Source organism: Maricaulis maris, assembly GCF_036322705.1.
GTDB lineage: Bacteria > Pseudomonadota > Alphaproteobacteria > Caulobacterales > Maricaulaceae > Maricaulis > Maricaulis maris_B.
On sequence record NZ_AP027270.1, the window covers coordinates 3,038,035 to 3,142,398 of the forward strand.

Consider the following 104,364-nt stretch of genomic DNA (forward strand, 5'->3'; position numbering starts at 1 on the left):
ACCCGAGACCCCGGTCGCGGAGCGTCCTGAAACACTGGATTTTCAGCCTGTTACCTGGACAGCGATGGACGGGTGGGGGGAGCACGACCTCGTGCCTGCCCTGCAGGCCCTGCGACGCAGCTGCGCCCGCCTCGACAGGCGCGATGACCGTGACTTTCTCAATCCCCAGGCCGGCTGGGCCGGTCGGGTCGAGGACTGGCGCGGAGCGTGTACGGCGGTCGCCATGACACAGGCCGGTCCGCAAGCGGCGCGAGCCAGTCTGGAGGCGGTCTTCACGCCGGTCCGGCTGCTGGCGCGGGACGCCGAAACCGGCGAAACCCGTACCGAGGGTCTGCTGACCGGCTATTACGAGCCTTATGTCGAGGTTCGCCGCGAGCGCGAAGAGGGGTTTACCCAACCCCTGCGTCGTCGTCCGGACGATCTGGTGACCGTTGATCTCGGCCGTTTCGACCCCAGTCTCGCGGGACGCCGCATTGTCGGCGAGGTCCGTGATGGCGAGCTCGACCTCTACAAGGACCGCACGGCGATCGAGACCAGCAATGCCGGCGAGATTTTCGCCTGGGGTCGACCGATTGATGTCTTTTTCCTCCAGATCCAGGGGTCTGGCCGTTTGCTGTTTGATGACGGCCATGAGGAACGCGCGGCCTTTGCCGCCCATAACGGCCTGCCCTACCGCTCTATTGGCCGCGAACTGATCCAGCGCGGTGAGATGGAAGCCCATGCCGCGTCCAAGCAGGGTATTGAAGCCTGGCTCAACGAACACGGGCCCGAGGCGACAGCTGAACTGTTTGGCGTCAATCCGCGCTATGTTTTCTTCCAGAGCGAGGTGATGACTGATCCCGATCTCGGACCACGTGGTTCTGCCGGGACCCCGTTGACCCCGATGGCGTCAATCGCTGTCGACACCCGCGTCATGGCGCATGGTGTGCCGGTCTGGCTCTCGGCGGACCTGCCGGAGCTGCCGGCCTGGAGCGGCCTTGTGGTGGCCCAGGACTCGGGCGGCGCGATCAACGGACCGTTGCGCGGAGATTTCTTCTGGGGCTGGGGTGAGACCGCCGAGCGACGGGCCGGGACGACCCGCGCCGAGGCCGAATGGATCCTGCTGCTGCCACACACCGTGGTCGCACAGCTGTTCGCCGATACCGAGCCGACCTGATCGATGGCCCGCAAACGGACCATGCGCCCCGAGGAGCGCGCGCTCTGGAGCCGTGTCGCCAAGTCGGTGACGCCGATCTCGCCGGACCGTGTCCGCAATCTGGAAGAGCCGGCCCCTGCTGAGCCGCCAGCCGCGCCGAAATCCGGCATGGAGACGGCGGCGCGGGCCTATGACACCGGACTTCAGCCGCCAACCCGGCAGCGCGCCCCGGCCGCTTATGACCCGCCCCTCCCGCATGACCGGTCGGGCGAAAAGCGGGTCCGGCGCGGTCGTCTCGATCTGGATGGCCGGATTGACCTTCATGGACTGACCCAGGCCCAGGCCCTGCGCTCCCTGCGTCATTTTCTGCAGATGGCCCACGCCAGCGGCTACCGCACTGTCCTGGTCATCACCGGCAAGGGCTTCAAATCCCGCGAGCGTGAGGCGGCGCCCTGGGAGGTCGTCGAGGAGCCCGGCGTTCTCCGACGCAAACTCCCGGAATGGTTAGGCCTTCCGGAGTTTAGTCAGTATGTGTCAGGGTTCGCGACCTCGCACGCCCGCCATGGCGGCAGCGGCGCGTTCTATGTGACTCTGAGAGTGCGAAACCGCGACTGACGCGTCGTCCTTACAGGATGAATTTCGACAGGTCGGCATTCTTGGCGAGGGCGCCAACATGCTCGGCGACATAGTCCGCATCGATGGTGATGGATTGCCCGGACTTGTCCGACGCCGTGAACGAGATGTCCTCGACCAGTTTTTCCATCACCGTCTGAAGCCGCCGGGCACCGATATTCTCGACGCTGGCATTGACCTCGGCGGCCAGCTTGGCCAGCGCATCAATGGCATCATCGGTGAAGTCGAGCGTCATGCCCTCCGTCGCCATCAAGGCGATATACTGCTTGATCAGGCTGGCTTCCGGCTCAACCAGGATGCGCTTGAGATCGGCTTCGCTGAGGGCCGCCAGTTCGACCCGGATCGGCAGGCGGCCCTGTAATTCCGGCAGCATTTCCGAAGGCTTGGCGACGTGGAAGGCGCCCGAGGCGATGAACAGGATATGGTCGGTCTTGATGGCGCCGTGCTTGGTGGCCACCGTAGTGCCTTCGATAAGCGGCAGCAGGTCGCGCTGCACGCCCTCTCGGGAAACATCGCCGCCGCGGGCATCGGAGCGGGCAACGATCTTGTCGACCTCGTCGAGGAAGACGATGCCGTCATTTTCGGCCAGCTTGATCGCATCCGCGGTAATCTGGCCGTCATCGAGCAGCTTGTCGGCCTCCTCATTGATCAGCGGCTCATAGGCATCCTTTACTTTCAGCCGGACGGTCTTGGTCTTCTGACCAAAGCCCTTGCCGAGGATGTCGCCGATATTGATTACGCCGGCGCCGCCGGAGGGCATGCCGGGAATGTCGAGCATTTGCATCGAGGCGCCGGTATCGGCGAGCTGGATCTCGACATCCTTGTCGTCCAGCTCACCGGCCAGCAGGCGCTTGCGGAAGCTGTCGCGGGTGGCCTCGCTGGCGCCCGGGCCGACCAGGGCGTCGACGACCCGGTTCTCGGCGGCGGCATGGGCCTTCGCTTTTACGTCTTCACGCTTTTTCTCGCGGACAATGGTGATGGCAATCTCGACCAGGTCGCGGGCGATTTGGTCGACATCGCGGCCGACATAGCCGACCTCGGTGAATTTTGTCGCTTCGACCTTGATGAAGGGCGCACCGGCGAGCTTGGCCAGGCGGCGCGAGATCTCGGTCTTGCCGACCCCGGTCGGTCCGATCATCAGGATGTTTTTCGGCGTGACTTCCTCGGCGAGGGTCTCGTCGAGCTGGCGCCGGCGCCAGCGATTGCGCAGGGCGATGGCGACCGCCTTCTTGGCATCGGCCTGGCCGACGATGAAGCGGTCGAGCTCGGAGACTATTTCGCGGGGCGTAAAATCGGTCATAATTGTCTTTGTATTGCTTGCGCTCATCCCTGATGTAATCAGGCGCAGGCCGCAAAACCAGTCCTGAAAGGCATGACCCCATGACCCGTCCGCGTTTCCACCTGGCGTTCCCGGTTGATGATCTCGCCGCGGCGCGGCGTTTCTATGGCGAATTGCTGGGTTGCCGCGAGGGCCGGTCCAGCCCGTCCTGGGTCGATTTCGACCTGCATGACCACCAGATCGTCGCCCATCTGGCGCCGGAAGAATGCGCGGCTGTTCCAGTGGGTGCGGTGGATGGAAAACAGGTCCCGGTGCGTCATTTCGGTCTCCTGTTGGATTGGGCCGTTTGGGAATCCCTGGCCGCGAAGCTCAAGGCGGCGGGCCAGGACTTCATCATTGACCCCTATGTCCGCTTCAAGGGTGAGGCGGGCGAGCAGGGCACTTTTTTCGTCCGTGATCCCGCCGGTAATGCCCTGGAATTCAAGGCATTTCGGGATGAGGACCAAATTTTTGCGACCTGACACCAAGATCGGCGCCCGTTGAACGCGCCACTTCCGACAACAAGTCTGCATTGCATTTTAGTCTGTAGTGCAAACATAATGCGTCACCGATGGAGGTGACCATGACGATTCCCCTGACGCGCAAACTGTATCGCCGCTCGTTTGATGATGGCTGGCTGGATATTCTGGTCGGGCTGGGTTTGGCGCTGATCGGCTTGGCCTGGCTGGCCGACCAGGTCGTGATCGGGGCGCTCGTGCCGGCAGTGCTGACACCATTCTGGACGATCGGGCGCCGTGCGCTGGTTGATCCCCGCCTTGCTTCACCGCAATTTGGAACGGCACAGCAAGCCGAGACCCGTCGCGCGCTCACAGGCTGGGTTATTGTCGGCGCGGGTATTGGTTTGACCGAGCTGGCCTTCCTGTTTTTCGTCAATCGTGGCGGATCCGGGTTGTCCGGATTTGGCGACCTAGTGGTCGGCATGCCGGTCATGCTGGTGGGGCTGGGCCTGTTCGCCGGCCTGATCCTCGGAGCGAGGCGGTTTGTCGCCTACGCTGTCTTCGCGATCGCGCTCGGCCTGACCGGCGCCTCGGTGGGAGTTGCGCAGCCGGGCTTGCTCATTCTCCTGTCTGGCGGGGTGGTTCTGGCTTGCGGCATCGCCCTGCTGGTCCGCTTTTTGGCGCACCACCCCGGCGCCGGAGACGGCGATGATGTCTGAAACCGATATACTCCCTGAAATCCGTGATGTCCTGGAGCTGGACAAGACGATCCATGAGCCCGCCCGGCTCGCCATCCTGGCGCTTCTGCTGTCGGTGGATAGCGCCGATTTCACCTGGCTGATGCGCCAGACCGGACTGACCCAGGGCAATCTCTCTGCTCACCTGGGCAAGCTGGACGCAGCCGGCCTCGTGGCGATCGAAAAAGGCTATCAGGGCAAGCGCCCCAAGACGATTTTGCGTATCACGCCATCCGGGGCCGAGCGCTTGAATGTCCAGGCCAAGGCGCTGATTCGCTTTCTTGGGCTGATCGACATCCGGCCGTCCCGGGGGCGAAGATCGTGAAAGGTCGCTGATCATGAAACCCGCGAAATTCCCGTTTATCGCTCTCGCCATGGCAGGCACATCGATCATCATGGCCGGACTCTATCTGGTCCGGTGGTCGGAACCCGCAGCGACCGACCGGACATTATTCATCCTAATCGCCTGGACACTGCTGGCACTCGCCAATTCTGTCGCTCTGACGATTGGTCTGCGCCGCTTGATCAGGTCCCGACAATAGTGCCCTGCGGGCCTTCCCTTTAACGTTCGATTGGGCCCCGTTACTGGTGATGGCCCGGAACTCAAATGTTCCGGGATGAGCCCCCCATTCAGCGGCTGGCGGATTCCATGAAGCGGAGCGTGTCGGGGACCCAATCAAGGATGATCTCGCCGGACTCCACATTCAGGAAATTATGGTCGGCCTGTTCGACCAGAATGTAGCGATAGGGCTGACCCGCCGTCGCGAGCCTTTCAATCACCTCGATATCGAGTTGTGACGGATTGCTGTCATCGCGTTCGCCAAGCACCCAGAGCATCGGGATCGACGCCCGGGCGAGGTCACAAGCGGGGTCGTATCCGATCGATCCAGCCTGGCCCGGTGCCATCGCGAGAGCGGCCTCGATGGACAGCCCGGTGTCGGTCAGGGCATCAAACGTATCGGAGCGGGAGACCGAGGTCGCGCCGCCGACCAGGTTGATGGCAAAATCAATCAGGTCTGACCGGGCCGCCGCCGAGGCATTGACCCATCCGCCCATGCTTGAACCGAGAATGCCGATCCGGTCATAGCCCAGCCCGTCGAGATGGCTGGTGATCGCGAGCAGGTCTGACCCAAGGGCCGGAACCAGCCAGGCGGTATTGGAGGTTGTCGGAATGGTCGCGGTGCCGGACGAGTCGCCAAAACCGCGACGGTCGTAGATGGCAACTGCCGTTGTTTCACTCAGGAAGAGTCCGATCGCTGCCGCTGTATCGGTTCGAACGCCGACGCCGGACCCGCCGGTAATAACGAGGATGGTGTCCGGGCGCGAGCCGGGAATTTGGTGGATTTCGCCCGCAATGTGGCCCTCTGGTGCCGCCACTTCGAATGGTATGACCGGTGGCTCGACTGGCGGGTCGGCCCGCACAGTCGCGGCAAGCGTGAAACTGGCGAATATTGCGAGGAAAAGGCGATGCGGCAGATTTGGCAAAGGGCGCTCCATGACTGGGAAGGACAGGACCGCAATCTTGGCCGCGTGGCCTGCTCCTTTCGCTTCACTTTGCAAAATGAGACGCGCGAAATCCGCTTGGGGACAGTCCCGTCACGGCCTTGAAGGAGCGGTTGAAGGCCGCCTTGCTGTTGAACCCGCAGGCCAGTGCGATGGAGAGAATGGTTTCATCCGGCTCAGAGATCAGGCGCTGTTTGGCGTCCTCCACCCGCAATGTATTGAGCCAGGCCTTCACATTCAGTCCCGTCTGCGCATTGATCACATAGGACAGGTAGTGCGGCTGGAAGCCGGTGCGCTCCGCCAGGCGCGAGACCGTCAATTGCGGCTCCTCATGCAGGCGCGCCGCTGCGACCACCGCACTGATCTCACTGAAGAGCCGCTCCGTTGTTTCCGCATCGAGCAAGCCATTGCCGTCTCGCGAAGGCCTCGCCGGATCGCCGCCCGTCGGATTGATGGCGAAGGCGCGCCAATTGATCAGGACGACCAGGGACAGGCTGTACAGAAAGACGGCCAGACCGGTCGCGGCGAGCAGGTCGGAGGACATCGGCAGGCGGTCAACAACATGCTCGGTGGCAAATCCCGCAGCGACCAGCAAGACGAAGACGAGGAAGCCCAAAACCGACCAGAACGCGCTGCGGGCAAGCGTTGAGCGTGGCAGTCGCCAGAGGACCCAGAGTGTGGCGGTCAGATAGCCCAGCAGCGCGATCGCCTTGGTCAGGCCCAGAAGGCTGGTTTCCAGCGGTATGGTATGCGTCGCGCTGACAAATGCGATCTTCTCAGCGCCCGAGCGCGCATAAAAGGGCAGGAAATAGGCCAGCGCCAATGCGGCCGGCAGGAAGTGCAAGGCGGACCAGCGTAGCTCGAACGGCCGTTCCAGCGAGCGGGCAAACAGCCAGACACCCGGTCCAATCAAATAGGGCATCCAGGTCGTGGCGCGCAGGACATGGGGAAATTCCCGCCAGGCGCCAGTCTGGACGAACCAGTCCTCGACCACGATCGCCATCGCCGCGACCAGAGCTGTCAGGAGGGCTGCAAATCCGACCGGATTGCGGTTGCGGGCCCGAAACAGGGCTGTGGCCAGGACCAGACCCTGAATGAGGCCGATAGCTGCAAGAATTTGAAGGATCACGGCGTGTTGCCTCGTGCGGCCGGCTCGATCAGGCGGGCAGCGTACCGCAAATCCAGAGCGCTGGCGCGCAGTTTCCCGATCTAGCCGATCTCTTCCACGGTCAGGTTTTCATTGGTGTAGACGCAGATCTGGGCCGCGATGGCCATCGACTTGCGGGCAATGACTTCCGGGTCGGCCTCGTAGTCATACAGCGCGCGGGCGGCCGAGAGGGCGTAATTGCCGCCGGAGCCGACGGCGACGACCCCGTCTTCCGGTTCCAGCACGTCGCCGGCACCGGTTAGCAGATAGGTCTCGGTCTTGTCGCCGACGATCAGCATTGCTTCAAGGCGGCGCAGATAGCGGTCGGTGCGCCAGTCCTTGGCCAGCTCAACGCAGGCGCGGGCCAGTTGTTTGGGGTATTGCTCGAGCTTGCCTTCAAGGCGCTCGAACAGGGCAAAGGCATCGGCGGTGGCGCCGGCGAAGCCGGCGATGACATCGCCACCAGCCAGGCGGCGGACCTTCTTGGCATTGCCCTTCATCACAGTCGGGCCGATCGAGACCTGTCCATCACCGGCGACGATGAGGCGGCCATTCTTGCGAACGGCGATAATCGTCGTGCCGCGCCACAGGCTGGCATCGGCATAGTCGGGGGATTGGCTGTGCGTCATGGACCGGTCTCCGGATGATGTCGTCCACACGATGTGGCCGACCCGGGAGGCTGGATCAAGTGGCCAAGCTGCCGCCGAGGCCGGATTACCCGTTGACGGCGCGGTCCGAGCGACCCTCGCTGGCGAAGGCGACGAAATCGCTGGCCGGCATCGGACGGGCAAACAGGAAGCCTTGGGCCAGGGTCGCTCCCTGGGCGCGCAGCATCTCGTATTGCTCAGGTGTTTCAACACCTTCCGCGACGGTTTCCAGCTTCAGCGACTTGGCCATCGCGAGGATGGTCTCGACCACGATGCGGGCATGGTGATCGGTCGTCATGTCGCGCACGAAGCTCTGGTCGATCTTGAACACGTCGAAGGGCATGCGCGTCAGGTAGGACAGCGAGGAGTGACCGGTCCCGAAATCATCGATGGCAAAGTTGACGCCCCGATCGCGCAGAGGCTGGACCTGTTCGATCACCCGCTCCGGATTTTCCATCGCGATCGACTCGGTGAGTTCCAGCTCGAGGAGGTGCGGCGGCAGGTCAGCGGCCGCAAGGGCTTCGAGCACCGAGTCGGCGAAGCCGTCGCGTTCGAATTGCATGGCGGACACATTGACGGCCACCGGGATTTCCAGACCGCGATCACGCCAGGACGCGGCCTCGCGGCAAGCGGCCCGCAGGACCCAGTCACCGATCTCGCCGATCAGGCCACACTCTTCGGCGGCCTCGATGAAGGCACCCGGCGACAGCAGGCCGGCGGTCGGATGCTGCCAGCGCACCAGTGCCTCGGCGCCGGCACAGGCGCCGTCCTTCATCAGCACCTTGGGCTGATAGAAGACGACCAGCTGGTCATGGGTAACGGCATCGCGCAGTTCGTTTTCCAGCACTAGGCGCTCGAAAGCGGACTGGTTCATGCTCGGCTCGAAGAACTGGGCCGAGGAGCCGCCGGCGCGCTTGGCGTGGGCCATGGCGAGGTCGGCATGACGCATCAGGGTTTCCGGGTCGGCCCCGTCCTGCGGGAAGACGGCGACGCCGATCGACACGCCCAGGAAGACCTGGTGGCCGGAAATCTCGAACGGCAGCCGGATTGCGTCGACCAGCTTGTTGGCGACACGGGCCGCATCGGCGCTGTCGGCGATCCCGGGCAGGAGCACGGTAAATTCGTCGCCACCCACACGGGCAACCATTGACGGGTCGTCCATGTTTCCGGCGGCCAGGTCGCAGCCCCGGGTTACTTCCGACAGGCGACGGCCGACCATCTCGAGCAGGCGATCCCCCTCGCCGATCCCGAGCGAGTCATTGACCCGCTTGAAGCGGTCCAGGTCGAGAAAGAGCACGGCACCGGACGAGCCATCTTCCAGAGACTTGCGGGCGACCCGCTCGGTTTCCTTGCGGAAGCGCTCGCGGTTCGGCAATTCGGTCACGAGATCGACATAGGCGAGCCGGTGGATCCGCTTCAGATTGCCGTCGAGACGGGCGAACATGCGGTTGAAGGCATTGGCCAGGACTTCCAGCTCGTCGCCGGTCTTGACCTTGATGCGCATGTCGAGATTCTTCGACGAGGCCAGACGGGCGGCGTCCGTCAGCGTCTGTACCGGGCGCAGGGCGCGGCCGACAATCAGGGCGGCCAGGGGCAGGAAAATTCCCAGGGCGAACAAGGCAATCAGCGTTTGCCGCTGGATCGCGGCATTGCGCGAGGCGGCCAGCTCAACGAGCGGCTGCTGCATGTAGACCACGCCGACGAGGCGACGCGACTGGGTATAGACCGGTGCCGCGATTTCCAGCGTGCCATCCCGCAGGTCATAGCGCAGGTCACCAGCACCGAGCGACATCACGGCGATGTCAGCGGCGCGCAACTGCCCCTGTTCGCGGTCGTCATCATAGGCTTCGCCCAGGACTTCGCGCCGATTGTTGAGGGCATACATCTGGGAGGCGCCGAGCGAGGCGATCAATTCCTCGACATAGAGGTCGACATAATCCGTGTCATTGGTCGAGATCGCATTGGCCAGCCGGCTCGCGGTCGCCTGCAGGGTTGCCACAGACCGATCGATCAGGAGATTGCGGGTCTCGCGTTGCGCGGCCACATTCTCAAGCGTCATCAGCATGAGGGTCGTCGCGAAGATAAGGGCGCCGGTCAGAAGCGTGAACTTCATGACCAGAGACCGCATTACCCGCGCCATCGCTTTGCGGATGGGTGCCATGTTAATCCCTGAACGCTCCCCCGAGCGGGTCGCGGTTTCGCCACCAAACACCGGGTGAATGTCATTACTCACCCGCTCTCGATCGTCAGGATGTCACCAAGCACTTGAATTGTGGTTAAAATGCCGGAGTTGTTTCGTTAAGTTTTTAGGTAAATGTCCGGAATTCCTTTATTCAAAGGCAATTCCGGCTGCTTCGGCGAGTGTTTTCAGGCCTGTTTCCGGACGCGCGCCGAAGTGCGAGATGATCTCGGCGGCGCAGATCACGCCCATTTTTCCCGCTTCGGCGAGGGGACGGTCTTGGGCGATGCCGAGCAGGAAGCCGGCCGCGAACAGATCGCCGGCGCCGGTCGTGTCGACCAGCTGGCTGACGGGCTCTGCCGCCACGGTCACCATCTCGTCACCACGCGCAATCACCGCGCCCTTTTCCGACCGCGTGACGGCAACAATCGCCACATCCTTGCGGGCCTGGGTCATCGCCGCATCGAAATCCTCGGTCTCGTAGAGCGCTTTGATCTCGGCCTCATTGGCCAGAAGGATGTCGATATGGTGGGCGACCAGGTGCCGGAAGGCGACGCGGTGGCGCTCGACACAGAACAGGTCTGACAGGGTCAGCGCGGTCCGGCGCTTGTGGGCTGCAGCCATTTCCGCCGCGGCGACATAGCCACGCTTGGCTTCCTCGCGGTCGAACAGATAGCCTTCCAGATAGATGATCTGCGAGGCCTGCAGGGCCTCGGCACCCGCTGCGACGTCTTCTTCGGTGACCAGGGCTGCGGCGCCGAGGAAGGTCGACATCGAGCGACCGGCATCGGGTGTCACATTGATCAGGCAGCGCGCCGTGGCCGGGCCATCCTTCAGCGGCGGTGTGTCGAAATGGACGCCGATTGTGCGGATGTCGTGCGTGAAAATCTCGCCGAGCTGGTCATCCGCCACCTTGCCGATATAGGCCGCCTTGCCGCCCAGCGAGGCGATGCCGGCCACCGTATTGGCCGCCGAACCGCCGGAGGCTTCGGTGCCCGGCTGCATGCGCTCATAGAGCGAGCGGGCCCGTTCCTCGTCGATCAACGTCATGGCGTCCTTGGCGATTCCCTCCGAGGCGAGGAAGGCGTCGGTGGCGGGCGAAAGAACGTCGACAATGGCATTGCCAACGGCAAGCACGTCAAAACGGGCATCGGACATCGGGATCATCCATTTTGGCTGGTTTCTGCCGCAGGGTTAAACGCAGCGCCGGACAAGAACAAGACTTGCCGTCACGGCGAGGCCCGGCTAGCCAGCTCGCCATGACCCGGATCGCCTTTCTCACCGCCAGCTGCATGCTCAAGGACCATCCCGATGCCCGCAAGGACTATTGGGAATATGACCTTGAAATCGCAGCGCTTCAGCCCGCCTGCGCCGCTTTGGGCCTGACCCTGGAGCCGGTGATCTGGGACGCGCCGGACTTCGCGCCGGCCGCGTTCGATGCCGTGATGATTGGCACCTGCTGGGACTATATGGAGAAACCGGACGCCTTCATGGCGATGCTCGAGCGCTGTGATCGCGAGAGCCGGCTGCTCAATCCGCTCAACACGGTCCGCTGGAACAGCCGCAAGACCTATCTGAAGGATCTCGCGGCCCGCGGCGCACCGATGATCCCCACCGTCTGGGCCGAGACCGCCAATGCCGACACCATCGACGCCGCTTTCGCGACGCTGGGGGCCGATGACGTGGTGGTCAAGCCGGTGCTCGGGGCCGGGGCCTGGCGCCAGGCGCGGATCCGCAAGGGTGAGGCCCTGCCGCCGGCCGATCAGCTGCCGCCCGCCGCGTGCATGATCCAGCCCTTTCTGCCTGCCGTCAGCGAGGAAGGGGAATACGCCTTTCTCTTCTTCAATCGCGATTTCTCCCATTGTGCCCGGAAGATCCCGGCCAGGGGCGATTACCGCGTGCAGTCGGAATATGGCGGCCACGAGGAAATCCATCAGCCCGGTACCGACGAGCTCGCCCTCGCGCGCTCCGTCCTGGACTGTATCGAGGGTGATCTGCTCTATGCCCGCGTCGATATGCTGCGCGGCCTCGATGGCCAGCTCGCCCTGATCGAGATCGAGCTGATCGAGCCCTATCTCTATCCCGAGCAAGGCCCGGACATGGGGCCGGTCTTCGCGGCGGCCCTGAAAACCCTGCTGGATAAGAGCGCGTCTTGATCTTGCGGTGATCACGGGTCCTGATGGCGATCTGTCATTGGAGTGATCACCATGTTGCGCACCCTGCCGGTCCTGACCTTGCTTGTGCTTTCGGCCTGCGCTTCAGGGCCGCCGTCGGCAAATGCCATAGACGCGATCGAGATCCGTGAGGGGGCGTGTTACGGGACCTGTCCCGTCTACACCATCCGGATCACGCCCGATGACCGCTACCGGCTCAATGGCGAGCGCTTCACCCGCACCGATGGTATCAGCCAGGGGCAATTGCCGCCCGGCCATTTCGACAGGCTTGTCGACTACATCGCCGCCCACGACCTGATGGCCTTTCCGGCCGACATAACACCCGCAAACCCGGCCGCTTGCGGCGAGGGTCGGGTCTCGGACCTGCCGGACTTTCAGCTCACCGTCGTTCTGGTCGAGCGCACCAAGGTCATCCACTGGTATCCCGGCTGTTTCGGATCGCGCTATCGCGACGACATGGTCGCCGCCCGCGCCGCCTTTCGAGACACGATTGGCTATCAGACGCTGATCGCACGGGAGTAGGCGCGCCACGCTTCTGTCACCTCCTCGATCTGCGAGAAAGAAAGATGCCTGCCCACGCCACGCGCAGGCGCGGGTGACAAGTGTGGCGGGGTGACGGTGGGTATGGAGGGGAGACGATTGGCAGACCCTGGGATTTTATCCCCGCTGTGCCGTGTTTCCTTCTCCCTCGGGAGACGGTGCCCCGGAGGGGCGGATGAGGGGGGTTCTGTTGCGTTCACAGGGATTTACCCATCACCCGGACACTCTCCCAAGGGAGAGGGAAAGCGCCGCGCTCCACAAAACTTATCCGCACCTCGTCCGGCCCACGCGATACTCACTGCGGTTTTCGGGACGGGAGGCGCGAGCTCAGTCACTTGTGCCCGGAAGCGTGCGGAGCCTGTCCGCGTACGGGGGTGACATCCCGATACTCCGGCAGGGCGTGCGACATGGTCGCGGGGCACTAAACGACCGACCCCATCTACCGGTCGCATTGGAATCGGGGGCGAGAGCGTCCGGGAAAACTCCGCGTGCGGGATGCTTGTCGAAGCTACCCTTATCAATCCAGCGCTTTATCGGCTCCGGCCGGCATCCCGCTCCCTCCTCTGCCCAGACCGCCAGGCGCCAAGCGTCGTGGCGATCTCGGTGCGTGGGTTCGGGCCTGGGTCAGGTTCCCTTGGGAGCCGGGGTCTTGTCCTTGAATTGGCAGATATCCTCGACCGGGCAGCGCCAGCATTCCGGCTTTCTCGCCTTGCAAAGATAGCGGCCATGCAGGATCAGCCAGTGATGCGCGCCCTGGCGAAACTCGTCGGGCATGATCTTTTCGAGCCGCAGCTCGACTGCCAGCGGGTCTTTGCCGGGGGCGAGTTTCGTCCGGTTGGAGACCCGGAAGATATGCGTGTCGACGGCAATGGTGGGGACACCGAAGGCCTCGTTCATGACCACATTGGCGGTCTTCCGGCCAACCCCGGGCAGGGCTTCGAGGGCGGCCTGGTCGGCCGGGACCTCGCCGCCATGGCGGTCGATCAGGATCTGCGACAGCGCGATTACATTCTTGGCCTTGGTCCGGAACAGCCCGATCGTCTTCACCCGGTCGCGGACATGATCCTCGCCCAGAGCGACCATTTTCTCCGGCGTGTCGGCTTCCTCGAACAGAAGGCGGGTGGCCTTGTTGACGCCGACATCAGTCGCCTGGGCCGACAGGGCGACGGCGACCAGAAGTGTGTAGGGATTGGTGTAATCGAGTTCGGTGCGTGGATCCGGACGGTCCTGCGCGAGGCGGGCCATCAGGTCATGCGCCTGCTCGCGATTGAGGCCGCGTGGCTGGCGCTTGGCGCGCTTTTTCGGTTTGGCGGCACTTTTTTGGTTGTCAGGCTTGGTCGGCATCAAGGCGTCTCGCGGTCGGATCAGGCAGGGGCGGCGTCTCAGGAAGGTGTCGTATCAAGGAACAGCCAAATCGCGATCATGGCCAGTAGCAGGGCCAGTCCGCGCCGGAACCAGAGCGTCCGCTGGGGGCTGGAGAGCCAGCCGGCGGCGCGGGCGGCGAGGATGACGATGACCACATGGATCAGCGTCGCGATCCCGACCGAGATGGCGGTCAGGCCGATCGCTTGGGGCAGGGCCGGCAGGTCCTGCTGGATGTAGTCGGGCAGCACAATGAGGTAGAAGAGACCGGCTTTCGGATTGAGCAGGTTGATCACCAGCCCGTCGCGGAAATGTCGTCGCAAAGTGCCATCGAGCCGCGCCGTCGAGCTTTCCCCGGCGCTCTGCCACCCCTCGAAGGCCAGCCAGAGCAGGAAGAGCGTGCCGCCATAGCGCAGCACCTCGAACAGCCAGGGTGTGCGGGCGATCAGGGCGGAAAAGCCGAGCGCGGCGAGCAGGCCGAGCAGGGCGAGACCGGTCATCACGCCGAGCACGGCGGCAAAGCCGGCGCGGCGGCCGCGATCGGCGCTGAGCACCGCCAGCCAGGCCATGTTCGGGCCGGGCGTCAGCTCGATCACGAAGACCGTCAAGGCAAAGGCCAGAAGCGGGGCGAGGGAGGCGGACATGTCTCATCGAGTAGGCAGAATCCGGGTCCGCGTCACCTGGTAATTCGACGCATGGCAAAAGCGGGCCGGCGTCCTATCTTGTCGCCCATGAGCATGATCGTCGAATCCTGGCCCGCCGAGGCCGTCGCGCCGGCCCGCCATGACGGGCCGGTCTTCATGGAGGCCGAGCTGGCGCCGAACCGGTCGCTGGCCAATCCGGCCTTCATCGCCTTGATGCTGGCGATCAGCGCCATCTCCTTCACGGCCGGCCTGTTCTACCTGACTATCGGCGCCTGGCCGGTCCTGCCCTTCTTCGGGCTCGACGTGTTTCTGGTCTGGCTGGCCTTCAAGATCTCCTACCGGGATGGCCGGGCGCGAGAGTTTGTCCGGGTCGATGGCCGCGACATCGAAGTTGTCCGCCTGCATCCGACCGGCCACCGACGTCGCTACCGCCTGCCGACCGCCTGGGTAAAGTTGCGCCTGATCGACCCGGACGCCCATCACGCCCAGGTCGCCCTCGTGGCCCATGGCAAGGCGCTGGTGCTGGGCCATTTCCTCAGCCCGCCAGAGCGCGGCGAATTTGCCGCCGCGCTGGGAACGGCGATCGATGCCGCACGCAGCGCCATGCGCAGACCGCAAGAACCGGGTGGAGTGGAAACGGCAGGCGCGTAAACTCCCCACCATGACAGCCGATCTCTACACACTCGACGCCTCTTCGCGGGATTATGACCGGATCGCCAGCGCGCTGGCCTATCTCGGTGACAATTGGCGCGATCATCCCGATCTCGATCGCGCGGCGAAGGCAGCGGGCCTGTCGCCGCACCATTTCCAGCGTGTGTTCACGCGCTGGGTCGGGGTCTCGCCGAAGAAATTCGTCGGTGCGCTAGCCCATGATGCGGCCCGGGAAGCCCTCGACGAAGGGGCCTGCGTTCTCGACGCCGCCTTCGAGGCCGGCCTGTCGGGCCCGGGACGGCTGCACGATCTCTTCATTGCCCACGAAGCGGTGACACCCGGCGATGCGAAACGTCGCGGGGCCGGGTTGAGTTTCGTCTGGGGCGTTGCGCCCTCGCCCTTCGGCGACGCGATCCTGCTGATTGCGCCGCGTGGCCTGTCGGCCATGGCTTTCGCCGACCCGGACGTGGACAGCGGTTTTGCCGACCTGGCGGCGCGCTATCCGGCAGCCGATTACACCCGCGACGATGCCATCGCGCGGTCCTGGTCCGAACGCATTTTCACGCCAACCGATCGGGAACAACTGCCCCTCGCACTCTACGGCAGTCCGTGGCAGCGCCAGGTCTGGCGGGCGCTTCTGACCATCCCGCCCGGCGACACCACGACCTACAAGGCGATTGCTGAACAGGTCAGCGCCCCGAAGGCCTCGCGGGCGGTCGGGGCGGCGGTCGGGGCCAACCCTGTCTCCTGGCTCATCCCCTGTCACCGTGTGCTGGCGAGCAATGGCAAGCTGACCGGTTATCACTGGGGTGTGGAACGCAAGCGCGCCATGCTCGCCTACGAGGCTGCGAGGCGCTAGATTGAGGCAATGAGCAATCCCTTCCTTTACGCGGCCGCGGCCGCCCTGATTGCCGCAGCGGCCTTCTTTCTGGTCTGGCTGGCCTCCCGCCGATCCCTGATGGAAGACGCCCGCGCGGAGTATCGCGAACGCTGCGAGACCAAGCCGGGAACGGTCCGCGGTGTCGATGAACAGGTGTTCGAGCGCCTTTATGTCTCGGCCCATGAGCCACGTGGCGCGCTCTACATCGCCGCAGCCCTGCTGCTGGCCGTTGCCATCACGCCGCTCGCCGGTGTCGGGCTGATCGCGCTCTGGCCCTATATCGTCATGACGCTGGATGGCGGCCCCTGGTACGATGTCGGCTATTATCCGTGGATGTTCTACATGTTCTTCGGCCTGTGCGGATGCTGGGCGCTGGCCGGTGCGTTTGTTGCCCGCATCCACCATGCCCGCACGCCGGAAAGCTTCCACCCGGCCCTGGCCCGTGCCCGCGGCGAACCACTCGACGATGTTGTCATTCCGCGCAAACGCCCCAAATGGGCTGTGAAGGCCCGCCCGGACCCGGCTCCGGACAGTGCGGCCACGCCGGACAGCTGAGCGAAGCAATCAGGGGAATTTCATGCGTTACCTGCACACCATGGTCCGCGTCTCGGACCTCGAGGCGAGCCTCAAATTCTACTGTGACGGCCTCGGCCTGACCGAAATCAGCCGCTATGACAGCGAGCAGGGCCGGTTCAGCCTGATTTTCCTCGCCACGCCGGAAGACGTTGCCGCGGCCGGGTATGAAGGCGGCAAGATCCCGGAAGGCCTGCCTTGTGTCGAGCTGACCCATAACTGGGACCCGGAAGAGTATCAGGGCGGCCGCAATTTTGGCCACCTCGCCTACCGGATGGACAATGTCTATGAGGCCTGCCAGCGCCTGATGGATATGGGCGTGACCATCAACCGTCCGCCTCGCGATGGCCACATGGCCTTCGTGCGCTCACCCGACGGGATTTCGGTCGAACTCCTCCAGCGCGGCGACAACCTGCCGCCGCAGGAGCCCTGGGCCTCGATGGAGAATACAGGGAGCTGGTAGGCCGACAGGCTCAGCCCGCCCGCCGCATGTCCTCATAGCGTTTGCCGGGCTCGTCCTCGAAGCTTTCCGCCAGCACCGTCAGGCGTTCGACGCGGTCGGTGCGGAAATGGCGGAAGTCGTTTCGCAATTCGCACCAGGCCGAGAGCAGCCAGACCCGTCCGAAACAGGTCAGCGCCAGCGGGCGAATGACGCGTTCTGTCGTATCGTCGGCAAGCGACTGGTAGCGCACGCGCAGTTTGCGCTTGCCGGCTATGGCATTGCGGACGGGTCCGAAGGCCTCGGGACGAACCGTCTCGTCGAGGAAGGCAGCGAACAGCGGTACATTGCGCAGGCGCTGGCGGTGACCCTCCGGCAGGGCATGTTCGATCTTGGCCAAAGCTTCATTGGCAGCCGAGGCCAGATTCTTGTCGCCGGTCGCCTTGACCAGCCGTGCGCCAAGCGCGAGGGCATCAAGCTGTTCGAACGAGAAGGTAAGCGGTGGCAGGTCAAAGCCGGGTCGCAGCACATAGCCGACACCAGCCTCGCCATCGATGGGCGCTCCGGCTCCGATCAGATGGGCAATATCGCGATAGATTGTTCGCTCGGAGACCTCGAAACGATGTCCCATATCATGGGCGGTAACAGCGCCAGGCGCAGCTTCCCGCAGGGCTTGGACAATCCGGATCAGACGTTCGGCGCGGCGCACTGACACCTCCTGCAAAAACGATCTGGCGGGATGATGTCAGGGTTCGTGCAGGGCGGCAAGTTGCCGTGTTTCACGTGCAACATGGCATGAGGGTGACAGGCATTGTCGGGGGTGTGTCAGTCGGTGGACGCCTGGATTAGTCCGTCACCACATTCTGCATCGAATAGGCTCCGGCCGGCCGGCCTGTGCCGCCATTGGTCATCCAGCGCGCCGCTGCCAGCGCACCGCGGGCGAAGATGGAGCGGTCCAGCGCTCGGTGAGAAATCGTGATTTCCTCGAGCTCAGAAAGGAAGCGGATCGCGTGCTCGCCGACCACGGCACCGCCGCGGCTGACGGCAAAACCGATCGAGCCGGACTGGCGCGGTCCGGTCATGCCTTCCCGGCTCCAGGTGGCGATATCCTCAAGGGTTTCGCCCCGCGTTTCAGCCGCAGCCCGGGCCAGCATCAGCGCCGTTCCCGAGGGAGCGTCGGCCTTGCGCTTGTGGTGGGTTTCGTGGATCTCGATATCCCAATCGGCGGCTGGCAGGCGCGCCGCCTCGCGCACCAAGGCTTCGGTCACGGCCACGCCGAGGGAGAAATTGCCGGCCATCAGGATCGGCAGCCGTGTCGCGCTCGCCGTCATCAGGGCCGCTTGCTTGCGATTGAAACCGGTTACGCCGGTCACCATCGCCGGGCCACCGAGGCTGGCCAGCCGCTCGGCCGCGGCAACGGTCATCGTGGGCAGGCTGGCATCGATCACGATATCGGCGTCATGAACGGCCTGCTCAAGGGCGATTTCGGCCCGGCAGCCGATCGGATCACCGCCAAGCCAGGCGCCGATATCCTCACCGACGGCCGGTGAATCCGCACGCACAACGGCGCCGGCAAGGGTGAAGTCGGGATGGTCGAGAAGGGCGCGGCAGATCGCGCTGCCCAAGCGGCCGGTCGGTCCGAGTACGGCGGTACGAATGGGAGCGGTCAAACCGGTCCTCCAGTCACAAGTTGATCGGCCACCTTCTCGAAGATGTAAGAGGCGACAATCGGCAAGACAGGCAGAAGGATATAGAGCGAGAAGCGCGTGGCCAGTCCGCCCGACAGCGGCCATTCGGAACGATTGGCGACCCAGATTTCATAATCGGTCAGACCGGCCAGCGCAGCAGACGCGCTGTCATCGCCAGCCAGGGCCCGCTCGCGAACAAGGGCCATTTCCTCATGGATTCGTTCCAGCTCGGCCGATTTGGCTGCACAGATCTTGCGATGAACCGGATTGAGCGTGCTGGTCAGGATGAACACCCCGCCGACCGCCGTCGCGAGAATGGTCGGGATGGCGATCCAGAGCTGATCCGGACTGAGCATGAACAAGAGGAGGATCGCCGACATGAGCAACCATGACCGCGCGGCCCGGATGCCGATCCGTCCGAATACGGTCAGCCGGTCGAGGTGGAACAGGTCGATCACCAGATGATCAGCAACCAGCGCCTTGATCTCGCGACTGCGCCGCGAGACATCCATACCGGCCCGAAATCCGGTTCCGAACAGGGGTGGCGATATGATCAGGAACCAGAGCCCGACAGAGTCGAGATACCCCATGAGGGTTTGCCCATCCGAGTACATCAGCCAGAAATTGAAGGCGATGCCGAAGATGAAGCCGATCCAGAACAGCCGGTGATACCGGGCGCGCCAGGCGATCGGGATGCCCTTGGCCAGATTTCTTGCCGTGTCTGCGCTCGGTTCCGGCAGGGCCGCAATCAGGGCATCGACCTCGGGTTCCCAGCGGTCCTTGCCACTTCCCTCAAAAGCGATCGCTGTCGTCAGTAGCAGCGACAGGACAAAGGCGATCCAGTTGACCTGGTGACTGACCCATACCCCGTCAGCATTGAGATAGATGAAGGGAGGGGACTGGGTCAGCTGGGCAATAAGGATATAGAGCCCGTAGATCAGCCCGAAGATTACCAGGCTGGTTCCGATACTGCCCAGTGGTGAGCGCTGAAAGAGTGTGTATTCCAGACTTTCGAAACGGTCTTCCGGCCCGTCGGGCTGATCGATATGGGTCACGCGCAGCCCCTCTGAGTGCCAGTCGACATCCTGACAGAACTCTAGTCTGCCTCCTCAGGGCATGTCACGTCATGTGTGGAGCCGGATCAGCCGGCGTTGGGCCGACCGTCATCCGTCGTGACGTCATCCCAGAACTGTTTGACCTTGTTGAAGAAGCCGGCGCTGTCCGGGTTGCAGTTGTCACCCGACAGTTCGCAGAATTCGCGCAGAAGTTCTTTCTGGCGTTCGCTGAGATTGCGCGGGGTCTCGACGAAGAGCTCGACGATCATGTCACCACGAGGGCCGCCGCGCAGTCGGGGCATGCCCTTGCCGCGCATCCGCATGCGTTTGCCGGTCTGTGCGCCTTCGGCGATCTTCATCTCCGCCTTGCCGCCTTCAATGGTCGGGACCTGGATCGAGCATCCCATGGCCGCCTGGACCATTGAAGCCGGCGTCCGGCAATAGAGATTGGGTCCGTCGCGTTCGAAAATCTCGTGCGCCCGCACCGAAATGAAGATGTAGAGGTCGCCGCGCGGTCCGCCTCGGGCGCCGGCTTCGCCTTCACCGGCGAGACGGATCCGGGTGCCGTCTTCGACACCGGCGGGAATTGTAACGTTCAACGTGCGGGTCTTGCGCACGCGACCGACGCCGTCGCAGTCCTGGCACGGGGTCTTCACATACTGGCCGCGACCGCCGCATTGCGGGCAGGTCTGCTCCATGGTGAAGAAGCCTTGGGATCGGCGGATACGCCCGGCCCCTTGGCAGGTCCCGCAAGTCTCCAGGTCGGTTCCCGGTTCATTGCCTTGTCCGTCGCAGCGTTCGCAGTGCATGGCGGTCGGGACCTGGATTGTCTCGTCCTTGCCGTTGAAGGCATCCTCCAGCGAGATCTCCATGTCGAAACGGAGATCAGCACCGCGCGCCGGACCGGACCGGGCGCGGCCCCCACGGCGCCCCCCCATGCCGCCACCCATATTGAAGGCGTCGCCAAAGACCTGTTCGAAAATGTCGGCAAAATCAGCTGCCCCAGCGCCAGCGCCAAAGGGTCCCTGGCCGCCGCCCATGCCACCCTGCTCGAAGGCGGCATGGCCCATGCGGTCATAGGCGGCGCGTTTGTCAGGGTCTGACAGGACCGAATACGCCTCGCCGACTTCCTTGAACTGGGCCTCGGCCTCGGCATCGCCCGGATTGCGGTCCGGGTGGAATTTCATCGCCTGTTTGCGATAGGCGGTCTTGAGTGTTTTCTCGTCCGCGGTCTTCTCGACACCGAGGATCTCGTAAAAATCACGCTTGCTCATTACTGGTCACCTGGCGGCAGGACGAGAACCGCGTTCTGCCGCATTTGCTGGGCCACCTCGTAGCCGTGTTCAAGACAGAGACCGGCGGCGCCATCAGTGATGGCGGCTTCATGCCGCGTCTCGAGGAGAATCATGGTCGGCCAGAGAGATCGCGGTGAGTCCGCGAAGAAGCCGTTAAGGACGGGCTCCTCGAAGCCCTCAATATCCATTTTCATGACGTCGACGCGATTCACACCGGCTTCGGCCAGCGCCGATTTCAGCGGACGCAGGCGGATCGTGTCACCGGTTTCGCTGCCGCTGGCCACATGGACCTCGCCGCGATTGGTTGAAGACTGAACCATGGCACCCTCGCCCTCCTCAGCGCCGAGCGCATAGGGCAAAACTGTCACAGCGGTAGCCTTGGACACCCCGAGATTGAATTCGAGCCTGCGCCGGTTCTCGATGTCAGGCTCGATTGCAATCGCCTTGACCGGACGTTTCTGGGCGGCTCCATCGGCCAGCACAGACAGTGTATAAAGACCGGCATTGGCGCCGGCATCGACGAAGACGAAGGTTTCGCCGGCCGGTTTGGATGCCATCGCCAGGCGGATGGCCCGACGCTCGGCGCTGTCCCAACTCTTCGATCCCGCAAAGACGCGTTTCTCGCAGCGATTGTCCCGCAGGTGGACCCGCGCGTACTGGCCGGGGAAGACCTCGATGTCGGCGATCTCGCGACCACCCGACATCAGGGCCCGGCGCACAACGGATTCCGCCCCGCGACGCAGCGCATCGCCCGGCATGGCCGATGGCAATCGACGAAAGTGCTCTGCCAGAGGCGAAAGCGAGAACGCTCCGAACGGAGCAGTCAGGGGATCGGGACGGGTCATCGCGGGGCTCAGGGCTGAGCCGGGAGAGCCTGGAGCTCTCCCGGCAAAAACCGGACCTTACGCGTCTTTTTTCTTGTCGTCGTCGACTTCGGAGAATTCCGCGTCGACCACGTCATCATCGCCTTCAGCGTCAGCCTTGGCATCGCCTTCAGCGGCTTCGGTCTGCTGGGCCGCATACATGGCTTCACCCAGCTTCATCGCCGCTTGGACAAGCGCCTGGGTCTTCTGCTGAATGGCTTCAAGGTCCTCGCCATCCTTGACCTCTTTCAGCTCGTTCAGGGCGGCCTCGATGGCATCCTTGTCCGCGCCCGGCACCTTGTCGCCGAACTCTTCGAGCTGCTTTTCGGTCTGGTGGACCATCGCTTCGGCGCCATTGCGGGCCTCGACGAGTTCCTTCTTCTTCTTGTCGGCGTCGGCATTGGCCTCGGCGTCCTTGACCATCTGTTCGATGTCATCGTCCGACAGACCGCCGGACGCCTGGATACGGATGACCTGCTCCTTGCCGGTCGCCTTGTCCTTGGCAGACACGTTGACGATGCCGTTGGCGTCGATGTCGAAGGTGACCTCGATCTGCGGCAGGCCCCGCGGTGCCGGCGGAATGCCGACCAGGTCGAACTGGCCGAGCAGCTTGTTGTCGGCAGCCATCTCGCGTTCGCCCTGTGACACGCGGATGGTCACCGCCGTCTGGTTGTCGTCCGCGGTCGAGAAGGTCTGCGACTTCTTGGTCGGGATCGTCGTATTGCGATCGATCAGGCGGGTGAAGACACCGCCCAGCGTCTCGATGCCCAGCGAAAGCGGGGTCACGTCGAGCAGCAGAACGTCTTTCACATCACCCTGGAGAACGCCGGCCTGGATGGCTGCACCCATGGCGACGACTTCATCCGGGTTCACACCCTTGTGCGGATCCTTTCCGAAGAAGCCTTTCACGGCTTCCTGGACCTTGGGCATGCGGGTCATGCCGCCGACGAGAACGATGTCGTCAATGTCGGACGGGCTGAGACCGGCATCCTTGAGCGCCTTCTTGCAGGGCTCGAGCGTGCGCTTGACCAGATCCTCGACCAGGGCTTCCAGCTTGGCGCGGGACAGCTTGATGTTGAGGTGTTTCGGGCCCGACGCGTCGGCCGTGATGAAGGGCAGGTTCACTTCATAGGAGGTGGCCGAAGACAGTTCCTTCTTGGCCTTCTCGGCTTCTTCCTTCAGGCGCTGGAGAGCCAGCTTGTCGGTCTTGAGGTCGATGCCGTTTTCTTTTTTGAACTCGTCCGCGAGGTATTGGACGATGCGCATGTCGAAGTCTTCACCGCCGAGGAAGGTGTCACCATTGGTCGCCTTCACCTCGAACACGCCGTCGCCGATTTCCAGCACGGACACGTCGAAGGTACCGCCGCCGAGGTCGAACACGGCGATGGTCTTGTTCTCACCCTTGTCGAGGCCGTAGGCGAGCGCTGCCGCAGTCGGCTCGTTGATGATGCGCAGGACTTCCAGGCCGGCGATCTTGCCGGCATCCTTGGTGGCCTGGCGCTGGGCGTCGTCGAAATAGGCCGGAACGGTGATCACGGCTTTCTCGACCTTCTCGCCGAGATAGCTTTCCGCCGTTTCCTTCATCTTCTGGAGGGTGAAGGCCGAGATTTCGGACGGGGAGTACTTCTTGTCGCGACCCTGGACCCACGCGTCATTGCTGTCCGAGGGGACGATCTTGTAGGGCACCATGTCGATGTCCTTCTTGACCGTCGGGTCGTCCATCATGCGGCCGATCAGGCGCTTGATGGCAAAGAAGGTGAAGTCCGGGTTGGTGACGGCCTGGCGTTTCGCCGGCTGGCCGATCAGGCGCTCGCCATCCTCGGTGAAGGCAACAACGGACGGTGTGGTCCGTACACCTTCGGAATTCTCGATGACCTTTGCCTGGCCGTTTTCCATGACTGCCACACAGGAATTGGTCGTACCCAGGTCGATGCCGATGACCTTGCTCATTGATCGTCTCTCCGTTTTTTTCCAAGCGGGACAGGCCCGGCGAATGCACGGCCTCCAGAAGAAGCACCTTGCACCCCGATGACCGTCCCCTTCGGGATCGTCATTGATGATACCGGTGTGCCGACACCGGCTTTGGTTCAATCCACAGGGTCAAACCCTGCGCTTGAGGGCGATTTAGGGAGGCGCGACGGGGAGCGCAAGGCCTGTCTCAGGCGTATCGCATGTGCGCCATACGTATTTGATATGATTCAGGCGGTGTGGGGTGCCGGGCATTCGCTTGATTGGTTTGCAGACGGATCGCACGGATCGGCTGGTCAGCACGGACCGGTCGCCCCATCTTGTGGCCATGAGCGATGTTTTTTCGATGCCCGAGGGCTTTCGTCTCCTGCCCGGCCGCCTGTCCCGGACTGAGCAGGCCGGATTGATCGACGCGGTGGTCTCAGCGCGGCAGGCGGCTCCCTTCTGGCGGCCGACCATGCCGCGGACCGGACAGCCTCTCTCGGTGACCATGACCAACTTCGGATCGCTGGGCTGGGTGACCGACAAGGAAAAAGGGTATCGCTACGAGCCGCTCCACCCGGAGACGGGCGAGCCCTGGCCCGCAATGCCGCCGCTGCTCAGCGAGCTCTGGCAGGAGCTGGCTGACTATCCGGCCGCGGCTGAAGCCTGCCTGGTCAACTGGTATGCGCCCGGCTGCAAAATGGGGATGCATATCGACTGGGACGAGGAGGCGACAGATGCCGCCGTGATCTCGATCTCGCTCGGCGACAAGGCGCGGTTTCGAATTGGCGGACCAAAGCGGGGCGGCAAAACCGCGTCGATGGTGGTGTCCTCCGGCGATGTGATCGTGCTCGGTGGCGCGGCGCGGCGCTGCTACCACGGGGTTGACCGTATCTATCCCGGAACCTCGACTTTGCTTGATGACGAACGGTTCCCGGGAGGTGGCCGGATCAATTTGACCATGCGTCGGGTCAGGCTGCCCTAGGCGATCTTTCTTGAAGGCCGGCGGAACTTGATTGCCGGATTGCAATGCGGGCGCCATGTCCGGAACATGACCTGTGTGTCATCTTGCAATCATTCGCCCGAACGGCCCTCGGGGTCTGTCCGTGGTGAATTTGCATGGAGGTTTTCATCATGAAAACCCTGCTCCTTGTCTCCGCCATCGCAGTTTTTGGTCTCACCGCCTGTAGCGCGACGACCCGCAACGCCGCTGCCGGTGGCGCGATCGGTGCTGCGGCTGGCGCAGTCATCGGCAATAATACCGGCTCCGGTGATGCCCAGACAGGTGCGATTATCGGCGGTGTCGTCGGTGCGGCTGCCGGGGCCTATACCGGCTGCCGCGAAGACGGTGGCTGTCGCTGGACCGGCAATGATAATAGCCAGTCCGAGCTCTACTATGACAATCGCGCGGGTCGCGAATACTATGTCAACAGCCGGGACGGCTGCACCTATTGGCGAAATGGTGATCGCCGCAGCTGCTAGGTCCGGAGCGCCGGGTGATCAGGCCTGCCCTTGTGTCTCGCCCAGGTTTCCCTCGTCATCCGGCATGAAGTTCATCGCGGTCATGGGGAGGGAGCGGCCATTGGCCTGAACGATCCGGACATGCTTGCGGCCAAGCCGTCGGGGTTCCGGAACGCCGCAGGAATGGGCGATCATCTCGACCTGTTTGCGGATGGTCCTTGCATATTCGGCAACCCGCTCGGCCTTGTCCTTCACGACGAGGCCGCGCTGCAGGGATTTCTTGTGCGTCGTGACCCCGGTCGGACAGGTGTTCTTGTGGCATTTGAGGGCCTGGATGCAGCCCAGTGAGAACATGAAACCGCGGCCGCACTGGATGAAGTCAGCACCGGCGGCAAGGGCCCAGGCGACGGCGCCCGGAATAAGCAGCTTGCCCGAGGCCACGACCCGGATCCGCCCCTTGAGCCCGTAGCGTTCGAGAATACTCACCACGATTGGCAGGCTCTCCCGGATTGTCAGGCCGACATTGTCCATCAGGGCCATTGGCGCGGCTCCGGTACCGCCATCTCCGCTGTCGATGGTGAAGAAGTCCGGCGCGCTCTCGGGGCCGCGTTTGGTGATTTCAAGGCAAAGCTCCTCGATCCATCCATAGGCACCGATAACGGCCTTGCAGCCGACCGGCTTGCCGGTGACCTCGCGGATGTGGGCGACCATGTCGAGCAGACCGCCGATATCATCGAATTCCGGGTGACGGTTCGGGGAAATCGAGGCCTGACCGACCGGAATGCCGCGAATGGCCGCGATTTCCCTGGTCACTTTCTCGGCTGGCAGGATCCCACCCTTGCCGGGCTTGGCCCCCTGCGAGAGCTTGAGTTCGAACATGCGAACCTGTTCGTGGGCGGCCAGCTGGCGGAGCTTTTCATCGGACAGCCCGCCTTCGTCATTGCGGACACCGTATTTGGCCGTGCCGATCTGGAAGACGATGTCGCATCCGCCCTCGAGGTGCATCGGCGATAGTCCACCCTCGCCGGTATTCATCCAGATGCCGGCCTTGGCAGCGCCCCGCGACAGGGCGCGCACGGCCGGTTTGGACAGGGCGCCATAGCTCATGCCGGAAATATTGAAGAAAGACGGCGCGTCGTAGGGGGTTCGGGCATGCGGACCGATCCGCATGACTTCGCTGTCGGCCGCGTGGTCATCCAGCAACGGAAAGGGGCAGTTCACGAAAATCGCCGTGCCCGGCTTGTCCATCGGTTTGGTGGACCCGAACGGGATCGTGTCACCCTTGCCCTCTGAAGAGCGGTAGACCCAGTCACGCTCGGCCCGGTTGAACGGCAATTCCTCGCGGTCCATCGCGAAGAAATACTGTCGGAAGAATTCCCCCAGCGTGGAGAAGAGCGAGCGGAAACGGCCGAATAGCGGGTAATTGCGGCGAATGGCATCGCGGGTCTGGGCCATATCGGCCGCAACCAGGAACAGGCTGATGAGAACGGCCAGTCCGACAGCCAGTATGAAGACCTGCGTGAGGATGCTCATCGCATCCATCGCCCATCCCGGTAACATCGTCATAGCGCTCTCCTGCACGTACAGAGGTCATCATGGCCCGGCTTGGACCTTGATGCGAGCCTTCACTGGGGCCCTTGCCGCACGTGTGATGAGCTGTGAGGGCCGTGTCAGGCCTTCACGTCGACGGAGCCACCGCTATCCGCGCTGCCTGCGGCCGGTCCGGAAGAGACGGCGACCATGGCCGCTCGCAGGGTACGATCGGCGATCACGAAGCCGGTCTGCATGACCGCGGCGATCTTGCCGGCCGCCTGATCCGACGGGATTTGGGCGACGGCCTGGTGTTTGTGAGGGTCGAAGGTATCGCCCGGTTGCGGGTCGACCTTGCGCACGCCGTGGCGTTCCATTTTCGACACCATGGCCTTCTCGGTCATGGCAACACCGTCGATCAGGTTCCTGACCCCATCCGGCACGTCCGCAAGGGCCGCCTCATCAAAGGCGCCGACAGCCCGGGACAGGTTGTCGGACACGTCGAGCATGTCCTTGGCAAAGCTGGACACGGCATAGCTACGGGCGTCCGCGACGTCGCGTTCGGCGCGGCGGCGGGTATTCTCGGCTTCGGCGAGCGCGCGCAGCAGCTTGTCGCGCATGGAATCCAGTTCCGCCGTCAGCTTGAGAACCGGATCGAGTTCGGTCTCGGCTTCCGGGGTCGCTTCGCTCTGCGCCTCGTCCTCTGGCTGGACGGTGTCGTCCTGCGGGGCTTCGGTTTCGTCGTGCGGCTTGTTCTCTGTGTCGCTCATTTTGTCTTCACTCTCGCGATCGCGCGCCATCCAGGATCTGTCCGACCACACGGGCGGTGTAGTCGACCAGTGGAATAACACGGGCATAGTTCAAACGGGTGGGGCCAATTACACCCAGAGCCCCGATGATTTCCTGGTCGGCATTCATATAGGGAGCCACAATCACACTGGAACCCGACAGACTGAAAAGCGGGTTCTCGGCGCCGATGAACAGGCGTACGCCCTGACCGTCGCGCGCCTTGTCGAGCAGGGTGATCAGCTCCTCCTTGCGCTCGATATCCTCGAACAGCCGGCGGATGCGCTCCAGGTCGCCGGCAGCATCGAGGCTTTCCAGAAGCCGCGACTGGCCGCGCACGATCAGTGAGCGCTCCTGCCCCTGGCCGCCGCTCCAGTCCGCCAGTCCTTGCTTGACCAGGCTCTCGGCTGCACCGTCCAGCGCCGAGCGACGTTCCGCGATCTCCAGCTCGATCGCCTTGCGGGCGTCGCTGAGTGTGCGGCCCTTCAGGCGTGTGGAAAGGTAGTTGCCGGCCTCGATGAGCGCCGCCGGCGGGATGCCGTCCGGCGTGCGCATGAGGCGGTTTTCGACACTGCCATCCTCGAACACGAGGACTGCCAGCATCTCGACCACGGAGAGCGGTACAAATTCGACATGGCGCAGCGGGGCTTCCCGTTTCTGCGTCACCACCAGACCGGCGCCACCGGACAGGCCGCCGAGCAGGGAGGTCGCTTCGGTCAGGAGGTCCTGGGTCGAGCGGCCTGACATGGAGACCTGCCCCTCGATCGCCTGGCGTTCATCGGCTGACAGTTCGCCAATCTGCAGCAGGCCATCCACGAACAGGCGCAGACCGGCATGGGTCGGCATGCGACCGGCGCTGGCGTGCGGGGCGCTGAGAAGGCCGAGATCGGCGAGGTCCGCCATGGTGTTGCGGATCGAGGCCGGGGACAGGTAGAGGTTGCCGCTCTGTGACAGGGTCCGCGAGCCGACCGGGTCGCCGGACCGCAGATAGGCCTCGACGATCTCGCGAAAGATCGTGCGCATCCGGTCGTCGAGGGCGGCGAGGGCTGATTGCGGCGGGGTCGGTGACATGAGTGTTGAGATAATAGGCCCGGCGGTCCGGTTCAATCCGCTTTGCCAATCGCCGACCGCAATCCGGCTGAAGCCTGCGCGCTTGAAGCGATCCGGCAACGCCGCTAGGAGCGGTGGCGAAGCAATACGAAGCCCGGAGACGAATATGAGACCGAATGGACGCGCCCGCGATGCGATGCGGGAAATCAGCCTGGAAGCCGGTACCTCGGTCTATGCGGAGGGCTCTTGCCTGGCCCGGTTCGGCGGAACCCATGTGCTGTGCACCGCGAGCATCGAGGAGAACGTGCCGCCGTGGCTGCGCGGCGGCGGCAAGGGCTGGGTGACGGCGGAGTACGGCATGTTGCCGCGCGCCACACACACCCGCTCGCGCCGTGAGGCGACAGCCGGCAAGCAGTCGGGTCGGACCCAGGAGATCCAGCGCCTGATTGGTCGCTCCCTGCGCGCCGTTGTCGATCTCAAGGCCCTCGGCGAGCGCCAGATCACGATCGACTGTGATGTCCTGCAAGCCGATGGCGGCACCCGTACGGCGGCGATCACCGGCGCTTGGGTCGCCCTCAAGCAGGCTACCGGCTATCTGATCGAGGAAGGCCTTCTGAAGCGGGATCCGGTCCACGGCCAACTGGCCGCGATCTCGTGCGGTGTCATCGACGGCGAAACCCGTCTCGATCTTGAATACGAGGAAGACCGACGCGCTGAGGCCGATGCCAATTTCGTTCTGACGGACACGGGCGGCATTGTGGAAATCCAGGCGACCGCCGAGGACAAGCCGATCCCGGAAACCGATTTTGACCTGCTGTTCGCACTGGCCAAGGCTGGTGTCGTGGACCTTTGCAAGGCGCAACTGGCAGCGCTGCAGCGTTAAAGCTTGCACTGTTGCGCCAAGCCGGGTGAATTAAAGAACAGACGGCGGGGGCGCGCTGGGGGGCTGGAAACGGCCCGCACGGCCTCTTTGGGAAGGGGCAACCGTGCAGGCCCACCCCCACCGTCTGTCCCGTCGGCACAAGGGCCGGCGGTCTTGCGGACGACGCGCTGACCTATTCGGTCGCGTCTTCGTCCTCATCATCGAAACTCAACAGGTCGCCAGGCTGGCAACCCAGTTCGCGGCACAGCGCTTCCAGGGTCGAGAAGCGGACGGCCTTGGCCTTGCCGGTCTTGAGAATGGACAGGTTGGCCATGGTGATGCCGACGCGGTCGCACAGTTCGGTCAGCGACATCCGGCGCTCGAGCAGCATGCGATCAAGAGTGACGCGAATTGGCATGGTGAGCGTCTCCCTAAATCGTCAGTTTTTGTTCTTGGCGCATCCGCGCGCCTTCGCGGAAGACTTCCGCCAGAACCAAAAGCGCCGCTACGGCGAACCAGGCTCCTAAATCAATATTGCCCGCTGTGCTCAATTCAAGCCCGCCAACCACCGGATTATCCATGTCCAGCAGTGTCAGGATCATCGCAACGGCGCCTTGTGTGACATGGCGCAGGATCTGGTAGGCGGCAATTGCGATCGCGATCACCCGCAAATGACCGGCATTCTCCGGTACGAACGGGTCGCCCGCGATCAGCGTGGCGAAGATCCGGCGCAGTCGATCAATGACTACCAGGCCGGCGATGATTTCGGCCACGAGAATGGGGTAAACCCAGCCCAGATTGCGGATTGCGCCCAGCAAGTCGGTGACGAAGCCCGGCGAATAGCCCAGCCAGTCCATCACCAGCGTCGCGCCTGTTGCGAGCAGGACCAGAGCAGCGAAGCCGAGAAGAGCCCAGGCGAGATACCAGACGATGTCCAGCACCACCTTCAAAACGGATGCCAGTGATCCGCTTCCCAGAGTCTTCATACCCGCCCCTTCCCTGTTAGGCGTCGCACGTGAGGCTCACAGACCCTTGCCGGGCCTGTCGAGCCTCACGCGACTTTTTCCATCATGCCGCAACCGGGGCAATGGCGTAAAACGCGCCGGCGGCGACGGAGACCAGAAGCACCAGGTTGATGACGATCGAGCCGATCATCTGGATGCCTGCATTGTTGGACCTGACCATTTCACTGTTTCCTTTGTCTTGTATCTGACCAATTACCGTTGTCATTCATGTTGTTCGGACGACGTTTCCCGTCCTTGTTGTTTATCGATAAACAGAAAGATCGGCAGGCGCAAGCGAAAAATATCGTTTTTCGATATAAATTTTTCGAAAGGCGATATGAAATGCGACTGATGGAGGCTGAAATGGGTCATGAAACCTGGGTTCTCGCCAGCCATAATGCAGGCAAGATCAAGGAGATGGAGCAAATTCTCGCACCATTCGGGGTGGCCCTGAAAAGCGCCCGCGACCTCGATCTGCCTGAACCCGATGAAACCGAAACGACATTCCGCGGTAATGCCGCGCTGAAGGCGAGGGCGGCCTGCGAGGCGACCGGCCTGCCCTGCCTCGCTGATGACTCCGGCCTGTCCGTGGATGCGCTGGGCGGAGCTCCGGGGATTTATTCCGCCCGCTGGGCTGGCGAGCCACGGGATTTCGGCCGGGCCATGCAACGGGTCCAGGATGAGCTCGCTGACAAGGGCGCATCTGATCGAACGGCGCGGTTCGTCTGTACGATCGCACTCGCCCGCCCCGGGCAAGAGATTGTCTTCTTTGAGGGAGAGGTCGCTGGCGACATCGTCTGGCCGCCGCGTGGGCCGGAAGGGTTTGGCTATGACCCGATCTTTCAGCCGCACGGTCATGTGCGGACTTTCGGTGAAATGACCGCCACCGAGAAGCGCGCGCTCAGCCATCGGGCTCGCGCGCTCGACACCATGATCGCGACCGAGTTCAAGCCGTGACCGTCGCGCCCCGCACATCACTCGGCGAGGCGTTGGGACTCTATCTGCACTGGCCGTATTGCAGTCGCATCTGTCCCTATTGCGATTTCAACGTCTATCGCGCCCGGGGCGATGACGACGCCCTGCTCGCGGCGATCCTGTCGGACATGACGGACTGGCGGGAAAAGAGCGGCGCGCGATCCCTGGCCAGCCTCCATTTCGGCGGCGGCACGCCGTCGCTCATGCGCCCGGACTGGATCGGTCGGGTGATCGAGACCGCAGACCGACTCTGGGGGTTGGCAGAGGACGCCGAGATCGGGCTGGAAGCCAATCCGGGTGATCAGGCGCGGTTTGCCGGGATCGCAGCGGCCGGCGTTCAACGCCTCTCTCTCGGCGTGCAGAGCTTCGATGATGCTGTGCTGGCAACGCTGGGGCGTGATCATGACGGTGATCAGTCCCTCGCGGCGATCGATACCGCGCTGGCGGCTTTCCCTCGTGTCTCGGTGGACATGATCTACGCCCAGTCCGGTCAGGACGTCGCGGCCTGGTCGGCAGAGCTGAAGCGGGCCCTGGCCTCCGGCGCCGGCCATGTCTCGGCCTACCAGCTGACCATTGAGCCGGGCACGGCTTTTGGAAAGCGGACCGAGCGAGGTGAGACCCTCGCTGTTGATGGCGACAGTGCTGCGGACCTTTATGAGGCGACCCAGGACTTGTGCGATGCTGCCGGTTTTCCGGCCTATGAAGTCTCCAATCACGCCCGCACACCTGCAGACCGGTCGGTCCACAACCGGATCTATTGGGAAGGCGGTGACTGGATCGGGGTTGGCCCGGGCGCGCATGGACGGTTGGGCCGTGCCACCGCTGGCGGACGTGTCGCCACTACGGCCTGCCGTCGACCCGGCGCCTATATTGATGCGGTATCGGCTACAGGGTCGGGCCTGTCGGCAGAGGACACCGAAACGCTGTCGCCGCTCGACGACATGATCGAGCGCGCCTTTCTTGGCCTTCGCGTCATCGACGGGCTCGACCTTCGCCATCTCGAGTCGGCCACGGGCCTGCAGCCCGACAAGGCTGCGGTGGAGCGCATGATTGACGACGGTTTTCTTGTCCGTGCGGGAACGCGGATTGCCTTGACCAGCGCCGGTCGGCTCCTCGCCGACCGGGTGACCCGGGAAATCCTGCCCTGATCGCCTAGAAGGCGTCCACGGGCTCGAATGTCAGCGGTGCCGGCTCGATTTCGCGCAGGCCGCGTGAGCGCATTTCGTAGATCGCCAGGCCACGCTCGATGAGCCCGCTCTCGCGGAAGCGGAACAGGCCATCAGCGCCCATGAAGCCCTGGTCTTCCTCGATTGCCTCACGGCTGAAGCCACGTTCGCCGCCATCCAGATGGGCGGCCAGACTCATTGCGTCATAAGCCAGGCTGGCAATGCGGGACGGGTCATTGCCATAGCTCGCCCGATAGGCGGTTTCGAAGGCCGTCCGGGCATCAAGGTCGGGGCCGGCGAACCAGCCACCCAGAAGGGCGGGCTCGCGCAGCAGGTCGGGATCGTTCCACAGGCCGGTGCCGAGGAAGCGTACGACCAGCGGATCGACAGCCTGGGAAATCAGCAACGGTCCAAGTGCCCGCAGGCGTGTGCCGCCCTCAGGCAGGATGACCGCCTGGAATGGCGCTTCAGGATCCGGGACCCAGGTCTCGCGGCGCAGTTCGTCGGCCTCTTCGGGCGTCAGGGGCTCGAAAACACCCTCGGCGAGGCGCGCCGAGGCGCGGGCCATGGCTTCCACGTCGCCGGTGTAGAAGCTTTCGGCGGCGACCGAGCCGCCGGTGAGGGCGGCATTGTCCTGAAGGGCCGAGTACACAGCCATGCCGTAGCGGTTCTGCGGTCCCAGATAGGCAAAGCGCTCGACGCCCTGGCGGGTTGCATATTCGACGATCCGGGCCACTTCGATTTCGGGCGGGAAGCTCATCAGATAGACGCCATCGCCAGCCACCGTCGTATCGGTTGTGAAGGCAATGATCGGGATTCCGGCCTGGCGGGCGACCTGGCTGGCGGCCGTGACGGCAGGTCCGAAGAGCGGGCCGATGATGATGTCTGCACCATCCTCGACTGCGGCCTGAGCCGCGTCACGGGCGCCCTGCGGCGTGCCTTGCGTGTCCTTCGGGATCATCAGGAGGTTGCCGCTGCCGCGCTCGAACAGCGCCAGCTCGGCCGAGTGCAGAAGCCGCAAGGCTTCCGAGCGAGCACTTGAATTGTCGGCCGAGAAGGGCAGCAAAATGGCAACCCGCGCCAGCTCGCGATCTGCCATGTGGGGCGGAACCAGGCCTGTCGCGACCAGCTCTTCGACCGGCTCGGGTGTCTCGACCACCGGCGTTTCAATCACCGGCTCCGGCGGCGTGACAACGGGCAGGCTGGGCGGCGGCGCGGTTGTTCCACAGGCGGCCAGCGTCCCGACCAGCGAGATGACAGCGAGGCAGCGCAGCGCCCGGCTTTGTGCCAATGTGTCGATCGACGGAGCAATGCGTGAATAGAAGACTGAAAGCATGACGGAAACATCCCGGGAAATTCTAGCCGAAGCTATCCGCCACGGCCGCAAGGGGCAAGCACTCGGGCCGGGCCTTTATCTGGTTTCCACCCCTATCGGCAATCTGCGGGACATTACCTTGCGCGCGCTCGACGTTCTCGCCCAGGCCGATCGCGTCCTTGCGGAGGATACGAGGGTCACCCGCCGCCTTCTGGATGCTTACGGCCTGAAGGTCGAATTGACGGCCTATCATGATCACAATGGCGAGCGCGTCCGGCCCGGCATTCTGGCCGACCTCGCCGCAGGCGCCCGGGTTGCCCTGGTCTCCGATGCCGGGACCCCGCTGGTGTCGGACCCGGGTTACAAGCTGGCCCGCGATGCCATCGCCGCCGATATTCCTGTGATCGCCATACCTGGCGCCTCGGCTGTGCTGGCAGCCCTCGCCATCGCCGGCCTGCCAACCGACTGCTTCACCTTTGCCGGCTTTCCGCCGCAGAAAACCGGCCCGCGAGAGGCCTGGCTCGAGCCCTTCCGCCATATTCCGGGGAGTCTCGTTTTCTATGAAGGCGTCTCTCGCCTGCCGGCGATGATGGCCAGCCTGCACAAGATACTCGGGGACCGTTCTGCCGCGGTTTGCCGCGAGCTGACCAAGATGCACGAGGAGGCTCGCCGCGGCTCCCTGGCGGAACTGGCTGCGCACTATGCCGAGGCCGGCCCGCCGCGGGGCGAGGTGGTGATTGTGGTCGGGCCGCCCGCCGCTGACGACTGGGATGTCGGACGGATCGATGCAGCCCTGCGGGCAGCGCTCGAGGACATGCGGGTCAAGGAAGCCGCCAGCCACGTCGCCGAGGCGTCCGGCTGGCCACGCCGCGATGTCTACGCTCGCGCGCTTTCCCTGAAAGGCGGAGACAAGGCGCCGTGACCCGGGCGCGGCGGCAGGCCGAGGCCCGCGGTCGCTGGGCCGAGTGGCTGGCCATCGCCTGGCTAACCCTGAAGGGTTATCGCGTGCTCGACCATCGGGCCCGAACGGCCGCCGGAGAGATTGACCTGGTCGCGCGGCGCGGGGAGTACCTGGTTTTCATCGAGGTCAAGGCGAGGTCGACCATCGAGGGGGCGCTCGACTCCATCGGTCCGCGTCAACGTGGCCGGATTACCCGGGCTGCGTCGATCTGGCGGGCCTCGCGACCCGCCCTGCACGACCTGCACTTGCGCTATGACCTGGTTCTGGTGGTCCCGGGGCGCTGGCCGCAGCACCGTCGTGCCGCGTGGATCCCCGGCGACCGTGCGCGCGACCTGCTCTGATTGCCGGATGATCGTTCCGGCTTGGCCGATGGGCCGCGACTTGTCATGGTAGCACCGCTGCAAATGCCTAAGCTGGGGCCCGGGCGATTCGACAGGAGTATCGAGCATGGCCGACCGTCTTTCCTCTCTCTCAACGGCATTGCTGGTCAGCTGCGCCGCACTGATACCCGCGGCCTGCAATACGGTCGGCTCGGTGCAGGAGGAACGCTCCATCGGTCGTCAGCTTGACGACACCAATGCCTCCGTCTCGATCAAGTCGGCGATGCTGCGCTCCGAAGGCTTTGCGATGAATGGTGTCGACGTCGAGGTCACCGAAGGGATCGCCTTGCTGACGGGCCGGGTTCCGCGGGAGGATGATCGGCTGATGGCGGAATGCCTCGCCTGGTCGTCCGTCGCCGTCCGCAATGTTGCCAACGAAATCGAGATCGGAGGCGATCCCGGATTTCGCGACCGGACCCGCGACGCCGAAATCACGGCCCGGGTAAATGGTCGCCTGATTTCTGACCGCGCCGTGCGATCCATCAATTTCAACGTCGAAACGCACAATGGACGCGTCTATCTGCTCGGCGTCGCGCGCAATCGCGGTGAACTCGAACGCGCCAGCGCGCATGCCAGCCTGGTCGAGGGCGTCTGGGATGTCGTCTCCTATGTGCGTATCTCCGGCGTTCCGACCAATCTCCCGGCTCGCGGTGAGCGACGGGCAGAAGCGTGTGCGGGCGAGGCCAATCCCGGGGTTGATTCCGGCAGCGGGTCCCCTAACTCCGGTCCGCAATTGCTGGGTGGACCGGAGACACGATGATGACATGGCGCGTTGCGGTCCAGATGGACCCGATCGAGACGGTGAATGTTGATGCCGACACAACCTTCGCCCTGATGGAAGAGGCGCAGGCGCGCGGCGCCGAGTTGTTTGTCTATCATCCGGACCAGCTGGCCTGGCAGGAAGGCCGCATTCTTGCGCGCGCGAGACCGGTCAGGGTTCGGCATGTCCAGGGCGAACACGCCGAGCTCGGCGAGGAGCGCGTGCTCGACCTGGCGACCGACATCGACGTTGTCCTGATGCGTCAGGACCCACCGTTCGACATGGCCTATCAGACTGCGGCCCATCTGCTGGAAATGCTGAAGGGCAAAACACTCGTGCTTAACGATCCCTTCTGGGTCCGCTCAAGCCCGGAAAAAATCCTGCCGCTGCTCTACCCGGATATCATTCCGCCCACGCTGATCACGCGTGACCTGGTGGCGCTGACCGGATTCCGGGACCGTCACGAGGACATCATCATCAAGCCGCTCTACGGCAATGGCGGCGCCGGCGTGTTTCGTCTCAAGCCCGGTGACGGCAATTTTTCGGCCCTGCTGGAAACCTTCTTCGCCCAGTCCCGGGAGCCGGTCATTGCCCAGGCTTTCCTGCCGGCGGTCACGGCCGGCGACAAGCGGATCCTCATCATTGATGGCGAGCCGGTCGGTGCGATCAACCGGGTTCCGCAAACCGGCCAGACGCGGTCCAACATGCATGTGGGCGGTGTGGCCGAGCCGTCCGATCTGACCGATAGCGATATTCGCATTTGTGACGCGATCCGGCCCGTGCTGGTCGAGCGCGATCTGGTGCTGGTCGGGATTGATGTGATCGGCGACCGTCTGACCGAAATCAATGTCACCTCACCGACCGGCGTCCAGGAGTTAAAGCGGTTCTCGGGCGTCGATGCCTGTGCGGCATTCTGGGATGCCGTGGCCCGCCGCATCGGCGAATAAAAAGACACGCTTGACGTGCACCCCTTTCTTGTACATGGTTTGTTCCTGTTTTGATCTGGATGTGAACGAGCCTGTGGAAAACCCAATGATGCCGGAAGGTTACCGGTGTCTTAAGGATTGGGGTGAGGGTTGGTCACATCTGGCGGCCGGGCGCGATACAGGCGAAAGTCTGTGAATTAATTTCCCGGTATGTCGGGAGAATGATTGTGGCAGCGAGAACAGCTTCGGTCGCCTTCCATGGAGCAGAAGCTCGCCTCGTGGATGTACAGGTTCAGGTTGCAGGGGGGTCGCAGCCGATTTTTTCCATTGTCGGGTTGGCCGACAAGGCTGTCGCCGAAAGCCGCGAGCGGGTCCGGGCCGCCTTCTCGGCTCTGGGGCTGTCCCTGCCGTCAAAGCGCCTGATTGTGAACCTCGCCCCCGCCGACCAACCCAAGGAAGGGGCCCATTTCGATCTGCCCATCGCAATTGGGGTTCTGGCCGAGCTGGATATCTTGCCGAAGGACGTGGCCGAGGACTATCTGGCCTTCGGGGAATTGGGCGCGGATGCCCGCATCCGGGCCGCACCGGGTGCCCTGCCGGCCGCTGTGGCAGCCCATGCCGCAGGTCGCGCGCTGATCTGTCCGGAAGCCAGTGGGCCTGAAGCGGCATGGGCCGGGGGTGATCTCGCCATCCTGGCGCCGGCCACGTTGATCCAGTTGATCAATCATTTCAAAGGGAGTCAGGTGCTGGACCGCCCTGCGCCCGGCGAGCTGGTCGAGGCCGGACCCGATACCGACCTGCGCCAGGTCAAGGGGCAGGAAAGTGCCAAGCGGGCGCTGGAAATCGCGGCCGCCGGACATCACAACCTGCTTATGGTGGGTCCGCCAGGTTCCGGCAAGTCGATGCTGGCCGAGCGTTTGCCCGGCCTGCTGCCGCCGCTGACGGCGCCGGAACTCCTCGATGTCTCGATGATTCACTCGGTCGCCGGGCTGCTCGAACGCGGTCGCCTGACCCGCAACCGGCCCTTTCGTGCGCCTCATCACTCGGCCTCAATGGCGGCCATGGTCGGCGGCGGTAGTCGGGCCCGACCGGGCGAGGCGTCTCTGGCCCATCACGGCGTTCTTTTTCTGGACGAACTGCCTGAATTCCATCCGCAGGTGCTCGACAGTCTGCGTCAACCGCTGGAAACCGGCTCGATAACCGTCGCGCGGGCCAATGCCCACATCGCTTACCCGGCTCGGTTCCAGCTGGTGGCCGCGATGAATCCCTGTCGCTGTGGTGGCGGGAATGGCGAAGGCGCGACATGCCGCCGTGGCGCGCGCTGCGCGACGGATTATCAGGCCCGGATATCGGGGCCGATGCTGGATCGGATCGATCTGCAAATCCAGGTACCACCGGTCACGCCGGCCGACCTCGCCTTGCCGGCGCCGGTCGAGGGCACAGCGGAGGCGGCCGGGCGCGTGGCCAAGGCCCGGGATGCCCAGATCGAGCGCGGTAGTCTGAATGCCCATTTGCCGACGGATCATCTCGACCATGTGGCCGCGCCGGACCGCGCCGGGGAAGCCCTGCTCCAGGAGGCGGCGTTGCAGCAATCGCTGACGGCCCGGTCTTATCACCGCATCTTGCGTGTGGCCCGCACCATTGCCGACCTTGATGGACAGGACGCGGTCCGCCGCATCCATATCGCCGAAGCCTTGTCTTGTCGTCGGGGCCTTCGGGCCGCCACGCCGATCGATCCGGTGTCGCGAAAAGCAGTTCGCTGAAATCCGGCTTGCGCAGGCGCCGCTCAGACGAGGCCCTCCTCGCTGGATCGGCGCGGGGTCCGGCGTCCGGCTCGAGCGTTGTCCCGGACACCGCTCCAATGCAGACGCCGACTCCATCGCAAACGCAGGCGCTTAAGCCGACGCGGCCGGAGCCGCGGCCAGAGCCGCGGACCGAGCCGTGGGCAAAGAGGCGGGCGGCCCAACGACGCTTCATTAACCCAAATCTGTTAGTTCAAAACTGGATCGATCTGAAGGATGAGCCATGGCTGAAGAGCCGGGAGATCGCCGCACTGCGGGCAAGGTGCCGGACCTCGTGTTCGTGCGCGACGCACCGGTGTGCGCTTCCGATCACTCGCGCCCGGCTTCCAGCGCGCCTGTTGCGGGGGCGCAAAGCAAGGCTCCGGCTTCCGCAACGCGCCTGCCCGACGGGCCATCGCCTGACGAAGCGTCAGATGTCCCGCCCCCGCCCAACCCGTTCTCCTCCGGCCTCGACACCCTGCTCCTCACCGCGCTTGATGCCGCGGGAGAGTTGATCCTGGTTCGCGGTGCCGGCGGGCGGGTCATGTATGTCAACGCCGCTTTCCTGGTCGCCTTTGGCGGACACCGCGGCGACTGGGTCGGGCGCTGGTTTTCGGTCGCTCCGCCGGTCAGCGCGCAGGACTCGCGCCGTTATGAAATGCTGATGCGCACGCGGGCCGGCGCGATCTGGATCGAGTGGGACGAACGTCTCCTGCCGGACGGTGCCGGCGTCATATCCGTGGGTCGCGATGTCACCAGCCGCCGCGCCGCCCATGAAGACCTTGAAGCCTCGCAGCGCGCCAAGTCACTCTTCTTTGCTGCCGTCACCCATGAACTTCGAACACCCCTGGCGGGAGCCCTTGGGGTCTCCCGCTTGCTGGAAGCGACGCCGCTGAAACCCGACCAGGCCGATTATGTGCGGTCGATCGCAGCATCGGCAGACCATGCCCTCGCCATGGTGGATGACATTCTCGACCTCTCGCGTCTCGAGGCCGGGCGGCTCGAGCTGAGACCGGAGCGCGTCGACATCGCAGATCTGGTCCGCGAAACAGTCGAACTTGCCGCCCCGCGCGCCCAGGAGAAGGGGCTGGAAATCGGTGTCGTTCATGCCCTCGGCGCACCGCAGCAGATCAGCGGCGATGCCGCGCGCCTGAAGCAGATTCTCTACAACCTCATCGGCAATGCCGTAAAATTCACGGCGAACGGGGGGGTCCGGATCGATATCGCCAACGCGCCGGACAGTGAAGGTCGCGACCGGCTGGCCCTGTCTGTCAGTGATACCGGACCCGGTATCTCCGAGGCCGACCAGGAAAGCCTGTTTGAGCATTTCGAGCGCGGCGCAGCGGAACGTGAGGGCGCCGAAAGCGGCGCCGGCCTGGGTCTGGCCATGGTCCGGCGGCTCGCCGAGGCGATGAATAGCGCGATGGGAGTGGAAAGCCGCCTTGGACACGGGGCCCGGTTCTGGCTGATCTTCGATTTGCCGGTGCTTGTCCTGCGTCAGGATACGCCGCTGGCAGACCGAGAAGTCGCGCTTGCCTCCGATAATCCTGTTCTTCGGGAAAGCCTGCGCGATCAGCTCGAGGCTTTGGGTGCCAGCGTTACAGTCCTTGAGGGCCCCCGCGATTTGTCGGCCTCGACGGGCGCCGAGCTTCTGTGTGATGCCGATTGGGCCCTCACCGCGCCGGCAGCGCGGATCTGGCAAATGGTGACCCCGGCAGAAAAAGCACAGCGCTCGGACCTTGTCGCCAGTGTTACGGAGAACTGGTTTGTCAAACCGGTTCGCGCGGCCACCCTTGTCTCGCAGCTGACCCGATCCCAAGGCCCGGATCGCGGTGTATTGAACCGGGAACCGAGGCCCGCGGTCGCCCGTTTTCAGCCTGACCTGTCCGGACTTCATCTCCTGGTCGCCGAGGACGACCCGGTCAATGCGCTGATTGCCCGCAAATCGCTTGAGGGCCTCGGGGTTCGGGTTACACCGGTGGAACGCGGTGATGCCGCATTGGAAGCGCTTTCCTCGCAGCATTTTGACGCAGCCCTGCTTGATCAGCGCATGCCGGGACTGGATGGGCCGGACGTGGCACGGGCGGCCCGGGAGGCCGGGTGTGGCCTGCCGTTGATCGCCCTGACGGCCAATGATTCCGAGGCCGACCGAAAACTGTGCCTTGGTGCCGGCATGGATGAATTCCTGACCAAGCCCCTCGACGCCGACCGCCTTGCCGACATCCTCACCCGCTTGTGCCGCCCCGGAAACCGCGCCAGCATGGGCTGACGGTTTTCAAGCACAATCGGGGACTTGCGATCATGGCGGAATTGGCAGCACCGGCCCGCAAGACATGGGGTCAGACCCTCGCCGCCTACAAGCGCCCGATCATGATCGCCATGCTGGTGCTTGGATTTGCATCCGGCCTTCCCCTGATGATGGTCTTTTCCAAGCTCAGTTTCTGGCTGCGCGATGCCGGAATTGAGCGATCGACGATCGGCTTTTTCTACTGGGTGACGATCTCCTACACGCTGAAGCCGCTATGGTCGCCTGTCGTGGATCGCGTTCCGGTGCCCTTCTTGACAGCGGCGCTGGGCAAGCGGCGGTCGTGGATGATCGTGGCGATTATCGGGACCATGCTCGGCTTGGCATTGATTGCCTTCACCGACCCCGCGAATGGCCTGCTTGTCACGGCGCTGGGGGCATTCATCCTGTCCTATTCCGGCGCGACCCTCGACATTTCGATCGATGCTTGGCGGATCGAGTCAGCGCCCCGCGATGATCAGGCAAACATGGCCGCAGCCTATGTGCTCGGGTATCGGGGCGCCATCATGTTCTCCGGCTTCGGCCTCGCGATCTCGGAGTGGACCAATTGGACGGTGTCCTTCCTGGTGATGGCCGCGACCATGGGCGCCTGTGCGGTTCTCATCCTGTTCATGAAAGAACCCCACCACGCTTATCGCGAGCCAGACACCCAGAGCTTCGGCAAGCGGGTCGCTGACTCGATCGTCGAGCCGTTCAAACAATTCTGGGACCGCTTGGGGCACTGGATTGTGCCGGTCTTCCTGCTGGTGGCTTTCTATCGCCTGTCGGACTTCACCATGGGCGTGATGGCCAGCCCGCTCTATTCCGACATTGGCTTCAGCCGGGCCGTTGTTGGCGGTATCCAGAGCGGTCCCGGCGTGATCGCGACGATTTCCGGTGGCTTCCTCGGTGGCTTGATCGCCTACCGTTTCGGCGTCTTGCGCGCGATGGTGGTTGGCGCGGTCATCACCTTTGCGACGAATGCCGCATTTGCCTATCTGGCGGCGATCGGAAATTCGGAGAGTATTGGCCTGTTAGCCGTCGTCATCAGCGCCGACAATGTCGCCGCGGGCTTTGTCGGTACCGCGTTCATTGCTTATCTCTCTTCGCTGACGGATCCGCTGAACGCGGCGACGCAGTACGCGCTTCTGTCTTCGATCTACGCCTTGATCTGCAAGTTCATCGCGGGTTTCTCAGGCGTCATGGCAGATGCCATGGGCTATGTCGGCTTTTTCCTGGTCACGGCGAGCTATGCCCTGCCTATGGCCGGTCTGATTATCTACATCATGACGAAGGGCACGGATGCCGCTCGTGGTATTCGAGACCTCGAAAAGCAAGCGGACACCTAGCGCCTACTCCGCCAGTCCGCTATCCACATCATGCTTGTCCGGATCATAGGCGGCCAGCGCGGCCAGCGTGGTGATCTCCGAGACGGAGGCACCGAGCCGTGCGATCTGGACCGGCTTTTCGACACCCACCAGCATGGGTCCGATCACGGTCGCGCCGCCGGCAACGCGCAACAGCTTTGTGGCGATCGAGGCGGAGTGGATGGCCGGCATGACCAGCACGTTGGCAGGCCCTTTCAGGCGCGAGAACGGGTAGAGGAAGCGGTGTGACGGGTCGAGTGCCACATCGACATTCATCTCGCCCTCGTACTCGAAGTCGACGCCCCGCTCATCGAGGATCTCGACTGCCCGCCGCAGCTTGTCGGAGCGGTCACCGGACGGATTGCCAAAGGTCGAATAGGACAGGAAGGCGACGCGCGGCGTGAAGCCGAAACCCTTTGCGGTGGCTGCAGTTTCAATGGCGATGTCCGCGAGCGCGTACTCATCCGGGAATTCCGCGATATTGGTGTCGGCGATGAAGAGGGTCCGGTTCTTCGCGAGCGCGATCGACATGCCCATCACTCGCTGACCCTCGGCCGGATCAAGCACTTGCGAAACATCCGCCAGCGCAGCGCCATAGGAGCGTGTGGTGCCGGTGACCATGCCATCGGCATCGCCAAGCTTGACCATGCAGGCGGAGAAGACGTTGCGGTCATTATTGACCATGCGCTGGACGTCGCGCTTCAGATAGCCCTTGCGCTGCAGGCGATTGTACAGGAAATCCGAATAGTCGGCATTGCGATCGGACAGCCGCGCATTGACGATTTCAATGGAGTCCTCCGGCACCCCGACGAGGCGCATGTTGGCGCGCGTGATCTCTTCGCGGCCGACCAGGATGGCCTTCCCCAGTTCCTGGTTCTGGAAAGCATATGCCGCGCGGATCACCGAGGGCTCCTCGCCCTCCGCGAACACGATACGCCGGCCATGCCCCATCACCGCGCCCTGGATCCGCTGCAGCAGCGCGGCGGTCGGATCAAGGCGGCGGGCCAGGGAGGCCCGATAGGCCGCCATGTCCGGGATTGGCTTGCGCGCGACGCCGGTATCCATCGCCGCCTGGGCGACATAGGGCGGCACATAGGCAATCAGGCGGGGGTCGAAGGGCGACGGGATGATGTAGTCGCGGCCGAATTTCGGTCGCGCGCCGTGATAGGCGGCCGCGACTTCGTCCGGCACATCTTCCTTGGCCAGGGCGGCCAGGGCCTGGGCCGCAGCAATCTTCATCTCTTCATTGATGGTCCGCGCGCGAACATCGAGGGCGCCGCGGAAAATATAGGGGAAGCCGAGGACGTTGTTGACCTGGTTGGGGTAATCCGACCGACCGGTGGCGATGATCGCGTCCTCGCGAACGGCGCGTGCGTCCTCCGGGGAAATTTCCGGGTCGGGATTCGCCATCGCAAAGATGATCGGGTCCTTGGCCATCGACTTGACCATGTCCTGGGTCAGGGCGCCGGCCACTGACAGGCCGAGGAAACAGTCGGCGCCGTCGACAGCTTCGGCGAGCGAGCGCTTGTCGGTCTGGACGGCGTGGGCCGCTTTCCACTGATTGAGGTTGTCCCGACCGGTATGGATGATGCCCTTGCTGTCGCACAGGATCGCATTGTCGGGATGGACGCCCATCGCCTTCAGCAACTCGAGAACCGCGATGCCGGCGGCTCCGGCGCCGTTGACGACGACGGTCAGGTCCTGGATGCGCCGATTGGTGAGCTCGCAGGCATTGATGATACCGGCGGCGGAGATGATGGCGGTGCCGTGCTGGTCGTCATGGAAGACCGGGACGTCGAGCAGTTCGCGCAGACGCTGTTCAACAATGAAGCTTTCCGGGGCCTTGATATCCTCCAGATTGATACCGCCGAACGTGTTGCCGATGCGTTTGACGCATTCGATGAATTGTTCGGCGTCTTCCTCTTCAACCTCGATATCGATGGCGTCGATATCGGCGAAGCGCTTGAACAGGACGGCCTTGCCCTCCATCACCGGCTTCGAGGCCATCGCGCCGAGATTACCGAGGCCGAGAATGGCGGTGCCGTTCGAGATCACGGCGACCATGTTCCCCTTGGACGTATAGTCATAGACCTTGTCCGGGTCGGCAGCGATCGCCTTGACCGGTGCGGCCACGCCCGGGCTGTAGGCGAGGGACAGGTCGCGCTGGGTCGCCATCGGTTTGGTCGGAGACAGCGCCAGCTTGCCGGGAACAGGATCCTTGTGGAAGGCGAGGGCCTCGTCGTCGTCGACGCGACTGGTTCTGTCGTTCATCACCGATGTCCTTGTTACGTCTGAAGTCCCGGGGCTTACAGCGCTCTAGCCGCTTCACACCCTTGCACGCAAGGCGAAACCTCGCCACCGTCTGCGCCGATGACTGCCATGTCGACCCTTCCCGTGCCGCGCGATCGCACCTTCCCCTCCGCTGAGGGTGCGACCCCGATGATGCAGCAATTCCTCGAATTGCGCGCCCAGGCGCCAGCCGATGCGCTGCTGTTTTACCGTATGGGCGACTTCTACGAGCTCTTCTTCGACGACGCGGTCCGGGCCTCGGCGGCTCTTGACATTGCCCTGACAAAACGGGGCGAGCATCAAGGCGAACCGATTGCGATGTGCGGCGTTCCGGCTGCTACAGCGGAGGCCTATCTGGCCCGTCTTATCAAGGCCGGATTCAAGGTTGCGGTCGGCGAGCAGATGGAGGACCCGAAGGCGGCCAAGGCGCGTGGCGGCTCCAAGGCCGTCGTCCAGCGGGCGATCGCCCGCGTGGTCACGCCCGGCACGCTGACCGAGGACAGCCTGCTTGATCCGCGCGTGTCGAACCGGATTGCCGCGCTCGCCCAATCGGTGACGGGTGAAGCGGCCCTGGCCTGGGCTGATGTCTCGACCGGGGATTTCCGGGTGTCGCCGGTGGCCCCAACCAATCTCGCCGCCGAGATCGCGGCGCTCAACCCGGCTGAATTGCTGGTCGAGGAGCGTGCCTTCGGGGAGGCGGCCCTTCTTGCGCCAAATGCGACGTTGACCCCGCTGCCGCGTGCGAAATTCGATCCGGCCTCGGCCGAGCGCCAGCTGAGGGATCAGTTCCGGGTCCAGGAACTCACTGCTTTCGGTGATTTCTCGAAGCCGGAATGCGCGGCCCTGGGGGCCCTGCTCGACTATCTGGCCCTGTCCCAGGCGGGGGCTCCGGCAAAATTGGCGCCACCACGCCAGGTGAAGGCCGGGGCCAGCCTGGCGATAGACCCGGCGACCCGGGCCAGTCTCGAGATCGAGCGTACGTTGTCAGGGTCTCGTCAGGGGTCATTGCTGGATGCCATCGACCGGACGGTCACGGCGCCCGGGGCGCGGCGGCTGGCTGAACGTCTGGCCCGGCCGCTGACCGATGTGGCGATGATCGAAGCCCGGCTGGACGCGATTGCCTGGTTTGAACGGGCGCGGTCACACCGGCGCGATCTGCGCGATCGTTTGCGCCAGGCGGGTGATGCCGAGCGGGCCCTGTCCCGGCTTTTGCTTGGACGGGGTGGTCCGCGCGATCTCAAGGGTCTCGCAGCGGCGCTGCAGGAAGGCGAAATGATCGCATCGCGCCTGCTCGACAACTCGTTGGATGCTCCTCCGGGCCTGATCGCGGACGGGCTAGAGGCGCTGGTGCTGGGCGACAAGCCTGATCTCGCGGCCCTGGTCACCGATCTGGAGCAGGCGATTGTCGACGAGCCGCCGCTCCTCGCGCGGGATGGCGGCTTCATCGCCGAGGGATGGCGGCCCGAGCTGGATGAGTTGCGGCAATTGCGCGATGCCTCGCGGCGGGTCGTGGCCGGCTTGCAGCAAACCTATGCCGAGGCGGTCGGGGTCAGCGGGCTCAAGGTCAAGCACAACAACGTCCTCGGCTATTTCGTGGAAGTGACAGCCAAGCACGGCGATGCCCTGATGGCGGACGAGCGCTTCATTCACCGCCAGACCATGGCCAATGCGATCCGTTTTTCGACCACCGAGCTGGCCGAGCTCGAAGCCAAGATCGCCTCGGCCGGGGACCGGGCCCTGGCGATGGAGCAGGACGACTTCGCGGCCCTGCGCGACCGCGTCGAGCAACAGGCCGCTCCGATCCGCGCGGCAGCGCGAGCGCTGGCGGATTTCGACGTCTCCGCCGCCTTGGCCGAATGGGCCGAGGACAGCGAGGCCTGTCGACCGATCATGTCGGATGACAGTGTGTTCCGTATCGAGGGTGGGCGCCATCCGGTGGTCGAGCGGGCGCTCGCCCGGGCCGGTGATGGCCGGTTCACGCCCAATGATTGCCATCTCGACGGGGCCGGGGACGAGGCGGCCCGGCTGACGTTCGTGACCGGTCCGAACATGGCCGGTAAGTCCACCTTCCTGCGCCAGAATGCGCTGATCCTGATGCTGGCCCAGTCTGGCTGCTATGTGCCGGCCCGAATCGCCCGGATCGGGATTGCCGACCGGCTGTACTCGCGGGTCGGCGCGGCTGATGATCTCGCCCGCGGCCGCTCCACCTTCATGGCTGAAATGATCGAGACAGCGGCGATCCTCAATCAGGCAACCCCGCGCAGCTTTGTCATTCTGGACGAAATCGGACGCGGTACGGCGACCTTTGACGGACTTTCCATCGCCTGGGCTGCGGCGGAGCACCTGCACGCGGTCAATGGCTGCCGGGCCTTGTTCGCGACGCATTATCACGAGCTGACGCGGCTCGCTGATGACCTCGATGCGGCCGCCAATGTCTCGCTGAAGGCGCGGGAGTGGAAGGGCGAGCTGGTTTTCCTGCATGAGGTGGGTCGTGGCGCGGCTGACCGGTCCTACGGGATTGAGGTCGCGCGTCGGGCCGGCCTGCCACGGGTCGCGGTCAAGCGCGCCCAGTCCATTCTGGCGCGGCTCGAGGCAGACGGAACCCCGGCGGCTGCCCTCACCGACCTTCCCCTGTTCGCGGTTGCCGAACCGGATCCCGAACCGTTTGTTTCCGAGGTTGAAACGCGTCTCGCCCAGATCGATCCGGACGCGCTCAGTCCGCGCGAGGCGCTGGAAGTCCTTTACGCCCTCAAGGCGATGACGAAGAAGACGTGACGCCGCCACGTGCGGTGAACTAGATTGGCCCCACGATGAAGATGCCTGCCCTGCCCGCTTCGCTGGATGGTCTGCAATTGCGGGCTCAACTGGCTGCCGCCCTGTCCCAACAGGGTTGGGACTCGCCGGCGGCGCGCGCGGCGGCCCTCGCCCATGTCCGCGGCGCAATCGAACGGTTTCGGGCTCAGGCCTTCGCGAGCCTGTCGGGGGCCGGGGGTGGTGCGATCGCGGCTCACCGGCTGTCCGAGGGCATGAGCGCCTGTCTGCACGCGCTGTTCGACTCCATGGCGGCGGCCGATCCTGTCGGGTCAGCCGGCGTTGCCCTGTGTGGTCAGGGTGGATTCGGTGCCGGTGAGCTGGCGCCGTCCTCCGACATTGACCTGATGCTCATCAAGCCCGACGCGGCGCGCGAGGCAACGGACGCCTTCCTTCAGCAATTTCTCTACGCCCTCTGGGACCTCAAGATTGATGTCGGCGGCGGTGCGTGCCGGACGGCGGATGAAACGATTGCCCTGACCAGCGAGGATGCCTCCGAGCGCACCGCGCTGCTCTCGCTCCGCCATCTCGCCGGCGACGAAGCGGCAACGGCAACCCTCGCCCAGCGCTTTCGCGATGAAGTCGTGGCGGGCGACTTGCCGGCCTTTGTTGAGGCCAAGCTGCGTGAGCGCGATGCCCGGATCGAGAAGGCGGGCCGGTCTCGCTATACAGTCGAGCCCAACCTGAAATCCGGCAAGGGCGGTCTGCGCGACCTGCAGCTCATGCGCTGGCTGGCGCAATTCCTGTACGGCGCCGATGCGTTTGAGCGTTGGGTGGGAAGTCGCCTTCTCTCGGTCGAGGACGTGTCGAAATACATTCTGGCCGATGATTTCCTGTGGACGGTCCGTTTCCACCTGCATGAGCTGGCCGGCGGCAAGGATGAGCGCCTGACCTTCGACGTCCAGCCCGAGATTGCGGCGCGGATGGGCTTTGAGGACGGCGAGACGGAGAGCGGTGTGGAGCGCTTCATGCGCCGCTATTTTCGCACCGCCATGAATGTCGGGGCCCTGACCCGTCTGGTCTGCGCCAAGCTGGAAGCCGATGCCTGGAAATCCAAGCCCAAGGGACTGGCACGCTTCCTGCCACCGGGTATGGATGCGGCTGAAGACGCCGATGTCGGCGAGTTCATTGTCCGCGATGGCCGTCTTGATTTTGCTCATGCGACCCAGATCCGCGAGGATCCGATCCGTCTGATGCGCTTCTTCCATGTTGCCGCGTCGCGCCGGCTGGACCTGCATCCCGAAGCGGTTGCCCGCATCGGGCGGACCCTGCATCTGATCGATGATGATTTCCGTCGTGCCCCGCGGGCGGCGCGCGCCTTCTTTGCGGTGCTGCTCGATAGCGCGGCACCGATGGCTGTACTGCGCATGATGACCGAGGCCGGCGTCCTCGGTCGCTACCTGCCGGAGTTTGGCGATATCGTCGCGCGCACCCAGTTCAACATGTATCACCGCTATACCGTCGATGAGCATACCCTGCAGGCGCTGGGGTTGTTGCGGGAGATCGAGGACGGGCTGCACCCGCTCGATCATCCGCTATCGACCGGATTGCTGCCGCTCATCCAGAACCGTCGGGCGCTGCATCTTGCCGTGCTGCTTCACGATACCGGCAAGGGGGCTGGCGACCAGTGTATCGAAGGCGCGGCCCGTGCCGTCACCGCTTGCGAACGCATGGGGCTGGGCGAGGCCGAAACCGAACTGGTCTCCTGGCTGATCGCATCACACCTTCTGATGAGCGATACCGCCCAGCGGCGCGACCTGTCGGATCCGCGAACCGTGGCTGATTTCGCGGCAGCCGTCGGGTCGGTGGAGCGCTTGCGCCTGCTGACCGTGCTGACTGTTGTCGATATCCGGGCGGTCGGTCCAGGCGTGTGGAATGGCTGGAAGGGTCAGTTGATCCGGGAGCTCTACTCGGCCACCGAGCAGGTCCTGTCCAGTGATGGCGACAACCTGCAGCTGGCTCGCGAAACCCTCGCCGACAAGGCGGCGCTGGCCCGCAATCGCATCCGGCCACGCCTCGAGCGGGTCAATCCGGACTTTGCCGCCTGGTGGACGGCGGAATTGAATGACGCTTACTGGACCGCTTTCTCGGAGGAAGACCGCTTTCGTCACGCGGCCTTCGTCCGGCATGCCCGTACGGGCGGTTTGCAAACCTCTGCGGCGGTCCGCGTCGATCGGCGGCGGGCGGCGACCGAGGTGATGATCTGGTCACCGGATCGCGAGCGTGTGTTCGCCGATATCGTCGCCGCCTTTGCCGAGGCCGGGGCCGATGTGGTCGGTGCGACAATCAACACGACCTCCTCGGACCAGGTTTTTGACATTTTCTATATCCAGGACGCGGCGGGTCAGCCTTACGGTCGGGATGACCCGCTCAAGCGCCAGGCTCTGGTGGCCTATCTGCGCGAAGTGGCAACGGGCGAGATCACTGTCCGACGCCACCCGGCAGCACCGCTCAAGCGCCGGGATGCGGCCTTCCGGGTCACACCGAGTGTCACGATCTCCAACGAGATTGCCGAACAGGCGACGGTCATCGAGGCATCCGGTCGCGACCGCCCGGGCCTGCTGGCGGATCTGGCCGATATTCTCGCCGACGAGCACCTTGCGCTCACTTCCGCCCAGATCGATGGCTATGGCGAACGGGCAACCGACGTGTTCTACGTCACTCACGACGACCATAAACTGGTGGACGAGGCGATCACCGAACGTATCCGCAGCGGGCTTCTGGCCGTGTTCTCCGAGAATGAGACCGCCTTCGACAAAAAGGCCGCGCAGCGCGGCATCGCCCGCGCCCGGGCCAGTGTTTTGAGGTAGAGATGCGGCTTTTGCGGTCCACGGCAGTTGTTGGTCTGCTGACCATGGTCAGCCGCGTGCTCGGCCTGGTGCGGGAGATGTTGCTGGCTGCGGCGCTCGGGGCCGGCGCTGTCACGGATGTCTTTCTGACGGCCTTTCAGTTTCCCAACCTGTTTCGCCGCATTTTTGCCGAGGGCGCGTTCAACTCCGCTTTCATCCCTCTCTATGCCGGAAAGCTGCAGAGCGACGTGCCGGATGAAGCGACTGTTTTTGCGCGACAGGTGATGTCGGTCCTGCTGACCGCAATGGTCGTGATCGTCATTGGCGCCCAGCTATTGATGCCGTGGCTGATGTATCTGCTGGGACCGGGTTTTATCGGCGATCCAGACCTGTTTCAGCTGGCAGTTCTGCTTACCCAGATCACCATGCCGTATCTGCTGATGATGTCGCTCAGCGCCATGCTCAGCGGCGTACTCAATTCTCATGGCCGGTTCGCGGTCGCTGCCGCGGCGCCTGTCCTGTTGAACCTGACCCTGATCGGTATCCTCGCGCTTTCGCCGGCGGCGGGACCGGACCTGGCGCTGCATTTGTCCATTGGTATCAGTCTCTCCGGCATAGCCCAGCTGATCTGGCTTTTCGCGGCATGCCGGGCGACCGGATTGCGCATGAGCGTGACCTTGCCCCGTCTCACGCCCGGCGTGCGGCGGCTGATCGTGCTGGGCATCCCGGGCGCCATGGCGGCGGGCGTGACGCAGATCAATATCCTGGTCACATCGTCGATCGCCACGATCGAGGAAGGTGCCCGGTCGTGGCTCTATTATGCGGACCGGCTCTATCAGCTGCCCTTGGGCGTGGTCGGGATTGCCATGGGGGTTGTCCTCCTGCCAACCCTGGCTGGCCGTGTGCGGGCCGGGGAGCTTCAATCCGCCTCAAACGCGATGAACCGGGCACTGGAAATCTCGATGGCGCTGACCTTGCCGGCGGCGACGGCGCTGGCTGTCATTCCCGTCTTCATTGCGTCGGGCCTGTATGAGCGCGATGCGTTCACGCCACAGGACGCCATGATGGTCGGCCAGGCCTTGGTTCCGTTTGCCATCGGATTGCCGGCCTTTGTCCTGATCAAGGTCCTGTCGCCGGGCTTTTTTGCCCGCGAAGACACCATGACCCCGATGAAGTTTGCCACCATCGGCGTGGCCGTGAACCTTGTTTTCGGCTTGATCCTCTTCTTTGGGCCACTGGGTTTTGCAGGGCTCGCAATCGCCACAGCGCTTGCCGGCTGGGTCAACACGATCCTGTTGGCCGTCACACTCCGGCGCCGGGGTTTGCTCGAGCCCGATGCGCGACTCCTCGGCAAGCTGCCGCGCATTATTGCGGCCTGCGCAATCATGGCGGCCTTCCTCCTGACCGCAGAGCATTATGCTGACCCGCTGCGCGTCATTCTGTTCGACTCGACCCTCGCCACCCTGATTGTCGTGTGCGGCGCTGGCCTCGCTGTCTATGGCCTGGCGGCGCTTCTGACCGGCGCCTTGCGACCCTCCGAGGTGCGCGCCGCGCTCAAGCGCTCTTGAGGCCGGGCCTCGCGCTGGTTAAGACGCTTGTCCTGATCCGTCTTACCCGCAAGGCCCTCCCATGAGCGACACGCCCACCGATTACCAAGGTCCGCACCGCGTCCTGTCCGGCATGCAGCCGACCGGCCGGCTTCATCTCGGCAATTATCTTGGTGCGTTGAAGAACTGGGTCGCCCTGCAGGAAGACCCGACCCGCGAGTGTTTCTACTGCGTGGTCGACATGCATGCGATTACCATGCCGCATGACCCGGCGGCCTTGCCGGATTCAGTGCGCTCGGCGGCCGCAGCCTATATCGCCTCCGGCGTGGATCCCGAGAAGAGCACGATTTTTGCCCAGTCGGCCGTGCCGGCTCATGCCGAGCTGGCCTGGATCCTGAACTGCGTTGCCCGCCTCGGCTGGCTCGAGCGGATGACCCAGTTCAAGGACAAGGCCGGCAAGGACAAGGAGCGCGCCTCCGTTGGCCTGTTCACCTATCCGGTCCTGCAGGCGGCTGACATTCTCGTCTACAAGGCGACCGAAGTGCCGGTTGGCGAAGACCAGAAGCAGCACCTCGAACTGTGCCGCGACATCGCGGCCCGCTTCAACCGCGACTTCGGCAAGGGCGAGGCTTTCTTCCCGCTGACCGAGCCGGTGATCCAGGGACCGGGTGCGCGCATCATGAGCTTGCGTGACGGCACGGCAAAAATGTCGAAGTCGGACGTGTCCGACAATTCCCGCATCAATCTCGAAGATGACGCGGACATGATCGCCAAGAAGATCAAGAAGGCAAAGACGGACCCCGAGCCGCTTCCGGCAACCGTCGAAGAGCTCAATGGCCGCGCCGAGGCGACCAATCTTGTCGGGATCTACGCGGCGTTGACCGGACAAACCAAGGCCGATGTTCTCGCCGAGTTCGGCGGACAGGGTTTTGGCGCGTTCAAGCCGGCTCTGGCAGACGTCGCGGTCGCTTATCTCGCACCGATTTCCGACGAGTATCGCCGCCTGATATCCGACAAGGCCGAGATCGACCGGATCCTCACCAAGGGTGCCGAAAACGCCCGCGCGGTCGCCCAGCCGATCGTCGATGAAACCAAGAAGGTCATCGGTTTCTGGGGCTAGGCTTTTTGCCGTACTCGCCGGAAGCTCCGGCTTGGACTAAAGCTGGGACAGATCGCGCAGCCGGTGTTCGCAGCGCAGTGGCTACCGCAAGGAAGACATCATGAAACAGTTCGCATCCCTGGCCGCTCTCGCACTTGCCCTGACAGCCTGTAGCGGGGCGGACGAACCCGTGGCCGCCAGCGGCGAGCCGCACGGCGATGGCCTGCATGCCATGGCGTCGGACGGCCCCATGGCGGCCTTGCCGGACGACGTGGTCACGCCGATTGTGGAAATCAGCGACGCCTGGATCAGGCCGCATCCGCAGGGCCGTGACGTGACGGCAGCCTATTTCTCGGCCCGTTTGACCGACGGTCAAGCGGACCGGTTGTTGTCAGCCCGTATCGATGGAGCCGAGCGGGTCGAGATGCACGGCCACAGCATGGATGAGCAGGGCATGATGCGGATGCGTCCGATCGGCCCGCAGGACCTGACGAGTGGCGAACGAATGGTTTTCGCGCCGCGTGGCAACCACCTGATGGTGCATGGTCTTGCGCCGGTCTTCGAGGGGGATCAGGTGACCGGTGTGCTCGTGTTTGAACGGGCCGGCGAGGTCCCGGCCGAATTCAGCGTCCAGGCCATGCCGCCGGGCTCGGTCTCTGAGGATTAGGGGCTGGGCATCAGGCCCTAACGACCCGGCACCAAGCTTCGGGTCTTTTGGCTGACGGTTCGAGTCCGAGGTCGCAGGGTTAACGAGGTGTTACCGAACCCTCTTTTCCTGCCAGCGCCGGATCGGACTCTCCCGCAGGATCAGGGTTTTCAGTGGGCGTCTCAACCGTGTAGGTCGTCGGGTCATAGGTTTTGGCGGCCCGCGGCCAAAACAGCCGCATCAACCAGACCCCCAGAGCGATCGCCGGTATCAGCGCGAGGCCGATCGCGTTTTCATCGATCAGGAAGAGTTTGGTAAAGGCGCCGGCCCCTACGAGCGCAAGCAGGGCGCCCAGACCGGTCATGATGGCGAGGAATGATGTGGTCGAGCCTTCGAGATAGCGTACCGGTCCGGGCTGCTCGCGAAGGCCGAGATGGAGGGCGCGGAGAAGATCGCGGAAGTCTCGGGCATTGGCCTCCCATTGGCCGACGCCAGCCCAGCGCATGGACCCGAAGACGGCCTCGTGACCCGCGTCATCGGTGACCCGGCAGACGACCTGGCTGCTCTGGCCCGCCATCGCGATTGCCAACCGGACCTGGCGAACGCTGGCAAGCGCCATGCGGCCCTCTCCACCATCCCCGATCCCGCGCCAGACAAGGGCGTCCGACTCGATCGAGAAAATCCGGGCCGGCGTGCCGGCATTGCGGCGGTCTCTCAGTTCGGTCACGCTCATCATTCTCCCTTTCGCAGCGGGGGTTAGCATGAATTGCTGGACGTGTCGTCCGGCAGACGCCAAACTCGCTTCATGCCTGAGAGCTCGCGCAAATTCCTGGTTGTTGCCGATGACAGTTCCGAGTGTCGGACTGCGCTCTATTTTGCCGCGCGGCGGGCCCAGGCTACCGGGGCCCATGTCGCCATCCTCGCAACGCATGAGCCGGGTGATTTCAGCCATTGGATCGGCGTCGCCGAGACCGCCAAGCGGGAAGCGGAGACCGCGGCTGAGACGCTGCTCGAGTCGATGGCCGAAGATGCCGAGGCCATCACAGGCGAGCGTCCGGAGCTGCTTCTGCGTGAGGGCGACCGGCGGACGGTCCTGTCTGAATTGCTGGAAGAGGATCCGCTGATTTCGCTGCTGGTCCTGGCCACGTCGGCGAATGGCGATGGGCCGGGCCCGATGGTCACCGCTCTGGCCCGCGGGAAGGGTCTGTTTTCGGGGCGTGCCGTCCCGGTCACGGTCGTGCCGGGCGATATGGATACCGCCGAGATCGACGCCCTCGTCTGATATCCTCACGCCAAGTATGGTTGAATGCGGGCCGAAAGAGCGCCAAGTGACAGTCAGGAGGCCCTGCCATGTTTATCCAGACTGAAGCCACGCCGAATCCAAACACGCTGAAATTCCTCCCGGGTCGCGAGATCGCGCCGGACGGGCCGCGCGAGTTCGAGAGTGAGGAGGATGCCGCGGACGCTCCGCTGGCGGCTGACCTTTTCCTCGTCGATGGTGTGAGCGGTGTGTTCTTCGGAGAAGACTTCATCGCCGTCACCAAAACCGACGCTTATGAGTGGGATCATATCAAACCCTTCCTGCTCGGAGCGATCATGGACGGCCTGCAATCGGGTCGGCCCTTGATGGGCGCTGCCCAGAGCGAGAGTGGTCACGCCAATTACGCCGGAGAGGATGAGGGCCTGGTCAAGGAGATCATCGAGTTGATCGATACCCGGGTCCGCCCGGCTGTTGCCCAGGATGGTGGAGATATCCTCTTCCACTCCTACCTTGCTGACAGCGGCATTGTGCGTCTGAAAATGCGTGGCGCCTGCGCCGGCTGCCCATCCTCGACGATGACGCTCAAGTCCGGAATCGAGAACCTGCTCAAGCACTACATCCCGGAAATCCAGTCGGTCGAAGCGGTCGAGTAACCCTTCCGCCGGCCAAGCCGCGCGGAAGCTTCGACCTGACGGTGATTATCCGCTAAATGGCTCGCATGACCTTGCTGGCGATAGATACCACCGGTGAACACTGCACCGCAGCGCTCCGCCTTGCGGACGGACGCGACTTCGTTCGCAGCGAGTCGATCGGTCGCGGCCATGCCGAGCGCCTGGCTCCCATGGTTGAGGCCGTTCTCGCCGACGCGGGTATCGCCGCGTCCGAGCTCTCGCGGATCGGGGTCACGACCGGGCCCGGCAGTTTTGCCGGTACGCGGGTCGGCGTCGCCTTCGCCCGCGGCCTGGCCCTCGCCTGTTCGGCCCAATGTCTGGGCCTGTCCAATCTCGCGGTGCTAGCGCAGCAGGCGGGGCCGTGCCCGGCTCTTGCCGTGCTGCATGACGCCAAGCGCGGCGAAGTCATCCTTCAAGTCTGGATTGACGGCGAAGCCGGGTTGGCCGAGCGGTGTCCGGTGTCCGGGATTGCTGAGCGACTGGCGCAGATGGGTCTTTCCCATTGTGCGGTGACCGGGTCCGGCTCGATCCATCTCCCTCCGGGTTTCGAAGAGTTGGGCGTCACCGAGCTTGACCCCCGAGTGATGCTGGCAATGACGGCCGACTTGTCGCCGGCGGACTGCCCTCCCTCGCCTTTCTATGCTCGTCCGCCGGATGCCAAGCTCCCCGGCGGCCTGTCGCCGACATGACGGGGCTGGTCGAGCGGGTCTGGCCAACCGGCGCCGGCGATCTGGCGCAGCTGCACGCCCGCTGCTTCGAGGCCGCGTGGTCGAGCGGCGAGATCGCGTCACTGCTCAACCTGCCGGGCTGTTCCGGCTGGGCCTGCCGGTCCGGTACAGAGATCATTGCCATGGCGTTGTTTCGCAGCGCGGCGGACGAGGCAGAGTTGCTGACACTGGCAACGAGCCCGGATCACCGCCGCCTCGGCCTTGCTGACAAAGTGCTGACAACGGCGGAAAAGGCTCTTTCTAGTCAGGGTGTTGCCAGAATTTTTCTGGAAGTCTCCGCGCGCAACTCGGGCGCGCAGGCTCTTTATCTGCGGGCGGGCTATGGCGAGATCGGCCGTCGGCGGGCCTATTACCGGGACGGCAGCGATGCGCTGGTCCTCGAAAAATGGCTGCACAAAGATGGACAGATGACCCCGTGACCGCCTATTTCTCGACCCATCTACGAAGGGATAGATCATGCCGGACAAGATCGAGAAGCTTTGCGTCGACAAAGGGCTGCGGATGACGGATCAGCGCCGCGTCATTGCCCGTGTTCTCTCGTTTTCGGATGATCATCCGGACGCGGAGGAGCTGCACCGCCGCGCCTCCGAGGAAGACCCCCGTATCTCCCTCGCCACGGTCTACCGGACGGTTCGCCTGTTCGAGGAAGCCGGCATTATCGAGCGCCATGATTTCCGCGACGGAAGGTCGCGCTATGAGGAGGTCGGTGACGAGCACCACGACCACCTGATTGACCTAAAGTCCGGAGAAGTCATCGAATTCGTCAATGACGAGATCGAGCGGCTGCAGGAAGCGATTGCCCGCAAGCTGGGCTACAAGCTTGTTGATCACCGGCTGGAACTTTACGGCGTACCACTCAAGAGCGCCGACGATTAGGCGCTGGGCCCGGCGCCAGGTCGGACCACCTCAAGGAAACGCCATGTCTGCCCGCCCGCCCGGTCAACACGCGGTCATCTTCATCTTCATCACCGTGTTGATCGACATGATCGGCTTCGGCCTGATCATTCCCGTGATGCCCGAGCTCATCGAGGAGCTGACCGGGCTTCAGGCGAATAACGCCGCCGTACTGGGCGCCTGGCTGATGGTGTCCTATGCCGGGATGCAATTCATTTTCGCGCCGATCGTGGGCGGCCTGTCCGACCGTTTCGGGCGCAAGCCGGTCCTCCTCGCGGCGCTTGCCGGTTTCACGATCGACTATCTGATCATGGGCTTCGCGCCCGTCTTCTGGTTGTTGGTGGTGGGACGCATTCTCGCCGGGATTTTCGGCGCCAGCTATTCCACGGCAAATGCCTTTATTGCCGACATCACTCCGCCCGAGCAGCGTGCAGCGCGGTTTGGCCTGATCGGGGCAGCGTTCGGCGTCGGTTTCACGCTCGGTCCGGCGATTGGCGGCCTGCTGGGCGACAATTTCGGACCGCGCGCACCCTTCTTTGCGGCGGCGATCCTGGCCGGCGCCAATTTCGTTTATGGCCTGATTGTCCTGCCGGAGACGCTGAAGTCGGAAAACCGGCGCAAGTTCGATATCATGCGCGCCAATCCACTGGGTTCGCTCATGCAGATGCGGAAGTATCCGGCCGTACTGGTGCTGATGTCGGCGATCTTCCTGATGCTGCTCGGACACTCGGTCTATCCGGCTATCTGGGCCTACTACACCGACTTCAAGTTCGGCTGGGGCCCGCGCGAAATCGGACTCTCTCTGATGGCAGTCGGCCTGTCCTCGGCCATCGTGCAGGGTGGTTTGACGCGCATTCTGGTGCCGCGCCTTGGCGAGTGGCGGGCGATTACCCTGTCATTGTCGCTCGCGGTCATTGCCTACGCCCTCTACGGCCTCGCGACCGCGGGCTGGATGGTCTACGCGATCATCGTGTTCGCGGCGCTGGGCGGTATCGGTCAGCCTGCGCTTCAGGGCGTCATGTCGCGGATCGTGCCGCAGAATGCCCAGGGCGAGTTGCAGGGCGCGATGACCTCCCTGCAGAGCCTGTCGATGATTATCGGCCCGCTGGTGATGTCGCGGGTGTTTTCGCATTTCTCCGAGGATGCATCGGTGGTGACCTTCGCCGGGGCCCCGTTCCTGCTGGCCTCCGGGCTGACGCTGATCGCGCTGGTCATCGGTCTCTCGGCGCGTCGCCATGATCCCGGTCCGAACAGGAGCCCCGCGACACCGCCTGCGCCGGTAAGCGACCCGGCGGAATAGGGATCGGTTGGCTGGATCGACTGGCAGGCCTTGCGTTGAGACCCCATATCCATCATAACCCGCGCCTCCCCGGACGCGTCCCGTCACGGCGTCCGGCCGCCATCGCAATGAGGGCCTGATCGCCAGGCCAGACAGGTTTCATGAGCACGACCCGCAAACGCCTCTTCATCAAGACCTATGGCTGTCAGATGAATGTCTATGATTCCGAACGGATGAAGGATGTTCTGACACCGCTCGGCTATGAATCGACGGACACGCCGGACGGCGCCGATCTGGTCATTCTCAACACCTGCCATATCCGCGAAAAAGCTGCCGAGAAAGTCTACTCCGAGCTTGGACGCCTGCGTCCGCTCAAGGAGGACAAGGCTGCGTCGGGCGGCATGACGATCGCGGTCGCCGGCTGTGTGGCCCAGGCCGAGGGCGCTGAAATCATGAAGCGGGCGCCGGTCGTCGATCTGGTCGTCGGCCCGCAGACCTATCACAAGCTTCCCGAGCTGATCGCCAAGGCCCACCGGGCCAAGGGCGAGGCGCTCGATACGGAGTTCGAGGTCGAGGACAAGTTCGACCGTCTCGGCAATGACCGCCAGGTCGAGGGCTATTCCGCTTTCGTGACCGTTCAGGAAGGGTGCGACAAGTTCTGCACCTTCTGTGTGGTGCCCTATACCCGCGGTGCCGAATGGTCGCGTCCGGTGGACCAGATCGTGGCCGAGATCCGGGCCCTGGCGGCCAAGGGCATCCGTGAAGTCACCCTGCTTGGCCAGAACGTCAATGCCTTCCACGGCGCGCCGCCGGCCGGCCGTGAGGACGAGGGGGTCTGGGGTCTGGGCCAGCTGGTTCGCCATATAGCCCTGATTGGCGGTATCGAGCGGATCCGCTTTACCACGTCGCATCCGCGCGACATGGACGAGGACCTGATCCAGGCCTTCGCGGATACGCCCAAGTTGATGCCGTATTTCCACCTGCCGGTACAGTCGGGCTCGGATACCATCCTGAAAGCCATGAACCGCCAGCATACGGCTGAGGACTACTACGCCATCATCGAGCGCCTGCGGGCGGTTCGGCCTGATATCGCGATCTCCGGCGACATGATTGTCGGCTTCCCGGGCGAAAGCGACGCCGATTTCGAGGCGACGATGGAGCTGGTTCGCCGGATCAACTATGCCGCCTGTTTCTCCTTCAAGTATTCCAAGCGTCCGGGAACGCCCGGCGCCTCGATGTTCAACCAGGTCGATGAAGCGGTGAAGTCCGAGCGGCTTGCGGCCCTCCAGCAGCTGCTCGATGCCCAGCAGATTGCGTTCAATGAGAGCATGATCGGCAAGACCCTTCCGGTCCTGTTCGAGAAGGCCGGTCGCCTCGAGGGGCAGCTGCATGGTCGCAGCCCCTATCTGCAATCGGTGCATGTTGATGCGCCGGCTGAGCTGCTCGGCCAGATCGCCGAGGTCAAAATCGAAAGCGCCTCGCGCAATGCCCTGTCCGGGCAGCTTGTCGGCGCGAAACGGAGTGCTGCGTGACCGCACCGCGTCCCCCGGCCCGCAAGCGCGCCGCCAAACCCCGCAAGGCGGCCTCTGAAAGCCTCTATTTCGAGGATGTTGAACGCCTGCGCGGCATGGCCGGCGCCGGTGATCGCTTCTTCATGATCATGGAGGAGGATCTCGGTGTCTCGATCAGTGCGCCGGGCCGTGGCCAGGTCGTGATCACAGCCGAGGACAATGCGGCCCGGGATGAGGCCAAGCGTGTTCTCAAGCGTCTCTATGCCAGCCTCGAGCATGGCCTGACCTGTGACGAGGCCGCCGTTCGCGCGGCGCTGCGGATGCATGACGATGAGCAGACGCCTGGGCAGGTCGATGACGGCGTGATCCGGGTGCCCCGCGGATCCAGCCTGATCGCCAGGACCGAAGGCCAGCGCGCCTATGTGCGCTCGCTCAAGAACGACAAGGCCTACGACCTGATTTTCGGTGTCGGCCCGGCCGGTACCGGCAAGACGCTGCTGGCGGTCGCCTATGGCGCCTCGATGCTGGTCCAGCGCAAGGTCGAGAAGCTGATCATTACGCGCCCGGCTGTCGAGGCCGGCGAAAAACTCGGCTTCCTGCCGGGTGATCTCAATGAGAAGGTCGATCCCTATCTGCTGCCGGTCTGGGATGCTCTTGCGGATACGCTTGGCCGCAGCCAGCTTGAGAAGATGCGCGAAGACGGTCGTATCGAAGTGGCACCGATTGCCTTCATGCGCGGTCGGACACTCAATCGTGCCTTCGTCATCGTTGACGAGGCCCAGAATACCTCGCGCTCGCAGATGCAGATGGTTCTGACCCGTCTGGGGGAGGGCTCGCGCATGGCGGTGACCGGCGATCCCAGCCAATGTGACCTCTCGCCGCGCGATCCATCGGGCCTTCCGCACGCTTTGGATATCCTTTCCGGCACCAAGGGTGTTGCCATTACGCGGTTTTCGCGTGTTGATGTGGTGCGCCACGATCTCGTGGCCCGTATTGTCGAAGCCTATGAGGAAGATGCGCGTCGCCGGACCGGGCCCGCGCAACCGCAATGAACGCCGTTGATCTGATTGTCGAAGATGACGCCTGGTCATCGCTGCAAGGCAAGACTCGCCTCGTCGATGAGGCGATCTCGGCTGTTTGCGAGGAACTCCCCGTGCGCGAGCCGGGCGTGGTGGCGATCCTGCTGGGCAGTGACGACGCGGTCGCGGCCATGAATGCCCAGTTTCGCGGCAAGGAGGGGCCGACAAATGTCCTCTCTTTCCCGGCGAGTGAGCATGCCGACAACCATCTGGGCGATATCGCGCTGGCGCATGGTGTGGTGGCTCGCGAGGCAGAGGACCGGGCCATCGACGTGGCCGACCATCTCCGCCATCTTGTCATTCATGGCTTCCTTCATCTTCAGGGCTATGATCATCAGACCGATGATGAAGCGGCGACCATGGAAACGATCGAGCGCCGCGCGCTCGCCCGACTGGGTGTCTCTGACCCCTATGCCAACGAGGATGCGGGTCCGGACCCGCAATCAGAATGACCGATACACCTGCGTCTCCCGACCCTGACAGTCGACCCTGGTTTTCGCGCCTGTTCAGAGGTGCCTCCGGCGCCGAGAGTGGTCACGGGACACTTCCGACCGGCGTGATGCCGAATTCCATCGAGGCCGATGCGCTGGACAAGCTGCGTGTCGCCGATGTGATGGTGCCGCGCGCCGACATTATCGGCGTCGATGTGTCGACGCCGCTCGGCCAGCTGGCCAAGATTTTCGCCGAGGCGGCGCATTCCCGCCTGCCGATCTATCGCGACACGCTCGATGATCCGGTCGGCGTGGTCCACATCAAGGACGTGGTCAGCCATCTCGCACCGGGATCATCCGGCAAGCGACCGGCCGGTTGGGCGCACAAGCAGGTGCTGCCCTCCATTGGCCGGCCCCTGCTGTTTGCGCCGCCGTCCATGAAGGCGCTCGACTTGCTGCGCCGCATGCAGGGCCGGCGCATGCATCTGGCGCTGGTTGTCGATGAATATGGCGGTACTGACGGTCTGGTGACACTGGAAGATCTGATCGAGCCGATCGTCGGTGATATCGAAGACGAGCACGATGACGAGGAAACCCCGGCCATCCGCTCGCGCGGTCCGGGGGTCTGGGATGTCGAGGCGCGTGCCGAGATCGACGCCTTCGAGGCCGTGGTCGGTGAGGAAATTGCCGCCGAGGACGAAGATGAGGATGTCGACAGCCTCGGCGGGCTGGTCTTCACCCTGATCGGTCGCGTCCCCGAGCGCGGCGAGGTGATCCGTCACCCCACCGGCTATGAGTTCGAGGTGATCGAGGCGGATACCCGACGCATCAAGCGCATGCGGGTTCGCGCGACCCACAAGCGGCCCAAGCCGGCTGCGACCGGTTCGGACGGTGCGGACGCCGGCTGATGCGGCGTCTCCACCTCCTTGTCTGGTGGCCACGAACCTGGCTGGCAAGCCGCAATGGGTGGCGTCCGCGCATTGCCCTGCTGCTCGCGGGCCTTTTCAGCGCCCTTTCTCTGGCCCCCTTGCATATCGTACCGGCGCTGATGCTGGGGCTGTGGGTCCTGTTTGCGTCCCTCGACGGGTCGCGACGCCTTGACCGCCCCGTGCGAAGCGCCTTTCTGCGCGGTTTCTTGTTCGGGTTCGGCTACTTCATCGCCGGCATGGCCTGGGTGGTCTACGCCTTTCTGACCCGCGGCAATGGTGTCGAAGTGCTGGCCCCCCTTGCCCTGCCGGCGCTTGCCGCCCTGATGGCCGTGTTCTGGGGGTTGGGCGCCGCGCTCTATGTGCTGATCGCGCCCCGCTCGGTCTGGCGGGTGTTGGTGTTTGCCGTGGCGCTGGCCTTTGCCGAGTGGCTGCGGGGGCATCTGTTCGGCGGTCTGCCCTGGAACTTGCCGGCCTATGTCTGGCCGGCGGGGGGACTGGTCAGCCAGACGGCATCCTGGTTTGGCGTTTACGGTCTCAGCCTGCTGACAATCTTCGTGCTGACGGCTCCGCTGCTGGCGATCGCGCCGCGTCTCGAACTCGGACGCTCATTGCCGACCTTTGCGGCATTGACCATTTCCGCCATTGTTCTGGCAACCGGAGCGATCCGGCTGGCGGCCAGCGCGCCGGACGACGTGCCCGGAGTGACGATCCGTCTGGTTCAGGCCGGGATCCCGCAATCGCAGAAATGGGGCGATGGCGGTGCGGCGTTGACGCGTGACCGCTATCTCGCGCTGACGGCCCGCCCCGGCATCGACGCGGTGACGCACGTCGTCTGGCCGGAAGGCGCCCTGCCGACATTCATGCTCGAGGACGGCGCCACCCTGGCCCGGATCGGCGACATTCTGGCCAATGGTCAGGCCTTGCTGGCAGGCGTGAACCGGCGGGCATCGAGTGGCGAAGCGCTTAGTTATTACAATACCTTGGCATCGCTGCACTATGAGTCCGGAACACCGCGTATTTCGGCGCTTTACGACAAGGTGCGCCTGACTCCCTTCGGCGAGTTCACACCCTTGGCCGGGCTGATGGCGATGACCGGTATCCCGGCGCTTCAGGATCTTGCGCGGTATCAGTTCTCACCGGGTCCGGGGTCGCAGGTGCTTGATGTTCCCGGTGCCCCGCGCATGCTGCCGCTGATCTGCTATGAAGCGATCTTCCCGGACTTCGTGCGGTCATCCGACGAGCGCGCCGCGTGGATCTATAACCTGTCCAATGATGCCTGGTTCGGACCGTCGTCCGGCCCGCGCCAGCATTTCAACCAGGCCAGCTATCGCAGTATTGAGAGTGGCCTGCCGATGGTGCGCTCGGCCGCGCTGGGCGTGTCCGGTGTTGTCGATGCCCTCGGACGGCCGCTGGTCACGCTGGATCCCAGTGCCGAAGGTGTCCGCGATGTGGCTTTGCCAGGCAGCCTGGGTCGCACCCCCTACTCGTTTTGGGGCGATGGGCCTTTCCTGACCTTCTGCCTGCTCGTCCTCATCGGAATGGCGTGGCAACAATATCGTGAAGCGCGGATCGCGCGGGCCACCCATTCGTGAAGCAAGTTGTTTAGGTGCCGCCCTTCGGTTGTGCTACGATACTGTCTCTACCCGACACTTTCGCTCAACCCGAATGAGGTGACTCAATGCCGAAGGTGAATCCTCGCGGCCCCAATCCAATTGATATTCATGTTGGTTCCCGTATCCGGCTGCGGCGGCAACTGCTCAAGATGAGCCAGGAAAAGCTGGGCGATGATCTCGGCGTCACCTTCCAGCAAGTGCAGAAATACGAGCGCGGTGCCAATCGTGTCGGCGCCAGCCGCCTGTATCGCATGTCCCGCGTCCTTGAAGTCCCGGTCCAGTTCTTCTTTGAGGGCATGGGTGAGCAATCGACCGCCACCGGCATGGCCGAGGGCGATCAGACGCCGATCGTCTATGACTTCATCCAGAGTAGCGATGGGGTCTCGCTGGCGGAGTCCTTCTCCCGGATCAAGGACCCCAAGGTCCGCCGCCGTGTTCTGGAACTGGTCCGCACGCTGGCCGAGGACGACCAGGCGACCCGGTCCTGAGCCGCTGACTTTCACGGTGCATCTGGCTCCGGAAAGCGTTAAACCCGCGCCCCATGACGAATGAGACGCCTGATACTCCCGCTTTTCGCCTGTTCGGGCGCGCCCAGGGCAAACCTCTCTCCGCGCGCCAGCAGGGCCTCGTGGATACACTTCTGCCCCGGATTGGTCTGCCGTCTGACGGCTTGATTGATCCGGCGGCCTTGCTGCCGGCCTGCGACGTCCAGGTACTGGAAATCGGTTTTGGCGGTGGTGAGCATCTTGTTGCCCAGGCAGCGGCGCGTCCGCTGGCCGGTTTCATCGGAATCGAGCCGTTTCTCAATGGCGTGGCCAAGGCCCTGACCGCAATTGATGCGGACGGTTTGGACAATGTGCGCCTGGCGCGGGCCGATGCCCGCGAAATCCTGCCCCGGTTCGAAACCGCCTGCCTTGACCAGATCTATCTGCTTTTCCCGGACCCTTGGCACAAGAAACGCCACGCCAAACGGCGCTTCGTCCAGCCGGAAACCCGAGACCAGTTTGCCCGTCTGCTGAAGCCCGGGGGCCGGCTGCGCATTGCGACCGACGTCAAATCCTATGCCGATCACTGCATGATCGAACTGACTGGCGATGTGCGGTTCGCCTGGCAAGCCGGAAACGCTGGTGACTGGCGTCAGCCGCCTGCGGACCACATCACAACCCGCTATGAAACCAAGAATTTGGGCGACTGTGCTCCGGTCTTCATGGACTTCGTGCGGGTCTGACAGACTCAGCCGTCTTGCCAATCCGGCCAGCTCGGCGTATAAGGCGGCTCACTACAAGTTCGATTGCATCGGATGATGCATTCGAGCGGTCGCCCACGGCGGCCGCTCTTTTTGTTTCTGCAGACGGGGCCGACGCCTTGAAGACAAAGTCGCCACAGGATGATCGCATCCTTGCCCTCGCCGAGCCGGTTGCCGCCGATCTCGCGCTTGAGGTTGTGCGTGTCCGTATCATGTCGGGCAAGCGCCCACGGCTCCAGATCATGGCCGACCGTCTCAACGGAACCGGGATCGAAGTCGAGGATTGCGCACGGTTTTCGCGCGCGCTGTCCGAGATCTTCGAGGTCGAGGATCCGGTGTCCGGCGAATATGACCTTGAGGTCTCCTCACCGGGTATTGATCGGCCGCTGACCACGCTGGCGCATTTCGCGCGCTGGGAAGGCAATGAAGCCAAGATTGAACTGGATCGCCTCGCCGAGGGCCGCAAGCGCTTTCGCGGCATCCTGGCCGGTGTCGAGGACGGCAATGTCGGGCTCGACATGGATGGCGAAGACGACACCACGATGATCCCGTTCGACTGGATCGTTGAGGCCAAACTGGTTTTGACAGACGCCTTGATCGAGGCGGATTTGAAAGCGCGGGGCGCCGGCCCTGCGACGACTGAAGGAGACGAATGATGTCGCTGTTCAACACAACGGGGACCACCCGATGAGCATTGGTGTTAGTGCAAACCGTCTGGAACTGCTGCAGATCGCCCGTGCGGTCGCGGCAGAGAAGTCCATCGATGAATCGATCGTGATCGAGGCCATCGAGGAAGCCCTCCAGAAGGCAGCGCGCTCCCGTTACGGGGCCGAAAACGACATCCGCGCCAAGATCGACCCGAAGACGGGTGAACTGGCGCTGACCCGCAATATGACGGTCGTGGAAGAGGTCGAGAATGACAGCCAGGAGCTGTCACTTGCCGACGCCAGGAAGATCGACAAGACCGCGGAAATCGGCACCGTCTTCTCTGATGAGCTGCCGCCGATCGAGTTCGGTCGCGTTGCGTCCCAGACCGCGAAGCAGGTCATCACGCAGAAGGTTCGCGAAGCCGAACGCCAGCGTCAGTTCGTCGAGTACAAGGATCGTGTCGGCGAAATCATCTCCGGCATCGTCAAGCGCGTCGAATACGGCAATGTGATCATCGATCTCGGCCGCGCCGAGGGCATCATCCGCCGCGCCGACGGCATTCCGCGTGAAAACTTGCAGAACAACGAACGCGTCCGCGCCTACATCTATGATGTTCGCGAGGAAGTCCGCGGCCCGCAGATTTTCCTGTCGCGCGCCCACCCGGACTTCATGGCCGCCTTGTTCGCGCAGGAAGTGCCGGAAGTGTACGAAGGCATTATCGAAATTCCGTCGGTTGCTCGCGACCCCGGTTCCCGGGCCAAGATTGCGGTCATCTCCAATGACGGCTCGATCGATCCGGTTGGTGCCTGCGTCGGTATGCGCGGTTCGCGCGTTCAGGCCGTCGTGTCCGAACTCGCCGGCGAGAAGATCGATATCATCCCGTGGTCGGACGATCCGGCGACCTTCATCGTCAACGCCCTGCAGCCGGCTGAAGTGGCCAAGGTCGTTCTCGACGAGGAAGACCAGCGGATTGAAGTTGTTGTACCCGACGAGCAGCTGTCGCTGGCGATCGGGCGTCGCGGCCAGAATGTCCGCCTCGCCTCGCAGTTGACCGGCTGGTCGATCGACATCCTGACCGAGGAAGAAGAGTCCGAGCGCCGGCAGAAGGAATTCGCCGAGCGGACCCAACTCTTCATCGCCGCCCTTGATGTTGACGAGGTCATTGCCCAACTGCTGGCTACGGAAGGCTTCACCGACGTCGAAGACCTGGCCTATGTCGATCTTGGCGAAATCGCCGCCATCGAGGGCTTTGACGACGACACGGCAGAAGAGATCCAGGCCCGTGCCCGCGATTACCTTGACCGTCTTGCCGCCGAGCAGGATGCCAAGCGCAAGGAGCTGGGTGTCGAGGACGACGTGCTCGAGGTCGAGGGTGTCCTCCTCGCCATGGGCGTCAAGTTCGGTGAGAACGACGTCAAGACTGTCGACGATCTCGCCGGTCTGGTGACCGACGACCTGCGTGGCTGGTTTGAAACCAAGAATGGCGAGCGCGTGCGTGAGCCGGGTATCCTGGAAGAGTTCAATCTCTCCTCCGAGGATGCAGAGATGATGATCATGCGCGCCCGCGTCGCGGCGGGCTGGATCTCGGAAGAGGACCTGCCGCAGCGCGAAGTCGTTGAGGACGAAATCGACGAGGCCGCCCAGGCATTCAATGTCGAGGACATGGATCTGGCGGCGCTGGATGCCGAAGCCGAGGCTCTCGGCCTCGACCTCGACGCCGAGCTGCCGGAAGAAGACGAGGAGACGCAGGCTGACTAGCCCAAGGGCCAGCTTGTCCCGGGAACGGCGTTGTGTTGCCACGGGCGAGGTTCGCGACGAAGCGGACCTCATCCGGATGGCCCTTGGGCCAGGCAATCAGCTGGTTCCCGACCTCGCTGCGAAGCTGCCGGGCCGGGGGGCCTGGATCAGCGCGGAGCGGGATCTGATACAGAAGGCGGTCAAGAAGTCCGCCTTCAACCGGGCCTTCGGGTGTCCGGTGAACATGCCGGAAGACCTGCCGGGCCTCATTGAGGGTCAGCTGGTCGCACGGGCGCTGAACCTGATGGGGCTGGCGCGTCGTTCCGGTGATCTGGCGGTGGGTTATGACGCGGTGCGTCTTGCGCTCAAGGCCGGAAAGCCGGCCTGGCGCATCGAAGCGTCAGACGGTGCCGAGGATGGGCGGTCCAAGCTGGACCGGCTGGCCTTCGCGGCCTGGGGCGATGTCCCGGTCGCCGGATGTTTTACGGCGGAAGCCGTCGGTGACGCGCTGGGGCGCGGGCCGGTGGTTCACGCCAGCATGTCGACGGGTTCGCAAGCGCGGGCTTTTTCGACAGTCATGCGGAAGCTTTCGGGCTTCCGGCCGCTCGTCCCGCAAGGATGACGTGCGGAGATTGCCGCGTTAGCGGTTGATATCGGCCTTGAGCTGGCTAGTTTAGCGAGCCTTCAGGCCGGGCAGTGGTTTGAACAGTGCGGATTTCCGGCATTCGGCTACCGGAAGGCCCCGCGGAACGAAAGCCGATTTGGAAGGCTCGTATGAGCGACGCAGACGACAACAACTCCTCCGGCCGCCGGCCGCTCTCTCTGAAACGCACCGGCGGTGGCACCGTGCAGCAAAGCTTTGCGCGCGGCCGCTCCAAGGCGGTCGTTGTGGAGAAGAAGCGCAAGCGCGTGGCAACGCCGGCCAAGGATGGTGGTCCCGGTGGCAAGCAGGGTGGAGGCGCCAAGAGTGGCGAATCCGCACTCGCCGCCAAGGCCCGCCAGCTGGGCCTGTCCGAAGAGGAACTCGTTTCGCGCCAGCGGGCGATTGCCCGGGCTCGTGCCGAGGCCGCCGATCGTGAAGCCCAGAAGAAGCAGGCCGACGCAGCCATGGAGCAGCGCGCTGCCGATGAGCGTCGCCAGCTTGACGAACAGCGCGAGCGGGAAGCCCGTGAGGTTCGTGAAGCCGAGGATGCCGCCCGCAAGGCGATCGAGGACGAGGCGCGCCTGAAGGCCGAAGCTGAAGCCGCGACAGCCGCCAAGGACAGTGGCCGCAAGCGCGATGACGAACCGCGTCGTCGTCCTGCCGTCAAGGACGAGAAGCGTACACCGGAGCTTGCTCCGATGGACGATGCCAGTGCCCTCGAAGCGCTTGGCGGACGCGTCAAGCGCAAGGGCGGAGCCGCAGGCCCCGGCCCGGCCGCGAAGCAGCAGCCGGCCCGGGCCAAGACCGACAATCGTCGTCGCGGCAAGCTGACCATCCAGAATATCCTGGAAGGTGATGAGGAGCGCCAGCGCTCGCTCGCTTCGGTGCGTCGTGCCCGCGAACGTGAAAAGCAACGCCGCCAGGATACGTCCGGCGGTCGCGACAAGATCGAACGCGAAGTCGTTGTCCCGGAGGCGATCACGGTCGCTGATCTGGCCAACCGCATGGCCGAACGGTCTGTCGACGTCATCAAATACCTGATGAAGCAGGGCCAGATGGTCCGCATGAACGACGTGCTCGACGCCGACACCGCCGAGCTGGTGGTCGAGGATTTCGGGCATATCGTGAAGCGCGTCTCTGAAGCCGATGTCGAAGAGGGCTTCATCGCCGATGACGACGTTGACGAGGCCAAGCAGCCCCGCGCGCCGGTCATCGCGGTCATGGGCCATGTCGACCACGGCAAGACCTCGCTGCTCGATGCCCTGCGGTCAACGGACACGGCGTCCGGTGAAGCCGGTGGTATCACGCAGCACATCGGTGCCTACCAGGTGCAGCTCAAGGGCGGTGAAAAGATCACCTTCCTCGACACGCCCGGCCACGCGGCCTTCTCGGCCATGCGGTCGCGCGGCGCCATGGCAACCGATATCGTGATCCTTGTGGTCGCCGCGGATGATTCCGTGAAGCCGCAGACGATCGAGGCGATCCATCACGCCAAGGCGGCCGGAACGCCGATCATTGTCGCCGTCAACAAGATCGACAAGCACGAAGCCAATCCGCAGAAAGTCCTGACGGATCTGCTGCAGCACGAGATCGTCGTCGAGGCGATGTCGGGTGAAGTCCAGTCGGTCAATGTCTCTGCCAAGACCGGTGACGGCCTCGACGAGCTGACCGAGGCGATCAACCTGCAGGCCGAATTGCTCGACCTGAAGGCCAATCCCGAGCGCAGCGCCGAAGGTGTGGTGATCGAGAGCCAGGTCGACAAGGGTCGCGGCCCGGTTGCGACCCTGCTGGTCCGTCGAGGAACCCTGAAGCGCGGTGACATTCTTGTCGCCGGTGCCCAGTGGGGCCGTGTCCGTGCGCTCGTCAATGAGCGCGGCCAACAGCTTGATGATGCCGGTCCGTCGGTCCCGGTCGAAATCCTCGGTCTCGACGGCGCGCCGGATCCGGGTGAAGTCTTCGCCGTCGTGGACAGCGAGTCCCGGGCCCGTGAGATTGCCGACTATCGTCAGCGCAAGGGTCGCGAAGCGTCCGGTGCGTCGGCCAGCTCGGGCGCCTCGCTCGAGCAGATGATGGCGCGTCTCAAGCAGGATGCGACCCAGGAAATGCCGCTGCTCATCAAGTCGGATGTCCAGGGGTCTGCGGAAGCGATCAAGCAGTCGCTCGAGAAAATCGGCAATGAGGAAGTCCGGGCCCGCGTCATTCGCGCTGCACCGGGTGGTGTCAACGAGAGCGATGTTCTCCTGGCCAAGTCCTCGGGCGCCCCGGTCTTCGCCTTCAACGTCCGTGCCAACAAGCAGGCCCGGGCCCTCGCCGAGCGCGAAGGTGTCGAGATCCGCTACTACTCGGTCATCTATGATGTCATCGACGATGTGCGGAACACGATGGAAGGCATGCTGGCCCCGGAGAAGCGCGAGAATTTCATCGGTTACGCCGAAATTCTCGAGGTCTTCAACATCACCAAGACCGGCAAGGTTGCCGGGTGCCGGATTACCGAAGGCACCGTCAAGCGCGGTTGCGGCGTTCGCCTGCTGCGCGACGACACTGTGTTGCACGAAGGCAAGCTCAAGACGCTCAAGCGCTTCAAGGATGAAGTGCCGGAGGTCAAGTCGGGCATGGAGTGCGGCATGGCGTTCGAGCGCTATGAAGACCTGCAGAAGGGCGATCAGATCGAGTGTTTCGAAGTGATCGAAGTCGCGCGCAAGCTCGAAGCCTGATAGCCGGATCAGACCGGACACAAAAAAGGGCGGTCCGATCGGGCCGCCCTTTTTCATGGTGTGGGGTCGGGCACGCCCGTCACGACAGGCGGCCCGTGTCCGATCGCAACCTGCCGGGAGGGCGGCCGCTGCTTTCGGATCAGTTGTCGGTCCGTGCGGCCACAAGGCTGCGGTCCGGCGAGGCGTAGTTGGCGAAATCCTGGTGCCGGACGACCAGCCCGTCGCGAACCGTGATGACGGTGACCTGTTGTGACCGCCAGCGAAAGTTCTGGCCTTCGGTCTCGGTCGGGTAGAGCGCGTTCACATGCCCGATGAAGACCACCCGGCTGTTTGAGGTGAATACCTCGTCCCATTCGAAACCGAATTCGATCGGATGGTAGGTCTCGACGAACTCGGTCAACAGGGTGATCAGGGATTCTCGCCCGGTGCCGACAAAACCGGTTTCGCCGTGTTCGTCATCCTCGGCCGTGGGGTCGGTGAACTCGGCATCTTCGGCGAGCAGCGCGGCCATGGCCTCGAGGTCAATTGCCGAATAATGGCCCATATAGGCGCGCGCGACAGCCTCTGCGGCTTCGTTGGCGGCCCCTTGCGCCTGCACGCCCGGGACGAGGGCAATGGCCGCCGTCAGTGCGGATATCATCAGAACAGAAAATCGGATCGTCATTCTCTTGGAACTCCAGTTTTGAAAGGGTCAGGCCGGCGTCCCCCAGATCGTCGCTCCAGATTCTGGCCCGGGATTCTGGCTAGGGGGCTTCGGTTCGGGCTTTGCTCCCCGGGACGCCGGCCCGGCTCATGCCGGGGGCACAGACCCCGCATGGGCCGTTCGGAAGGGCGGTCAGGCCGCCAAAGAGTCAGTGCGTGGGCTGAACCCGGGTGGCGCCCGCAAAGTCGGTATAGTCCCGGTGCTCGACCACATGGTCGCCATCAACGGTCACGATCGTGGTGATCGGATAGCGGAAGGTCTGGGCGGCCTCTCCCTGTCCGTAGACCACATCGACCCGACCGATGAAGATGACCCTGTCAGACGCCTCATAGCTTCGTTCGATCTCGTAGACGCCGTGATCCATGCCCCAGGCGGCGATCCCCGACGTGATGGCATCGGGGCCACGCCATTCAATCCGCTCGGTCACGGCCTCAATGCTGAACGAGGTCGGGTCGACAAAGACGGTCTCCTCGGTCATCAGGGCGGTCATCGCGGCGAAATCCTGGCGTTGATAGGCATCCAGCCAGGCTTCCGCGACCTCTCGGGCGCTGTTCGCCGCGGTGTCGGCGAAGGCGGGGGCAGCCAGCATGATCCCGCTGGCAATGATCAGGGGTGTTCCAAATATCTTGAGCATGTCGATCCGGCTTCCGGCGTGTTGGGAGGCCGCCATGACGGGGCCGTGTTGAGCCATGACAAGCGCTGCAGAACCGGCCGGCGTAAAGGCCCGCCATGGATCAAAGTGACGAGCGCGGAAGGTCGAGGGACGAAATCCGGCCTTTCGCAGGGTCTTGCATCGACCGGGCAAGGAGCGTACACCCGCGCGCCTCGCTTCCGCCGGGATGGAGACATGAATGGCCCGCCGTCAGACCCAAGCCGCCAAAGGACCAAGCCAGCGTCAGCTGCGTGCCGGGGAACTCGTGCGTCATGCGCTCGTGAACATCCTCACGCGCGAAGAGCTGCGTGATCCGGACCTCGAGGGTCAGCTCATTTCAGTGACGGAAGTTCGGCCGAGCCCTGACCTGCGCGTCGCGAAAGTCTATGTCGCCCCGCTCGGGCGCGGTGATTCCGCGAAGCTCGCAGCGGGCCTCAATCGCTGTGCGGGCTTCCTGCGCGGCCGGCTTGGTCGCGAGATCGAGATGAAGTTCACGCCCGAGCTTCATTTCCACCCGGACAATTCCTTCGATACCGCGAGCCATGTCGACACGCTTCTGAACCGGCCCGAGGTTCGCCGTGACCTTGATGCCGCCGACGCGGACGAGGCCGAGGACTAGTTCCCGGCCGTTTCGGTTGTGATCTCCGGGAGCGGCGGCAGGTCCGTGCGCTCGAGTCTCCACAGGCGCGGGCTTTCGCCGAGCCCGGTCTCGCGGGCGGTGATCGCCGAAACGCGCCCCGCCTCATCCCGATCATAGGCAAAATCGGTATTGAAGAGTCGCCAGTTCAGGGCGTCAGGCCCGGTCGGCGTGAGATAGAAGACCCAGTCCCGCTCGGTCAGGACCAGTTCCAGGCCACCGTCTGTCGGACGGATCGCGACGGGCCCGAACGGGCTGCCTGAATACGCCCCGACGGCATCAAGATGTGCCTCTGTCAGCCGGTCCGTCCGCGGACGGACCGCCGCCGGGGGCACGGGCTGGTCCAGGGCGAGGGCATGCAGCACATCCCGCAATCCCCAGTTCGGATAGGACTCGATATTGGTGCCGTAGGCAAAGGCGATATCGCGGCCGGGCAGGACGGAGATGCCAGCGCTATAGCCGGGTACAGAGCCCTGGATCGTGTAGATCGTCTCGCCTGCGAGCTGGATGACCGACCAGGAACCGGTCAGGCTGCCATCCGGCTCGAACAGGTCGATCCGGCGTGTCCGCACGGCATCGGCCAGCCGCAGAAGATCGCGCGTCGTTGCCACCAGGCCGGACGCCCCGAGCGCCGGACTGTCCGGCATCGGTGCGCGCAGGTCGAGCGGCAGCGGGCCAGTGGCATAGCCGGTCGGAACAGCCGCGCCGGTGGCAGGCCCGGCGCGGACCACGCGGCTATCCTGCATGCCGAGGGGGATCAGGAATTCCGTCGTCAGCAAGGTCTCGAACCGCGCATTGGTGGCGCGCTCGATCACGACCGCCAGCAGGGCGTAACCGATATTGGAATAGGCATAGTCATGGGGCCCGGCACCCGGCGCGGATTGCTCCCTGAGCCAGCGGACCAGCGTGTCGCTGCGGGCATCGGCCAGTGTGCCGGGCGGGATGTCCCGGCCCAGCCCCGCGGTATGGGTCAGCACATCGCCAAGCCGCACATCCCCGTAGCCTGTAAGTTCGGGAATATAGCGATTGACCGGATCGTCCAGCGACAGGCGGCGCTCGGCGACGAGGCGGCGAACCATCGCCGCCGTGAGGCTCTTGGTGATCGATCCGGCGGGGAAGGCGGCCTCGGCGCTCATCGGTGCGCCGCTGACCCAATCGCCATAGCCGAAGGTCAACCCGACGGGCTCGGCGTCGCCGTGGCGGATCATGATAACGCCGGAAAAATCACGGCTCTCCACGAGCGGGGCGACCCAGGCCTCGATCGCGCGCTCGAGTGTGCTTGCCTCTGGCTGGGACTGTGCGCTGCCGGGCTGTACGCCCAGAACGAGCCCGATCAGGGCGGTCATGAAAATCCGGACCATCAAGCACCACTCCGCAACACGCTCCAGACCTATGGCGATCCGCCGTGACCAGCAAGATCGCGACGCTTGCGTCGGCGGCCCTGATCCGTTAGGCCCGCCGCTCCCGCGACCCGGGTCCGATCCCCGGCGCCAGAAGGAGCAAGACATGGGCAAACGCCGCAAGGGCGAGGACATCCACGGCTGGGTGATCCTCGACAAACCCCTCGATATCACCTCGACCCAGGCCGTGTCGGCGGTCCGCCGCCTGTTCAATGCGCGCAAGGCCGGTCATGCCGGGACGCTGGATCCGCTGGCCTCCGGCATCCTGCCGATCGCGCTGGGCGAGGCGACCAAGACCATGCCCTTCGCGGTCGAAGGCTCGAAAACCTACCGCTTCACCGTCAAATGGGGTGAACGCACCGATACGCTCGATCGTGAGGGTGCGGTCATCGCCACCAGCGATGTCCGGCCGACCCGGGCCGCCATCGAGGCGGTGCTGCCGGATTTCACCGGCGATATCCAGCAGGTGCCGCCCGCCTATTCGGCGATCAAGGTCGATGGCGAGCGCGCCTATGACCTGGCCCGCAGCGGCGAGGATGTGCAGCTCGAGGCCCGCACCATCCATGTCGAGGCGCTGCACCTTCTCGATTGTCCGACCGAGGACATGGCGGTCCTCGAAATGCATTGTGGCAAAGGCGCCTACGTGCGCTCCCTGGCGCGCGATATTGCCTTTGCGCTCGGCACGGAAGGTCATGTGGCGGCGCTGCGCCGGATCCGCGTCGGCGGATTCGTCGAGGCCGAATCCACAAGGCTGGACGTTTTGGAAGAAATGGCCCATAAGGGCGCCGCTTCGGAAGCTCTGCTCCCGGTTCAGACCGCGCTGGACGACATCCCGGCGCTGGCCGTGACCGAAGAGGAATCCTTCCAGTTGAAGCTAGGACGTCCGATCGTCCTGCTCCCGCGTCAAGCGCAAGAGCTGAAGGCACAGCGCCGACCCCGTGAAATCGCGGGCAAGGACTGCACCTTTACCGCTTTGGCCCTTTGCGACGGTGTGGCAGTGGCGCTCGGGGACGCGCGGGCCGGAAAGTTCCAGCCCTCGCGTGTTTTCAACCTCGCCTCCTGAGATCAGGGGGTCGACATAACGAGTTTAGGAGAACCCGATGTCGATTACGCAAGAGCGCAAATCCGCGCTGATCGCTGAACATGCCCGTGGCAAAGCCGACACGGGATCGCCGGAAGTGCAAGTGGCCATCCTCACAACGCGGATTGCCAATCTTACCGAGCACTTCAAGACCCATAAGAAGGACAACCACTCGCGTCGCGGCCTTCTTAAGATGGTCTCCCAGCGCCGCCGGCTTCTCGACTACGTCAAGAACAAGGACGAAGCCCGTTACAAGGCTATCATCGAGAAACTGGGTCTGCGCCGCTGATCCGCGACGCCATCCGTACGAAAGACGATATGTTCGATATCCAGAAAGAAACGATTGAGTGGGCGGGTCGCCCACTCACCATCGAAACCGGTCGGGTCGCCCGACAAGCAGACGGCGCCGTCATGGTGTCCTATGGCGAGACCACTGTTCTCGCCACAGCCGTCGGCGTCAAACAGGCCAAGCCGGGAGTCGATTTCTTCCCGCTGACGGTCAATTATCAGGAAAAATACTTCGCGGCGGGCAAGATCCCCGGCGGCTTCTTCAAACGTGAAGGCCGTCCGACGGACAAGGAGACGCTGACCTCGCGTCTCATCGACCGTCCGATCCGTCCGCTGTTCGTCAAGGGCTTCAAGAACGAAGTCCAGGTGATGCTGACGGTCCTGTCGCACGATCTCGAGAACGATCCCGACATTGTCGGCATGATCGGCGCCTCGGCCGCCCTGGTCCTCTCCGGTCTGCCCTTCATGGGCCCGATCGGCGCGGCTCGCGTCGGTTACAAGGACGGCGAGTACATCATCAACCCGCCTTGCGACGAGATGGATGACAGCGAGCTTGATCTCGTCGTCGCCGGCACGCAGGACGCGGTGATGATGGTGGAATCGGAAGCCAAAGAGCTCTCCGAGGACGTCATGCTCGGTGCCGTCATGGCAGGCCACGCAGCTTTCCAGCCGGTGATCGACATGATCATCAAGCTGGCCGAGCGTGCGGCCAAGGAACCCTGGGACTACGCCCCGGCTGACCATTCGGCCGAGGAAGCCAAGGTTCGTGACCTGATCGGCGACGATCTGGCCAAGGCCTACACCATCGTCGACAAGACCGAGCGCTACAAGGCGGTTGGTGCGGCGAAGGACAAGGCGCTCGAAGCCCTGCTCCAGACCGAAGACCGTCCGGACGGCATCGACATGACGACCCTCAAGGACGTCATGAAAGCGGTCGAGAGTTCCATCGTTCGCGGTGGCATCATCAAGACCGGCAAGCGTATCGATGGCCGCGCCCTCGATCAGGTTCGCTCGATCGTGTCCGAAGCCGGCATCCTGCCGCGGACGCACGGTTCGGCCCTGTTCACGCGTGGCGAAACCCAGGCCCTGGTCGTTGCGACCCTGGGTACAGGCGAAGATGAGCAGTTCATCGATGCCCTGACGGGGACCTACAAAGAACGCTTCATGCTGCACTACAATTTCCCGCCCTATTCGGTCGGTGAGACATCTTTCCGTCTCGCTCCGGGTCGCCGGGAAATCGGTCACGGCAAGCTGGCCTGGCGCGCGGTGAAAGCCGTCCTGCCGACCAAGGAAGACTTCCCGTACACGATCCGCCTGGTCTCCGAGATCACCGAGTCGAATGGCTCGTCCTCGATGGCCACGGTCTGCGGTGCCTCGCTGTCCATGATGGACGCCGGCGTGCCGATCACCCGTCCGGTTTCTGGCATTGCCATGGGCCTGATCAAGGATCCGGAAGGCGTTGCCGTTCTCTCCGATATCCTGGGTGATGAGGATCATCTCGGCGATATGGACTTCAAGGTGGCTGGTACCACCGAAGGCGTCACCTCGCTGCAGATGGACATCAAGATCGCCGGTATCACCGAGGACATCATGAAGACAGCCCTGGCCCAGGCCAATGGCGGTCGTCTGCATATCCTCGAGGAGATGGGCAAGGCGCTGGGCGAAGCCCGCACCGAGCTCGGCGAGTTTGCGCCGCGCATCGAGACCATCACCATTCCGACCGACAAGATCCGCGACGTGATCGGCTCGGGCGGCAAGGTGATCCGCGAGATCGTGGAAACCACCGGTGCCAAGGTCGACGTCAATGATGATGGCGTGATCAAGGTTTCGTCTTCGGACGGCGCCTCGATCAAGGCGGCGCTCGACTGGATCCACGGCCTGACGGCTGAGCCGGAAGAAGGCAAGGTCTACAAGGGCAAGGTCGTCAAGGTCATGGACTTCGGCGCCTTCGTGAACTTCTTCGGTCCCAAGGACGGTCTCGTCCACGTGTCCCAGCTCAAGGCTGAGCGCGTGAACCATCCGTCCGACGTGGTCAAGGAAGGCCAGGAAGTCTACGTCAAGCTTCTCGGCTTCGATGATCGCGGCAAGGTTCGCCTGTCGATGAAAGTCATCGACCAGGAAACCGGCGAAGAGATCAAGAAGGAAGAGGAAGACGCTGAATAAGCGACTTTCTGTCCATCGGACTGATCAGAAGACCCCGCCGGCGCAAGCTGGCGGGGTTTTTCTTTGGCCGGCCTGTACGCTTGCCCCGGGGCAGCGGCTAGGCTCGAAGGCGATCGCCCGGTGCTGGAGACGCGACATGAACTGGACGCTTTTCGATTTTGTATTTGCCGGCGGCATGCTGGCCTGCTTGCTGCTCGGCAGCGTCCTGGTCCTGAAGACCCAGCGGCACTGGGCTGCGCGCCTGGCCGGCGGGCTGGCGCTCGTGGCGTTTTTCATGCTGGTCTGGAGCGCCGGGGCGGTCGGTATCATTGGCCGGTCCGACAATGACGCCAACCTGGCCTATCTCGCCTTGCCACTGCTGGCTTTGGCCGGAGCGATCATCACCCGCCTCCGTCCGGCCGGGCTCGCGGTCACCTTTGCGCTTATCGCGGCGTCTCAGGCCCTGATCGGATTTGTCGCCTTCATCGCCGGTCTTGGCTCGGACGGGCCGGCCTGGCCCATGGACATTATCGTCGCGACCCTCATCTTCACGGCACTCTTTGCGACGTCTGCGGCCCTGTTCCGGCTCGCCGCGCGGGCTCAGGCCGCTTCGAGCCTTGCGCGATAACGGCGGCTGCCCGGAATTTGCGAGCCGGTGTCCAGGGTGATGGCCACATCGCCCTCGCCGGTGGGAATGATTTCCCGGATCGCGTCGCGATTGACCAGCCAGGAACGATGCACGCGAACGGCGTCGATGCCCGCTTCGCCCAATTGCCTTTCCAGCTCGGTCAGGGTCGAGCGGGCGAGATGTTCGCCGCCGGCGAGGCGTATCTCGACATAATTACCGGCCGCCTGGGCAGCGCGGAACTCGTCGGCGGCAATGCGCAGGGTCCGGCCGCCGCATTTCAGGGTGAGCCGGTGGGTCTGACGCGCCTCGGCGCGCGCAACCTCGGCTTCCAGCCGCCGCATCTGCAGGGCCAAGGAGACGGCGAAGATAATCTGGTAGCCGATATAGGTGCCCAGGTCCTTGCGCGCCTCGTAGACGATCTCCCGCAGGGGAGCGTCATGGAAGAAGTCATAGCTTTGCCCATAGGCAAAGGCCCAGACGCCCTCGCGGATCAGCACCATGCCCGTCACATGCAGGGCCGTGAAGGCAAGGAAGCCGAGCAGGTGGACGGGCAGGGATGTACGCCAGCGCCCCGGTTCGAGGGGCGCGCGCAGGCCGAGCATCAGTACCGCCGGAACAATAAGGGCCGCCACCAGCCGGCTCGAGCCCTCGGTAACCCACGCGAAGAAGGGCGGGCCCATCCGGCCATCGCGGGCAAACTCGGTATCGATCGACATCGCGGCCACGAACCAGGACAGGATCAATGTCGCCCAGATGAACTGGCAGGCCAGCCAGAAGGCGCGCCGTTCGGCGGCTTCGGCCCGGCCGCGGTCGGAGGTCGGTGTTGTGATCATTCGGACATGCTCGCCCACGCCTCGCACGGGAGCAAGCGCGGGTTCAGCCGCTTGTCCCTGCTGTCCGCCGCCCGTCCCCGGGCTGCAGCGACTGGCCCCGTCGGCCTGCCGCCGGTCCCCGCTCGCTGGCGATCATCGATCCGCTCGGCGATGACGGCCGCAGACACGGAGTGACCCCATGATTTCGACACATCCCGCCCCTGCATCCACGTCGCCAGTCGGTCGCCACTACGGGCTCGACTGGTTGCGGATCGGGGTTTTCATCCTGCTGATCCTTTATCACACCGGGATGTTCTTCAATACCGAGGGCTGGCACGCCAAAAGCCTCAATGCCAATGACGCGATGGAGCCCTTCATGTGGCTCTCAAGCCCCTGGCGCCTGCCCCTGCTCTTCCTGATCTCCGGCGTCGCGATGCGCCTTTTGTCCGACAAGCTGGGTAGCGGCCGGTTTGCGCTGGATCGGACCTGGCGCCTGTTTCCGGTGATCCTGTTCGGCATGTATGTGATCGTGCCGCCGCAATCCTATTCCGAACTGCGGATTGCCGGCCTCATCGAGCCCGGCTGGTGGGCGTTTTACCGCCAGTATGCCGGTGAGTGGGCCGGGCCGTGGGCAGAGCTGCATACGCCGACCTGGAACCATCTCTGGTATGTCGTCTATCTGTTTGTCTATTCCCTGCTCCTGGCACCACTGATGCCGGTGCTGCGCGGGCTGGCGGATAGCCCGTTCATGCAGGCCGCTGGTCGGATCAGCGCGGCCGGCTGGCTGGGGACGACCGGATTGATTGTCCTGCCGCTCCTGCCCTTCCTCGTGGTTCGCTTCACGCTCTTTGCACACTTCCCGACCAGTCATGACCTGATCGAGGACTGGGCCAATCATGCCAACTCGCTGTCCATGGTGCTGATCGGCTATTTTCTCGCCCGCAATGACGGGCTGTGGCGCGGCGTTGACCGGGCCTTGCCATGGGCTGCCGGGCTGACGGCACTTCTGATCGCCTATCTGTTCTGGGCCTATACCCATCTGGAGATCGCCTTCGCCAGCCCGGTCCTGACCTGGGCGGCCCGCATGGCCCGTATCCTGTTCATGTGGACCATCATCCTGACCCTGCTGGGCGCCGCCCGCCGCTGGCTGGATCGTGACGGACCCGTACGGCGTTACCTGACCGCCGCGGTCTTCCCCTGGTACATCCTGCACCAGACCCTGATCGTGATGACCGGATTTGCCATCCGCGAGGCGGGTTTCGGGGTCTGGACAGAATTCGCCATCGTGGTCGCGGTGACGGCTGCCGGCTGCGTCCTCGGATTTGAGGTTTTCAGGCGGATCCCGGTCCTGCGACTGGTGATGGGGATGAAAGCGCTCGCGCCGGTGGTCGGTGCCTCGCCTGTGTCGGGAGCGGGAAGGTCTGACACATTACAAAAAGTTTAGGCGAAACAGGGCCGGAGCCGCCTATCTTCTCCGCCAGTGACATTATGTGGGAGCACAGCATGATGAAATCGGTGATGAAAGCGGGCCTGAAGGCCGGCCTTGGACTGGTGGCCGCATCGGCTTTCTGGGTGGCGCCGTTGTCAGCCCAGGAGGCCTACCGCCTGCCGCCGCAGGACATCATCGATATCGTCGACGCGGCACCTTCGCCCTGGACCTCGCTCTCGCCAGCGCGCGACACCCTGCTGCTGATGCATCGCGAAGCCCTGCCGCCGGTTGCCGAACTGGCCCGTCCGATGGAGCGCCTGGCCGGTCTCCGGCTCGATGCCACCCTCAATGGCCGCCACGGTCCGCGCTCCATAATCGGCCTGTCGCTGATGGATCTCGAGAGCGGGGAGGAGCGTCGGGTCAATCTCCCGTCGGACGCCGGTATCTCCTATACCAGCTGGTCTCCGGACGGCTCGCAAATCGCCTTTGTGATGACCCGCAATGACGAACTCAGCCTGTGGGTCGTCGATGTCGAGCGCGCTCGCGCCCGCGAGCTCATCGATAGTGGCATCAACGCCGTCTTCTCTCCGATCGACTGGATGCCCGATGGTGAGCATATCCTGGTCACCCTCACTGATCCGGACCGCGGTGCCATGCCGGAGCGCCCCCGTGTTCCGATTGGTCCGGTCACTCAGGAAGCCAGCGGCTATGAGGCGCCGGTGCGGACCTATCAGGACCTGCTGGCGGACGAGACGGACGCCGAACTCTTCGCCTGGCTCGCGACATCGCAACTGGCGATGGTCAATACCAATGGCCGGACCCGGGTTCGCGAGATCGGCGAACCGGGCCTGTATTATTCTGCGGACCCGGCACCGGGCGGGGACTACATCCTGCTCGGCGAGATGGAGCAGCCCTTCTCCTATCAGGTGCCCTGGTCGAGCTTCCCGGACCGCGTTTTCGTGATCGACCTGGACGGCGACGAGGTCGAGACCATCGCCCGCCAGCCGCTGGCCGACAATGTCCCGATCGGCGGCGTTATCACCGGTCGCCGCTCGGTCGGCTGGCAGGACAGTGCGGCCGCCCGCCTGACCTGGGCCGAGGCGCTCGATGGCGGTGACCCGCGGGTCGAGACCGATCAGCGTGACAGCGTCTGGGCGCTCGATGCGCCGTTTGACGGCGAACCGGTCGAGATCCTGCGCACCGAGGACCGCTATTACGGCACCCAGTTCACCAGCGAGGGCCAGCTCGGCTTCGCGGTCGAGTATGATCGCGATACCCGGGTCATTCGCCGCTGGCTGGTCGATTTCGCCGATCCTTCGGTGGCACCGCGCCTCGTCGAGGAGCGCAACAACCAGGACAGCTACGCCAATCCCGGCAGCCCGCTCACCGTGCGCAATCAGTTCGGCGAGAGCGTCATCGGCGTCCAAGACGGCTATATCTACATGGCCGGCGAGGGCGCGACGCCGGACGGCGACCGCCCCTTCCTCAACCGGGTCAGCTTCGACACGTTCGAGACGACCGAGCTGTGGCGCAATTCAGGTGAGAATTTCGAGGAGGTCATTGGCCTGACCTCTGATGACGCCTCCTCCTTCCTGACCAGCTGGGAAGACCCGGTGACGCCGCCGAATGTCCGCTGGCACCGCGCCGGCCAGGACACGGTCCAGATCACCCAGTTCGAGAATCCCCACCCGCAGCTCAACGAGATCAGCCGCCAGCTGATCACCTATGAGCGGGCCGATGGCGTGCCGCTCTCGGCGACGCTCTACCTGCCGGCCGATTATGAGGAAGGCGATACCCTGCCCGTATTGGTCTGGGGGTATCCGCTTGAATACAATGATGCCTCGACGGCAGGTCAGGTCTCGGGCTCGCCCTATGAGTTTACCCGTGTCGGCGGCACCAGCCCGCGCTTCATGGTGACCCAGGGCTATGCCCTGCTGGAAAACGCCACCATGCCGATCGTCGGCGATGATCCGTTGACGGTGAATGACACCTTCATCGAACAGCTCGTCCTGTCGGCCGAGGCGGCTCGCGACATCACCGTCGAGATGGGGTTTGGCGATGGCGAGCGCCTGGCGATTGCCGGTCACTCCTATGGCGCCTTCATGACCGCGCACCTTCTGGCCGCGTCAGACATCTTCCGGGCCGGAATCGCGCGCTCCGGCGCTTACAATCGCACCCTGACGCCGTTCGGCTTCCAGTCCGAGCGCCGCACCTTCTGGGCCGCACCGGAGACCTATTTCGAGCTCTCGCCCTTCATGCATGCCGACCAGATCAATGAGCCGATGCTGATGATCCACGGCCAGATGGACAATAATTCGGGGACTTTCCCGATGCAGTCCGAGCGCATGTACGCCGCGGTGAAGGGCAATGCCGGCACCGCCCGCCTGGTCATGCTCCCCTATGAAAGCCACGGCTATCGCGGCCGCGAGAGCATCCTGCACGTGCTCGCCGAAAGCATCGACTGGCTCAACACCTGGGTGATGCCGGTTGAGGACCCGATGGGTGGGGGTGAGGAAGACGACGATAGGGTGGAGTAGGATAGGTCAGCCTTTGAAGTAGGTTTCCCGGTGGTAGCGCAGAAACTCGGTATGTGGCCGAAGGTGCGCTGCCTCTGGAACTGAAACATATCCACTTGGATCGAAAAGTCGTTCGACTCCGTCCGGTAGCAAGCTCTTTGCTTTCAAGAGTTGGTAGTTATCGTCAATCGCGATTAGCCCACGATCAAATAGCCAGTGGGCCGTTCGTGAGAGAGCAACCCCATTTTGGATGGAGTCTGGGCCATCGTCTGCAACAGGGCGTATATGAGCGGCTTCGATCTCGGCGCGGCCACCGCCGTTGATGATTTGAAGACCTGTCACTGCACAACGCAGATCGTAGGTCGTTCGGACAGTGCGAGCAAAGGCTGCGTCCCGGAACTTTCGAGAAATTAATTGCTCGACTATCGGCCTCTTAAAGACGGCTGGCGGGTCCGAAAGTCCGGGCCTGTCAGTCCGTGTTCCTTCGAAGAGGTCATCGGAGAATCCAACGTCGCAAATCAGGCTAAATTCCTCATCCGGAATTCGTCTCACGGAAACACCAAAAGAGCCCTGATTGCCCGACCCGTCAGGTTTTTGGAGTTTTGTTTCCCAGTAAGTGCCATCAGGTCTGCGATGCGGCACGGGCTCCGTGAATTCCAAATAATTCGAAAGGTGAGCTATACAGTCGCCGGAACCGTCAGGCACGCTTTGTAAGTCCGAAACTTGCGCGACTGCTAGGTACGCCAAACGGCCGCCACCGGCGCGGGGTTCGTAAAAGAGCGCTAAGTCCCCGACCGCCTCACGCGCGGCTTTCACCAGACGTTTCGGTACAAAATAAGTCTTGCCCGACACTTCTGTATAGGCACTCGCTATGGACTGCATGAGGACGACTTTGGTCATCCGGCCAGGCTAGCGTGCTCGAACAAATAGTAAAGCGACAAGCAATTGAACGCGCTCGAAAAAACCCCGCCAGCATCCGCCAGCGGGGTCTTTCAATCCGATAGTGACGCCAATATCAGTCGTCGCCGTCCATGCTCGGCACCGCCACTGCGTGGAAGCCGGCATCGACGTGCAGCGTTTCGCCCGTGCAGGAGAAGCCGAGGTCGGACAGCAGGTAGAGCGCGGCGCCGGCGACGCCTTCCATCTTGGTGTCTTCCTTCATCATCGACCATTCGCGGCCGGTACGCATCAGGGCCTTGCCGCCGGAGATGCCGGCCATGGCAAGGGTGCGCATCGGACCGGCCGAGAGGGCATTGACGCGGATGCCATGCGGGCCGAGATCGCGGGCCATGTAGCGGGTCGAGGCTTCCAGCGCCGCCTTGGCCACACCCATCACATTGTAGGACGGCACGACGCGCTCCGAGCCGAGATAGGTCAGTGTCACCATCGAGCCGCCATTGGGCATCAGGTGGCTGGCACGCTTGCCGGCATCGACGAAGGAGAAGGCCGAGATGTCCATCGCCCGGCGCCAGCCCTCGCGGGTGGTGTTCTCGGTGAAGGAACCGACCAGCTCGTCCTTGCCGGCAAAGGCAATAGCGTGGACCAGGAAGTCGATCGTGCCCCACTTGTCCTTGAGCGCCGCAAAGCAGGCATCCATCGAGGCGTCATTGGTGACGTCGGCCTGCACCATGAAGGGCTCGCAGGGCAGGCTCTCGACCAGCGGACGGACCCGGCGCTCGAGTGCTTCATCCTGGTAGGAGAAGGCAATCTCGGCGCCCTGGGCGGCCAGTTGCTGGGCAATGCCCCAGGCAATCGAGTTCTTGTTGGCCACGCCCATGACAAGGCCGCGCTTGCCCTTCATCAGCTCGCCGGCCGGAAACACCGTATCGCTCATCGGGAAATCCTCTCCTGGATCAGATCACGTCTTGTACGACGCTTTAGATTTTTTCGAAAACGACCGTGCCGTTGGTGCCGCCGAAGCCGAAGGAATTCGACATCGCCGTCTTGATCTCGGCATCGCGCGTCTCGGTGATGATGGGCAGGTTCAGGGCCGCAATGTCGGGATCCATGTCGAAGACATTGATCGACGGGGCGACGAAGCTGTTTTGCATCATCAACAGCGTGTAGATGGCCTCGTGCACACCGGCGGCGCCCAGCGAGTGGCCGGTCATCGACTTGGTACCCGAGATCATCGGCGCGTTGTCGCCGAAGACTTCCTTGACCGCTTCCATCTCCTTGATGTCGCCGACCGGGGTCGCCGTGGCGTGCGGGTTGAGATAGTCGATCGGGTGCTTGACCGTTTCCATCGCCAGCTTCATCGAGCGCACGGCGCCCTCGCCGGACGGGGCGACCATGTCATAGCCGTCGGAGGTGGCCCCATAGCCGGTCACTTCGGCGATGATATTGGCGCCGCGGGCCTTCGCCCGCTCGTATTCTTCCAGAACCACGACACCGGCACCGGCACCGCCGACGAAACCGTCACGGTCCTTGTCGAAGGCGCGCGAGGCCTGCTCGGGCGTGTCGTTATACTTGGTCGACATGGCGCCCATGGCGTCGAACAGGTTGGAAAGGGCCCAGTGGATCTCCTCGCAACCGCCGGCGAACATGACGTCCTGCTTGCCCCACTGGATCTGCTCGGTCGCCGCACCGATGCAGTGCAGCGAGGTCGTGCAGGCCGAGGTGATCGAATAGTTCACACCGAGGATCTTGAACGGGGTGGCCAGTGTCGCCGAGGCCGTCGAGCTCATCGCCTTGGGCACGGCGAACGGACCGATCCGCTTGGGACCCTTCTCGCGCGTGATATCGGCCGCATTGACGATGGTGCCGGCGGACGGACCGCCCGAGCCCATGATGATGCCGGTGCGGTGATTGGAAATGTCGTTTTCTTCCAGGCCGGAATGGGCGATCGCCTGTTCCATGGCCATGTAGTTCCAGCCGGCGCCTTCCGACATGAAGCGGTAGACGCGCTTGTCGACATGCTGGGCGGGATCGACGGTCGGCTTGCCGCCAACCTGGCAACGGAAGCCAAGCTCGGCGAAGCTTTCCATGCGGCCAATGCCGCTTTTGCCGTTTTTCAGGGACTCGGTGACTTCCGCAGCATTATTGCCGATCGGGGAAATCACGCCGAGACCGGTGATGACAACACGACGCATGAGGCTCTCCTGGGTCAGGCCATTTCGCCGGGCTTGAACAGGCCCACGCGCAAATCCTTGGCAGTATATATGGTCTTGCCGTCAACTTCGACACGGCCATCGCCGATCGCCATGATCAGGCGGCGCTGGATGACGCGCTTCAGGTCGATGACATAGCGCACGGTCTTGCTCTCGGGCGTGATCTGGCCGGTGAATTTCACCTCGCCGACGCCGAGCGCGCGACCCTTGCCGGGATTGCCTTTCCAGCACAGGAAAAAGCCGACCAGCTGCCACATCGCGTCGAGGCCGAGGCAGCCGGGCATGACCGGATCGCCCTTGAAGTGGCATTCGAAAAACCAGAGGTCGGGCTTGATGTCGAGTTCGGCGATGATCTGGCCTTTGCCATGCTCGCCGGTCTCGTCGTCGATGTGGATGATGCGATCCATCATCAGCATCGGGGGCGCGGGAAGTTGCGCGTTTTCGGGGCCCCACATCGTTCCATTGCTGGAGTCGATCAGGTCGTTATAGCTGAAAGAGCTTTGGCGTTCAGTCATGTAGCCGATCAGTTGCGCCGCATGTGAAGGCGCTTGGCGATCACCGGGCTGGTCAAGAAAACCCGGCTATTTTCAGGCAGCCGGAAAGATCAGGGCAGAGCGGTATCATGCGCGACCGACGTGCTCAAGGCGGGGCTGCCGTCGGCATCCTCGCCGGTTTCGCCATCGAGCTCCTGCGGATACACGCCCCACAAGGTGTGGGGACGAACCCAGCCGCGAAAACCCTGCCCCTCGACACGGCACCAGCCGGTCCGGCAACGCTCGAGCGAAAGGATCACGCCGGCCTCGGCGACAGCCTCGATCGGCGAGCTGTCACTGTCGCGCGCATGCAGCGGCGTTTCCTGAAGCGTGTAGACCGAGCGGCGACCCGACAGGATGGAGCGGTGCATCCAGGTCACCTCGCCGTCGGGATCGCGCACGCGGCGCCAGTCCGGTGTCTCCGCAATCACTTCCATCGGCAGGCCGGCGCGCAGATAGCGCCAGGCAATCGGGTGCTGCGAGGACGGACCGGAACGACCATTGGCGACATCGACCTTGAGCGAAACAAAGCGCGGCACGGCCTGTCCGGACGGGGTGGCGGTATGTTCGCCATCCTGCGCAAGGGCCGGCGCAGCGCCGGGCGCGAGGCTCAGGCCGGTGAGCGCGAGGGCTGTGATGATGGCGCGGATCATGCGGAACTCCTTCACCGTCCAGCGTTGAACCGTTTCGGTGAATACGGGGTAAATTCCGCGCCGGCCTGTCAGCGCTCCCGCAATCGTGTTTCGGCATGGGATGAAATCTGCGACGGCCTTCCTATATCTTTTCCCAACGGGCGCGCCGGTACAGGCCGCGTGCCAGACATCTGGAGGGGATTCCATGAGTTTTCGTTTGGCCATAACCAGTGCCGCGGCCTTTCTGGCCGCCGGTGGAATAACTGCCGGCGCCGCGCAGGCCGCCACTGCCCTGCAGCAGGACGTGACCGCAACATCGACCGATATGGGCGATGGCATCCACATGATCTCGACCGGCATTGCCGGCAATCTCGCCATCCTGACCGGCGATGATGGTGTGGTGATGATTGATGATCAGCTGCCCAATACCGGATCGGTGATCGAAGGCGCCGTCGTCGAGATTGCCGGCGAAGGTGCGCCGCGCTTCATCGTCAACACCCACTGGCATGGTGATCATACCGGCGGTAATGCCCATTTCGCCGACCAGGGCACCACGATTGCGGCCCACCACAATATCCGGAGCCGCCTCGAAGCCGCCGATAATGACTGGATCCAGCCGTCGACCCTGCCGATCCTGACCTTTGGGCAGGACCTCACCTTTCACATGAATGGCCAGACCGTTGAAGCGGTCCACGTGCCGGCCGCGCACACCGACGGCGACGCCTTCGTCTATTTCCGTGAGGCCGACATCCTGCACATGGGCGATACCTTCTTCTCGGGCCTTTTCCCCTTCATCGATCTGGACGCGGGTGGAACGGTTGATGGCTTTATCGCTGCCATGGAAATCGGTCTTGAGCTTGCCGGTGACGACACCCGCATCATTCCCGGCCATGGTCCGTTGTCCGGCAAGACGGAGCTGCAGGCGGCACTCGACATGCTGCGTGAGGCGTCATTCCGGGTGCGGACCCTGGTCGAGGGGGGGGCCGATCTCGAGGCTGTACGGGCCGCCGAACCCCTTGCCGACTTCGACGCTGACTGGAGCTGGCGCTTCATCACCGCCGAGCGCATGCTCGAGACGCTTTACAATGACGCCGTCAGCAATGGTCAGTCCTATTCGCGCTAGGGCGAGCCTGACCAAGAATTAAAGCGTTCAACAGCTTCCGGAGAGGTCATGTCGCCGATAAGGGGGGCATGACCTCGTCCACACCTCCCCCGCTCCCGTCAGGACCAACCACCCTGCACACCCGACTGCGCAAACAACTCGGCTTCGCCGCCGGGCTTGGCGTCGGCTTGCTGCTGTGGCTGATCATCGCCTGGGTGACCGGCAGCGTCCTGCTCGGCATCCTGTTCGGCCTCGCACCCGGAATCGCGATCGGACTGGGCCTGCAAATGACGGCCCGGCGCTAGGCTGCGCCGCTTTGGCTCCCACAACCCGGACACTGCGGGTCCTTGTCCAGCTTCACCGTCCGGCTTTGCATCGACAGGCCGTCGAACAGGTGGATGCGGCCGTCCAGGGTCTGGCCGGCGCCGCAGATGTGCTTGATCGTTTCCAGCGCCATCATCGAGCCGATCACACCGGTCAGGGCGCCGACCACGCCGACGCGTTCGCAGGTCTCGGCATCGGGCGGGGTCTCGGGCACCCAGCAGCGATAGCAGGGGGCGTCCGGGCGGGCGTTGAAGATCGAGACCTGGCCGTCCCAGCGGCCGACGGCGCCGGAGATCAGGGGCTTGCCGGTGGCCAGGCAGGCCTCGTTCACCGCATAGCGCGTCTCGTAGTTATCGCAGCCGTCCAGAACCAGATCGGCTTTGCCGATCAGGCGCTTGGCGTTTTCGGAATCGAGCGCCTTGATGATGGATCTGACCTTGGTGCCCGGGTTCAGTGCCCTCAGGGCGCGGGCGCCGGTCTTGGCCTTGGCGGTGCCGATATGGCGGGTCCGGAAGATGATCTGGCGTTGCAGGTTGTCGACGGTCACCGTGTCGGCATCGATCAGGCTGATCGTGCCGACGCCGGCCGCGGCGAGGTAGAGCGCGGCGGGCGCACCCAGTCCGCCGGCACCGATAATGGCAACGTGGGCGCGGGCGAGGGCTTGCTGGCCGGGGCCGCCGATTTCCTTGAGCACGAGATGGCGGGCGAAGCGATCAATATCAATTCCAGAGGTCATGCCCCCTTGGTGCCGCTATTGGCGCTGCGCTTCAAGGGGGCAAACCCGGTTGGCCGCCGGTTGACGGCGCTTTGCGGGCTTGTTCGCGGCGCGAACAGAGGCACTCTGTCGCCATGTCCGTACCCGCAAACCCGACCCTGCCCGCACCCGCCCTGTCCGAGCACCAGGAACGCCTGCTCGACTGGCTGTCGAGCGCCCGTCCGAACGTCTTCCTGACCGGCCGGGCCGGCACCGGCAAGACCACGCTGATGCGTGAATTCCTGCGACGCGCCGGACCGCGGGCGGCGGTGATCGCACCGACCGGGGTTGCCGCGATGCAGGCCGGTGGCCAGACCATCCACTCCTTCTTCCACTTCCCGCCGCGGATGATCGGCGCCCGCGATATCCGCAAGGTGCGGCATCGCCGGGTGGTGCAGGCGCTGGAAACTCTGGTGATCGACGAGATCTCCATGGTCCGGGCCGACATGATGTGGGCGATCGACAAGGCCTTGCGGCTCAACCGCGAGCGCAACGAGCCCTTCGGCGGGGTCCAGGTGGTCCTGGTCGGCGATCTCGCCCAGCTGCCCCCGGTCGTGCAGGGCGCCGAGGCGGAGTATCTCGAATCGACCTTCGGCGGGCCCTTCTTCTTCCATCCGGACAGTTTCCGCGATGCCGGCTTCTCCTATGTCGAGCTCGAGGAGGTCTTTCGCCAGACCGACAGTTATTTCGTGGATATCCTCAATGCCATCCGCGATGGCGACCTGACCTCCGACAAGGCGGCCGACCTGAACGACCGGGTCACCGGTCGCTCGGGGCTGGAGGCCTCGCTGTCGCATATCGTGTTGACGGCCACCAACGAGACCGCCTGGCGCATCAACCAGGCGCGACTGGAAGGCCTGCCGACCGCGCACAAGGCCTTCGAGGCGAAGGTCGAGGGCCAGTTCGACCCGCGCCTCTTCCCGGCCGAGGAGCCCTTGGTGCTCAAGATCGGCGCCCGTGTCATGCTGACCCGCAACGACCCGCAGGGGCGCTGGGTCAATGGCACGCTGGGGCAGGTGGAGGGTTTTGACGAGAAGGCGGTGCGGGTGCGCATCGGTGATGTCGTCCACGCCATCGAGCCGCAGAAATGGGAGCGCAACGCCTATGCCTTCGACCCGGAGAAGCAGGCCCTGACCAAGACCACAGCCGGTGCTTTCACCCAGTATCCGCTCCGTCTCGCCTGGGCGATGACCATCCACAAGGCCCAGGGCCTGACGCTGGACAAGGTCTATCTCGACCTCGCCCGCCGCCTGTTCGCCCACGGCCAGGCCTATGTGGCCCTGTCCCGGGCGCGCTCGCTGGAGGGGTTGGAATTGTCACGCCCACTGACGCCGAGCGACGTGATCTCTGATCCGCGGATCTTCGATGTCACGGCTTTCTGTGATCCGGCTCCGGCGAGTGTGAGCGCCTAGGTTACTTTTGAAACGAAACCTAAAACCGTCATCCCACGGTGACCGCGAAGCGGGCATCCGGGGGACCCTTGCTTCCCCGTCAGACGGGCGGACGAGGTCCCCCGGATCGCGACGTGGTCGCGCCCGTGGGATGACGGTGGTTGGATTGTCTGATCGAACTCGAAGCGAGAATCCCGCCCCTTAGTCCTCGAACAGCGCCGTCGACAGGTAACGCTCAGCAAAGCTCGCCAGGATCACCACGATCGTCTTGCCGGCCATGTCATCGCGCTTGGCGACTTCGAGGGCGGCCTTGAGGGCTGCGCCGGAGGAGATGCCGCCGGGAACGCCTTCCAGCTTGGCCGCTTCACGGGCCATCGCGAACGCGTCGTCATTGGACACGGTGACCACTTCATCGATCAGGCCAGTGTCGAGAATGTCCGGCACGAAGCCGGCGCCAATGCCCTGGATCTTGTGCGGGCCGGGGGCGCCGCCAGAGAGAATGGGGCTGTCGGTCGGCTCGACCGCAACGACGTGGAAGCCGGGCTTCTTCTCTTTCAACACCGAGGCACAACCGGTCAGCGTGCCGCCCGTGCCGACGCCGGAGACCAGGACATCGGCCTCGCCGGCCGTATCGTTCCAGATCTCCAGCGCGGTGGTCTTGCGGTGGATCTCCGGATTGGCCGGATTGGCGAACTGGCTCGGCATCACGGCGCCGGGCGTGGCGTCGACGATCTCCTGGGCGCGTGCGATGGCGCCCTTCATGCCCTTGGCCGCTTCCGTCAGCACCAGTTCGGCACCGAGATGCTTGAGCAGTTTGCGGCGCTCGATCGACATTGATTCCGGCATGGTCAGGATCAGGCGGTGACCGCGTGAGGCGGCGACGAAGGCCAGGCCGATCCCGGTATTGCCCGAGGTCGGCTCGACCATGACAGCGCCCTCGCCCAGTTTTCCGGCCGCTTCCAGCGCGTCGATCATCGCGACGCCGATCCGGTCCTTGACCGAGGCCAGCGGGTTGAAAAATTCCAGCTTGGCCAGGATGCGGCCCTTGGCGCCGTGGGCGGCGGCGAGCTTTTTCAGCTCGACCAGCGGGGTATTGCCAACCGTCTCTTCAATCGAGCCATAGATGCGGCCGCGGCCGGGTGTGTCGGTCATGTCAGATCTCCGTTTGCGGGCAATGTAGGGATCGGGCGTGCGAGCGCCAGTGACGAATGTGTCAGCCGGGTCGGTCAGGCCGTGCCGGTCGAGCCGAAGCCGCCCGTCCCGCGTATCGTCTCGTCGAGGGCGTCGGCGACCTCCCAGACCGCCTGGGTGACCGGGGCGATGATCATCTGGGCGATCCGGTCGCCGCGATTGACGACGAAATTGGCCTTGCCGTGATTGATCAGGTTGACGTGGATCTCACCGCGATAATCGGCATCCACCGTCCCCGGTGTGTTGACGCAGGAAATCCCGTGCTTGGCGGCCAGGCCCGAGCGCGGCCGAACCTGGGCTTCAAACCCGGCCGGCAGGGCGATGGCGATCCCCACGGGGATCAATCGCCATTCGCCGGGCGGGATGGAGACCGGGGCGTCAGCCGGGATGGCGGCGCGCAGATCCATGCCGGCGGACTGCGCCGTCTCATAGGCCGGCAGGGCGAGGCCCTCATAATGATCGAGCGGTTTGATCTTCACGGGCACGGTCGGCATGGCGGCGTCCTGTCTGACGAGTGATGGGACGCATCAAAGCCAAGCTGGCCTGATTTGGCCAGTGCCTGACGCGCTAGTCGAGCGCCTCGGCGATGCGGGCCGCCAATTGTTCGGCGATCCGGCCCTTCTCGGCCCGGTCCCAAGCCTCGCTCCCCGCCTCGGTGACCAGCAGGACGGCATTCTCGGCCCCGCCCATCACATCGCCCGAGACGTCATTGGCGACGATCCAGTCACAGCCCTTGCGGGCGCGTTTGGCGATGGCGAGGGCTTCGACGTCATGGGTCTCGGCGGCAAAGCCGATGACCAGGCCGGGGCGGCCCTCGCCCATCTGCGCTATCGTTTTGAGAATGTCCGGGTTCTCGACCAGGGGCAGGCTGGAAAAACTGGCCTTGTCGAGTTTGAGCTTGCGGTCGGACGGCTGCGCAGGGCGCCAGTCGGCGACGGCGGCCACGGCGATGAAGACATTGGCCGGCAAGGCGGTCTCGACAGCCGCAAGCATGTCCCGCGCGGTCTCGATATGGATGGTCTCGACGCCGTCCGGATCGGGTAGGGCGGTCGGGCCGGCGACCAGCGTCACCCGCGCACCCAGAGCGGCGCAGGCCGCAGCAATGGCATAGCCCTGCTTGCCCGAGGAATGGTTGGAGATGAAGCGGACGGGGTCGATCGGCTCCCGCGTCGGTCCGGCCGTGACCAGGACGTGGCGACCGGTCAGCAGGTCAGGCATTGAGGAGGCTCATAACGGCATCGGCAATCGCCTCGGGCTCGGCCAGGCGCCCGGGGCCAAACTCACCACAGGCCATCTCGCCCTCGTCGGGTCCGACGAAATGCACGCCGTCGCCCTTGAGGGTCGCCAGATTGCGCTGCGTGGCCGGATGCTCCCACATGCGCACATTCATCGCCGGGGCCATCAGGACGGGCTTGTCGGTCGCCAGCAGCGTGGTCGAAGCGAGATCATTGGCGAGACCGTTGGCAGCTTTCGCCATCAGGTCGGCGGTAGCCGGTGCGACCACGACCAGATCAGCCGAGCGCGAGAGCTCGATATGGCCCATTTCGGCCTCGTCGGTGAGGTTGAAGAGCTCGCCATAGACCTTGTCGCCGGACAGGGCGGAGAGCGAGAGCGGCGTGACGAATTCACTGCCCGCGCGGGTCAGGATGCAGCGACTGGCAATGCCGCGCTTCTTCAGTGTCCGGATCAGCTCCAGCGCCTTGTAGGCAGCAATTCCGCCGCCAATGATCAGAAGAATGGATTTGTCGGCCACGTCACGCCTCCGCTGGTCGTCCCGTAGAGGTAAACCGTCAGCGGTGAAATCCCAAGGGATGCATCACCTCTTCTCCAACCCGTCGCTGACCTTCACCCATGCCTATGACGGCGCAGGATGTCTGGAGGCCGAACATGCCAATGCGGCCGGCTGGCTCTGGTCGGCGGGCGGTCAAACGCAAAACCGCAACTTCTCGAGCAGCGATGCTGTGCGGGCGGGTGAGCCGACCAATGTGCAAAACCAGTATGGTGCGGTCTCTCACACCACCGGAAGCTCAACGACCAACTACACCTTGAGCTACGACACCTCCGACAATCTGTCGGGCGATGGCACGCGATCCTTCAAAATGTGTCTGTCCCGGTTTCTTCTGTCCCGGTTTCTTCCGGCAACGACACGCACCGGGGGCGTCGCGGTCAGGGCGTCTGCGTCGATCTGGCTTGCGAAGGCCGGGCCCCAACCCAGGCGTTCCAGCGCCGTGGGCTCGCGGCGCGCCGGAGTGCCACCTGGCAGGAAGGCGGAGTAGTCGCGGACCATGGACCTACCAGAGCGCGGGGTCGTCGAAGGCGGCAACGCAGCGGGCAGGGCCGCGTAGCGGCGTCAGCGGCGCCTCGGTCAGGGATTGCGCGATCCAGCCCTGCGGCTGGTTGAGCGGCTGGGGCGCCGGCAGGTCGGCCGCCGAGACAGGCTCGAAGCCCACGCGGCCGTAGAAGGCCGGATCGCCATAGGTGACCGCGATGTCAACGTCCTCCCGCCGGAGCGCATCAAGGCCGTGGGCGATCAGCCGCTGCCCTATCCCCTTGCCCTGATGTGCCGCTGCCACGGCCACGGGGGCCATCATGAAGACCGTGCGCGGATCGCCCTCGTAGGTGAGGCGCGTGAAGAAGACGCCGCCGACAAGCGTGCCGTCCTCCCAGGCGGTGAACACGCGCAGATCCCCGGCGGGCGTCTCCGCGATCAGCCGGCGTGCGAGGGCGCCGATCAGCGCGCCTTCCTCCGCGCCCTCCGAGGCAGTGAAGGTCGACGCGAAGAGTTCCACAATCGCCTCGGCGTAGGTGGTGTAATCCGTTGAAGTGTGCATGTCTCTATCCTCTCTGGTGCTTGGCGGGGTCAGCCCCGCTCCAGCACGAACATTTCGTAGCCGACCTGCCCGCGCCCGGCCTCGAACACGTCGATCTCGCGGCGCAGATCGTCGAGGACACGGGCTCCCGCGAGACGCGGCTCGAGGGCGTCGAGCCGCGCGGCGAGCGGGTGGTAGTAGGTCTCCATCCCTTCCGGCCCGATGTCGAAATGGCCGATGACGCGGTAGCCCGCGCGCTTCGCCTGCGCGACGCGGGTCGCGGGCGTCGCCATCGCGGGGTATTCCGCGGCCCAGAAGGCGCGGACCGGGTCGTCGGGCGCATCGGTCCGCCAGACCATGTCGGAGAACACGAGAACGCCGCCGGGGCGCAGGAGCGCCCTCCAGTCCGCCAGCGCCTTCTCCACGCCGAGGATATAGGCGCTGCCCTCGGACCAGATGACGTCCCAGGGACGCTCGGGGGCCAGAAGTGCGGCCATGTCGACGTTCTGCACCTCGATCCGGTCATTGAGGCCGCGCGCCGCGATCCGCGCCCTGAGCTTGTCGAGCGCGACCTCGGCGGTGTCGGTGGCCGTGATCCGGGCCGTGGACGCCTCGGCCAGCGTCATCGTCGCCATGCCAGGGCCGCAGCCGATCTCGAGGATCGTCTCGGGCGCGAACGGCACCATTGTGAGCGCCCGGCGTGTCACCTCGGCCGTTCCCGGGCCCCACCAGTCGAGGTCAGAGAACACCTCCATGAACCCGGCCATGTAGGCGTCGTGGGCGTTCATGTCCTTGGATACCAGCGCAACCAGCCCCGCCTCCGCGCTGGAAAACCCCTGAGACATGAGCCAGGCGCGGTGCAGATCGGGCGCGACGCGCTCGACCTCTTCGTGCCAGTCCTTGAGGCTCGACTGTCCGAGCAAAGCCGCCAGAAGGTCGCGCGATCTGCTCTTCTCGGCGATCTCCGCGTCCAGCACGGCCAGGCGCTGGCCCAGCATCTCGCGGTCAAGCTTGCCATCGAGGCAGGCCTGACATTCCTGCAAACTCAGCCCGCCCGCCTGCAGCTGCTGCATCAGCCGCAGCCGCTGTCGGTCGGCATCGGTGTAGACGCGATAGCCGTTGGCTTGGCGCTTACCCTTCAGCAGCCCGAGTTTCTCGTAGTAGAGCAGCGTCGCGCGCGATAGCCCCACGCTGTCCGCCAGTTCTGAAATCTGCACCGTCCGCCGCCTTGTCCGCTCACACCGATTCTCGATCGTCGATATCGCCCTAAGGTGTGAAGCTATAGACAGGTCAAGCCAAATGGTGCTGCCACCGGATGAGCGCCTGCGACGGGCGCGGCAGGCCGGGGGCAAAGGAAGGAAGAACCCGACTCACCACCAATCGTGCTCATAGGATACGAATAATCTCGACTGCGTGGACCAGCGCGGGGCCGAGGCACATCGGCATGCCGAAGGTCGTCGCTTTTTGGGATCGGGAACAGGACGAGGAGGCCCGGCCGCGATCGATGCAGCCGGGCCGTTGTTCCTCACTCGGCGGTCAGCTGTGCGACGGCGCCGGTCCAGTCCTCGAGGTGGTAGATGTGTGTGATGAGGCCGTGGAATAAACCGGGACAGACACAATTAATCCCCCTCTACCGCAGCGCCACCGGCGCAAAACCCACCATAAACCGCTTGCCGAGAGAGCGCCGTATCCGGTTCTTCAGGTCAAGGGCGGCGCAGCCGCCGCTTCGCGGTTTCACCCTTGAGCTGAAGAACCGGATACGGCCGGCTGGCTGACAAGCGATCCATGGGTCGCCCCGCGCGTTGGCGCGCGTCACATCCAATTCGACCAGCCACAGAAAGCGCAGGGCGTGCCGTCGCGCCATCCATGCATCCAGGAGCGGAAATCTGCGGAAGAAACCGGGAAGAAACCGGGACAGACACAATTAATCCCCAGGAAAACCGGGACAGACACGATTATCGCGTGTCCGCGCCAGCGACCCGCAGCTCAGTCGACCAGGTGCCGGATCTTGTGGGCGTCCGAGGTCAGGGCCGCGCGCTTGTCCATGATGTGGCGGTAGAAGGCCCCCATCGACAACTCGACATCATAATGCGTGATCCGGGACAGGGCGGTGATGTCCGCAGCCTTGAAGCTGCGGCGGTCGGCCATGGCCAGCTCGACGATGCGGGCGAACATGTTGGAATAGGCGGCTGTGTAGACGTGGGCCGGGAATTCCAGCTTGGCGTGGCGGGATCCCATGGTTTCAACGGCCTCGTAGTAATGCTCGTCAAAACGGGCCGAGAACAGCTCCTCGCAATGGGCCAGCATGCCGGCCCGCAGATAGGTGATGTTGTCGGAAATCTCGAAATAGTGCGCGACGTCGGGGTTTCCGGTCAGGTGGTCGAAAACGGTCTCCAGCGCCGTTGCGGCGTATTTGACCAGTCGCGGCTTGAGATGCTGCACGCGGTCAATCACATCCTCGTCGATGAGAAAGAACTCACGCTGCAGGCTGCGCGCCTCGTCATTCATGATGAAATCCCTTGCCATGGTCGGGATAAAGACAGGGCTTTCTTGCGATTTTGTGTAAATCGGATCAGAATTTTAACTAAATGCCGCGGTTAGCGCAGCGCCGAGGGCGGCGGCGCCGGTCAGCCAGGCGAGGCGCAGGAACCAGGGTCTGATCCGCGGCCCGCCACCGAGTGACAGCTTGCCCGCTTTCAGCAACGCGCCGACCTCGGCCCAGTCGTCGATGGCGTCAGGCAGCTTGCGCATGGCATCATGCAGGCGACCCAGATCATCACCAAGATCGCGGATGCGGCCCTCCGGACCCAGCTCGCGTTTCATCCAGGCTTCGACAACCGGAGCTGCGGCGCCCCACATGTCGTGTTGGGGATCGAGCTGGCGCGACACCCCCTCGCACTGGACCATGGTCTTCTGCAGCATCACGAGTTCGGGCCGCAGACGCATGTCGAACAAGTCGGTGATCTCGAACAATTGCAGCAGGACGCGCGACATCGGGAGCTGGTCCGCGGTCTTCCCGAAGATCGGTTCACCGACGGCGCGCAGGGCACTGGCAAACTCCTCGACCGAATGCCGGGCCGGGACATAGCCGGCGTCAAAGTGGGCGCGGGCGGCGGCCGTGTAATCGCGGGTCAGGAAGCCGTGCAGGATGAGCGCGAGGAAGCGACGCTCGGCGCGGCCGATCCGGCCCATGATCCCGAAATCAACCGCCCAGACCGTGTCATCGGTGCGGGCAAACAGGTTGCCGCCATGCATGTCGGCATGAAAGACTCCGCGGTCGAGCGCGGTCGACAGGAAGGCCCGTGTCAGCCGGGTGGCCAACGCCGCGCGATCAATGCCGCTGGCGGCGATGGCGTCGATGTCCGAGAGCGGAATCCCGTCAATCCATTGTGTCGTCAGGACCCGGCGCGTCGAGCGCGCCCAGTCGACGGTCGGGATATGATAGCCCTCGGCCACGGCAGCGGCTTCGCCCAGCTCCGAGGCTGCAGCGGCTTCCAGACGCAAATCGGTCTCGACGGTCAGCGAGCGCGATACGGTCTCGACGAATTTTTTCGGTTCCAGGCGGCGGGTGGCCGGCGCGAAGCGCTCGGCCAGGGAGGCGCCCAGGGTGAGGGTGCGGATGTCGCGGGCGATCCGGCGCTCGATGTCCGGCCGCACGATCTTGACCGCCACCACCGCGCCTTCCGGCGTCACCGCCTTGTGGACCTGGGCAATCGAGGCGGCTGCAACGGGCGGACCGAACTCGCTGAACAGGGTCTCGACCGGCTGGCCCAGCTCCTCGGCCAGGATGGCGCGCGCCTCGGCATCGCCAAAGGCCGGCATGCGATCCTGCAGGCGCGACAGGCCGCGCGCGAAGCGTTCGCCGATGACATCACCGCGGGTCGCCAGGATCTGGCCAAACTTGACGTAGGACGGGCCGAGCTGCTCGAGCGCGCGGGCCAGTCGCTCACCGGGGTTCTCGGCGAGGTCCCGTTGCCGGAACACGCGCATGACCGACCCGAACCAGCGTGCCGGCGCCGGATACAGTGACTGATACTCGGCCGGAAGGATGGCGTCATGCCGGGCTAGGGTCAGGGCGGCGCGCATCAGGCGGGCGAGGGAGGCGAAACTGCTGATCATCGATTGTCGGTTTAGTGTCCTTGATGCAGCTTGGCGAGCGTGGCGTGAAGTCGCGCTGACAATGAGCGGGTCGTCGGAGGACGTGCGGTGGGGTCACCGAGATGAAGCACCGGGTCGAGTTTGATCCCGAGCGGCAGGTCGCGATCATTCGCTACCGGGGTGAGCTTCGCGCTGAAGATCCGGCCGAGCTGATCCGGGAGCTGGTTGGCAAGCCGGGCTGGACGCCGCGCTGTGACCGTATCGTGCTCTATGATGAAGCCCTGATGGGCGAGATGACGGCCGGCGATTTCAAAAAGACAGCGGCCCTGTTGCAGCCCCTGATCGCGCGCCATTATGGCAGCGCGCCCAGTTTCTCGGCGCATGTCTGCGTGGATCCGCTGCAACGGGCCTCGCTCGAATACTGGATGGCGCTGGGTGAGGCGATCTACTCGCCGTCCATGGCCCTGTTCGATACCCTTGCCGAGGCCGAGGCCTGGATAGCGGCGCAGCGGGCGTCGCTCGACCGCTAGGCCCAGCCGACATGCAGCGCGGCAATGCCGCCCGAGAAATTGGTGTAGCTGACATTGCGGAAGCCCGCCTCGCGCAGCTCGGCCGCGAAATCCTCCTGGTTGGGGAAGCGGCGGATTGATTCCACGAGGTATTGATAACTCTCACGGTCCTTGGCCACGTAGTGACCGAGTTCGGGCATCACGTTGAACGACCAGGCATCATAGGCCTTTTCCCAGGCGCGGCTGGTCGGTCGGGTGAATTCCAGGCAGAGGAAACGTCCGCCCGGCTTGAGCACGCGGCGCATGTCCTTCAGCGCGGACAGCCGTTCGGTGACATTGCGGATCCCGGTCGAGATGGTGACACAGTGCGCGGTGCGGTCCGGCAGGGGCAGGCACTCGGCATTGCCGGTGACCCAGTCGATGCGACCCGCTTCCTGCGGCTTGAGACCACGCTTCACGCCGGCGCGCAGCATTTGCTCGTTGATATCGAGGACGATGGCGCGGGCCTTGCGCTCCGATCCGCGCCGCGCGGCAACAGCATCGGCCTTGGCCAGAAAACTGCGGGCCAGATCGCCGGTGCCGCCGGCAACATCGATCAGGATCTCGCCCGGCTGCGGGTTGGCGCGGGTCATCACCATGTCTTTCCAGACCCGGTGGATGCCCAGCGACATGAGGTCATTCATCAGGTCATAGCGCCGTGCCGAGCGATCAAAGACACCGCGCACGAGGGAGGCTTTCTCCTCGCGGGCGACATCGGTAAAGCCGAAGGAGACGGTATCAGGCCCGGAGGCGGTATCAGGGCCGGAGGCGGTATCCGGCTCAAGGGCGGCGGTCGGGCGGGTCTTGGTGGTGCTCATGGGGGCAACATAGCCGTCCGGGCCTGCCCGGCAAAGCGGCGCGAACGGTTCGTGATGTCGCAGTGCCGCCAAGGTGGCTGACAGCCGGATTTCCCTGTGGTCAAACAGCGGGTCTCCTGACCCGGGACGGACCGCGCCATGGCTTCGCCAGACAGGATGAAGGACACGCCAGATGCCTGAATTACCCGAAGTCGAAACGGTCCGGCGCGGCCTGGTCCCGGCCCTCGAAGGTCGCCGGATTCTCGCGGTCGAGGTCAACCGGCCCAATCTGCGCTTTGCCTTTCCCGACGGCTTTGCCCGGCGCCTGACCGGAACCCGGGTCGAACGGATTGACCGCCGCGCGAAATATCTCCTGCTGCGGCTCGATAGTGGAGAGACGCTGATCGGTCACCTCGGGATGTCCGGGCGCTTTTCGATCGAGGTGGAGGGCGCGGCCGTGCAGCCGGGCGATTTTGTCCATGCGGCGCCGGCCAACCCCAAGCATGATCATGTCGTGATCCGGGCCGAAGGCGGGGTCGTGGTGCGCTATAATGATCCGCGCCGCTTTGGCTATATGGACCTGTTCACGACCGCCGACGAAGCCACACACAAGGTGCTCGGCGCATTGGGGCCGGAGCCGCACGGCAATGAATTCTCCGGCGCCTATCTCGGCGAGGCGCTGGCCGGTCGGCGGACCCCGATCAAGGCGGCCCTGCTGGACCAGTCGATTGTCGCCGGACTGGGCAATATCTATGTCTGTGAGGCCTTGCACCGCTCCGGCATCAGTCCGCGCCGTGCGGCGGCCTCGATCCCGGGCGTCCGGGCCGAGCGGCTGGCCCGGGCGGTCCGGGCCGTGATCGTCGAGGCGATCGAGGCCGGCGGCTCTTCGCTGAAGGATTTCGCCTCGACCGATGGCGCGCTGGGCTATTTCCAGCATCGCTTCCGGGTCTATGACCGTCTCGGCGCGGCCTGTCCGACGGCCGGATGTGCGGGGTCGATCCAGCGTATTGTCCAGTCCGGACGCTCAACCTGGTTCTGCAGCCAGTGCCAGCGCTGACCGGGGACATCGCGGCCTGCATTCCCGCTATGTCGGCGCGATGATCCGGCTAGTGTGTGCTCACCATATTTGCCATAGCGAGACCCTGACATGACACCTGTTTCCCGTTTGAGCCGCCTTGCATCCGCTGCGCTTGGCGCCGTGATGCTGGCCGGTGGCGCCCTGCTCGCCCCCGCCGCCCAGGCCCAGCCCGCCGATTACTCCCAGGTCGAAGCCGACCCGGCGATCTGGCATCTCTCGGATGCGGACTCGGACGTCTATATCTTCGGCACCTTCCACATCCTGCCGCCGAGCCTGAGCTGGCAGACCGACGAGATCCGCACGCTGCTGGCGAGCGCTGATACCCTGTATCTGGAAGCCGACGTCCACTCGCCCGACGTGCAGGCCCGGATGCAGCAGCTGGTCATGCAATATGGCCTCAACCCGGCCGGCGTGACCCTGTCGTCCCAGCTCTCCGACAGTGCCAATGCGACCCTGGCCGAGCTCGCCCCGACCATCGGCTTCGCGCCGGCCATGCTGGAGCCGATGCGGCCCTGGCTGGCGCAGGTCGCGCTGGCGGTCGGACAGATGCAGGCGCTGGGACTCGATCCCAATGCCGGCGTCGAGACCAGCCTTCTGGCGCTTGTCGAGGGCAGCGGAACCGGGATGGGCTATTTCGAGACCGCCGAGCAACAGATCGGCTTCCTCGCCGGCCAGCCGGATGATGTGCAGGCGCGCGCCTTCGAGCAGGGCCTGCAGGACCTCGCCGAGCTGCCGGACATGCTCGACGAGCTGGTGACCGATTGGGCGACGGGAGATGTCGACGCTCTGGAAACGCTGCTCAATGAGAGCATGCGGGTCGAGGCGCCGGAGGCGTATGAGGTGCTCATCGTGCAGCGCAATGCCAACTGGATCCCGCAGATTGCCGAGATCATGGATGGTAAGGGGACGGTCTTTATCGCTGTCGGTGCAGCCCACCTGCCCGGCGAGGATGGCGTCATCCATCTGCTGCGCAATGAGGGCTTTACGGTAACCCGCCAGTAGACCGAAATCGGGCCGGGTGACTCAATCGGGTCACCCGGTATCGACGCTTGCCCCCGACTGCGTTATAGCGGCGCGGCTTTACCCGCGCGGGGCTTCCGCGCCGTCAGATGGAGCACCGAAATGGGCTACAAGACGATCCAGTACAAAACCGAGGGCCGCGTCGGCGTGATCACGCTGAACCGTCCCGAGGCACTCAATGCTCTGTGCGATGAGCTGACGACCGAGCTGGCCGCTGCGCTGGCCGCCTGCGAAGCCGATGACGAGATCGGTTGCGTGGTGCTGACCGGGTCGAAGAAGGCTTTCGCCGCAGGCGCCGATATCAAGGAACTGCAGGCGCGCGACATGGTCGGCCTCTACAACAAGGATCCGTTCGCGGAGACCTGGGAGGCCGTGGCCCGTTTCCGCAAGCCGATCATTGCCGCTGTGTCCGGCTATGCCCTCGGCGGTGGTTGCGAGATTGCCATGATGTGCGATTTCATCATCGCTTCGGAAACCGCCAAGTTCGGACAGCCGGAGATCAATCTCGGCGTCATGCCGGGCGCTGGCGGTACGCAGCGCCTGCCGCGTGCGGTTGGCAAGGCCAAGGCGATGGACATGTGCCTGACCGGGCGGATGATGGATGCCGAGGAAGCCGAGCGGGCCGGTCTGGTCTCGCGTGTGGTCCCGGCCGATGATTTCATGGACGTGGTGATGGAAGCGGCGGAGTCGATTGCAGCCAAGTCCCTGCCGGTCGCGATGATGACCAAGGAAACCGTCAACCGTTCCTTCGAGATCGGTCTCACGGAAGGCGTTCGCTTCGAGCGACGCGTGTTCATGTCCCAGTTCGCGCTTGAAGATCAGAAGGAAGGCATGGCTGCCTTCGCCGAGAAACGGGCTGCACATTTCAAGCATCGCTAGGCGGTCAGGCGCAGTGGGCAGTTGACGCCCTCGCGACAAGGGCCTATACGCCGCCGCTCACGGATTTAGCCGGGAAGACTGTCCCGGCCGCATAAAGAGGTTGATATCCATGGCCAACACCAACTCGGCCAAGAAAATGGTCCGCAAGATCGCTCGCCGGACGGCCGTCAACAAGGCTCGTCGTTCGCGCGTTCGTACTTTCGTCAAGAAGGTCGAGCTGGCGATTGCGTCTGGCGACCAGGCTGCTGCCAAGACCGCTCTGGTCGCGGCTGAGTCCGAGCTGATGCGCGCTGTCGGCAAGGGCATCTACCACAAGAATACCGGCTCGCGGAAAGTCTCCCGCCTGTCGTCCCGCGTGAAGTCGATGTCGGCCTGAGCCGACGTCTTTCACCGGACTTGAAATGATCAGACGCCCGGGGCTCTTGCCCCGGGCGTCTTTCGTTGTGCGTGGACTCCGGCGGGCCTGGCGATCGCCCGATCTGCGCGAGTCATATTCTATTAATTCATCTGCATACGGAGGGGTTGAAAGGCCGGGTTTATGATGATCCGCGACCTGAAACCGGTCCTCTTTTTGAGCGAAAAAGGGACCAGATGTATTGTCATAAATCTGTCACAAACCCCAAGCTTCGATCCGATCACGGATTTCCCGTGTCAAGCGAAGAATCTCCGATTTTGGGAGCTGAATCATGTTGACCAGAACCGGCCCCGGAGTAACCTTTGGGCTTCTGAGGGCGACCAATCCCATGCGGATGAATTTCCGGTAGC

The 104,364-nt window shown here is 64.1% G+C and carries 102 protein-coding genes and 1 pseudogene (1 of these 103 only partly in view); 62 read left to right on the top strand and 41 right to left on the bottom strand.

Going from position 1 to position 104,364, the window contains the following annotated elements; genetic code table 11:
• Positions 1 to 1,156 carry the 3' portion of a murein transglycosylase A gene (mltA, locus tag AAA969_RS14525; RefSeq protein ID WP_338246987.1) on the top strand. Its footprint begins 98 nt before the window's first position, so 1,156 of the gene's 1,254 nt are visible here — the last part of the coding sequence; its start codon lies off the left edge, out of view; its stop codon occupies positions 1,154 to 1,156.
• Positions 1,157 to 1,159: 3 nt separating this feature from the next.
• Complete coding sequence (locus AAA969_RS14530) at positions 1,160 to 1,750, top strand: Smr/MutS family protein (protein WP_338246989.1); 591 nt, start codon at positions 1,160 to 1,162, stop codon at positions 1,748 to 1,750.
• 10 nt (positions 1,751 to 1,760) lie between these two features.
• Here the strand turns inward: AAA969_RS14530 and hslU are convergent, their stop codons facing one another.
• A complete protein-coding gene (gene hslU, locus AAA969_RS14535; RefSeq protein ID WP_338246991.1) occupies positions 1,761 to 3,068 on the bottom strand; it encodes an ATP-dependent protease ATPase subunit HslU in 1,308 nt (435 codons plus the stop codon).
• Positions 3,069 to 3,148: 80 nt separating this feature from the next.
• On the opposite strand from hslU, the gene AAA969_RS14540 reads away from it, so the two are divergent.
• From AAA969_RS14540 to AAA969_RS14555, 4 genes are all read left to right on the top strand, one after another.
• Positions 3,149 to 3,568, top strand: coding sequence for a VOC family protein (locus AAA969_RS14540; RefSeq protein WP_338246993.1), 420 nt, complete (start codon positions 3,149 to 3,151; stop codon positions 3,566 to 3,568).
• Positions 3,569 to 3,669: 101 nt separating this feature from the next.
• Positions 3,670 to 4,263 (top strand): hypothetical protein, encoded by a 594-nt coding sequence (locus AAA969_RS14545; protein ID WP_338246995.1) that lies wholly within the window; start codon positions 3,670 to 3,672, stop codon positions 4,261 to 4,263.
• Complete coding sequence (locus AAA969_RS14550; protein WP_338246998.1) at positions 4,253 to 4,606, top strand: transcriptional regulator; 354 nt, start codon at positions 4,253 to 4,255, stop codon at positions 4,604 to 4,606. Before AAA969_RS14545 ends, AAA969_RS14550 begins: the two co-directional genes overlap by 11 nt.
• A 13-nt stretch (positions 4,607 to 4,619) precedes the next feature.
• Positions 4,620 to 4,823, top strand: coding sequence for a hypothetical protein (locus AAA969_RS14555; RefSeq protein WP_338246999.1), 204 nt, complete (start codon positions 4,620 to 4,622; stop codon positions 4,821 to 4,823).
• A gap of 88 nt (positions 4,824 to 4,911) precedes the next feature.
• Here AAA969_RS14555 and AAA969_RS14560 read toward each other — a convergent pair whose 3' ends face one another.
• The 5 genes from AAA969_RS14560 to AAA969_RS14580 form a co-directional block, all read right to left on the bottom strand.
• Positions 4,912 to 5,766, bottom strand: a complete 855-nt coding sequence (locus AAA969_RS14560) for an alpha/beta hydrolase family protein (protein WP_338247001.1) — start codon at positions 5,764 to 5,766, stop codon at positions 4,912 to 4,914.
• Positions 5,767 to 5,830: 64 nt separating this feature from the next.
• Entirely contained in the window at positions 5,831 to 6,913 is a 1,083-nt protein-coding gene (locus AAA969_RS14565; protein WP_338247003.1) for a helix-turn-helix domain-containing protein, read from the bottom strand.
• Between the two features lie 80 nt (positions 6,914 to 6,993).
• Positions 6,994 to 7,560, bottom strand: coding sequence for an ATP-dependent protease subunit HslV (hslV, locus tag AAA969_RS14570; protein ID WP_338247005.1), 567 nt, complete (start codon positions 7,558 to 7,560; stop codon positions 6,994 to 6,996).
• 85 nt (positions 7,561 to 7,645) lie between these two features.
• Positions 7,646 to 9,739 (bottom strand): putative bifunctional diguanylate cyclase/phosphodiesterase, encoded by a 2,094-nt coding sequence (locus tag AAA969_RS14575; protein ID WP_338247007.1) that lies wholly within the window; start codon positions 9,737 to 9,739, stop codon positions 7,646 to 7,648.
• A gap of 168 nt (positions 9,740 to 9,907) precedes the next feature.
• The gene (locus tag AAA969_RS14580; protein WP_338247010.1) at positions 9,908 to 10,915 is read right to left on the bottom strand and encodes an adenosine kinase; all 1,008 of its coding nucleotides are present in this window, start codon (positions 10,913 to 10,915) and stop codon (positions 9,908 to 9,910) included.
• A 65-nt stretch (positions 10,916 to 10,980) separates the two neighbouring features.
• Here AAA969_RS14580 and AAA969_RS14585 point away from each other — a divergent pair, with 65 nt between their 5' ends.
• Both AAA969_RS14585 and AAA969_RS14590 read left to right on the top strand, forming a co-directional pair.
• Positions 10,981 to 11,913 (top strand): hypothetical protein, encoded by a 933-nt coding sequence (locus AAA969_RS14585; protein ID WP_338247012.1) that lies wholly within the window; start codon positions 10,981 to 10,983, stop codon positions 11,911 to 11,913.
• 51 nt (positions 11,914 to 11,964) lie between these two features.
• Positions 11,965 to 12,453 (top strand): DUF6438 domain-containing protein, encoded by a 489-nt coding sequence (locus tag AAA969_RS14590; protein WP_338247013.1) that lies wholly within the window; start codon positions 11,965 to 11,967, stop codon positions 12,451 to 12,453.
• 642 nt (positions 12,454 to 13,095) lie between these two features.
• Here AAA969_RS14590 and nth read toward each other — a convergent pair.
• Complete coding sequence (gene nth, locus AAA969_RS14595) at positions 13,096 to 13,815, bottom strand: endonuclease III (RefSeq protein ID WP_338247015.1); 720 nt, start codon at positions 13,813 to 13,815, stop codon at positions 13,096 to 13,098.
• Positions 13,816 to 13,853: 38 nt separating this feature from the next.
• Positions 13,854 to 14,477 carry a LysE family translocator gene (locus AAA969_RS14600; RefSeq protein ID WP_338247017.1) on the bottom strand — a complete coding sequence of 208 codons (624 nt, stop codon included), beginning with the start codon at positions 14,475 to 14,477 and terminating at the stop codon, positions 13,854 to 13,856.
• Between the two features lie 87 nt (positions 14,478 to 14,564).
• Between AAA969_RS14600 and AAA969_RS14605 the strand changes: the two genes are divergently transcribed.
• From AAA969_RS14605 to AAA969_RS14620, 4 genes are read left to right on the top strand one after another with little or no spacing between them, the layout of a single operon-like run.
• A complete protein-coding gene (locus AAA969_RS14605; RefSeq protein ID WP_338247018.1) occupies positions 14,565 to 15,128 on the top strand; it encodes a DUF2244 domain-containing protein in 564 nt (187 codons plus the stop codon).
• Between the two features lie 10 nt (positions 15,129 to 15,138).
• On the top strand, positions 15,139 to 15,987 hold the full coding sequence (locus tag AAA969_RS14610) for a bifunctional helix-turn-helix domain-containing protein/methylated-DNA--[protein]-cysteine S-methyltransferase (RefSeq protein ID WP_338247020.1): 849 nt from the start codon (positions 15,139 to 15,141) through the stop codon (positions 15,985 to 15,987).
• 9 nt (positions 15,988 to 15,996) lie between these two features.
• Positions 15,997 to 16,563, top strand: a complete 567-nt coding sequence (locus tag AAA969_RS14615) for a hypothetical protein (protein WP_338247022.1) — start codon at positions 15,997 to 15,999, stop codon at positions 16,561 to 16,563.
• Between the two features lie 22 nt (positions 16,564 to 16,585).
• Positions 16,586 to 17,044 (top strand): VOC family protein, encoded by a 459-nt coding sequence (locus tag AAA969_RS14620; protein WP_338247024.1) that lies wholly within the window; start codon positions 16,586 to 16,588, stop codon positions 17,042 to 17,044.
• A 10-nt stretch (positions 17,045 to 17,054) separates the two neighbouring features.
• Here the strand turns inward: AAA969_RS14620 and AAA969_RS14625 are convergent, their stop codons facing one another.
• The 6 genes from AAA969_RS14625 to dnaK form a co-directional block, all read right to left on the bottom strand.
• The gene (locus tag AAA969_RS14625; protein WP_338247025.1) at positions 17,055 to 17,729 is read right to left on the bottom strand and encodes a helix-turn-helix transcriptional regulator; all 675 of its coding nucleotides are present in this window, start codon (positions 17,727 to 17,729) and stop codon (positions 17,055 to 17,057) included.
• A 136-nt stretch (positions 17,730 to 17,865) separates the two neighbouring features.
• A complete protein-coding gene (dapB, locus tag AAA969_RS14630) occupies positions 17,866 to 18,690 on the bottom strand; it encodes a 4-hydroxy-tetrahydrodipicolinate reductase (protein ID WP_338247027.1) in 825 nt (274 codons plus the stop codon).
• The gene (locus AAA969_RS14635) at positions 18,687 to 19,763 is read right to left on the bottom strand and encodes a hypothetical protein (protein WP_338247029.1); all 1,077 of its coding nucleotides are present in this window, start codon (positions 19,761 to 19,763) and stop codon (positions 18,687 to 18,689) included. The genes dapB and AAA969_RS14635 overlap by 4 nt, the downstream gene beginning before the upstream one ends.
• Before the next feature lie 86 nt (positions 19,764 to 19,849).
• Positions 19,850 to 21,037 (bottom strand): molecular chaperone DnaJ, encoded by a 1,188-nt coding sequence (gene dnaJ / locus AAA969_RS14640; RefSeq protein ID WP_338247031.1) that lies wholly within the window; start codon positions 21,035 to 21,037, stop codon positions 19,850 to 19,852.
• The gene (locus tag AAA969_RS14645) at positions 21,037 to 21,903 is read right to left on the bottom strand and encodes an FkbM family methyltransferase (RefSeq protein ID WP_338247032.1); all 867 of its coding nucleotides are present in this window, start codon (positions 21,901 to 21,903) and stop codon (positions 21,037 to 21,039) included. Before AAA969_RS14645 ends, dnaJ begins: the two co-directional genes overlap by 1 nt.
• A gap of 57 nt (positions 21,904 to 21,960) precedes the next feature.
• Positions 21,961 to 23,871: a molecular chaperone DnaK gene (gene dnaK, locus AAA969_RS14650; RefSeq protein ID WP_338247034.1), complete on the bottom strand. Its 1,911-nt coding sequence runs from the start codon at positions 23,869 to 23,871 to the stop codon at positions 21,961 to 21,963.
• A gap of 346 nt (positions 23,872 to 24,217) precedes the next feature.
• On the opposite strand from dnaK, the gene AAA969_RS14655 reads away from it, so the two are divergent.
• Both AAA969_RS14655 and AAA969_RS14660 read left to right on the top strand, forming a co-directional pair.
• The gene (locus tag AAA969_RS14655; protein WP_338247037.1) at positions 24,218 to 24,856 is read left to right on the top strand and encodes an alpha-ketoglutarate-dependent dioxygenase AlkB; all 639 of its coding nucleotides are present in this window, start codon (positions 24,218 to 24,220) and stop codon (positions 24,854 to 24,856) included.
• 149 nt (positions 24,857 to 25,005) lie between these two features.
• A complete protein-coding gene (locus AAA969_RS14660; RefSeq protein ID WP_338247038.1) occupies positions 25,006 to 25,353 on the top strand; it encodes a YMGG-like glycine zipper-containing protein in 348 nt (115 codons plus the stop codon).
• Positions 25,354 to 25,371: 18 nt separating this feature from the next.
• On the opposite strand, the gene AAA969_RS14665 is transcribed toward AAA969_RS14660, so the two are convergent.
• From AAA969_RS14665 to hrcA, 3 genes are all read right to left on the bottom strand, one after another.
• A complete protein-coding gene (locus AAA969_RS14665; RefSeq protein WP_425325062.1) occupies positions 25,372 to 26,892 on the bottom strand; it encodes an FMN-binding glutamate synthase family protein in 1,521 nt (506 codons plus the stop codon).
• A gap of 110 nt (positions 26,893 to 27,002) precedes the next feature.
• Positions 27,003 to 27,632: a nucleotide exchange factor GrpE gene (gene grpE, locus AAA969_RS14670; RefSeq protein WP_338247042.1), complete on the bottom strand. Its 630-nt coding sequence runs from the start codon at positions 27,630 to 27,632 to the stop codon at positions 27,003 to 27,005.
• A gap of 7 nt (positions 27,633 to 27,639) precedes the next feature.
• Positions 27,640 to 28,731, bottom strand: a complete 1,092-nt coding sequence (hrcA, locus tag AAA969_RS14675; protein WP_425325063.1) for a heat-inducible transcriptional repressor HrcA — start codon at positions 28,729 to 28,731, stop codon at positions 27,640 to 27,642.
• A gap of 133 nt (positions 28,732 to 28,864) precedes the next feature.
• Between hrcA and rph the strand changes: the two genes are divergently transcribed.
• Positions 28,865 to 29,581 (top strand): ribonuclease PH, encoded by a 717-nt coding sequence (gene rph / locus AAA969_RS14680; RefSeq protein ID WP_338247046.1) that lies wholly within the window; start codon positions 28,865 to 28,867, stop codon positions 29,579 to 29,581.
• Between the two features lie 172 nt (positions 29,582 to 29,753).
• Here the strand turns inward: rph and AAA969_RS14685 are convergent, their stop codons facing one another.
• Both AAA969_RS14685 and AAA969_RS14690 read right to left on the bottom strand, forming a co-directional pair.
• Positions 29,754 to 29,978 carry a helix-turn-helix domain-containing protein gene (locus AAA969_RS14685; protein WP_338247048.1) on the bottom strand — a complete coding sequence of 75 codons (225 nt, stop codon included), beginning with the start codon at positions 29,976 to 29,978 and terminating at the stop codon, positions 29,754 to 29,756.
• Between the two features lie 13 nt (positions 29,979 to 29,991).
• Entirely contained in the window at positions 29,992 to 30,546 is a 555-nt protein-coding gene (locus tag AAA969_RS14690; protein ID WP_338247050.1) for a DUF2975 domain-containing protein, read from the bottom strand.
• Between the two features lie 381 nt (positions 30,547 to 30,927).
• Here AAA969_RS14690 and rdgB point away from each other — a divergent pair, with 381 nt between their 5' ends.
• Complete coding sequence (gene rdgB, locus AAA969_RS14695; RefSeq protein ID WP_338247052.1) at positions 30,928 to 31,521, top strand: RdgB/HAM1 family non-canonical purine NTP pyrophosphatase; 594 nt, start codon at positions 30,928 to 30,930, stop codon at positions 31,519 to 31,521.
• A complete protein-coding gene (gene hemW / locus AAA969_RS14700) occupies positions 31,518 to 32,687 on the top strand; it encodes a radical SAM family heme chaperone HemW (protein WP_338247055.1) in 1,170 nt (389 codons plus the stop codon). Before rdgB ends, hemW begins: the two co-directional genes overlap by 4 nt.
• A 4-nt stretch (positions 32,688 to 32,691) precedes the next feature.
• On the opposite strand, the gene AAA969_RS14705 is transcribed toward hemW, so the two are convergent.
• Positions 32,692 to 34,041: a penicillin-binding protein activator gene (locus tag AAA969_RS14705; protein ID WP_338247057.1), complete on the bottom strand. Its 1,350-nt coding sequence runs from the start codon at positions 34,039 to 34,041 to the stop codon at positions 32,692 to 32,694.
• On the opposite strand from AAA969_RS14705, the gene rsmI reads away from it, so the two are divergent.
• From rsmI to AAA969_RS14740, 7 genes are all read left to right on the top strand, one after another.
• Positions 34,040 to 34,942, top strand: coding sequence for a 16S rRNA (cytidine(1402)-2'-O)-methyltransferase (gene rsmI / locus AAA969_RS14710; RefSeq protein ID WP_338247059.1), 903 nt, complete (start codon positions 34,040 to 34,042; stop codon positions 34,940 to 34,942). The genes AAA969_RS14705 and rsmI overlap by 2 nt on opposite strands.
• Entirely contained in the window at positions 34,939 to 35,322 is a 384-nt protein-coding gene (locus AAA969_RS14715; protein ID WP_338247061.1) for a YraN family protein, read from the top strand. Before rsmI ends, AAA969_RS14715 begins: the two co-directional genes overlap by 4 nt.
• Positions 35,323 to 35,428: 106 nt before the next feature.
• Positions 35,429 to 36,121 carry a BON domain-containing protein gene (locus tag AAA969_RS14720; protein WP_338247062.1) on the top strand — a complete coding sequence of 231 codons (693 nt, stop codon included), beginning with the start codon at positions 35,429 to 35,431 and terminating at the stop codon, positions 36,119 to 36,121.
• Positions 36,121 to 37,068, top strand: coding sequence for a glutathione synthase (gshB, locus tag AAA969_RS14725; protein ID WP_425325064.1), 948 nt, complete (start codon positions 36,121 to 36,123; stop codon positions 37,066 to 37,068). The genes AAA969_RS14720 and gshB overlap by 1 nt, the downstream gene beginning before the upstream one ends.
• Positions 37,069 to 37,274: 206 nt before the next feature.
• Positions 37,275 to 38,810 carry a YifB family Mg chelatase-like AAA ATPase gene (locus tag AAA969_RS14730; protein ID WP_338247066.1) on the top strand — a complete coding sequence of 512 codons (1,536 nt, stop codon included), beginning with the start codon at positions 37,275 to 37,277 and terminating at the stop codon, positions 38,808 to 38,810.
• Between the two features lie 262 nt (positions 38,811 to 39,072).
• Positions 39,073 to 41,097: an ATP-binding protein gene (locus tag AAA969_RS14735; protein WP_338247068.1), complete on the top strand. Its 2,025-nt coding sequence runs from the start codon at positions 39,073 to 39,075 to the stop codon at positions 41,095 to 41,097.
• 32 nt (positions 41,098 to 41,129) lie between these two features.
• Positions 41,130 to 42,461, top strand: coding sequence for an AmpG family muropeptide MFS transporter (locus AAA969_RS14740; protein WP_338247070.1), 1,332 nt, complete (start codon positions 41,130 to 41,132; stop codon positions 42,459 to 42,461).
• 3 nt (positions 42,462 to 42,464) lie between these two features.
• Here AAA969_RS14740 and AAA969_RS14745 read toward each other — a convergent pair whose 3' ends face one another.
• Positions 42,465 to 44,750, bottom strand: a complete 2,286-nt coding sequence (locus AAA969_RS14745) for an NADP-dependent malic enzyme (RefSeq protein WP_338247072.1) — start codon at positions 44,748 to 44,750, stop codon at positions 42,465 to 42,467.
• Positions 44,751 to 44,849: 99 nt separating this feature from the next.
• Here AAA969_RS14745 and mutS point away from each other — a divergent pair, with 99 nt between their 5' ends.
• The 5 genes from mutS to AAA969_RS14770 all read left to right on the top strand — a co-directional run bounded on the left by mutS (position 44,850) and on the right by AAA969_RS14770 (position 53,681).
• Entirely contained in the window at positions 44,850 to 47,543 is a 2,694-nt protein-coding gene (mutS, locus tag AAA969_RS14750; protein WP_425325012.1) for a DNA mismatch repair protein MutS, read from the top strand.
• Positions 47,544 to 47,578: 35 nt separating this feature from the next.
• Positions 47,579 to 50,389: a [protein-PII] uridylyltransferase gene (locus AAA969_RS14755; RefSeq protein WP_338247075.1), complete on the top strand. Its 2,811-nt coding sequence runs from the start codon at positions 47,579 to 47,581 to the stop codon at positions 50,387 to 50,389.
• 2 nt (positions 50,390 to 50,391) lie between these two features.
• Positions 50,392 to 51,936 carry a murein biosynthesis integral membrane protein MurJ gene (gene murJ, locus AAA969_RS14760; protein ID WP_338247077.1) on the top strand — a complete coding sequence of 515 codons (1,545 nt, stop codon included), beginning with the start codon at positions 50,392 to 50,394 and terminating at the stop codon, positions 51,934 to 51,936.
• A gap of 61 nt (positions 51,937 to 51,997) precedes the next feature.
• The gene (trpS, locus tag AAA969_RS14765) at positions 51,998 to 53,035 is read left to right on the top strand and encodes a tryptophan--tRNA ligase (RefSeq protein ID WP_338247080.1); all 1,038 of its coding nucleotides are present in this window, start codon (positions 51,998 to 52,000) and stop codon (positions 53,033 to 53,035) included.
• A gap of 100 nt (positions 53,036 to 53,135) precedes the next feature.
• Entirely contained in the window at positions 53,136 to 53,681 is a 546-nt protein-coding gene (locus AAA969_RS14770) for a copper chaperone PCu(A)C (protein WP_338247083.1), read from the top strand.
• Between the two features lie 79 nt (positions 53,682 to 53,760).
• On the opposite strand, the gene AAA969_RS14775 is transcribed toward AAA969_RS14770, so the two are convergent.
• Positions 53,761 to 54,387: a hypothetical protein gene (locus AAA969_RS14775; RefSeq protein ID WP_338247084.1), complete on the bottom strand. Its 627-nt coding sequence runs from the start codon at positions 54,385 to 54,387 to the stop codon at positions 53,761 to 53,763.
• A 78-nt stretch (positions 54,388 to 54,465) separates the two neighbouring features.
• On the opposite strand from AAA969_RS14775, the gene AAA969_RS14780 reads away from it, so the two are divergent.
• The 17 genes from AAA969_RS14780 to infB all read left to right on the top strand — a co-directional run bounded on the left by AAA969_RS14780 (position 54,466) and on the right by infB (position 71,044).
• Positions 54,466 to 54,942, top strand: a complete 477-nt coding sequence (locus AAA969_RS14780) for a universal stress protein (RefSeq protein ID WP_338247087.1) — start codon at positions 54,466 to 54,468, stop codon at positions 54,940 to 54,942.
• Positions 54,943 to 55,010: 68 nt separating this feature from the next.
• Entirely contained in the window at positions 55,011 to 55,574 is a 564-nt protein-coding gene (locus AAA969_RS14785; RefSeq protein ID WP_338247089.1) for a NifU family protein, read from the top strand.
• Between the two features lie 56 nt (positions 55,575 to 55,630).
• A complete protein-coding gene (tsaB, locus tag AAA969_RS14790) occupies positions 55,631 to 56,281 on the top strand; it encodes a tRNA (adenosine(37)-N6)-threonylcarbamoyltransferase complex dimerization subunit type 1 TsaB (protein WP_338247092.1) in 651 nt (216 codons plus the stop codon).
• Entirely contained in the window at positions 56,278 to 56,739 is a 462-nt protein-coding gene (locus AAA969_RS14795) for a GNAT family N-acetyltransferase (protein WP_338247094.1), read from the top strand. Before tsaB ends, AAA969_RS14795 begins: the two co-directional genes overlap by 4 nt.
• A gap of 37 nt (positions 56,740 to 56,776) precedes the next feature.
• Positions 56,777 to 57,196: a Fur family transcriptional regulator gene (locus AAA969_RS14800; RefSeq protein WP_338247096.1), complete on the top strand. Its 420-nt coding sequence runs from the start codon at positions 56,777 to 56,779 to the stop codon at positions 57,194 to 57,196.
• Positions 57,197 to 57,239: 43 nt separating this feature from the next.
• A complete protein-coding gene (locus AAA969_RS14805) occupies positions 57,240 to 58,514 on the top strand; it encodes a TCR/Tet family MFS transporter (RefSeq protein ID WP_338247098.1) in 1,275 nt (424 codons plus the stop codon).
• Between the two features lie 140 nt (positions 58,515 to 58,654).
• Positions 58,655 to 60,025: a tRNA (N6-isopentenyl adenosine(37)-C2)-methylthiotransferase MiaB gene (miaB, locus tag AAA969_RS14810; RefSeq protein WP_338247100.1), complete on the top strand. Its 1,371-nt coding sequence runs from the start codon at positions 58,655 to 58,657 to the stop codon at positions 60,023 to 60,025.
• A complete protein-coding gene (locus AAA969_RS14815; RefSeq protein WP_338247102.1) occupies positions 60,022 to 61,056 on the top strand; it encodes a PhoH family protein in 1,035 nt (344 codons plus the stop codon). The genes miaB and AAA969_RS14815 overlap by 4 nt, the downstream gene beginning before the upstream one ends.
• Positions 61,053 to 61,535, top strand: a complete 483-nt coding sequence (gene ybeY, locus AAA969_RS14820) for an rRNA maturation RNase YbeY (protein WP_338247104.1) — start codon at positions 61,053 to 61,055, stop codon at positions 61,533 to 61,535. Before AAA969_RS14815 ends, ybeY begins: the two co-directional genes overlap by 4 nt.
• Positions 61,532 to 62,422 (top strand): CBS domain-containing protein, encoded by an 891-nt coding sequence (locus AAA969_RS14825; protein WP_338247106.1) that lies wholly within the window; start codon positions 61,532 to 61,534, stop codon positions 62,420 to 62,422. The genes ybeY and AAA969_RS14825 overlap by 4 nt, the downstream gene beginning before the upstream one ends.
• Complete coding sequence (gene lnt, locus AAA969_RS14830) at positions 62,422 to 64,035, top strand: apolipoprotein N-acyltransferase (RefSeq protein ID WP_338247108.1); 1,614 nt, start codon at positions 62,422 to 62,424, stop codon at positions 64,033 to 64,035. The genes AAA969_RS14825 and lnt overlap by 1 nt, the downstream gene beginning before the upstream one ends.
• Before the next feature lie 86 nt (positions 64,036 to 64,121).
• Positions 64,122 to 64,544, top strand: coding sequence for a helix-turn-helix domain-containing protein (locus AAA969_RS14835; protein WP_338247110.1), 423 nt, complete (start codon positions 64,122 to 64,124; stop codon positions 64,542 to 64,544).
• Between the two features lie 140 nt (positions 64,545 to 64,684).
• Complete coding sequence (trmB, locus tag AAA969_RS14840; RefSeq protein ID WP_338247112.1) at positions 64,685 to 65,284, top strand: tRNA (guanosine(46)-N7)-methyltransferase TrmB; 600 nt, start codon at positions 64,685 to 64,687, stop codon at positions 65,282 to 65,284.
• A gap of 137 nt (positions 65,285 to 65,421) precedes the next feature.
• A complete protein-coding gene (gene rimP, locus AAA969_RS14845; protein WP_338247113.1) occupies positions 65,422 to 65,958 on the top strand; it encodes a ribosome maturation factor RimP in 537 nt (178 codons plus the stop codon).
• Between the two features lie 31 nt (positions 65,959 to 65,989).
• Positions 65,990 to 67,708, top strand: coding sequence for a transcription termination factor NusA (gene nusA, locus AAA969_RS14850; protein ID WP_338247115.1), 1,719 nt, complete (start codon positions 65,990 to 65,992; stop codon positions 67,706 to 67,708).
• A gap of 13 nt (positions 67,709 to 67,721) precedes the next feature.
• Positions 67,722 to 68,309 carry an RNA-binding protein gene (locus tag AAA969_RS14855; protein ID WP_425325013.1) on the top strand — a complete coding sequence of 196 codons (588 nt, stop codon included), beginning with the start codon at positions 67,722 to 67,724 and terminating at the stop codon, positions 68,307 to 68,309.
• 152 nt (positions 68,310 to 68,461) lie between these two features.
• Positions 68,462 to 71,044 carry a translation initiation factor IF-2 gene (gene infB, locus AAA969_RS14860; RefSeq protein WP_338247119.1) on the top strand — a complete coding sequence of 861 codons (2,583 nt, stop codon included), beginning with the start codon at positions 68,462 to 68,464 and terminating at the stop codon, positions 71,042 to 71,044.
• 139 nt (positions 71,045 to 71,183) lie between these two features.
• Here the strand turns inward: infB and AAA969_RS14865 are convergent, their stop codons facing one another.
• Both AAA969_RS14865 and AAA969_RS14870 read right to left on the bottom strand, forming a co-directional pair.
• On the bottom strand, positions 71,184 to 71,708 hold the full coding sequence (locus AAA969_RS14865) for a nuclear transport factor 2 family protein (protein WP_338247121.1): 525 nt from the start codon (positions 71,706 to 71,708) through the stop codon (positions 71,184 to 71,186).
• A 187-nt stretch (positions 71,709 to 71,895) separates the two neighbouring features.
• Entirely contained in the window at positions 71,896 to 72,381 is a 486-nt protein-coding gene (locus AAA969_RS14870) for a nuclear transport factor 2 family protein (protein ID WP_338247123.1), read from the bottom strand.
• A 217-nt stretch (positions 72,382 to 72,598) separates the two neighbouring features.
• Between AAA969_RS14870 and rbfA the strand changes: the two genes are divergently transcribed.
• Positions 72,599 to 73,018 (top strand): 30S ribosome-binding factor RbfA, encoded by a 420-nt coding sequence (gene rbfA, locus AAA969_RS14875; protein WP_338247125.1) that lies wholly within the window; start codon positions 72,599 to 72,601, stop codon positions 73,016 to 73,018.
• Here rbfA and AAA969_RS14880 read toward each other — a convergent pair.
• Entirely contained in the window at positions 73,015 to 74,397 is a 1,383-nt protein-coding gene (locus AAA969_RS14880) for a serine hydrolase domain-containing protein (RefSeq protein ID WP_338247128.1), read from the bottom strand. The genes rbfA and AAA969_RS14880 overlap by 4 nt on opposite strands.
• Before the next feature lie 145 nt (positions 74,398 to 74,542).
• On the opposite strand from AAA969_RS14880, the gene truB reads away from it, so the two are divergent.
• From truB to AAA969_RS14900, 4 genes are all read left to right on the top strand, one after another.
• Positions 74,543 to 75,499 (top strand): tRNA pseudouridine(55) synthase TruB, encoded by a 957-nt coding sequence (gene truB, locus AAA969_RS14885; protein ID WP_338247130.1) that lies wholly within the window; start codon positions 74,543 to 74,545, stop codon positions 75,497 to 75,499.
• Positions 75,500 to 75,536: 37 nt separating this feature from the next.
• Positions 75,537 to 75,806, top strand: coding sequence for a 30S ribosomal protein S15 (rpsO, locus tag AAA969_RS14890; protein ID WP_338247132.1), 270 nt, complete (start codon positions 75,537 to 75,539; stop codon positions 75,804 to 75,806).
• Positions 75,807 to 75,835: 29 nt separating this feature from the next.
• The gene (pnp, locus tag AAA969_RS14895) at positions 75,836 to 77,968 is read left to right on the top strand and encodes a polyribonucleotide nucleotidyltransferase (protein WP_338247134.1); all 2,133 of its coding nucleotides are present in this window, start codon (positions 75,836 to 75,838) and stop codon (positions 77,966 to 77,968) included.
• A gap of 136 nt (positions 77,969 to 78,104) precedes the next feature.
• Positions 78,105 to 78,575 carry a hypothetical protein gene (locus AAA969_RS14900; RefSeq protein WP_338247136.1) on the top strand — a complete coding sequence of 157 codons (471 nt, stop codon included), beginning with the start codon at positions 78,105 to 78,107 and terminating at the stop codon, positions 78,573 to 78,575.
• Here AAA969_RS14900 and AAA969_RS14905 read toward each other — a convergent pair.
• Positions 78,548 to 79,408 (bottom strand): LytTR family DNA-binding domain-containing protein, encoded by an 861-nt coding sequence (locus AAA969_RS14905; RefSeq protein ID WP_338247138.1) that lies wholly within the window; start codon positions 79,406 to 79,408, stop codon positions 78,548 to 78,550. The genes AAA969_RS14900 and AAA969_RS14905 overlap by 28 nt on opposite strands.
• Before the next feature lie 178 nt (positions 79,409 to 79,586).
• On the opposite strand from AAA969_RS14905, the gene AAA969_RS14910 reads away from it, so the two are divergent.
• Both AAA969_RS14910 and AAA969_RS14915 read left to right on the top strand, forming a co-directional pair.
• Positions 79,587 to 80,831, top strand: coding sequence for an acyltransferase family protein (locus AAA969_RS14910; RefSeq protein WP_338247140.1), 1,245 nt, complete (start codon positions 79,587 to 79,589; stop codon positions 80,829 to 80,831).
• 59 nt (positions 80,832 to 80,890) lie between these two features.
• Positions 80,891 to 83,353, top strand: coding sequence for a prolyl oligopeptidase family serine peptidase (locus AAA969_RS14915; protein ID WP_338247142.1), 2,463 nt, complete (start codon positions 80,891 to 80,893; stop codon positions 83,351 to 83,353).
• Positions 83,354 to 83,359: 6 nt separating this feature from the next.
• On the opposite strand, the gene AAA969_RS14920 is transcribed toward AAA969_RS14915, so the two are convergent.
• The 5 genes from AAA969_RS14920 to AAA969_RS14940 form a co-directional block, all read right to left on the bottom strand.
• The gene (locus AAA969_RS14920; protein ID WP_295692326.1) at positions 83,360 to 84,232 is read right to left on the bottom strand and encodes an HNH endonuclease; all 873 of its coding nucleotides are present in this window, start codon (positions 84,230 to 84,232) and stop codon (positions 83,360 to 83,362) included.
• 115 nt (positions 84,233 to 84,347) lie between these two features.
• Positions 84,348 to 85,166, bottom strand: a complete 819-nt coding sequence (locus AAA969_RS14925) for an enoyl-ACP reductase FabI (RefSeq protein ID WP_338247147.1) — start codon at positions 85,164 to 85,166, stop codon at positions 84,348 to 84,350.
• A 43-nt stretch (positions 85,167 to 85,209) separates the two neighbouring features.
• Positions 85,210 to 86,424 carry a beta-ketoacyl-ACP synthase I gene (gene fabB / locus AAA969_RS14930; RefSeq protein WP_295692322.1) on the bottom strand — a complete coding sequence of 405 codons (1,215 nt, stop codon included), beginning with the start codon at positions 86,422 to 86,424 and terminating at the stop codon, positions 85,210 to 85,212.
• 14 nt (positions 86,425 to 86,438) lie between these two features.
• On the bottom strand, positions 86,439 to 86,957 hold the full coding sequence (fabA, locus tag AAA969_RS14935; RefSeq protein WP_295692319.1) for a bifunctional 3-hydroxydecanoyl-ACP dehydratase/trans-2-decenoyl-ACP isomerase: 519 nt from the start codon (positions 86,955 to 86,957) through the stop codon (positions 86,439 to 86,441).
• Positions 86,958 to 87,046: 89 nt separating this feature from the next.
• A complete protein-coding gene (locus tag AAA969_RS14940; protein ID WP_338247154.1) occupies positions 87,047 to 87,628 on the bottom strand; it encodes an SH3 domain-containing protein in 582 nt (193 codons plus the stop codon).
• Positions 87,629 to 87,812: 184 nt separating this feature from the next.
• On the opposite strand from AAA969_RS14940, the gene AAA969_RS14945 reads away from it, so the two are divergent.
• Both AAA969_RS14945 and AAA969_RS14950 read left to right on the top strand, forming a co-directional pair.
• Entirely contained in the window at positions 87,813 to 88,730 is a 918-nt protein-coding gene (locus AAA969_RS14945) for an MBL fold metallo-hydrolase (RefSeq protein WP_338247156.1), read from the top strand.
• Between the two features lie 68 nt (positions 88,731 to 88,798).
• Entirely contained in the window at positions 88,799 to 89,014 is a 216-nt protein-coding gene (locus AAA969_RS14950; protein WP_338247158.1) for a hypothetical protein, read from the top strand.
• Here the strand turns inward: AAA969_RS14950 and AAA969_RS14955 are convergent.
• Positions 89,011 to 89,769 carry a HesA/MoeB/ThiF family protein gene (locus AAA969_RS14955; RefSeq protein ID WP_338247160.1) on the bottom strand — a complete coding sequence of 253 codons (759 nt, stop codon included), beginning with the start codon at positions 89,767 to 89,769 and terminating at the stop codon, positions 89,011 to 89,013. The genes AAA969_RS14950 and AAA969_RS14955 overlap by 4 nt on opposite strands.
• 113 nt (positions 89,770 to 89,882) lie before the next feature.
• Between AAA969_RS14955 and AAA969_RS14960 the strand changes: the two genes are divergently transcribed.
• Entirely contained in the window at positions 89,883 to 91,199 is a 1,317-nt protein-coding gene (locus AAA969_RS14960) for an ATP-dependent DNA helicase (RefSeq protein ID WP_338247162.1), read from the top strand.
• Positions 91,200 to 91,379: 180 nt separating this feature from the next.
• On the opposite strand, the gene cysK is transcribed toward AAA969_RS14960, so the two are convergent.
• The 3 genes and pseudogenes from cysK to coaBC form a co-directional block, all read right to left on the bottom strand.
• Complete coding sequence (cysK, locus tag AAA969_RS14965; protein WP_338247164.1) at positions 91,380 to 92,330, bottom strand: cysteine synthase A; 951 nt, start codon at positions 92,328 to 92,330, stop codon at positions 91,380 to 91,382.
• A 74-nt stretch (positions 92,331 to 92,404) separates the two neighbouring features.
• Complete coding sequence (gene dut / locus AAA969_RS14970) at positions 92,405 to 92,863, bottom strand: dUTP diphosphatase (RefSeq protein WP_338247167.1); 459 nt, start codon at positions 92,861 to 92,863, stop codon at positions 92,405 to 92,407.
• Positions 92,864 to 92,936: 73 nt separating this feature from the next.
• Positions 92,937 to 94,122: pseudogene (coaBC, locus tag AAA969_RS15105) on the bottom strand (bifunctional phosphopantothenoylcysteine decarboxylase/phosphopantothenate--cysteine ligase CoaBC).
• Between the two features lie 58 nt (positions 94,123 to 94,180).
• Here coaBC and AAA969_RS14985 point away from each other — a divergent pair.
• Positions 94,181 to 94,645: a hypothetical protein gene (locus AAA969_RS14985; RefSeq protein WP_338247173.1), complete on the top strand. Its 465-nt coding sequence runs from the start codon at positions 94,181 to 94,183 to the stop codon at positions 94,643 to 94,645.
• A 15-nt stretch (positions 94,646 to 94,660) separates the two neighbouring features.
• Here AAA969_RS14985 and AAA969_RS14990 read toward each other — a convergent pair whose 3' ends face one another.
• The 5 genes from AAA969_RS14990 to ubiB all read right to left on the bottom strand — a co-directional run bounded on the left by AAA969_RS14990 (position 94,661) and on the right by ubiB (position 99,298).
• Positions 94,661 to 95,200, bottom strand: a complete 540-nt coding sequence (locus tag AAA969_RS14990) for a GNAT family N-acetyltransferase (RefSeq protein ID WP_338247175.1) — start codon at positions 95,198 to 95,200, stop codon at positions 94,661 to 94,663.
• A 29-nt stretch (positions 95,201 to 95,229) separates the two neighbouring features.
• A complete protein-coding gene (locus AAA969_RS14995) occupies positions 95,230 to 96,396 on the bottom strand; it encodes a MerR family transcriptional regulator (protein ID WP_338247177.1) in 1,167 nt (388 codons plus the stop codon).
• Positions 96,397 to 96,809: 413 nt separating this feature from the next.
• Entirely contained in the window at positions 96,810 to 97,043 is a 234-nt protein-coding gene (locus AAA969_RS15000) for a hypothetical protein (RefSeq protein ID WP_338247179.1), read from the bottom strand.
• Positions 97,044 to 97,165: 122 nt separating this feature from the next.
• The gene (locus AAA969_RS15005; protein ID WP_338247181.1) at positions 97,166 to 97,687 is read right to left on the bottom strand and encodes a protoglobin domain-containing protein; all 522 of its coding nucleotides are present in this window, start codon (positions 97,685 to 97,687) and stop codon (positions 97,166 to 97,168) included.
• Between the two features lie 72 nt (positions 97,688 to 97,759).
• Positions 97,760 to 99,298 (bottom strand): 2-polyprenylphenol 6-hydroxylase, encoded by a 1,539-nt coding sequence (ubiB, locus tag AAA969_RS15010; protein ID WP_338247183.1) that lies wholly within the window; start codon positions 99,296 to 99,298, stop codon positions 97,760 to 97,762.
• 101 nt (positions 99,299 to 99,399) lie between these two features.
• On the opposite strand from ubiB, the gene AAA969_RS15015 reads away from it, so the two are divergent.
• Positions 99,400 to 99,807 carry a hypothetical protein gene (locus tag AAA969_RS15015; RefSeq protein WP_338247185.1) on the top strand — a complete coding sequence of 136 codons (408 nt, stop codon included), beginning with the start codon at positions 99,400 to 99,402 and terminating at the stop codon, positions 99,805 to 99,807.
• Here AAA969_RS15015 and AAA969_RS15020 read toward each other — a convergent pair.
• On the bottom strand, positions 99,804 to 100,643 hold the full coding sequence (locus AAA969_RS15020) for a class I SAM-dependent methyltransferase (protein ID WP_338247187.1): 840 nt from the start codon (positions 100,641 to 100,643) through the stop codon (positions 99,804 to 99,806). The genes AAA969_RS15015 and AAA969_RS15020 overlap by 4 nt on opposite strands.
• 172 nt (positions 100,644 to 100,815) lie before the next feature.
• Between AAA969_RS15020 and mutM the strand changes: the two genes are divergently transcribed.
• The 4 genes from mutM (at position 100,816) to rpsT (ending at position 103,975) form a co-directional block, all read left to right on the top strand.
• Positions 100,816 to 101,679 (top strand): bifunctional DNA-formamidopyrimidine glycosylase/DNA-(apurinic or apyrimidinic site) lyase, encoded by an 864-nt coding sequence (mutM, locus tag AAA969_RS15025; protein WP_338247189.1) that lies wholly within the window; start codon positions 100,816 to 100,818, stop codon positions 101,677 to 101,679.
• Between the two features lie 90 nt (positions 101,680 to 101,769).
• Positions 101,770 to 102,702 (top strand): TraB/GumN family protein, encoded by a 933-nt coding sequence (locus AAA969_RS15030; protein ID WP_338247190.1) that lies wholly within the window; start codon positions 101,770 to 101,772, stop codon positions 102,700 to 102,702.
• Positions 102,703 to 102,822: 120 nt separating this feature from the next.
• On the top strand, positions 102,823 to 103,599 hold the full coding sequence (locus tag AAA969_RS15035) for an enoyl-CoA hydratase (protein ID WP_338247193.1): 777 nt from the start codon (positions 102,823 to 102,825) through the stop codon (positions 103,597 to 103,599).
• A 109-nt stretch (positions 103,600 to 103,708) separates the two neighbouring features.
• Complete coding sequence (gene rpsT / locus AAA969_RS15040) at positions 103,709 to 103,975, top strand: 30S ribosomal protein S20 (RefSeq protein WP_338247195.1); 267 nt, start codon at positions 103,709 to 103,711, stop codon at positions 103,973 to 103,975.
• Positions 103,976 to 104,364 lie beyond the last annotated feature (389 nt).

Bases quoted from the DNA above. Each gene is read 5' to 3' on its own strand.
- AAA969_RS14580 (WP_338247010.1), bottom strand. From the start codon at position 10,915: ATGTCCGATGCCCGTTTTGACGTGCTTGCCGTTGGCAATGCCATTGTC.
- AAA969_RS14950 (WP_338247158.1), top strand. From the start codon at position 88,799: ATGACCTCGTCCACACCTCCCCCGCTCCCGTCAGGACCAACCACCCTG.
- AAA969_RS14905 (WP_338247138.1), bottom strand. From the start codon at position 79,408: ATGATCACAACACCGACCTCCGACCGCGGCCGGGCCGAAGCCGCCGAA.
- AAA969_RS14665 (WP_425325062.1), bottom strand. From the start codon at position 26,892: ATGTTACCGGGATGGGCGATGGATGCGATGAGCATCCTCACGCAGGTC.
- trpS (WP_338247080.1), top strand. From the start codon at position 51,998: ATGAGCGACACGCCCACCGATTACCAAGGTCCGCACCGCGTCCTGTCC.
- AAA969_RS14610 (WP_338247020.1), top strand. From the start codon at position 15,139: ATGACAGCCGATCTCTACACACTCGACGCCTCTTCGCGGGATTATGAC.
- AAA969_RS14985 (WP_338247173.1), top strand. From the start codon at position 94,181: ATGCATCACCTCTTCTCCAACCCGTCGCTGACCTTCACCCATGCCTAT.
- AAA969_RS14615 (WP_338247022.1), top strand. From the start codon at position 15,997: ATGAGCAATCCCTTCCTTTACGCGGCCGCGGCCGCCCTGATTGCCGCA.
- murJ (WP_338247077.1), top strand. From the start codon at position 50,392: ATGCGGCTTTTGCGGTCCACGGCAGTTGTTGGTCTGCTGACCATGGTC.
- AAA969_RS14685 (WP_338247048.1), bottom strand. From the start codon at position 29,978: ATGCCAATTCGCGTCACTCTTGATCGCATGCTGCTCGAGCGCCGGATG.
- miaB (WP_338247100.1), top strand. From the start codon at position 58,655: ATGAGCACGACCCGCAAACGCCTCTTCATCAAGACCTATGGCTGTCAG.
- fabA (WP_295692319.1), bottom strand. From the start codon at position 86,957: ATGACTGAACGCCAAAGCTCTTTCAGCTATAACGACCTGATCGACTCC.
- AAA969_RS14785 (WP_338247089.1), top strand. From the start codon at position 55,011: ATGTTTATCCAGACTGAAGCCACGCCGAATCCAAACACGCTGAAATTC.
- AAA969_RS14540 (WP_338246993.1), top strand. From the start codon at position 3,149: ATGACCCGTCCGCGTTTCCACCTGGCGTTCCCGGTTGATGATCTCGCC.
- AAA969_RS14915 (WP_338247142.1), top strand. From the start codon at position 80,891: ATGATGAAATCGGTGATGAAAGCGGGCCTGAAGGCCGGCCTTGGACTG.
- infB (WP_338247119.1), top strand. From the start codon at position 68,462: ATGAGCGACGCAGACGACAACAACTCCTCCGGCCGCCGGCCGCTCTCT.
- AAA969_RS14960 (WP_338247162.1), top strand. From the start codon at position 89,883: ATGTCCGTACCCGCAAACCCGACCCTGCCCGCACCCGCCCTGTCCGAG.
- AAA969_RS14655 (WP_338247037.1), top strand. From the start codon at position 24,218: ATGAGCGATGTTTTTTCGATGCCCGAGGGCTTTCGTCTCCTGCCCGGC.
- mutS (WP_425325012.1), top strand. From the start codon at position 44,850: ATGACTGCCATGTCGACCCTTCCCGTGCCGCGCGATCGCACCTTCCCC.
- AAA969_RS14660 (WP_338247038.1), top strand. From the start codon at position 25,006: ATGAAAACCCTGCTCCTTGTCTCCGCCATCGCAGTTTTTGGTCTCACC.
- AAA969_RS14910 (WP_338247140.1), top strand. From the start codon at position 79,587: ATGATTTCGACACATCCCGCCCCTGCATCCACGTCGCCAGTCGGTCGC.
- AAA969_RS14990 (WP_338247175.1), bottom strand. From the start codon at position 95,200: ATGCACACTTCAACGGATTACACCACCTACGCCGAGGCGATTGTGGAA.
- dut (WP_338247167.1), bottom strand. From the start codon at position 92,863: ATGCCGACCGTGCCCGTGAAGATCAAACCGCTCGATCATTATGAGGGC.
- AAA969_RS14605 (WP_338247018.1), top strand. From the start codon at position 14,565: ATGAGCATGATCGTCGAATCCTGGCCCGCCGAGGCCGTCGCGCCGGCC.
- mutM (WP_338247189.1), top strand. From the start codon at position 100,816: ATGCCTGAATTACCCGAAGTCGAAACGGTCCGGCGCGGCCTGGTCCCG.
- AAA969_RS14880 (WP_338247128.1), bottom strand. From the start codon at position 74,397: ATGGTCCGGATTTTCATGACCGCCCTGATCGGGCTCGTTCTGGGCGTA.
- AAA969_RS14870 (WP_338247123.1), bottom strand. From the start codon at position 72,381: ATGCTCAAGATATTTGGAACACCCCTGATCATTGCCAGCGGGATCATG.
- ubiB (WP_338247183.1), bottom strand. From the start codon at position 99,298: ATGATCAGCAGTTTCGCCTCCCTCGCCCGCCTGATGCGCGCCGCCCTG.
- dnaK (WP_338247034.1), bottom strand. From the start codon at position 23,871: ATGAGCAAGGTCATCGGCATCGACCTGGGTACGACCAATTCCTGTGTG.
- rbfA (WP_338247125.1), top strand. From the start codon at position 72,599: ATGGCCCGCCGTCAGACCCAAGCCGCCAAAGGACCAAGCCAGCGTCAG.
- hslV (WP_338247005.1), bottom strand. From the start codon at position 7,560: ATGACGCACAGCCAATCCCCCGACTATGCCGATGCCAGCCTGTGGCGC.
- dnaJ (WP_338247031.1), bottom strand. From the start codon at position 21,037: ATGAGCAAGCGTGATTTTTACGAGATCCTCGGTGTCGAGAAGACCGCG.
- AAA969_RS14955 (WP_338247160.1), bottom strand. From the start codon at position 89,769: ATGACCTCTGGAATTGATATTGATCGCTTCGCCCGCCATCTCGTGCTC.
- AAA969_RS14575 (WP_338247007.1), bottom strand. From the start codon at position 9,739: ATGGCACCCATCCGCAAAGCGATGGCGCGGGTAATGCGGTCTCTGGTC.
- hslU (WP_338246991.1), bottom strand. From the start codon at position 3,068: ATGACCGATTTTACGCCCCGCGAAATAGTCTCCGAGCTCGACCGCTTC.
- lnt (WP_338247108.1), top strand. From the start codon at position 62,422: ATGCGGCGTCTCCACCTCCTTGTCTGGTGGCCACGAACCTGGCTGGCA.
- cysK (WP_338247164.1), bottom strand. From the start codon at position 92,330: ATGACCGACACACCCGGCCGCGGCCGCATCTATGGCTCGATTGAAGAG.
- AAA969_RS14755 (WP_338247075.1), top strand. From the start codon at position 47,579: ATGAAGATGCCTGCCCTGCCCGCTTCGCTGGATGGTCTGCAATTGCGG.
- ybeY (WP_338247104.1), top strand. From the start codon at position 61,053: ATGAACGCCGTTGATCTGATTGTCGAAGATGACGCCTGGTCATCGCTG.
- pnp (WP_338247134.1), top strand. From the start codon at position 75,836: ATGTTCGATATCCAGAAAGAAACGATTGAGTGGGCGGGTCGCCCACTC.
- AAA969_RS14530 (WP_338246989.1), top strand. From the start codon at position 1,160: ATGGCCCGCAAACGGACCATGCGCCCCGAGGAGCGCGCGCTCTGGAGC.
- AAA969_RS14590 (WP_338247013.1), top strand. From the start codon at position 11,965: ATGTTGCGCACCCTGCCGGTCCTGACCTTGCTTGTGCTTTCGGCCTGC.
- AAA969_RS14940 (WP_338247154.1), bottom strand. From the start codon at position 87,628: ATGATCCGCGCCATCATCACAGCCCTCGCGCTCACCGGCCTGAGCCTC.
- AAA969_RS14770 (WP_338247083.1), top strand. From the start codon at position 53,136: ATGAAACAGTTCGCATCCCTGGCCGCTCTCGCACTTGCCCTGACAGCC.
- AAA969_RS14555 (WP_338246999.1), top strand. From the start codon at position 4,620: ATGAAACCCGCGAAATTCCCGTTTATCGCTCTCGCCATGGCAGGCACA.
- AAA969_RS14825 (WP_338247106.1), top strand. From the start codon at position 61,532: ATGACCGATACACCTGCGTCTCCCGACCCTGACAGTCGACCCTGGTTT.
- AAA969_RS15000 (WP_338247179.1), bottom strand. From the start codon at position 97,043: ATGGCGCGACGGCACGCCCTGCGCTTTCTGTGGCTGGTCGAATTGGAT.
- rpsO (WP_338247132.1), top strand. From the start codon at position 75,537: ATGTCGATTACGCAAGAGCGCAAATCCGCGCTGATCGCTGAACATGCC.
- AAA969_RS14865 (WP_338247121.1), bottom strand. From the start codon at position 71,708: ATGACGATCCGATTTTCTGTTCTGATGATATCCGCACTGACGGCGGCC.
- AAA969_RS14690 (WP_338247050.1), bottom strand. From the start codon at position 30,546: ATGAAGACTCTGGGAAGCGGATCACTGGCATCCGTTTTGAAGGTGGTG.
- AAA969_RS14925 (WP_338247147.1), bottom strand. From the start codon at position 85,166: ATGAGCGATACGGTGTTTCCGGCCGGCGAGCTGATGAAGGGCAAGCGC.
- AAA969_RS14780 (WP_338247087.1), top strand. From the start codon at position 54,466: ATGCCTGAGAGCTCGCGCAAATTCCTGGTTGTTGCCGATGACAGTTCC.
- AAA969_RS14795 (WP_338247094.1), top strand. From the start codon at position 56,278: ATGACGGGGCTGGTCGAGCGGGTCTGGCCAACCGGCGCCGGCGATCTG.
- truB (WP_338247130.1), top strand. From the start codon at position 74,543: ATGGGCAAACGCCGCAAGGGCGAGGACATCCACGGCTGGGTGATCCTC.
- AAA969_RS14645 (WP_338247032.1), bottom strand. From the start codon at position 21,903: ATGACCCGTCCCGATCCCCTGACTGCTCCGTTCGGAGCGTTCTCGCTT.
- rdgB (WP_338247052.1), top strand. From the start codon at position 30,928: ATGGGTCATGAAACCTGGGTTCTCGCCAGCCATAATGCAGGCAAGATC.
- AAA969_RS14745 (WP_338247072.1), bottom strand. From the start codon at position 44,750: ATGAACGACAGAACCAGTCGCGTCGACGACGACGAGGCCCTCGCCTTC.
- AAA969_RS14945 (WP_338247156.1), top strand. From the start codon at position 87,813: ATGAGTTTTCGTTTGGCCATAACCAGTGCCGCGGCCTTTCTGGCCGCC.
- AAA969_RS15005 (WP_338247181.1), bottom strand. From the start codon at position 97,687: ATGAATGACGAGGCGCGCAGCCTGCAGCGTGAGTTCTTTCTCATCGAC.
- AAA969_RS14545 (WP_338246995.1), top strand. From the start codon at position 3,670: ATGACGATTCCCCTGACGCGCAAACTGTATCGCCGCTCGTTTGATGAT.
- fabB (WP_295692322.1), bottom strand. From the start codon at position 86,424: ATGCGTCGTGTTGTCATCACCGGTCTCGGCGTGATTTCCCCGATCGGC.
- tsaB (WP_338247092.1), top strand. From the start codon at position 55,631: ATGGCTCGCATGACCTTGCTGGCGATAGATACCACCGGTGAACACTGC.
- AAA969_RS14920 (WP_295692326.1), bottom strand. From the start codon at position 84,232: ATGACCAAAGTCGTCCTCATGCAGTCCATAGCGAGTGCCTATACAGAA.
- AAA969_RS15020 (WP_338247187.1), bottom strand. From the start codon at position 100,643: ATGAGCACCACCAAGACCCGCCCGACCGCCGCCCTTGAGCCGGATACC.
- AAA969_RS14600 (WP_338247017.1), bottom strand. From the start codon at position 14,477: ATGTCCGCCTCCCTCGCCCCGCTTCTGGCCTTTGCCTTGACGGTCTTC.
- rph (WP_338247046.1), top strand. From the start codon at position 28,865: ATGAGACCGAATGGACGCGCCCGCGATGCGATGCGGGAAATCAGCCTG.
- AAA969_RS14835 (WP_338247110.1), top strand. From the start codon at position 64,122: ATGCCGAAGGTGAATCCTCGCGGCCCCAATCCAATTGATATTCATGTT.
- gshB (WP_425325064.1), top strand. From the start codon at position 36,121: ATGACATGGCGCGTTGCGGTCCAGATGGACCCGATCGAGACGGTGAAT.
- AAA969_RS14720 (WP_338247062.1), top strand. From the start codon at position 35,429: ATGGCCGACCGTCTTTCCTCTCTCTCAACGGCATTGCTGGTCAGCTGC.
- AAA969_RS14550 (WP_338246998.1), top strand. From the start codon at position 4,253: ATGATGTCTGAAACCGATATACTCCCTGAAATCCGTGATGTCCTGGAG.
- nusA (WP_338247115.1), top strand. From the start codon at position 65,990: ATGAGCATTGGTGTTAGTGCAAACCGTCTGGAACTGCTGCAGATCGCC.
- nth (WP_338247015.1), bottom strand. From the start codon at position 13,815: ATGCCGACCAAGCCTGACAACCAAAAAAGTGCCGCCAAACCGAAAAAG.
- grpE (WP_338247042.1), bottom strand. From the start codon at position 27,632: ATGAGCGACACAGAGAACAAGCCGCACGACGAAACCGAAGCCCCGCAG.
- AAA969_RS14900 (WP_338247136.1), top strand. From the start codon at position 78,105: ATGAACTGGACGCTTTTCGATTTTGTATTTGCCGGCGGCATGCTGGCC.
- AAA969_RS15015 (WP_338247185.1), top strand. From the start codon at position 99,400: ATGAAGCACCGGGTCGAGTTTGATCCCGAGCGGCAGGTCGCGATCATT.
- AAA969_RS14735 (WP_338247068.1), top strand. From the start codon at position 39,073: ATGGCTGAAGAGCCGGGAGATCGCCGCACTGCGGGCAAGGTGCCGGAC.
- AAA969_RS15035 (WP_338247193.1), top strand. From the start codon at position 102,823: ATGGGCTACAAGACGATCCAGTACAAAACCGAGGGCCGCGTCGGCGTG.
- AAA969_RS14740 (WP_338247070.1), top strand. From the start codon at position 41,130: ATGGCGGAATTGGCAGCACCGGCCCGCAAGACATGGGGTCAGACCCTC.
- rsmI (WP_338247059.1), top strand. From the start codon at position 34,040: ATGACGGAAACATCCCGGGAAATTCTAGCCGAAGCTATCCGCCACGGC.
- AAA969_RS14620 (WP_338247024.1), top strand. From the start codon at position 16,586: ATGCGTTACCTGCACACCATGGTCCGCGTCTCGGACCTCGAGGCGAGC.
- rpsT (WP_338247195.1), top strand. From the start codon at position 103,709: ATGGCCAACACCAACTCGGCCAAGAAAATGGTCCGCAAGATCGCTCGC.
- AAA969_RS14800 (WP_338247096.1), top strand. From the start codon at position 56,777: ATGCCGGACAAGATCGAGAAGCTTTGCGTCGACAAAGGGCTGCGGATG.
- AAA969_RS14705 (WP_338247057.1), bottom strand. From the start codon at position 34,041: ATGCTTTCAGTCTTCTATTCACGCATTGCTCCGTCGATCGACACATTG.
- AAA969_RS14805 (WP_338247098.1), top strand. From the start codon at position 57,240: ATGTCTGCCCGCCCGCCCGGTCAACACGCGGTCATCTTCATCTTCATC.
- AAA969_RS15030 (WP_338247190.1), top strand. From the start codon at position 101,770: ATGACACCTGTTTCCCGTTTGAGCCGCCTTGCATCCGCTGCGCTTGGC.